This is a genomic window from Pseudomonas sp. PSE14 (assembly GCF_029203285.1).
Taxonomy (GTDB): Bacteria; Pseudomonadota; Gammaproteobacteria; order Pseudomonadales; family Pseudomonadaceae; genus Pseudomonas.
In genome coordinates this window covers 55619-170961 of the sequence record NZ_CP115669.1, presented here as the reverse complement: position 1 = coordinate 170961, position 115343 = coordinate 55619, and the positions used below count along the sequence as shown (strand labels likewise).

Genomic DNA, 115343 nt, shown 5'->3' with positions numbered 1-115343 from the left:
GCGAGCTTCATCGCCTCCACCTGGCGGTGCCAGGTTTCCGGGCTGTCGCGGTCGCCGAAGTCGAAGCCCTTGAGGATGTTCAGCGCCATCAGCGCCACCAGGCCCTGGCCGGCGGGCGGGATTTCCCAGACGTCGTAGCCGCGGTAGTTCAGCGAGATCGGTTCGACCCACTGCGGCCGGTAGCCGGCCAGGTCATCGGCGCGCAGGTAGCCGCCGCTGCGCTCGGCGTGAGCGGCGATGCTGCGCGCCAGCTCGCCACGGTAGAAGCTTTCGCACTGGCTTTCGGCAAGGGCCTGCAAGGTGTCGGCCTGGGCCGGATTGGCGAAGAGTTCGCCGGCGAAGGGGGCACGGCCGTCGAGGAGGAATTCGTCGAACCAGGTCTGCAACTCGGGATGTTGCGGTCGCGCCGTGCGGAACTTGTCCAGGCCACTCTGCCAGAGGCCGGCGATCACCGGCGAAACCGGGAAACCGTCGCGCGCCAGTTCGATGGCCGGCGCCAGCAGCTCGGCGAACGGCAGGCGGCCAAAACGCCGCGACAGCTCGGCCCAGGCCGCCGGGCAGCCCGGCACGGTCACCGGGGTCCAGCCGTACAGCGGCATCTTCGAATGGCCGGCGGCCTGCACCGCCTCGATGCTCAGCTTCTGCGGCGCGTGGCCGCTGGCATCCAGGCCGTAGAGGCGGTCCTTCACCCAGACCAGGGCAAAGGCGTCGCCGCCGAGGCCGCAGCCGGTGGGCTCGACCACCGTCAGCGCCGCCGCCGTGGCGATGGCCGCGTCGATGGCGTTGCCGCCGCGCCTGAGCATGTCCAGCCCGACCTGCGCCGCCAGCGGCTGCGAGGTGGCGACCATCCCGCGACGGCCGAAGACCAGCGAGCGCTGCGAGGGATAGGGGTACTCCTGGGCGGAAAAGCTGAGCATCGACGACCTCCGGATACGGCTTGAGACGGCAGGGTAGCCCTGCCAGACTTCGTCAGCTAGCGACATACACCCAAGATATACCGATGAAAGGACAAGCTCCCGAACTGCAACGCCTGATCCCGGTGCTCGAACGCCTGCCCCGGCCGGTCTACGCCCGCGCCGAGCGCCTGCGCGCCGGTTCCTGGACCAGCAAGCACCATCACGCCTGGGTGCAGCTGTCCTACGCCATCAGCGGAGTGCTCGGCGTGCATACCGCCGAGGGCAGCTTCTTCGCGCCGCCGCAGCGGGCGATCTGGATTCCGGCCTATCTCGACCATGAGGTGGTGACCTCGACCCAGGCCGAGATGCGCAGCCTGTACATCCGCGACGATGCCTGCGAATGGGCGCCGGACCGCTGCCGGGTGCTGGAGGTGACACCGCTGGCCCGCGAGCTGATCAAGAGCTTCTGCGAGCTGCCGGTGGATTATCCCCAGGGCGACAGCCCCGAATCGCGGCTGGTGGAGGTGCTGCTGGACCAGCTGCGCACCCTGCCGGAAGTCGCCTTCTCCCTGCCGATGCCGCAGGAAGCCCGCCTGCTGCAGCTGTGCCAGGCGCTGATCGACCATCCGACCGACAACCAGACCCTGGGCGACTGGGCGCAGCGCATCGGCACCTCGGAGAAGACCCTGTCGCGGCTGTTCCAGCGCGAGACCGGGATGACCTTCCGCCTCTGGCGCCAGCGCCAGCGCCTGCTCGCCTCGCTCGGTTCGCTGGAGGCCGGCGACAGCGTCACCGCCGCGGCGCTGGATTGCGGGTATGACTCCACCTCGGCGTACATCGCCTCGTTCAAGGGGTTGTTCGGGTTTACGCCGGGGGATCTGTTCCGGCAGCGGTAGGGTATCCAGCAGCGTTTTCGTAGGATGGGTATCGCTTCGCTCCACACCATCGTACGGCTCCTCGCATCGGCGGATTTCCGCTCACCACCCTCACCCATCGGCATTCCTTCGCCTGCCCGAACACCCTCTCGAAACGCCGGAACCCTTCTGCCACGCGGCTTTCGCGCCTTGGCACGCTGCCTGCTATCGCCCTGCTCACTGCGCCGCCCTCGCGGCGCGCCGGCGTGCCGTTCCGTAGTCCGCACGCCTGACGACAACAACGACAAGAGGAATACCCATGGATAGCGCAAGCGCCGTCTCCGCTTCTGCCGCACCTCGTACGACTTCCCAGCGCATCAAGTCGATCTTCAGTGGCTCGGTGGGCAACCTGGTCGAGTGGTACGACTGGTATGTCTACGCCGCCTTCTCGCTGTACTTCGCCAAGGCATTCTTCCCCCAGGGCGACATGACCGCCCAACTGCTGAACACTGCCGCGATCTTCGCCGTGGGCTTCCTGATGCGCCCGATCGGCGGCTGGCTGATGGGCATCTACGCCGACCGCAAGGGCCGCAAGGCCGCTTTGCTGGCCTCGGTCCTGCTGATGTGCTTCGGCTCGCTGATCATCGCCCTGACCCCCAGCTATGAAACCATCGGCGTCGGCGCCCCGATCCTGCTGGTGCTCGCGCGCCTGCTGCAGGGCCTGTCGGTCGGCGGCGAGTACGGCACGTCCGCAACCTACCTGAGCGAGATGGCCAACAAGGAACAGCGCGGGTTCTTCTCCAGCTTCCAGTACGTGACGCTGATCTCCGGCCAGCTCATCGCCCTGGCAGTGCTGATCGTGCTGCAGCAGACCCTGACCACCGAGCAGCTGGAAAGCTGGGGCTGGCGTGTGCCGTTCTTCATCGGCGCGCTGTGCGCGGTCGTGGCCATGTTCCTGCGTCGCGGCATGGAAGAGACCGAGTCCTTCACCAAGAAGAAGGAAGAGCCCAAGGAAAGCCTGATCCGCGCCCTGCTGCGCCATCCCAAGGAAGTGCTCACCGTGGTCGGCCTGACCATGGGCGGCACCCTGGCCTTCTACACCTACACCACCTACATGCAGAAGTACCTGGTGAACACCGTGGGCATGAGCAAGACCGACTCGACCATGATCTCGGCGGCCACCCTGTTCCTGTTCATGCTGCTGCAGCCCATCGTCGGCGCGCTGTCGGACAAGATCGGCCGCCGCCCGATCCTGATCGCCTTCGGCGTGCTGGGCACCGTGTTCACCTACCCGATCCTCAGCACCCTGCACACCGTCACCACCTGGTGGGGCGCGTTCTTCCTGATCATGGCCGCGCTGGTCATCGTCAGCGGCTACACCTCGATCAACGCCGTGGTCAAAGCCGAGCTGTTCCCCACCGAGATCCGCGCCCTGGGCGTGGGCCTGCCCTACGCGCTGACCGTGTCGATCTTCGGCGGCACCGCCGAGTACGTGGCGCTGTGGTTCAAGAGCATCGGCATGGAGAGCGGCTTCTACTGGTACGTCACCGCGTGCATCGCCTGCTCGCTGCTGGTCTACGCGACCATGAAGGACACCCAGAAGCACTCGAAGATCACCACCGACTGATTGGGCGACTTGCCCTGGCCCCGGCGCACACTCTCCGGGGCTTTTTATCCACAAGGCCCGGCTCATGCCGGGCCTTGTCATTTCTGCTTTTCGATCTTCGTAGGAGCGAGCTTGCTCGCTCCTACAAGAGCAGGACCCGCCGGTGGGTTATCCTTCCCTATCCCTTCCCCACCGGAGCCCCGCCATGACCCTCCCGAAATCCGCCCTGATCATCGGCGCCTCGCGTGGCCTCGGCCTGGGCCTGGTGCGTGAACTGCTGGACCGTGGCTGGGACGTCACCGCCACCGTGCGCGACGTCGTCCACCCCGGCGAGCTGGCCAATCTGCCGGTGCGCGTCGAAGCCCTGCTGCTGGACGACGTGCACTCCCAGGACCGCCTCGCTGAAGTCCTGGCCGGCGCGCACTTCGACCTCGTCTTCATCAACGCCGGCATCTACGGCCCGGCGCACCAGTCGGCCATCGACGCCAGCCCTGCCGACGTCGGCCAGCTGTTCATGGTCAACGCCGTGGCGCCGCTGCGCCTGGCCGAGCGCCTGCTGCCGCGCCTGAACAGCGAACGCGGCGTGCTGGCCTTCATGACCTCGGAGCTGGGCAGCGTCGCCGGTAACGAATCCGGCGGCATGGCGCTGTACCGGGCGAGCAAGGCGGCGCTCAACTCGCTGACCCGCAGCTTCGTCGCCGAACTGGGGGAAACCGGCATCACAGTGCTCAACCTGCACCCCGGCTGGGTGCGCACCGACATGGGCGGCGAAGCCGCGCCGCTGGATGTTCCGACCAGCGTGAAAGGCCTCGCCGATCAGGTCGAAACCCACGCCGGCCGTGGCGGCCAGTTATACCTGGACTACCAGGGAACGACGATCGACTGGTGACGAAGCGTCCCGGCGGCGTTACCATGCGCCCACGTCTGACCTCCGGGTCAACGAACCTGGATCAGCAGACAGGGTGAACACTGAGCTGGCTCTCTCATCAATGGAGCCGGCTCGCCTCACACGGCGGCTCCGCCCAACGAGGAATCACTCATGCCTTCTACCCGTCTCTGGCTGCGCAATCCGCTCGCCGTCTTCACTGCCAACGATCAGGACGCCCGCGGCGGCATCGTCGTGCAGGACGGCCGCATCGTCGAACTGGTCGCCGCCGGCCAGCAGCCCAAGGCTCCCTGCGAGCAGACCTTCGACGCCAGCCAGCACGTGCTGACGCCCGGCCTGATCAACACCCACCACCACTTCTACCAGACCCTCACCCGCGCCTGGGCGCCGGTGGTGAACCAGCCGCTGTTCCCCTGGCTGAAGACCCTCTACCCGGTATGGGCGCGCCTGACCCCTGACCAGTTGGGCGTGGCCACCAAGGTGGCCCTGGCCGAGCTGCTGCTCTCGGGCTGCACCACCGCCGCCGACCACCACTACCTGTTCCCCGATGGCCTGGAGCAAGCCATCGACGTGCAGGCCGGCGTGGTTCAGGAACTGGGCATGCGCGCCATGCTCACCCGTGGCTCCATGAGCCTGGGCGAAGCCGACGGCGGCCTGCCGCCGCAGCAGACCGTGCAGAGCGCCGAAGCCATCCTCGACGACAGCCAGCGCCTGATCCGCGAGTACCACCAGCGCGGCGACGGCGCCCAGGTGCAGATCGCCCTGGCGCCCTGCTCGCCCTTCTCGGTGACCCCGGAAATCATGCGCGCCAGTGCCGAACTGGCTGAGCGCGAAGACGTGCGCCTGCACACCCACCTCGCCGAAACCCTCGACGAGGAAGACTTCTGCCTGCAGCGCTTCGGCCAGCGCACCGTGGACTACCTGGACAGTGTCGGCTGGCTCGGCCCGCGCACCTGGCTGGCCCACGGTATCCACTTCAATGACGAGGAAATCCGCCGCCTGGGCGAAGCCGGCACCGGCGTCTGCCATTGCCCCAGCTCGAACATGCGCCTGGCCTCGGGCATCTGCCCGACCGTGGCCCTGGAAGAAGCCGGCGCGCCGGTGGGTATCGGCGTGGACGGCTCGGCCTCCAACGACGCCTCCAACATGATCCTCGAAGCCCGCCAGGCCCTGTACATCCAGCGCCTGCGCTACGGCGCCGAGAAGATCACCCCGGAACGCGCGCTGGGCTGGGCCACCAAGGGTTCGGCCAAGCTCATCGGCCGCAGCGACATCGGCGAACTGGCCGTGGGCAAGCAGGCGGACCTGGCGCTGTTCAAGCTCGACGAGCTGCGCTTCTCCGGCAGCCACGACCCGCTCTCCGCGCTGCTGCTGTGCGGCGCCGACAAGGCCGACCGGATCATGATCGGCGGCACCTGGCGGGTCATCGACGGCGAAGTCGAAGGCCTCGACCTCAAGCGCCTGATCGCCGACCACACACAGGCCGCGCGCAAGCTGCTCGGCACCCTGTAAGCCGTAATTGGTGAGGCGCGGCGGAACGGCTGGCGGATAGGTCGCCGGCCATTCCCCCGCGCCTCATTGCTCACTCAAAACGGACGGCTACCACTCAGGCTGATGCGTTTGAGGCGCCGCCGCTCGCTGGCCGGGAACGCGTTGCGCGCATGCAGCGTGGCCTGGTTGTCCCACCAGACGATATCGCCCACTTCCCACCGGTGCGTGTAGCTCAGCTCCGGCCGCTGCAGGTGTTCGCGCAGCCGCTCGATCAGCGCCGCGCCCTGCTGCGGATCATGGCCGGGGATTTCCACCTCGGTGTGCACCGAGAGGAACAGCACACGCTTACCGCTCTCCGGATGGGTGCGCACCAGCGGGTGCTCGGTGCCCTGGATCGGCTCGATGTCCGGCGTGCGGTAGCGCACGAAGCCGCCGTTGTAACCGCCGCTCTTGAGACGGATGAAGGGGTTGTAGTTGATCAGCTTGAGCGGATCGATCTCGGCGCGGGTCGCCTCGTCCAGCGTTTGATAGGCGCGCTCCAGGTTGGTGAACAGGGTTTCGCCGCCGGTCTTCGGCACCTCCAGCGCGTAGAGGAAAGAGCCGGAAGACGGCACCGGCGTCCACTGGTGATCGACGTGGGCCGGCAGGGCGAAATTGCCCAGCTCGCCGTCGCCGGTATTGGCCACCTTGACGATATCCGGCGCCTTGCCGTCGGCGCCGGAGGAGAGCACCGGCACGTCCGTCGGCGGCTGGAACACCGCGCCGAACAGGGTGGCGAAGCGCAGGTACTGCTCGTCGTCGAGTTGCTGGTTCTTGAAAATCAGAATGTGGTAGTCGCGGTGGGCCTGCTTGATCGCCAGGATCTGCTCCGGGGTCAGCGGCTCGCGGGCGTCCAGGCCACGTACCTCGGCGCCCAGCGGCGCGTCGAGGGGGACGATGGCGAAGGGTTCGGGGGTGGATTGTTTGAGGGCGGGTTGGGTCATGCGTCGGTGCTCCGTTCAAGCATGGTTGGCCCTCTCCCTAACCCTCTCCCTGAAGGGAGAGGGGACTGGATCGGTGCCAGGCGAAACCAAGGTGCAACGCTGCAACCGAGGTGGCAGGTCTGCACGGGAAGTGCGCTTCAATCGGACACTCCCTCTCCCTTCAGGGAGAGGGCTGGGGAGAGGGCGCGATAGCAGAGGACTTCAGACCTTCCTGACCGTCCGGCTGCGCTGCCCGTCGACGCCCACCGGCACTTCGCCGGCCAGGGTCACGCGGCGCACGATGCGCGGTTGGGTGCCGTAATCGTCCACGGCATAGTGCTGGGTCGCGCGGTTGTCCCAGATCGCCACGTCGCCCGGCTGCCAGCGCCAGCGCACGGTGTTCTCCAGGCGGGTGACGTGGCTCTGCAGCACCGCGAAGAGGTGCGCCGAGTCGTGCTGCGAGAGTCCCTTGAGGCGTTTGACGAAGTGCCCCAGCAGCAGCGTCCGCTCGCCGCTGACCGGGTGCACGCGCACCACCGGGTGCTCGGTTTCGTAGAGGGTCGAGGTGAACACCTTGCGGTATTCCTCCAGGCGCGCCGGATCGGCGTTCGGGCGGATGCCGGCATAGTCGTACTCGTTGCTGTGCACCGCCCAGAGCGAATCGGCCAGCGCCTTCAGTTCCGGCGTCAGGTCGTCGTAGGCGGTCGCCGTGTTGGCCCACACGGTGTCGCCGCCGGCCGCGGGCGCCTCCACGTTTCGCAGGATCGAAGCCTTGGGATAGGCCTCGACGAAGGTCACGTCGGTGTGCCAGGAGTTGGCACGGCGGCCCTGGGCGCCGTCCAGCTCCAGCAGGTAACGGGTGCCCTCCTCCACCGGCACCGTGGGGTGCGCCACCGGCTCGCCGAGCAGTTGGGCGAAGGCTTCCTGGCCCGCGTCGTCGAGCTGGCCCTGGCCTCGGAAGAAGATCACCTTGTGCTTCACCAGGGCGGCCTGGATCGCCTCGACGGTGGCGGCGTCGAGCGTGCCGGAAAGGGTCACGCCACGGATTTCGGCGCCGATGCGGCCGGCCACCGGATGGATGTCGAGTTCGATGCCCGGTTGCGGAATGACTTGTGCTGCGTTGCTCATGTCGAAGTCCTCTTACTGTGGCAATGGACCGCGCCGCTGCCGGCGCGGGAATGGGATCAGAAGTCGTAACGGACCGAGGCGCCCAGCGTGCGCGGCTGCCCCACCGAGGCGGTGTAGGAGCCGTTGATGCTGGCGAAGGCGGCCAGGTAGTAGTCCTTGTCGAAGGCGTTCTTCAGCCAGATCGAGGCGTCCAGCTGGCCGTCACCGATGTCCTTGCGCAGGCCGGCGGAAAGGTTCACCAGCCCGTAGCCGTCGATCTTCGAGAGGTCGGAGTTGTCCAGCGTGCCCTCAGCCTCGGAGCGGTAGGCGTAGCTGCCGGTCACGTAGGGGCGGACGCCGTCGTCGAGGTTCCAGGTGTATTCGCCGTTGAGGTTGGCGATCCACTTCGAGGCGCCCACCACGTCCTCGCCGGTGAGGTCGCAGGTGGCCGGCGCGCCGGGTTTGGTGGACACCTCCGCCGGGCACGGGGCGTCCTTGAACGACAGGTAGGTGACGTCGTTGTAGGAGCCGTTGAAGTTCAGCGTCAGGCCGCGCACGGGCAATGCCGTAGCTTCGAACTCCAGGCCGCGCGAGCGCACGCTGCCGGCGTTGGAGAGCACCGAGACCAGCTGGGTCGAGCCCGGCGGCTGGTACAGGGTGGTCGCCTGGTAGCCGTGGATGCCGGTCCAGAAGATGTTGGTGTTGAGCTGCAGGCGGTTGTCGAACAGGGTCGACTTGATCCCCAGTTCGGCATCGTTGGCGCGCTCCGGGCCGACCAGCAGGGAGTCCGCCCCGGCGGTCGGCGCACTGGCCACGGCCAGGTTCACACCGCCGGACTTCTCGCCATGGGACAGCGAGGCGTAGCCCAGCAGGTCATCGCTGAACTGGTAGCTCAGGCTCAGCAGCGCCGAGGGGGCGAAGCTGTACAGGCTGAGGTCGCCCGAATCGTAGGCGCCCAGCTGGTTGCGCCGCACCACCGCGCCCGCGCCCGTCACCGGCGCGCCACCTACCGGGGCGAAACGTTCGACCTTGGCGGCCTTTTCCTCATAGGTGCCGCGCAGGCCGGCGGTGAAATCCAGCTTGTCGGTGAGGTGCCAGGTGCCCTGGGAGAACAGCGCGAAGCTGTCGGTCTCGATCTTGCCGTTGGCCTTGGTGTAGGTGTTGTTCAGCGCGTTGAGGTTGGTGCCCAGCAGGTACTGGTCGGCCAGGGGGCCGTAATCGGTGAAGGTCTTGTTGCCCAGGTTCTGGTTGAACGCGTAGGCGCCGAGCACGTAGTCGAAGGCGCCCCCGGTGGGCGAAGCCAGGCGGATTTCCTGGGAGAACTGGCGGTCGTGGACTTCCACACCGGTGTTGTTGATCGCCGAGACGTTGAGCTGCTCGTCGTTGGCCGGGGTGAAGTGCCAGTAGCGGTAGGCGCTGATGGAGGTCAGCTTGAAGCCGCCATCGAGGTTCCAGTTGGCCTCCACCGAGCTGCCGCCCTGATGCACGCTGACGTTCTGCCGGCCGTTGATGTTGACCTTGTGCCGGTCCGGGTCGCGGATCGGCGAGGCGCCCACGGCGGCGGCGCGCTGCCAGAAGCGGTCGGCGGCGCCGTACACCACCATGCTGCCGTTGCTGGAATCCTCCTCGTTGTAGTCGTTGATCCAGCGCAGGTCGAAATCGTCGTTGGGCTTGAACAGCAGCTGCCCACGGATGCCCTGGCGCGCGCCGCCGTTGAGGTCGTTGTCGTCGTAGACGTTCTTGATGTAGCCGTCGTCGCGGGTGCGGTAGGCCGACACGCGCCCGGCCAGGGTCTCGGTCAGCGCACCGGATACCGTGCCCTTGCCCTGGAAGTAGCCGTCCTGGCCGCCGGACACCTCGACGCTGCGCTCGGGGGTGAAGGTCGGCGCGCGGGTGCTGATGTTCAGCACGCCGGCGGTGGTGTTCTTGCCGAACAGCGTGCCCTGCGGGCCGCGCAGCAGTTCCAGCTGCTCGATGTCCAGCAGGTCGAATACCGCCATGCCGGGGCGGCCCAGGTAGACGTTGTCCAGATAGACCCCGGCGCTGCCTTCCAGGCCATCGCTGGCCGGGTTGTTGCCGATGCCGCGCACCGCGATGCTCGACTGGCGCGCATGGATGAAGGCGACGTTGACGCTCGGCAGCACCTGCTGCAGGTCCTGCACCTTGTAGATGCGCTGGCTTTCCAGGGTCTCGCCGCCGAGCACGGTGATCGGCGTCGGCACCTTCTGCGAGTCCTCCTCGCGGCGGCGGGCGGTGACGGTGACCTTGCCCAGGGTGGCATCGGCCTTGGCGGGCTCGGCCTTGGTGGCGGTGGCGGCAGGCGTCGCGGTGGTGGTGGCGGTGGTCGTGTCCTCGTCCTGCTCCTCGGCAAGGACCGGCAGCGCGCCGCCGAGGGCCAGCAGCAGGATGATGGCGTAGTCCGGCGCACGCAGCCGGCGCGGGGCGATGGAGGGGAAATGCTGTCTCGAACTCATGGGTGATTCCTTGGGCGACCGCGAAATGCGCGGGCAAAAGGGGGCCGCACCGCGTCAGCGCGGCGAACGGCAGCTCAGTGATTCGGGATGACGCCGCGTCAGGGCGGCGGGGCGGTCAGCGGCAGCGCGGACGGCCGCAGCAACGGCACATTCGGCAAGGCGGGCGGCTCAAGGCATACATCGGGCGGCTCCTGGTCTCATGCATATTCTTATTTCTTAAAAGAATAGATTTAAGTTTTATTCTTCATTGACGGAATAAGAGCTTGCATTTAAAACCAGCGCATCCCCTGCGGCAAATGCCTTTGCCCACTATTTTCAATGCCGGAAATGCATCATGGATCTGCGCCAACTGCGGTACTTCATCGCCCTCAACGAACATCGGAGTTTCGTCCGTGCCGCTGACGCCATGGGCATCACCCAGCCGGCCTTCAGCCGCAGCATCCAGGGCCTGGAACAGGAACTGGGCTGCCGCCTGGTGGACCGCGCCAGCAAGGACCTGCGCCCCACCCCCGAGGGCCAGGTGGTGCTGCAGCACGCGTTGAGCCTGGTGCAGGGCGCGAGCAACCTGAGCCATGCCATCGCCCAGCTGAACAAGCTGGATTCGGGCGAGTTGCGCTTCGGCTGCGGCCCGGCGCCGGCGCAGAAACTGGTGTCCGATGCCGTGGCGCAGTTCGTCCGGCGCTACCCGCGCCTGCACATCCAGTTCGGGGTGGACAACTGGGAGCGCCTGGCGCGCAACCTGAGCCGCGAGGAGATCGAATTCTTCGTCGCCGACATCCGCCACTTCGAAGCCGACCCCAACTTCCAGACCCGCCCGCTCAGGCCGCGCAACGGCCTGTTCTTCTGCCGCCAGGGGCACCCGCTGCTGGCCAAGGAGAGCCTGTCCACCAACGACATGTTCGCCTACCCGCTGGCCGCCACCCTGATCCCGCCCAGCGCGCGCAAGATGCTGGCCAACCTCAGCGGCAAGATCGACGTCACCGCCAACATCCAGTGCGAGGACATGGCCTCGCTGGTGCGCATCGTCAGCCAGACCGAGGCCATCGGCATCGCCGTCGAGGAAGTGGTGAGCGAGCCCATGGCCCGTGGCGAGCTGGTGCGCCTGTACTTCCGCAACCTGCCGGCCAACGTCGACATCCTCCAGGCCCGCTGCGGCATCGTCACCCGCACCGGCGACCGCCTCTCGGCGGCGGCGCGGGCGATGATCGAGTTGCTGGTGGAGTTGGATGGGGAGGCGGCGTGACGCCGCTGGAGGCCGTCGGTGACCAAGCGGGGCATGTCGTCCCAATGCAGGAAAAACCAGTCGATACCGCGAGACCTGTAGGAGCGGACTCCGTCCGCGATGCTCTTGCTTTTCGTAGGGCGGATAACGCCGAAGGCGTTATCCGCCGTTGTGGGGTATGGGTGTTCCAGCGCCGCTTCGGCGTGTGCTGAAATATCTTGTTTCGCCCCCTCGGGCGAGTCCCTTTTGGGGCCCCAAAAGGAACCAAAAAGGCCCGTCCCGACATCCGGCCCCGGCTTCGCCGGGGGTGATTCGCTTCGCTCACCCTTCGGGTCAGCCTTCGGCTGTTACTTCGCTTCGCTCCGTTTCCCTCCTTCCGGTATTGCTCCGAGGGTCGGCGTACAAGGGCCGTCCCTGGCCCTTTACGCCTCTCGCGGCATCCATGCCGCTCGCCCCTCTGCGCAATACCTCCACTCGGCCTCCTGACGGGACTCTGCGCGCGCCTGGGACTTTGGCTGCTTCATGCTTGCTTGTTCTTCGTAGGATGGCGTGGAGCGAAGCGATACCCATCACGGCGGATAACGCTGCGCGTTATTCGCCCTACGGGTGTTCATCCTGCAGCGTGGGTGCTGTGGTGAGCCTTCGCGGAGAAGGTCCGCTCCTACAGGAGCAGAAGCAGCGCGGAGCAAGGCGCTCTGCTTTGCTTTTGCTCTTGAGGACTTCCAGAGAAACCTCCGCGCACTCCGAGCGCCCCTTCAGGAGGCCGAGTGGAATCGGAGTTTCAGGGGTTGAGCGGCATGGATGCCGCGAGAGCGTCGTTGGGCCATGGATGGCCCGTCGACGCGTGCCCCTGAAACTTCGATGGAGCGAGGGGAGTCCCGCGAAGCGGGACCCGGATGATGGGGCACAGACCTTTGCCTACTTTGGGTCGTTTGCCAAAGTGGGTCGCCCGAGGGGGCGAAACAAAATCTCTCAGCACACGCCGAAGCGGCGCAGAAACGCCGAACTCCAAAACGGCGGATTACGCTTGGAGCGTTATGCGCCCTACAAGAGCATCGCGGACAAGGTCCGCTCCTACGAGAACGGTACTCCCTGTCCGCGACAGGCGCCCTGCGTCACTGGATCGCCGCCACCGGCTGCCCCGCGATCTGCTTGCCCGCCGCCTCCTGCAACTCCGGCTTCGCCCAATCCGCCGCCTTGAACTCCCGCCGGATCAACCCGTAGCGCTTCGCGGCCTGAATGGACGCATCCAGCTTCGCCAGGAACCCCGCATCCAGCTTCGGCGACAACACCTCCGCCAGAGCACGATCCTGATACTCGCTACGGAAGATCACCGCCGGGTAGTTGGCCTGCTTCGACACCAGGTCAATGTAGGCATCGCGGTTGGCCTCGGCGCTGGCCCACTGCACCGCCTGCAACTGCACCTTCAGCAGCCGCTCGGTGAGGTCGGGATGGGCGTCGACGAACGCGCCGTTACCCACCAGCCCCGCCTGCAGGGTGCCGGCGCCGCCGAGGTCGTGGGTGCTCAGGACGATGTCCGCCAGCCCCTTCTCGCGCAGGGCGAACAGGCCGGCCAGGCCCCAGGTAGCGTCGATCTGCTTCGCCGCCAGAGCCGCCAGCGCGGCGCTGAAGTCGAGGTTGATCACCTTCAGGTCCTTCTCGGAGAGCCCGGCGCTGGCCAGGGCGTTGTCGAAGGACAACTGGCTCGCGGTGCCGCGGAAGATCCCCACGCGCTTGTCCTTGAGGTCGGCCAGGGACTTGATGTCCGAGCCCGGCTGCACGCCGAGGTAGTGATTGACGTCGCGCGCGGTGGCGGCCAGCAGGCGAGTGTCCAGGCCGCTGGATTTGCCGATGATCGCCGCGAGATCGCCGAGGTAGGCGAAGTCCACCTGGTCGTTGGCCAGGGCTTCGTTGATCACCGGGCCGGCGCCCTTGAAGAAGGTCCACTTGATGGCGATGCCGTCGGCGGCGAATTCCTTTTCCAGCAACTGGCGGGTGGTGAGCACGTCGACGATGCCGCCGCCGGACGGCTTCGGGCCGGCGCTGACGTCGGGGACGGCGATACGGATTTCCTTCACTGGCGCGGCCTGGGTGAAGGTCGGATAAGCGCCGAGCAGGCCGGCCAGCACCGGTGCGGCGAAGAGGGACAGCAACTGTTGGGTGAGGGCCTTCATGGCGCCTGCCTCCTGCAATGGGTTGAATGCGTGGGAGGCACTAAAGGCAGCTCTTGGCCTGCAAAGAAAATAATAAAAACTTATTTTTTAGTAACTGAAAGACCTAAATCAGGCGCACTCGGGCTCCGCGCGGGAATGCCCGGACGGCATAAAAAATATTCCTCGAATGCATTGGCCGAGGCAGAAGGGCTTCCCTTAAATGACCTTTCTTAGCTCATAAATGCATTGATTGGATTTTTCATATTCCAATGAAGAATATTACAAAGCCCTCCGGCCTTGCCCTCCCCGCTCCCCGTCCGGCGCTCGCTTCACCGCGCCTGCCGTGGGTTTCGGCCTCCCGCGCGCTACCCTGGCTGGTGCCGTCCGCCCTGGCGTTGCTGTGGTGGGTCGCCAGCCACCGACACTGGATGTCGGCGCAGATCCTGCCGACCCCGGAGCTGGTGCTGCAGGCCGCCCGCGAGCTGCTGGGCGGCGAGCTCTGGCTGCAACTGGGCATCAGCCTGAAGCGCCTGGCCTGGGGCCTGCTCGCCGGCATCGCCAGCGGGGCCGCCCTGGGCGCCTGGCTGGGCTTCAGCCGACGCGCCGAACGGTTGATCCTGCCGACCTTCAGCGCCCTGGCGCAGGTCCCGACCCTGGCCTGGATTCCGCTGTTCATGCTGTTCTTCGGCATTGGCGAGTTGCTCAAGCTGGTGGTGCTGATCAAGGCGGTGATCGTTCCGGTCACCCTGCACACTCTGGTCGGCGTGCGCGACGCCCAGCCGCGCCTGCGCGAAGCCGCCGCCGTGCTGCGCCTGCCCCGTCACCTGCTGGTGTGGCGGCTGATCCTGCCGGCGGCGTTGCCAGCCTTCCTCACCGGCGTCCGCCTGGCCCTGGCACAGGGCTGGACCTCGCTGCTGGCCGTGGAGCTGCTGGCCTCCAGCGAAGGCATCGGCTACCTGATGGTGCAGGCGCGCCAGCTGTTCATGCTCGACACGGTGTTCGTCTGCATCCTGGTCATCGGCCTGGTGGGCGCGGCCATGGACCGTGGCCTCCAGGCCCTGGACAAGCGCCTGCTGCACTGGCCGCAGCAGGCCACCGGCGAGCTGCGCCGCAGTGCGCACGGGCACGGCTGGCAACGGCTGCAACCCTGGCTGCTGCCGCTGGCGCTGCTCGCCCTGTGGCAGGCTGCCAGCGCCTTCGACTGGGTCGATCCGGCCATCCTCGCCAGCCCTGCCTCGGTGGCCGTCGCCCTGTGGCAAGGGCTGCTCGACGGCAGCCTGCCCGGTGCGCTGCTGGCCAGCCTGAAACGCACCCTCGGCGGCCTGCTGCTGGGCGGTGCGCTGGGCTTCGCCCTGGGTCTCACGCTCGGTCTGCTGCGTCCCGCCGAGCGCCTGTTGGGCCCGAGCTTCGCCGCGCTGCGGCAGGTGGCGATTTTCGCCTGGGTGCCACTGCTCACCGCCTGGTTCGGCCTGGGCGAGACGGCCAAGGTGGTGTTCGTCGGCCTGGCCGCCTTCTTCCCGCTGCTGCTGGCCACTCAGCGCGGCGTCGCCAGCCTGCCGCCGCAACTGAGCGAAGCAGCCCTCGCCCTGCGCCTGTCGCCGTGGCAGCGGCTACGCCGGCTGGTGCTGCCGGGAGCCGCGCCCTCGGTGTTCGCCGGCATCCGCCTGGCGCTGATCTACGCCTGGCTGGGCACCATCGGCGCCGAATACTTCATGCCGTCCAACGGCGGCATCGGCAGCCTGATGATCGGCGCCCAGCAGCTGTTCCGCATGGACCTGGTCGGCGCCGGCATGTTGTTGGTCGGCCTCACCGGCGCCCTGCTCGCCGCCCTCGGACACCGCATCGAAGCGCGCGCGACGCGCTGGAGACACGCATGAACGCCTTCACTTCCCAGGCGCTGGTGAGCTTTCGCCAGGTCGCCAAACGCTTTCCCGTGGACGGCCGCGAGCTGCAGGCCATCGAACGCTTCGACCTGGAGATCGCCGAGGGCGAGTTCATCGCCATCGTCGGCGCCAGCGGCTGCGGCAAGTCGACCCTGCTGCGCCTGCTGGTCGGCCTGGACCGCGAGTTCCAGGGCGAAATCCGCATCGCCGGCAAACCCATCGACGGCATCGGCGGCGAGCGCGGCATCGTCTTCCAGGAACACCGCCTGTTCCCCTGGCTGACGGTGGAGCAGAACATCGAACTCGGCCTGGTCAACGAACCGCTGAGCGCCACCGGCAAGGCCGGCAAGGTCGCCGACTACCTGCAGCTGGTGGGCCTGAAGGGCTTCGAGCGAGCCTACCCGCACCAGCTTTCCGGCGGCATGGCGCAGCGCGTGGCCATCGCCCGGGGGCTGGTGGCCAGCCCGCGCATCCTGCTGCTGGACGAACCCTTCGGCGCCCTCGACGCGCTGACCCGCCAGCAGTTACAGGAAGAGCTGCTGCGCATCCGCCAGCGCGAGCGGATCACCACCGTGCTGGTCACCCACGACGTGGAGGAGGCGCTGTTCCTCGCCGACCGCGTGGTGGTGATGGCGCCGCGGCCGGGGCGGATCAAGCGGATCGTCGAGGTGCCACTGGCGCATCCGCGCGAGCGCGGCGGCTTCGACTTCCTGCGCCTGCGCGAGGCGCTGCTGCACGAGTTGACCGGCGATGGCGATTACGTCGCGCCGCAGCCCAGGCGGGTCGAGGACCTGCCGTTCGAGTTCATTGCCTGCTGACGGCAAGAGCACCCTCACCCTAACCCTCTCCCGGAGGGAGAGGGGACCGATCGGCGCCGGCTGGGATTACGGCTTCAGCCGGCACGGACTGCCCCCTCTCCCCCTGGGAGAGGGCTGGGGTGAGGGCACGCCCAACGCACCCATCCTCCCAGTCATACGAGCCCAATCATGAGCAAACGCCCCAACTTCCTCGTCATCGTCGCCGACGACCTCGGCTTCTCCGACCTCGGTGCCTTCGGCGGCGAGATTTCCACCCCGAATCTCGACGCCCTGGCCCTCGACGGCCTGCGCCTGACCGATTTCCACACCGCGCCGACCTGCTCGCCGACCCGCTCGATGCTGCTCACCGGCACCGACCACCACATCGCCGGCATCGGCACCATGGCCGAGGCGCTGACCCCGGAGCTGGAAGGCAAGCCGGGCTACGAGGGCTACCTCAACGACCGCGTGGTGGCCCTGCCCGAGCTGCTGCGCGAGGCCGGCTACCAGACGCTGATGGCCGGCAAATGGCACCTGGGCCTGAAGCTGGAGCAGGCGCCCCACGCGCGCGGTTTCGAGCGCTCCTTCTCGCTGCTGCCCGGCGCGGCCAACCACTATGGCTTCGAACCGCCCTACGACGAGACCACGCCGCGCATCCTCAAGAGCACGCCGGCGCTGTACGTCGAGGATGACCAGTTCATCGAGGAGCTGCCGGCGGACTTCTATTCCTCCGATGCCTTCGGCGACAAGCTGATCCAGTACCTGAAGGAGCGCGACCAGAGCCGGCCGTTCTTCGCCTACCTGCCCTTCTCCGCGCCGCACTGGCCGCTGCAGGCGCCCAAGGAGGTGGTGGACAAGTACCGGGGCCGCTACGACGCCGGCCCCGAGGCGCTGCGCCTGGAGCGCCTGGAGCGGCTCAAGGCGCTGGGCCTGATCGACGCCGACGTGAAGGCGCATCCGGTACTGGCGATCAGCAAGGAATGGGCGCAGCTCAGCGACGAGGAAAAAGCGAAATCGGCGCGGGCCATGGAGGTCTACGCGGCGATGGTCGAGCGCCTGGACTGGAACGTCGGCCGCGTCGTCGACTACCTGCGCCAGCAGGGCGAGCTGGACAACACCTTCGTCCTGTTCATGTCCGACAACGGCGCCGAAGGCGCGCTGCTGGAAGCCTTCCCGCGCTTCGGCCCGGACCTCTTGAGCTTCCTCGACCAACACTACGACAACAGCCTGGAAAACATCGGTCGCGCCAACTCCTACATCTGGTACGGCCCCCGCTGGGCGCAGGCGGCCACCGCGCCGTCGCGGCTGTACAAGGCCTTCACCACGGAAGGCGGCATCCGCGTGCCGGCGCTGGTGCGCTACCCGCAGCTCATGCGCCAGGGCGAGATCAGCCACGGTTTCTCCACGGTGATGGACATCACCCCGACCCTTCTCGACCTCGCCGGTGTGCGCCACCCCGGCAAGCGCTGGCGCGGCCGCGACGTGGCCGAGGTGCGCGGCAAGTCGTGGCTGGGCTGGCTGTCGGGCGAGACCGAGCAGGCCCACGACGAGAAGACCGTCACCGGCTGGGAGCTGTTCGGCATGCGCGCCATCCGCCAGGGCGACTGGAAGGCGGTGTACCTGCCGGCGCCGGTCGGCCCGGCCACCTGGCAGCTCTACGACCTGGCCAGCGACCCCGGCGAGACCCAGGACCTGGCTACGCGCCAGCCGGAAAAGCTGCAAGCGCTGATCGAACACTACAAGCAGTACGTCAACGAAACCGGAGTGATCGACGCACCGCCGCCGTTCCTCGCGCGCTGAACCCTCGACGGGAAAATCGGGCTGGCACGCAATGCCAGTCCCGACCCGTTTTGCCACCCCAAAAACACCTGGAGCCCCCGGGATACGGGGCTTTCAGACTACCGTCCGTCGCCGGATGCGAAGCGCGACCAACGGCCCTCCACGCAAAAATCCATCTAAATCAAGGCCCCTTGCCGGCCGCCGACAAACTAGCGTCAATTTGACATCATCCAACGACACTCTAGCTTTAAGAAGCCAGGCCGACGTACTGCTCAGGACCTATCTCAGCAGCCGCGTGGCCTACCTTCCTGGCGCTCGGCAATGGAGTGCAGCATGCGCGATACCCGATTCGATTCGCCTGTCGATCAGGCCGGCGGCCCGCTGTGGCCGAAACGCCTGATCCTCCAGTCGCTGCCCTGGGCCCTGGTGGCCGGGCTCTGCTGGGTAGGCGTGCCGATCTGGATACTGCTGCCAGTGGGCTGGCTCTCCAGCCTGGCCCTGGGCACCCTGCTGACCGGCCCCGCCCAGACACCAGCCAGCGCGCAGCAGGTGAGCCTGGACAGCGAGCAGCTGCCGCAGTGGCGCCCACTGCAGGACGCCATGGAAAACCACCTCTCCAGCCTCAACGGCCACACCCACCAGATCGACAGCATCCTGCACCACGCCATCGGCCAGCTCACCGACAGCTTCCACGGCCTGGCCGAACGCATCGACACCCAGCGCGGCCTGTCCCATTCGCTGATCGAGCGCTACGACGGACGCGGCCACCTGGACGACGACATCGACTTCCAGCGCTTCATCCACGCCACCCAGGAAACCCTCGGGCTGTTCGTCGAGGCGACCCTGGAAACCAGCCGCACCTCGCAGCAGCTGGTGGAGCGCATGGACCGCGTCACCCACAAGATCGCGGAAATCCTGCAATCCACCCAGGACATGGACGCCATCGCCAAGCAGACCAACCTGCTGGCCCTGAACGCCGCCATCGAGGCCGCCCGCGCCGGTGAAAGCGGCCGCGGCTTCGCCGTGGTGGCCGATGAGGTGCGCGCGCTGTCCACCCGCTCCACGCACTTCTCGCAAGCCATCCGCGAACACGTCGACGTGGTCTACCACGAGATCAAGGATGCCGAAGGCGCCATCGCCCAGTTGGCCGACAAGGACATGTCCTTCGCCCTGGACTCGCGCCAGAAGATCCAGAGCATGCTCGACGACCTCGACGCGATGAACCAGCACACCGTCAAGGTGGTACAGGAGCTGGACCGGATTTCCCTGGAAGTGGGCGACGGCGTCAACGCGGCGGTCACCGCCCTGCAATTCCAGGACATGAGCAGCCAGTTGCTGGGGCAGATCGGCAAGCACAGCGCGCGGCTCGGCGCGCTGGCCGTTGGCCTCGGCACGCTGGATGGCCGCGAGCCCCGCGAATGGGGCGAGCGGCTGCACACGGAAGTCGCCGAACTCGGCCGTCCGCTGAGCAACCCGGTGGCGCAGACCAGCCTCAGCGCTGGGGAAGTCGAGCTGTTCTGAGTGCACCCGGCCAACGGGTGCGAAGGAGGCAGGACATGTTGCAGTCGATCATCGAGTACCTGGCGAACATCGCCCTGGTGGGCTGACGCCCACCGACACCCCCGAATGCAGTCCCCTGGAGCAAGGAGAAGTCACGCAATGGGAAAGCAGATTCTGATCGTCGACGACTCGGCCTCGATCCGGCAGATGCTGAGCTTCACGCTCAAGTCCGCCGGTTATGACGTGGACGAGGCCGTGGACGGCAAGGACGGTCTGGGCAAGGCCCAGCGCAAGACCTACAACCTGGTGTTCACCGACCAGAACATGCCGAACATGGACGGCCTCTCGCTGATCCGCAGCCTGCGCGACATGGCCGGCTACCGCAGCGTGCCGATCCTCATGCTGACCACCGAATCCAGCGACGCCATGAAGCAGCAGGGCAAGAGCGCCGGCGCCACCGGTTGGCTGGTCAAGCCGTTCGACCCGCCCAAGCTCCTGGAAGTGACCCGCAAGGTCCTGCCGTAGGGGAACCCTCAATGGCTACCGGTATGGAGCAATTCCTCCAGGTGTTCTTCGAGGAAACCGACGAACACCTGGCCACCCTCGAACTCCTGCTGATCGGGCTCGACCTCGATCAGCCGGACGCCGAGGCACTCAATGGCATTTTCCGCGCGGCCCACTCGATCAAGGGCTCCAGCGGCATGTTCGGCTTCGACGACCTGACCGCCGTCACCCACGAGCTGGAAACCCTGCTCGACCGCATCCGCTGCGGGCAGACCGCCCTGCGTGCGGAGATGATCGGGGTGTTCCTCGAAGCCCGCGACGTACTGCAGCGCCTGCTCGACGCCCACCGCGACCAGTGCCCGGACCCGAGCGTGCCGGTGCAGGCTACGGTGGAACGCCTGCGCGCCTGGCTGGCGGAGCCTTCGAGCGCGCCGACCGACGGCGGCTTCGGCCTCTTCGACGACGCACCAGGCACCCCCGAGGCGAGCGCCATCGGCGACGACGCCTTTGGATTCTTCGATGACGCGCCGGGTACGCCGTCGACCACTCCGGCACCCAGCGAAGACTTCGGCTTCTTCGACGATGCGCCGGGTTCACCCAGCGCCGCCAACGAGGCACCCGCCGCACCCGCGCCCACTCCCGTGCCCGCGCCAGCCCCGGCCAAGCCCGTGGCGGCGACGCGCGCGGACAGCCGCAGCGAGGGCGAGTCCAGCTCGATCCGGGTCAGCGTCGAGAAGATCGACAGCCTGATCAACCTGGTGGGCGAGCTGGTCATCACCCAGGCCATGCTCAGCCAGCTCAGCGAAGACCTCGACCCCAGCCACTACGAGCGCCTGCAACAGGCCCTGGCGCAGCTGGAACACAACACCCGCGACCTGCAGGAATCGGTGATGTCGATCCGCATGCTGCCGATCAGCTTCATCTTCAGCCGCTTCCCGCGCCTGGTGCACGACACCTCGGCGCGCCTCGGCAAGCAGGTGGAACTGATCCTCCAGGGCGAGCACACCGAGCTGGACAAGAGCGTGATCGAAAAGCTCAGCGACCCGCTCACCCACATCGTGCGCAACAGCATCGACCATGGCATCGAAACGCCCGCCGAGCGCCTGGCCGCCGGCAAGCCGGCCCAGGGCTCGGTGAAGCTCGCCGCCAGCCACCAGGGCGGCAGCGTGGTGGTGGAAATCTCCGATGACGGCCGCGGCCTGTCTCGCGAGCGCATCCTCGCCAAGGCTCGCGAGAAGGGCATGGCAGTGCAGGATTCGATGACCGACGCCGAGGTCTGGCAGCTGATCTTCATGCCCGGCTTCTCCACCGCCGAGACCGTCACCGAGCTCTCCGGGCGCGGCGTCGGCATGGACGTGGTGCGGCGCAACATCCAGGCCATGGGCGGACGCATCGAGATCGACTCGGCGCCGGGTATGGGTACCCGCTTGTGCATCCGCCTGCCGCTGACCCTGGCCATCCTCGACGGCCTGATCGTCGCGGTGGAGAAGGTCAACTACGTGATCCCGCTGACCTACATCGTCGAGTCGCTGCAGGCCCGCGCCGACGACGTACGCGGCATGGCCGGCGACGAGGCGGCGGTGATCCGCGTGCGCGGCGAGTACCTGCCGCTGTTCTCCCTGCACGAACTGCTGCACATCGACGCCACGCCCTTGCCGCCGGAGCAGGCCATCGTGGTGATCCTCGAATCCGAGGGCAAGAGCTTCGCCCTGCAGGTGGACGAGCTGGTCGGCCAGCAGCAGGTGGTGATCAAGAGCCTGGAACAGAACTTCCGCCGGATCGACGGGATCGCCGGCGCCACCATCATGGGCGACGGCAGCGTCGCCCTGATCCTCGATGTCGACGCCCTGCCGCGCCTGGCGGCACAAGGAGAAAGCCTTCATGAGCGCCTCTGAAGCCAGCGCAGCGATCAGCCCCGCGCAGGAATACCTGACCTTCACCCTGGGCCGCGAGGAGTACGCCATCGACATCCTGCGGGTGCAGGAGATCCGTGGTTACGACCAGGTCACCGCGATCGCCAACGCCCCCGCCTTCATCAAGGGCGTGATCAACCTGCGCGGCGCCATCGTGCCCATCGTCGACCTGCGCATCAAATTCAACCTGGACGACATCAGCTACGACCAGTTCACCGTGGTGATCATCCTCAACGTCGGCCGGCGCATCGTCGGCGCGGTGGTGGACTCGGTGTCCGACGTGATCGCCCTGTCCGGCGAGGAGATCAAGCCGCCGCCGGAGTTCGCCGCCAGCTTCGATACCGAATACCTGCTCGGCCTGGCCACCGCGGGCGAGCGGATGCTGATCCTGGTGGACATCGAAAAACTCATGACCAGCCGGGAAATGGCGCTGGTCGATGAAGCCGCCGCCTGACTGCCACACGACAAAAAAAGAATGAGCCGAGGATAACGACAATGGGTCTGTTCAACGCACACGCCGTGGCGCAGCAGCGCGCCGACCGCATCACCGCCATTCTCCACAGCCTGGTCGACGGCAACCTCGATGTCGCCATCGGCGAGGCCCCTGCGCCCGGCTACGAGCGCCTCTACGACGGCCTGCGCAACGTGCAGCGCACCCTGCGCGAGCAGCGCGCGGAGCTGGCGCAGAACGAGGCCCTGGAAGCCGGCCTCGTGGAAATGACCCGCCAGCACGACCTGGGCTGGATCGACGAGGTGATCCCCGCCGACAAGCTCAGCGGCCGCCAGGCGCGCATCGCCAAGGGCATCAACGACCTGGTCGCCGCGCACATCGCGGTGAAGATGAAAGTGGTGGATACCGTCAGCGCCTACGGCCGTGGCGACCTCAGCGTGGAGATGGACCGCCTGCCGGGCAAGAAGGCGGTGATCACCGAGGCCATCGACGGCGTGCGCGCCAGCCTCAAGGCCACCGCCGAAGCCGCCGAGGTCAACACGCGGATCAAGAGCGCCCTGGACAACGTCACCGCCAACGTGATGATCGCCGACCGCGACTTCAACATCGTCTACATGAACCAGGCGGTGGGGCAGATGTTCCTCGCTGCCGAATCCGATATCCGCCAGGAGCTGCCGGACTTCCGCGCCAGCAACATCCTCGGCGGCAGCATCGACCGCTTCCACAAGCACCCGGGGCACCAGCGCGGCCTGCTGGACCGTCTGGCGGGCACCTACGAGGCGAAGATCAAGCTGGGCGGACGCACGCTCACCGTGGTGGCCAACCCGGTGATCAACGAAGCCGGCGAACGCCTCGGCGCCGTGGTGGAGTGGCAGGACATCACCGAGCAACTGGCCGCCCGCGAGCGCGAGCAACGCATCGCCGGGGAGAACGCACGGATCAAGAGCGCCCTGGACAACTGCAGCACCAACGTGATGATCGCCGACGGCGAGCGCAACATCATCTACATGAACAAGACCGTCACCGCCATGCTGCAGAATGCCGAGGCCGATCTGCGCAAGGCACTGCCGAGCTTCTCGGTGAGCAAGCTGATGGGTGGCTCGATCGACCAGTTCCACAAGCATCCCGAGCACCAGCAGCGCCTGCTCGCCACCTTCACCAGCACCTTCCGTACCCAGATCGAAGTCGGCGGACGCACCTTCGGCCTGGTGGCCAACCCGGTCATGAGCGACTCCGGCGAGCGCCTCGGCTCGGTGGTGGAATGGAACGACCGCACGCTGGAAGTGAACGTCGAGCGCGAGGTGGCCGGACTGGTCAATGCCGCCGCCGCGGGCGACTTCTCCAGGCGTATCTCCGAGGAGGGCAAATCCGGCTTCCTCCTCAACCTCACCAGCGGCCTCAACCAACTGGTGGACACCGCCGACAAGGGCCTGCGCGACGTCACCCGGATGCTCGCCGCGCTGTCCCAGGGCGACCTCACCCAGCGCATCGACGCCGACTACCAGGGCACCTTCGGCGAGCTCAAGGACTACTCCAACGAGACCGCGCAGAGCCTGTCGCGCATGCTCGGGCAGATCCGCGAGGCCGCCGACACCATCCATACCGCCGCCAGCGAGATCGCCAGCGGCAACGCCGAGCTGTCCACCCGCACCGAGCAGCAGGCCTCCAGCCTGGAAGAAACCGCGTCCAGCATGGAAGAGCTGACCAGCACCGTGAAGCTCAACGCCGAGAACGCCCGCCAGGCCAACTCGCTGGCGGTGAATGCCTCGGAAGTCGCCACCGAGGGCGGCAACGTGGTGCAGAAGGTGGTGGGCACCATGTCCGCCATCAACGACTCGGCACGCAAGATCGCCGACATCATCGGGGTGATCGACGGCATCGCCTTCCAGACCAACATCCTCGCGCTGAACGCCGCGGTGGAAGCCGCCCGTGCCGGCGAGCAGGGCCGTGGCTTCGCGGTGGTGGCCGGTGAAGTGCGCACTCTGGCGCAGCGTTCGGCCGCCGCCGCCAAGGAGATCAAGACGCTGATCAACGACTCGGTGGACAAGGTAGAGAACGGCAACACCCTGGTGGCCCAGGCCGGCCAGACCATGAGCGACATCGTGGTGGCGATCAAGCGCGTCACCGACATCATGGCCGAGATCGCCGCGGCCAGTGCCGAGCAGAGCAGCGGCATCGAGGAAGTGAACGGCGCGGTGTCGCAGATGGACGAGATGACCCAGCAGAACGCCGCCCTGGTCGAAGAGGCCGCGGCCTCCGCCGAAGCCCTGCAGGAACAGGCCGGGCTGCTCAACCAGTCGGTCTCGGTGTTCAAGCTCGACACCTCGGCCACCGTGGTGCCCCTGGCCGCCGCCCGCCCGGCGCGGACCGAGGCGCCGGCCCACAGCACCCGCGCCTCGCGCGGCGTGGCCAAGGCGGTGCGGGCCAAGGGCAAGGAGGAGGATTGGGAAGAGTTCTAGTGGGCGGGGCAGGGATGGCGGCGACCGGAGCAATGGGAGGGCCGGTTGCCGCGTGCTGACCAGGGAGGGTCGGAGATGAGTCGTAAGCGTAGGGCGTATAACGTTCGACGTTATACGCCGTTTGATCTTGATCCCAGGCACTCCGGGCTCGGTCGCGAAGTCGCGGCTTCGCGGCGCTCAGGGCTCAGGGCTCAGCCATAACGCCGACGATGAGTACGCCCTACAACTCCAGTAGGGCACATGACGCCACAGGCGTTATCCGCCCTACGCAAGCTGCTCACCATCGAGACTGACGATGTCGATCAACCTGCCCGCCCCCGACCACGAATTCCACTACACCCGCCGCGACTTCCAGCAGGTGCGCGAACGGCTGTACCGGCACGCCGGCATCAGCCTCTCGGAGAACAAGGAACAACTGGTCTACAGCCGCCTTTCCCGGCGTCTGCGCAGCCTGCGGCTGAACAGCTTCGCCGAGTACTTCGCCTACCTGGAGAACCACGAGGAAGAGTGGCAACTGTTCGTCAACGCGCTGACCACCAACCTCACCGCCTTCTTCCGCGAGCGCCACCACTTCGAACACCTGGCGCGCTTCGCCGACGAGCAGCTGCTCGACCACCGCCCGCTGCGCGTCTGGTCGGCCGCGTCGAGCACCGGCGAAGAGCCCTACTCCATCGCCATGACGCTGGTGGACGCCCTGGGCAGCTTCACGCCGCCGGTGCAGATCATCGCCTCGGACATCGACACCGGAGTGCTGCACAGCGCCCGCCAGGGCATCTACCCGCTGGAGCGCCTGGAAGCACTGAGCACCTCGCAGAAGCGGCGCTTCTTCCTGCGCGGCACCGGCGCCAACGCCGGCAAGGCGCGGGTGGTCGGCGAGCTGCGGCAACTGGTGGAGTTCCGCCAGATCAACCTGCTCGACGCCAACTGGGGCATAGCCGGCGGGCTCGACGCGATCTTCTGCCGCAACGTGATGATCTACTTCGACAAGCCGACCCAGACCCGCCTGCTCGAACGCATGGTCGGCCTGCTGCGGCCCGGCGGGGTACTGTTCGCCGGGCACTCGGAGAACTTCGTCCACGCCGCCCACCTAGTGCGCTCGGTGGGCCGCACCACCTACCAGGCGGCGAGAACCGTCTGAGATGAGCCAGCTCAACCGCTATTACGATCCGCGCTTCGGCCTGGACGCAGTGAAGCTGCTGCCCGGCGAATGCTTCGTCACCGACGAGGAGCTGATGATCGTCACCGTGCTCGGCTCCTGCGTCTCGGTCTGCCTGCGCGACCGCAGCCTGGGACTGGGCGGGATGAACCATTTCATGCTGCCCGGCGACACCGGCGCCAACAGCCTGCTGACCAGCTCCGGGCGCTACGGCGTGCACGCCATGGACCTGCTGATCAACGGCCTGATGCGCCGTGGCGCGCAGCGCCGCAACTTCGAGGCCAAGGTGTTCGGCGGCGGCTCTGTGCTGCAGAACCTCAGCGCCGAAGTGGGCCAGCGCAACGTCGAGTTCGTCCTCGACTACCTGAGCGCCGAGGGCATTCCGGTGCTCGCCCAGGACCTGCTCGACGTGCACCCGCGCAAGGTCTACTACTTCCCCGGCAGCGGCCGGGTACTGGTGCGCAAACTGCGCGCGCTGGCCAACGACACGCTGTTGCAGCGCGAGCGACAGTACCGCCAGCAGCTGTCGCGGCAGACACGCGGCGGCACCATCGATCTGTTCTGAAGGAGGACGTCATGGCGGTCAGGGTTCTGGTGGTGGACGATTCGGCGCTGGTCCGCAGCCTGCTCAAGGACATCATCCAGGGCGACCCGGAGCTGCAACTGGTGGGCCTGGCGCCAGATGCCTTCGCCGCCCGCGACCTGATCAAGCAGCACTCGCCGGACGTGATCACCCTCGACGTGGAAATGCCGCGCATGGACGGCCTGACCTTCCTCGACAAGCTGATGAAGGGCCGACCCACTCCTGTGCTGATGATTTCCTCGCTCACCGAGAAAGGCTCCGAAGCCACCCTGCGCGCCCTGGAGCTGGGCGCCATCGACTTCATCGCCAAGCCGCGCCTGGGCATTGCCGAAGGCATGCAGGCCTACACCGAGGAAATCCGCGCCAAGCTCAAGACCGCCGCCCGTGCGCGGATGCGCAGGCCCAGCGCCTCGGCCATGGCGAGCGTCGCGGCTGGCGGGCCGCTGCTGAGCACCGAGAAGATCATCGCCATCGGCGCCTCCACCGGCGGCACCGAGGCGATCAAGGAAGTGTTGCTGGGACTGCCGCCGGACTGTCCCGGCACCGTGGTCACCCTGCACATGCCGCCGGGCTTCACCAGGTCCTATGCCGAGCGCCTGGACCGCCAGACCCGCCTGTCCGTGCGCGAGGCCCGCGACGGCGACCGCGTCCTCCCCGGCCACGTACTCATCGCCCCCGGCGACTTCCACATGGAAGTGCGCCGCAGCGGCGCCAACTACGTGGTGCACCTGCAGCACGAGGCGGCGGTCAACGGCCACCGGCCGGCGGTGGACGTGATGTTCGACTCCCTCGCCCGCTGCGCCGGACGCAACCTGCTGGCGGCGCTGCTCACCGGCATGGGCAAGGACGGCGCACGGGGCCTGCTGGCGATCCGCCAGGCCGGCGGCCACACCGTCGCCCAGGACGAAGCCAGCTGTGTGGTCTACGGCATGCCCCGCGAGGCGGTGGAGCTGGGCGCGGCGAAGGAAGTCCTGCCGCTGGAACGCATCGCTGCGGCCCTCCTACACCAGGCTCGACAGAGCGGCGGCGGAAATCGCGTCTAGTAGCGCACGAAATCAGAACGCCACCTGAGCGATCTTTCAGACAGTGACTAGACTCTCCAGTCGATAGCGTGACGCCAAAATTATGGCGTTGCGCCATTAATTTGGTTTGATTGTGCCGGTATACAAACTGCACAATTGAGCTTTCGCCAAAAGACCGGCAGACGGCGGGCGACGAGGGGAACTGAGAGAGCCATGGCGGCAAGATGGGGGTTGCGCGGTAAATCGGTGGTGGCATTGCTCATCGCCTGTCTTCTGGCGTTGGTACCGGCGGTGTTGCTGGGCTGGAAGGCCATGGAGGACATCCGCACGCATTTCGGCCTCGCCTTTGCGAGAAACTTCACCCTGCTCAACCAACAGAAGATCATCGCTCCGGTGATTCGCGAGCTTGCGCTGTCGCGGCGGCTGGCCGAGTCCGTGGTGACCCAGGACTGGATGCTCGCCGAGAACAATCCGGCGCGCCGCTCGCTGTTCTTCCGCGAAGCCGAGGGCTTCCGCGCCGACCAGCACAACTACTCCTACTTCGTGGTGGTGAACGCCTCGCACCACTACTACTTCAACGACTCCAATTCGCCGCTGTCCAACTCGCCGCGCTACACCCTGAGCCAGGACGACCCGAAGGACGCCTGGTACTTCGAGACCCTGGCGCGCGACGAGCCGTACAACATCAACGTCGACTACAACGAGAAGCTCAAGGTCACCAAGGTCTGGTTCAACATGGTGGTCCGCTCCGGCAACGAGAAGGTCGGCCTGGCCGGCGGCGGCCTGGACCTCACCGAGTTCCTCGACCAGTTCATCTCGCGCCGCGAAGCCGGGGTGACGCCGATGATCGTCGCCCCCGACGGCGCCATCCAGGCACACCCGGACACGAACATGATCGCCTACTCCTCCGGCGCCGGCGCCAAGGCGCAGCACCGCGTGTTCGACCTGCTGGGCAACGACCGCGAACGCGACGCCCTGCGCCAGACTCTGCGCCAGGCCGAGGCCAACCCCGGCGAAGTCGAGATGATGTGGGCGACGGTGGATGGCAAGAACCAGCTGCTGGCCATGGCCTACATCCCTCAACTGCGCTGGCACGTGCTCAGCGTCATCGACCTGCACGCCGCGCAGGTGCTCGACAGCCGCTGGATGTGGCCGCTGGTGGGTACCCTCGCCGGGCTGCTGGCGATCCTGCTGATCGGCTTCGCCTACACCGTCGACCTGCTGGTGCTGCGCCCGCTGCGCGGCCTCAAGCAATCGGCCAAGGCAATTGCCGCCGGCCAGTACGACAGCCCGCTGCCGCGCACCCGCCCGGACGAGATCGGCGAACTGTCCTCCGCCTTCGCCAGCATGGCCGACCAGGTGCGCCGGCATACCGAGGAACTGGAAGACAAGGTGCAGCAGCGCACCCAGGCGCTGGAAGCCGCCAACCGCGAGATGGCCGCCGCGCAGAAGAAGATCGGCGACTCCATCGACTACGCCAGCCTGATCCAGCGCGCCATCCTCCCCGACCGCCAGCTGCAGAAATCCCTGGGCGAGCACCACTTCGTCCTGTGGAAACCGCGCGACGTGGTCGGCGGCGACTTCTACATCTACCGCGAAGGGCCCCGCGACAGCCTGATCGGCGTGGTCGACTGCGCCGGCCACGGCGTGCCCGGCGCGCTGATGACCATGCTCGCCCTGGCCGCCATCGACCACGCGGTGGACAGCGTGAAGAGCCACGACCCGGCCGCCATCCTGCGCGAGACCGACCACGTCATGCGCGGCATGCTCAGCGAGGAACAGGTCACCCGCTCCCTGGCCACCAACATGGACGCCGGGCTCGTGCGCGTCGACCACGGCCGCCGCCTGCTGCATTTCGCCGGCGCGAAGATCTCCCTGTTCGCCAGCGACGGCACCGACGTGCGCGAATACAAGGGCGCGCGCCGCGCCATCGGCGACAAGCGCCAGGGCGACTACCAGGACGTCGAGATCCCCATGGAAGCGGGCTGGACCTACTACCTGTGCACCGACGGCTTCCTCGACCAGGCCGGCGGCGAACACGGCTTCGGCTTCGGCAACAGCCGCTTCGCCGACATGCTGCGCAGCCACGCACGCAGGCCGCTGGCCGAGCAGGCGGACGTATTCGCCGCGACCCTGGCCCAGTACCAGGGCGAGCGGCCGCAGCGCGACGACATCACCATCCTCTCCTTCCGATTCGACTAGGGGTATTCCATGGAATCGCTAGATCTGTTGGCCATGCGCGAGAGCTTCACCCGGCAACGCATCCTGCTCTGCTTCAACGGCCCCATCTCGCGCAGCCTGATCGAGGAAATCGGTCACGCCCTGCGCAACTACCTGCAAGCCGAACAGGCGCATCCCAGCGAAGCCATGGACGTGTTCGCGGTGTACATCGAGATGACCCAGAACATCCGTCATTACGCCGCCGTGCGCGGCTACGGCGAGCAGGAAGCCTCGGCCACCGTCGCCATCGCCCGTAATGACGAAGGCCACTACGTGGTCTCCGCCGGCAACCTGGTGGAGATCGAGGACGGCCGCAGCCTGGTGCGCAGCATCGAGGCCATCGCCGGGCTCGACAAGGTCCAGCTCAAGGCCGCCTACAAGGAACAACTGCGCCGCCCGCGCGATGCCGAAGCCACCTCCGGCGCAGGCCTGGGCCTCTTGGACATCGCCCGCAAATCCAGCGCGCCGCTCAAGACTTCCCTCACCGAACAACCCGATGGCCGCGCCTTCTTCAGCCTGCGCGCCGTGATCTGAACCTGCGAATTCAGGAACACCCAGCCATGACCGAGCTCAACATTTCAGGAACCCAGTCCACCCCCTCGATCCACGGCGACTGGCAGGCCGGCACCCTCACGATGCAGGGCGACTCCTACCCGGAAAACTCCTATGAACTGTTCGGCCAGGTGATCGAATGGGTCGAGCGCTTCCTCGCCCAGGCCCAGCGCCCGCTCGCCCTCGACCTGCGCCTGCTGTACCTCAACACCAGCTCCATCAAGGCCATGATGGACATCTTCGACCTGCTCGAAGAAGCCCACCGCGACGGCCGCGTAGCCACCGTCACCTGGCACTACGACCGCCGCAACGAGCGCGTCGCCGAGCTGGCCGAGGAATTCCGCGAGGACTGTACCTTCCCGTTCGTCATCCAAGCCTACGACGAGTAAGAGCCATGACAAGCGAGCGCGAGCTGGACCTGCTGATCGACGAATTGCTGGCCGATCCTCAGTACGAAGGGCACCCCCTGCGCGAGGCCCTGTACCTGAAACACCAGCAATCGCTCGACCAGCTCGCGCGCCTGGAGCGCATCGCGAAGATTTCCGACGGCTTCCAGTCCATGGCCCGGGCGCAGAACAGCACCTTGTCCGAGCGCTACCACAAGCAGCTGCGCCAGCTGGAAAAGGTCGCGCGCATCTCCGACCGCTACCAGAACATGATGCGCGACCTGAACATCGCCCTGCGCGAAGCCTCCACCCACGACCCGCTCACCGGCATCGCCAACCGCCGCCTGCTGATGGAGCGCCTGCGCGAAGAAAGCGAGCGCGCCCAGCGCAACCGAGAAACCTACGTCCTGGCCATGCTCGACGTGGACCGTTTCAAGCAGGTCAACGACACCTGGGGCCACGATATCGGCGACCGCGTGCTGGTGGAAATCGGCCGCGCCATGCAGGCCGCGCTGCGCCAGTACGACCTTTGCGGGCGCTGGGGCGGCGAGGAATTCCTCATCCTCCTCCCGGAAACCCGCCTGACCGACGCCGCCGCCATCATCGAGCGCGTGCGCAGCGACATCCGCTGCCTCGTCGTACGCGTCGGCACCGAAGCCCTCTCCGTCACTGCCAGCTTCGGCGTGGCCGAACACCAGCCCGGTGAAAGCTACTCGCAGACCGTCAGCCGCGCCGACGCGGCGCTGCTCGACGCCAAGCGCAGCGGACGGGACAAGTGCGAGTTCGCGCAGGGGTGAGCTGAAGCAACGCACCGGTGTGCTTCACTCTTCTGGCATCTGTTGCCAGCTCCGATTAAGGTCCATGGACCGCCAGGAAAGGATGCAACATGGCTATCAAGACCCCCGTTCCCTGCCAGCAGAAGCACCTCGCCGTCCTGATTGACGCCGACAACGCCCCCGCCGCCATCGTCGAAGGGCTGTTCGAAGAGATCGCCAAGTACGGCGTCGCCAGCGTAAAGCGCATCTACGGTGACTGGACCAAGCCACAACTGGGCAAGTGGAAGCAGGTGCTGCTGGACCACTCCATCCAGCCGATGCAGCAGTTCGCCTATACCAGTGGCAAGAACGCCACCGACAGCGCGCTGATCATCGACGCCATGGACCTGCTGTACACCCGTCGTTTCGATGGCTTCTGCCTGGTCTCCAGCGACAGCGACTTCACCCGCCTGGCCGCGCGGCTGCGCGAGGAAGGGCTGACCGTCTACGGCTTCGGCGAGGAAAAGACACCAAAGCCCTTCGTCTCTGCCTGCGACAAGTTCGTCTATACGGAGATCCTGCGCGCCACGCCGGAGACGCTGGCCGAGCCGCCCGCGGCCAGCGATAGATCGGCCGCCCCTAATGTCGAAGATGCGCCCAAGCCAGCCGCCAAACCGAAACCTCAGAAGGTTCCGCTCGAATTCATCGCCAAGGTGCTTGATGACATCGCCGACGACGATGACGACTGGGTACATTTGGGCGCGCTTGGTCAGAACATCAGCAAACTGCGCCCTGCATTCGACTCACGCCTGTACGGCTTCAAGAAGCTCAGCGACCTGATCAAGGGACACCCGAAGCGCTTCGAGCTTCAGGCCAGGGGCGGTGCCAACGGTGGAAGCAAAGACTTCTACGTGCGCAACGTCAGCACCGCGCACTGAGGCGGCGCGACGAATCCGGGCATCTGCCACAGCTCAACACCCGGTGCGTAGTGAGCGGCTAGAGTACCTCCAGATGACGGCCAGGGAAGCCCACATGCGCCCCCTCTTGATTTCAATGCTCATGCTACTCGCCACCAGCATTGCCCACGCCGGTACCCTGCGTTGCGGTACCAGCCTGATCAACGAAGGCGACCCGATGGACGAGGTGCTCGCCAAGTGCGGGCAGCCGGACAAGCGCGCCATCGTCCCGCCGACTCCGCCCCGACGCGGGCAGGACGGCGAGATCATCCCCGGCAGCCCGCAACTGGAAACCTGGATGTACGGCCCCGCCAACGGTGCCTATCGCTACCTGCGCTTCCGTGACACCACGCTCGAGCTGATACGGACTTCACGCAAGGAGGAAATTTGAGAGGCCTCCTCCCCCGAACGAGGGCGGTATGTGCTGGGTAGCTCCCTCAGCCGGCACGGAACGCGCCCTCTCCCTCCAAGAGAGGGCCCGGGTGGCGGCTGCCCCGACACGAATGGCGCAGGTGCCGCCTCTCCCGGGGCCTAGTCTTTGTGCGCCGCACCCTCCGCTACCAAAGGCATCTACCCATCGGGGCGGCATCTCCCTAGACTGGTCGCCTTCGCCAATCCGGAGGGCACCATGCAAACCACCTTCAACTTCACCCTCGGCGTCGACCCTCGCGCGCGCGAGGTAGTCGTCCAGGGCCTGCTCGCCTACAACTTCGAGCAGATGGGCCGCAGCAACACCTACGACGACTTCGAGCTCTACGCCCGCGACGAGCAGGGCGACGTGGTCGGCGGCATGTTCGGCCAATCGGGCATGGGCTGGCTCTACATCGACTACCTCTGGCTGCCGGGCGACCAGCGCGGCAACGGCCTCGGCGCCCAGCTCATCGCCCACGCCGAAGCGGAAGCCCGCCGCCGTGGCTGCGTAGGGGTGTTCCTCTACACCTACAGCTTCCAGGCGCCGGGCTTCTATGAGAAGCAGGGCTTCGAGCGCATGGGCGTGCTGGAAGATTGCCCGCCGGGGCATCAGCGGATTTACCTGAAGAAGCATTTCGGCTGATCGCCGATGGGGCTCGCTTCTACGCGGCGCGATGAACTCCCGTAGGAGCGGACTCCGTCCGCGATGCACTTGTAGGGCGCATAACGCCTAAAGCGTTATCCGCCGTCCTGGTCGGTGTTTCTGCGCCGCTTCGGCGTGTGCTGAGAGATTTTGTTTCGCCCCCTCGGGCGAGTCCCTTTTGGGGCCCCAAAAGGAACCAAAAAGGCCCGTCCCGACATCCGGGTCCGGCTTCGCCGGACTCCCCTCCTTCCGGTATCGCTCCGAGGGTCGGCGTAGAAGGGCCATCCCTGGCCCTCTACGCCTCTCGCGGCATCCATGCCGCTCGCCCCTCTGCGCAATACCTCCACTCGGCCTCCTGACGGGACTCTGCGCGCGCCTATGACTCTGGCTGCTTCATGCAGGACTGATCTTCGTAGGATGGCGTAGAGCGAAGCGAAACCCATCACGGCGGATAACGCTGCGCGTTATTCGCCCTACGGGTATTCATCCCGCAACGTGGGTGCAGGGATGAGCCTTCGCGGACAAGGTCCGCTCCTACGAGGGCATACGCACCGCATAGCTCTGGCTCTGGCTTTAAAGACTTCCAGGGAAATCTCCGCACGCACCGGAGCGCCCCTTCAGGAGGCCGAGTGGAATCGGAGTTTCAGGGGTTGAGCGGCATGGATGCCGCGAGAGCCGCGATGGGCCAGGGATGGCCCTTCGCGGCGGGCCCCTGAAACTTCGATGGAGCGAGGGGACCCCGGCGAAGCCGGGGCCGGATGATGGGGCAAGACCTTTGCCCACTTTGGGTCGTTTGCCAAAGTGGGTCGCCCGAGGGGGCGAAACAAAAAGTCCCCGCGCACACAGAAGCGGCGCAGAAACACCCAAACCAGAGACGAAAAGCATCGCGGACAACGTCCGCTCCTACAGTCCTCCCGGAATCGGCCGGCTTGCTGGGAAATCCGCTCCATTTCTATCCTCCCGCCGTTACATTCCGTGACCCGGGTTTGGCGACCTGGTTGTTGATAGGCGCGATTGCGCCACAGGGTGCGTGCGAAAACGGCGTAAGTTTTTGCAGGCATTCGCACAACTGCAGAATTTTCTGCAACGCTAATGGCAGATCGCGCGGGGAGACCCTCGTGTCTGCCGGGTCCTATCAACCGGTTCGCCAACCCCGCGCGGTCTGCCTCCCTTCGTTTGGCGACGCAGGTGGCAGCTCATTCAATTGATAGGAGCTCCATCCATGCACGACGCATACACCCCAACCTTCTTCACCCGCCACAAACGCTTCCTGCGCGGCGTCATGATCGACAACCAGGCCTGGTTCGTCGCCTCGGACATCGCCCGCCTGCTCGCCTACCGCTTCCCTCACAGCATCCGCCACCGCTTCTACGATCACGAAGTCCGCACCGTCCAACTCGCGTACAGCACCGGCACGGAAGAGCAAACCGTGATGCTCAGCGAAGCCGCCGTATACAAGGCCCTGCTCCGCTTCGGCCACCCGAACTCGAAGCCCTCGACCGCTGGCTGACCCAGGACGTCATCCCAACCCTGCGCGACGAACGCGCACCGGAAACCGAAGCACCCCGACGCGTGATGCTCGCGTGGAATACGAAGCGATGGCTGCTGCTGAACTGGCAGGGCGGAATCTGGATGCGCTGGGAGGACGTGCCGAGACTCATCTGGTCCGACTAGCCCAAATGAAAAAGGGCCGGTCTTCCGACCGGCCCTTCTCGCTTACCTATCCACCATCAACCATTGCTGGGGAAGGCGAACTGCGCAGCTTCGTGCGACTTGCGCTGCGGCCAGCGCTGGGTGATGGCCTTGCGCTTGGTGTAGAAGCGCACGCCGTCCGGGCCGTAGGCGTGGAGGTCGCCGAACAGCGAACGCTTCCAGCCGCCGAAGCTGTGGTAGGCCACCGGTACCGGCAGCGGAACGTTGATGCCGACCATACCGACTTCGATCTCGTCGCAGAACAGGCGGGCCGCTTCACCGTCACGGGTGAACAGGCAGGTACCGTTGCCGTATTCGTGGTCGTTGATCAGCTTCATGGCGTCTTCGAGGCTGTTCACGCGGACGATGCACAGGACCGGGCCGAAGATTTCTTCCTTGTAGATGGTCATCTCGGGGGTCACCTGGTCGAACAGGGTGCCGCCGACGAAGAAGCCGTTCTCGTGACCGGCAACCTTGTAGCCACGGCCGTCCACCAGCAGCTTGGCGCCCTGCTCGACGCCGCTGTCGATGTAGCCGGTGACCTTGGCCTGCGCCGCGCCAGTGACCAGCGGGCCCATGTCGAGGCCGCAGGAGGTGCCGGCGCCGATCTTCAGGCCCTTGATCTGCGGGACGATCTTGTCGACCAGCGCGTCGGCGATCTGGTCGCCCACGCAGACGGCCACGGAGATGGCCATGCAGCGCTCGCCGCAGGAGCCGTAGGCCGCGCCCATCAGTGCGCTGACGGCGTTGTCCAGGTCACAGTCGGGCATCAGTACGGCGTGGTTCTTGGCGCCGCCCAGGGCCTGCACGCGCTTGCCGCGCTTGGTGCCTTCGGAATAGATGTACTCGGCGATCGGGGTCGAGCCGACGAAGCTCAGGGCTTTGACTTCCGGAGCCTCGATCAGCGCGTCCACGGCTTCCTTGTCGCCGTGCACGACGTTCAGCACGCCCTTGGGCAGGCCGGCTTCTTCGAACAGCTCGGCGATCAGCAGGGTGGAGCTCGGGTCACGCTCGGACGGCTTCAGCACGAAGGTGTTGCCGCAGGCGATGGCCAGCGGGTACATCCACAGCGGAACCATGGCCGGGAAGTTGAACGGGGTGATGCCGGCGACCACGCCGATGGGCTGGAAGTCGCTCCAGGCGTCGATGTTCGGGCCGACGTTGCGGGTGTATTCGCCCTTGAGGATTTCCGGGGCGGCGCAGGCGTATTCGACGTTCTCGATACCGCGCTTGAGTTCACCGGCGGCGTCTTCGAGGGTCTTGCCGTGTTCTTCGCTGATCAGCTGGACGATGCGCTGCTCGTTGGCTTCGAGCAGTTGCTTGAAGCGGAACAGGACCTGGGCACGCTTGGCCGGCGGGGTGTTGCGCCAGGCCGGGAAGGCGGCCTTGGCGGCGTCGATGGCCTTCTGCACGGTGGCGCGGCTGGCCAGGGGGACCTTGCGTACGGCTTCGCCGGTGGACGGGTTGAAGACGTCGGCGCTGCGGCCGGTGTCGGCGATCAGTTCGCCGCCGATCAGGTGCTTGACGGTGCTCATGGGTTGTCTCTTCTCGCTGAAAGTGTGGGGCGGGGTTCTTTCAAGAGCCCCTCTCCCTAGCCCTCTCCCTGAAGGGAGAGGGGATTGTTCGGTGTGAAGCGTGGGCTGCAAGGCACGCCGGCAGCCACTCTAGGGTGACTTGTCCCGGCATGCCTGCTTGCGTGCCCGCGCGCTCAGTGGTCGTGCGGCTGGCCGTCCTTGAGCTCGATCTCGATGAAGGCCACTTCGTGATCGCAGGGGTTGATCACGTTGTGTTCGGTACCGATCTGGCGGGTGTAGCTCTGGCCCAGGACCAGCGGCGCGCGCCGCTCGCCCTCGGGGGTTTCCAGCAGCAGCTCGCCGTTGGTCACCGGCACCACGACATATTCCATGCCGTGGCGGTGCCAGCCGGTCTCGGCACCGGGGGCGAAACGCCACTCGGTGACCAGGACCTTGTCGTTGTCGATCTGTACCGTGGGGACGGCCTTCGGACGTTCGCTCACTTAAGCCACCCCGTTGAGGGCGTCGCCGACGGCGCTGAACAGGCGGTCCAGGTCTTCAGGCTTGGCGTTGAAGGTCGGGCCGAACTGCAGGGTGTCGCCGCCGAAGCGCACGTAGAAGCCTTCTTTCCACAGCTTCATGCTGGCTTCGAACGGACGCACGATGGCGTCGCCGTCGCGGCCGGCGATCTGGATCGCGCCGGCCAGGCCGCAGTTGCGGATGTCGATGACGTTCTTCGCGCCCTTCAGGCCGTGGATGGCCTTCTCGAAGTACGGCGCCAGCTCCAGGGACTGTTGGATGAGGTTTTCCTTCTCCAGCAGGTCCAGCGCGGCGATGCCGGCGGCGCAGGCGACCGGGTGCGCGGAGTAGGTGTAGCCATGGCCGAATTCCACCGCGTATTCCGGCAGGTTCTGGCCCATGAAGGTGTCGTAGATTTCGCTGCTGGCGATCACCGCGCCCATGGGGATGGCGCCGTTGGTGACCTGCTTGGCGACGTTCATGATGTCCGGGGTCACGCCGAAGTATTCGGCGCCGGTGGCCTTGCCCATGCGGCCGAAGGCGGTGATCACTTCGTCGAAGATCAGCAGGATGTTGTGCTGGTCGCAGATTTCGCGCAGGCGCTGCAGGTAGCCCTTCGGCGGTACCAGTACGCCGGCGGAGCCGGACATCGGCTCGACGATGACGGCGGCGATGTTGGACGCGTCATGCAGTTCGATCAGCTTGAGCAGCTCGTTGGCCAGTTCGACGCCGCCGGTCTCGGCCATGCCCGGAGTGAAGGCCATGCCCGGCTGCAGGGTGTGCGGCAGGTGGTCGACATCCATCAGTTGGCCGAACATCTTGCGGTTGCCGCCGATGCCGCCCAGGGAGGTGCCGGCGACGTTCACGCCGTGGTAGCCACGGGCGCGGCCGATCAGCTTGGTCTTCTGCGACTGGCCTTTGATGCGCCAGTAGGCACGGGCCATCTTGATGGAGGTGTCGGCGCACTCGGAACCCGAGCCGGTGAAGAACACATGGTTCAGGTTGCCGGGGGTCATCTGGGCGATCTTCTCGGCCAGCTTGAAGGACAGCGGGTGGCCGTACTGGAAGCCCGGGGAGTAGTCGAGGGTGGTCAGCTGCTTGGACACCGCGTCGGCGATTTCCTTGCGCGAGTGGCCGGCGCCGCAGGTCCACAGGCCGGAGAGGCTGTCGTAGATCTTGCGGCCCTTGTCGTCGACCAGGTAGCTGCCTTCGGCGCCGACGATGATGCGCGGATCCTTGTGGAAGTTGCGGTTGGCGCTGAAGGGCATCCAGTGGGCCTTCAGGTTCAGTTCGCTGGCCACCGACGGGGTGACGTTCACGTGCTGGTTCATGGAGCTTGTCCTCGACGACAGTCTTGTTGGGCGCGCAGGCCGCGTCGTGCCTGCTGCGATAGCCCAAGATTGAGCCTGACTAAACGTGAGTTAAAGCCTATTCTTCTCACGCTCAGTTTCGAATTGGTAAAACTAAAATGGCAAAATCCCGCGCGCCCTCCCTGGGCCAGGTCAGCGACTTCGAGATCCGCCTGCTGCGCATCTTCAAAACCATAGTCGAGTGCGGCAGCTTCTCGGCCGCGGAAAGCACGCTGGGCATCAGCCGCTCGGCCATCAGCCTGCACATGGGCGACCTGGAGAAACGTCTGGGCATGCGCCTGTGCCAGCGCGGCCGCGCCGGCTTCGCCATGACCGACGAGGGCCGCGAGGTGTACCGCGCCACCCAGTCGCTGCTGGCGGCGCTGGAGGGTTTTCGCGCGGAGGTGAACGAGCTGCACCAACACCTGCGCGGCGCGCTGAACATCGGCATCATCAATAACCTGGTGACTCTGCCGCAGATGCGCATCACCCATGCCCTGCGCGCGCTGAAGGCCAGCGGGCCGGGGGTACGGATCAATATCGGCATGACCACGCCCAACGAGATCGAGCTGGGCGTGCTCGACGGACGCCTGCACGTGGGCGTGGTGCCGCTGATCAGTCCGCTGTCGGGGCTGGAGTACTCCTCTCTCTATGAAGAACGCTCGTTGCTGTACTGCAGCCGCGAACACCCGCTGTTCGAGCGCGACGACGCGAGCATCACGGTGGAGGAGGTGCACACCTGCGATGCCGTGGCGCCGAGCTATCGCATCCCCGCCGAGGCGCAGGAGCGGCATCAGGAACTGCGCGGCGGCGCCAATGCCTCCGACCGCGAGGGCATGGCCTTCCTGATCCTCACCGGCAGCTACATCGGCTACCTGCCCGACCACTACGCCGCCGACTGGGTCGCCCAGGGCCGCATGCGGGCGCTGCGGCCGGAGCGCTTCCACTACGACATCCCGCTGACCGTGGTCACCCGCAAGGGCCGCCGGCCGAACCTGGTGCTGGAGCGGTTCCTGGAGGCGGTGGCGGAGAGCCGATAATCCGTACCCGTAGGGCGTATAACGCTCCGCGTGACTTCAAGGCATGCCGAGATCAGCCACGGAGCTGCGATAGGGCAAGGTATATCGGCGTACAACCGCGAACGGTTGTACGCCCTACGCGGCTGACCCAAAGCCTGGAAAAACCGCCTACGGCGCCCTGCCCACACGCTGCCTATCCAATTTGTCACCCCAGCCACCAAAAATCCTATACCCCCGCCCTTTCGGCCCGCATGCCGCGTGGCTTGCGGCCCGACAGCTTTTCCCTAGCCAGCGACTACAAAAAACATAATTTCGCTATTGCCAGCCTCTGAACAGAATGCGCCCAAGCACCTCGCTACTAGCCGCAACAAGCAGAACAACGAGATCAGAGTCAGAGGAAGCAAGCCATGACCGAGCTGAATCCGAACGCCTTCGCCAAGAAGTCGCTCGAAAACCTGGAAATCGATACGCTGGTCGTTGGCGCCGGTCAGGCCGGCGTGGCCATGAGCGAGCATCTGACCAGCCTGGGCGTACCGCACATCGTGCTGGAGAAGAGCCGCATCGCCGAAGCCTGGCGCACCGGTCGCTGGGACTCCCTGGTCGCCAACGGCCCGGCCTGGCACGACCGTTTCCCGGGCATGGAATTCTCCGTCGGCCCGGATGAGTTCCCGGCCAAGGAGCAGGTAGCGGACTACTTCGTCGCCTACGCCAAGCAATTCAACGCGCCGATCCACACCGGCGTGGAAGTGAAGAAGGTGACCCGCAACAACGGCCGTCCCGGCTTCACTGTGGAAACCTCCGAAGGTACCCTCCAGGCCCTGCGCATCGTTTCCGCCACCGGCCCGTTCCAGCGTCCGGTGATCCCCGCCATCGCGCCGAAGACCGAGAGCCTGCAGCAGATCCACTCGGCCCAGTACTACAACCCGCAGCAGCTGCCCGAAGGCGCCGTGCTGGTGGTGGGCGCCGGCTCCTCCGGCGTGCAGATCGCCGACGAACTGAACCGCGCCGGCAAGAAGGTCTTCCTCTCCGTGGGCGCCCATGACCGTCCGCCGCGCTCCTACCGCAACCGTGACTTCGTCTGGTGGCTGGGTGTGCTCGGCCTGTGGGACGCCGAGGAAGTGCAGCCGGGTCGCGAGCACGTGACCATCGCCGTGAGCGGTGCCCGTGGTGGCGAGACCATCGACTTCCGCCGCCTGGCCAACGAGGGCATCACCCTGGTCGGCCTGACCAAGGCCTTCGAAGGTGGCAAGGTGACCTTCCAGGACGACCTGCTGAAGAACCTCAAGGCGGGCGACGAGAACTACCTGGGCCTGCTGGACGCCGCCGATGCCTACATCGAGCGCAACGGCCTGGACCTGCCGGAAGAGCCGGAGGCCCGCAAGGTCTACCCGGACGCCGAATGCGTACGCAACCCGATCCTCGAACTGGACCTGGCCGCCGCCGGCATCACCTCGATCATCTGGGCCACCGGCTATGCCGTGGACTTCAACTGGCTGCAGGTCGATGCCTTCGACGAGAAGGGCAAGCCCAAGCACCAGCGTGGCGTATCCCGCGAGCCGGGCGTGTACTTCGTCGGCCTGCCGTGGCTGTCGCGCCGGGGCTCCTCGTTCATCTGGGGTGTCTGGCACGACGCCAAGCACGTGGCCGGCCACATCGCCACCCAGCGTAAATATGTCGAATACCAGGACGCTTCGCAGCGCGAAGCCTCCGTTCAAAAAGCCGCTTCCTGGGAGTAAGAGATGCCTACCCATACTCGCATCCGCATGTTCAACACCAAGGACACCTACCCGAACCAGACCCTGGACAACGACCTCTGCCAGGCCGTACGCGCCGGCAACACCGTGTACGTACGCGGCCAGGTCGGCACCGACTTCGAGGGCAACCTGGTAGGGCTGGGTGACCCGCGCGCCCAGGCCGAGCAGGCGATGAAGAACGTCAAGCAGCTGCTCGAAGAAGCCGGCAGCGACCTGTCGCACATCGTCAAGACCACCACCTACATCATCGACCCGCGCTACCGCGAGCCGGTGTACCAGGAAGTCGGCAAGTGGCTGAAGGGCGTGTTCCCGATCTCCACCGGCCTCGTGGTATCGGCCCTGGGCCAGCCGCAGTGGCTGATGGAAATCGACGTCATCGCGGTCATTCCGGACTGATGAATGGCTGAGGCGAAGCGGCGACGCGGGGATTTCCCTGCCTCGCCGTTTTGTCGTTTACGACACAGGATTGATTAAGGAGCTCCCATGACCTTTTCCATCGTTGGACGCTGCGCCGAGACCGGCCAGCTGGGTATCGCCATCAGCTCCTCGAGCATTGCCGTGGGCGCCCGTTGCCCCTGGGTACGCGCCGGCGTTGGCGCGGTGGCCACACAGAACGTCACCCTGCCGGCCCTCGGCCCGCAGATCCTCGACCTGCTGGAAACCGGCCTGGAGCCTGGCGCGGCACTGGACAAGGCGCTGTCGAGCAACGGCTACAGCCAGTACCGCCAGGTGACCGTGATCGACCAGCACGGCAAGGTCGCGCTGTTCACCGGCAGCGAAGCGCTGGGTGTGAACCACGCGGTAGCCGGCGAGAACTGCGTGGCGGCGGGCAACCTGCTGTCCTCCACGGCGGTGATGGAAGCCATGACCCGCGCCTTCGAGCAGGCCGACGGCTGCCTGGCCGAGCGTCTGCTGGCGGCCATGCAGGCGGCGATGGCCGCCGGTGGCGAAGCCGGTCCGGTGCATTCGGCGGCCATGAAGGTGGTGGGCGATCTGGTCTGGCCGATCGTCGACCTGCGCGTAGACTGGGCCGACGAGGCGCCGATCGATGAGCTGGAAAAGCTCTGGGTCGCCTACAAGCCGCAGCTGCAGGACTACCTCACCCGCGCCCTCGACCCGACCAAGGCGCCGAGCTACGGCGTGCCGGGCGACGAGTGATGCCTTGAACATGTAGGAGCGAGGGGGACGCCTAGTCCTTGCTCGCGACCCCTGCCTCGCTGCAGGGTTTGTTCGCGAGCTAGCTCGCTCCTACAAAAAGCAAAGAAGCAGGACCCGACCATGTCTACCAGCCGTGAAATCCTCGCCAAGCTGATCGCCTTCGACACCGTCAGCCGCAATCCCAACCTGGCGCTGATCGAATACATCCGCGACTACCTCGCAGGTCTAGGCGTCGAGAGCGAGCTGTTCTACGACGCCGAAGGCGGCAAGGCCAACCTCTACGCCACCCTCGGCCCGCGGGATCGCGGCGGCGTTTGCCTGTCCGGGCATACCGACGTGGTGCCGGTGGACGGGCAGAACTGGACGGTCCCGCCGTTCGAGCTGACCGAGCGCGACGGCCGCCTCTATGGTCGCGGCACCGCGGACATGAAGGGCTACATCGCCTGCGTGCTGGCGGCGGTTCCGGCCTTCCTCGCCCAGCCGTTGCGCCTGCCGGTGCACCTGGCCTTCTCCTATGACGAGGAAGTCGGCTGCCTGGGCGTGCGCTCGCTGATCACCGCGCTGGAGCAGCGCGAACACAAGCCGATGGTCTGCATCATTGGCGAACCCACCGAACTCAAGCCGGTGCTGGGGCACAAGGGCAAGCTGGCGATGCGCTGCAGCGTCCATGGCGCGGCCTGCCACTCGGCCTATGCACCGCAGGGCGTGAACGCCATCGAGTACGCGGCGAAGCTGATCGGCCGCCTCGGTGAGATCGGCACCCGCCTGGCGGAGCCTGCGCGCCACGACCCGCGCTTCGACCCGCCCTACTCCACCGTGCAGACCGGCGTTATCAATGGCGGCCGCGCACTGAACATCGTGCCCGCCGAATGCCAGTTCGATTTCGAAGTGCGCGCGCTGCCCAGTGACGACCCGCAACAGGTCGCCGATGACCTGCGCGACTACGCCGAAGCCGAGTTGCTGCCGAAGATGCGCGCAGTGAAGGCCGAGGCGGACATCCGCTTCACCCCGCTGTCCGCCTACCCGGCACTGGCTACCGACCCGCAGACCGAGGCGGCCGACCTGATCGCCCTGCTCAGCGGCTCCCGCGAGTTCTCCACCGTGGCCTATGGCACCGAGGGCGGGCTGTTCGATCAGGTCGGCATTCCCACCGTGGTCTGCGGCCCCGGCAGCATGGACCAGGGGCACAAGCCGGACGAGTTCGTCAGCCTGGAACAGTTGGCCAAGTGCGACGCGATGATGGCGCGCCTGGCGGAGTGGCTGCGCGGCTGATGTGAGCAAAGCCGCGCGCGAGGTGTGCATCGCGTAGGAGCAACTGTCTTCTTCCGGGTAGTCCGAGCCGATGCCTACCCCTCACCCCAGCCCACTCCCTCAGGGAGAGGTGGCAGTCCGAGCCGGCTGACGCGAAGGTTTCATCCTGCACCGAACGGTCCCCTCTCCCCCTGGGAGAGGGTTAGGGTGAGGGCCAAACCGAGCGTAGATGCATCTCGTACAAGCGGACCTTGCCCGCGAAATCCCGACGCCGTGCCACAGCCATCGCGGATAAGATCTGCTCCTACAGGTGAGGCGCAACGCCGTCAGGCAAACGCCGCGCGCAACTCGTCCATGCTCGCGAAGTAATGCGCCGGGCTTTCCGCCAGCAGCTCTTCGCGGCTACCGAATCCGTAACCCACTCCGGCAGCAGACAGGCCGTTGCGATGGGCGCCGATCAGGTCGTGCTTGCGGTCGCCGATCATCAGCGTCTGCGCAGGGTCCAGTTTCTCGATGCCCAGCAGGTGCTCGATCAGCTCGACCTTATTGGTGCGCGTGCCGTCCAGCTCGCTGCCGTAGATCACCTTGAAGTTTCGGGCGAAGTCGAAGTGCCGGGCGATCTCGGCGGCGAACACCGTCGGCTTGCTGGTGCAGATGTACAGCGTGCGGCCCTGGCCGCCGAGCATTTCGAGCAACTCGCCCACGCCATCGAACACCTTGTTTTCGTACAACCCGGTTTCCTTGAAGCGCACGCGGTAGTGGTTCACCGCCTCCCAGGCGCGCGCCTCGTCGAAGTCGTAGGTGCTCATGAAGCACTGCAGCAGCGGCGGGCCGATGAAGTGTTCGAGCTGGCGCAGGTCGGGCTCGTCGATGCCGAGCTGGGCGAGGGCGTACTGGATCGAACGGGTGATGCCTTCACGCGGGTCGGTGAGGGTGCCGTCGAGGTCGAAGAGGATGTTCTGGTAATGCATGGGATCAGCGTCCGGCCGCGAAAGTCGGGCGGCAAGGATACTGCGCATGGCCGCCTGCGCGAAGCGTCAGGCGCCGAACGTCGCGCTCAGGGGGCGGCCCCCTGCCCCTGTCGCAGCACACGAATTCCGCCGCTGGCGTCGATGGGCGGAGGCGGCGTAGCGCCGAAGGACTGAACGTCGTCAGTCCCCTGCTCATCCTCCACCGGTTGCGCCAGCTGCCCCGTCAGGCTTTGCAGGACCCGCCCGCCGAGATAGTCGACACCCGCCATCACCCCGCCCTGCGAGTCGTGCATCAGCAGCAGCCACTGCTCGTCGAAGGCTTCGTTGATCTCCTTGCGCAACTGGCTTTCCACCTCGGGCCGGTCATGGTCGTTGCTGCTCAGGCTGAACAGGGTGAAAGCCACCGAGATGATCGAGCCCGCGACCTTGCCGGCCGCGCTGGCGACTACCCCGGCGATGCTGCGATTGCGCAGCTCGTTGACCAGCTTGGCACTGGTTCGCTGGGCCACCGGCGAAACCCCGCTGACCTTGGTGCCGGCGCCCGCCTTGCCCGCCGCCTTGCGAATCTCCTGCATCAGCGCGGCGAAGGCCGGCAGTTCGCCGACGTCCTTGGCGCGCACCACGTCATACAGCGAAGCGTCGCGGCTCGACGGCGGACCGAGGGAAATCGCCGGAATGCCCTTCAGGTGCTCGTCGAACGCCTTCTGCGGCACGCCGCGGCGCTGGGGAATGGCGCCGAGGGCCTCCACCAGCGCGCCGATGTAACGCCGGGCAGCGGTTTCCATGATGGAGTCGGGGTCGAGCTCTCTGGCCACCGGCACCAGCACCTGCTCGTGGTACTCCTCCTGCAGGTAGGCCGCCAGCCGATCCACCGTGGGATCGAGATCGCCCTGGGAGCCCATCTTGTACCAGGCGACCTTCATGCTCAGCCATTGCTGCGTCCAGTAGCTGGAAAACCAGGGGATGAACTTGCTGTCGGTGCGCTGGTAGACCAGGTCCATCCAGTGCTCCATGGCGCCTTCAGCGTAGGCGCGGGCCTGGGACGTGGCATTGAGGGAGGCGGCGCCGATGTCGGCGTCCACCTGCCGCCAGGTGGCCTCGCTGACCGGACCGACAGGCTCGGGGGGGCGATGGGAACAACCGGCCAGCGCCAGCAGAAGCAACATGAGGACACCGCACCGTCGCCAGGGCGCCCCGATGGCACTGCAGAAACACAGACTGTTCATGGCCGCTCGCCGGCTCGACGGCGTCCGAAGGACCTGCCGCCCGCTCCTGACCCTGGCCGGGCACATAGCGCGTCCGGTCGTCCAGGCTTCAGTATAGGGCCGTGCATCGGCGCCAGCGGGCCGTCCGGCGGTTCCCGGCGAACGGCCCGCTGGCAACCGGAAAATGCTGTCGATTGACCTGCGTTGAGGCCGGTCGCCCGCAGGGCGGCTAGTCTGTAGCGCATCACCGCAAGGAATCCGCCGTGACCGACATCCCATTCACTCCCCGGAGGGAGCGCCACTACCGTGCTTGACCGCTATGGCCTGCTGGAAGTGATGCGCGCCTCGCGCCTGACCCAGTTCCCGATCAGCCCCGTACTGCGCGAAACCCATGGCCTCAAGGGGCGCCTGACGTTCTTTCTGCTGCTGGCCGGGGCCCTGGTGTTCACCTTCACCAGCCTCGGCCAGGACATTCGCGCCAGCGGCACATCGCTGCAACCGGGCTGGCCGATGCTGGTCCTGGTCATCGCCCTGCTGGTGGCGCTGGGCTTCGAATTCATCAACGGCTTCCACGACACGGCCAACGCCGTGGCCACGGTGATCTACACCAACGCCCTGCCACCACGCTTCGCGGTGGCCTGGTCGGGGCTGTGGAATTTCCTCGGCGTGCTGTTCTCCAGCGGCGCGGTGGCCTTCGCCATCGTCTCATTGCTGCCGCTGGACCTGCTGCTCAAGGTAGACAGCAACGCGGGGCTGGCGATGATCTTCGCCCTGCTGATCGCCTCGATCCTGTGGAACCTCGGCACCTGGTGGCTGGGGCTGCCGGTGTCCTCGTCGCACACGCTGATCGGCTCCATCGTCGGCATCGGCCTGGCCCATGGCGCGATGGCCGGGCACCTGGGGCTGTCCGGCAGTGCCTGGTCGCAGTTGCTGACGGTGGGTTATGCGCTGCTGCTGTCGCCGGTGGTCGGCTTCTTCAGCGCCTTCGTGCTGCTGCGGGCGATGAGCGCGGGGATTGGCAACCGCGCGCTGTTCCGCTCGCCCGAAGGGCGCACGCCACCGCCCTGGTGGATTCGCGGGTTGCTGATCGTCACCTGTACCGGGGTTTCCTTCGCCCATGGCTCGAACGACGGGCAGAAAGGCATCGGCCTGATCATGCTCATCCTGATCGCCACCGTTCCGCTGGCGTTCGCCGTGGATCGCGGCCATTCCCTGGAGCAGTCCCGCCAGTTGCTGAGCCTGGCCCAGGCCAGCCAGGCGCAACTGCAACATGCCGGCGGCGCCGCCAGTGGCGACCCGCGCCAGGTGCTGCTGGCCTATCAGCAGGACGCGCGCGTCGATGCGGGCCTGTTGCCGGCGCTGGGCGCGGTCATCGGCGATGTCGCTGCGCGCCTGGAGCGGCACGGCGAGATGGCGAAGGTCCCCGGCGAGGAGGTGCAGGCCCTGCGCAACGACCTGTACCTGAGCCTGGAGACCATCCGCATGCTCGACCACAGCGAGCAGAACGTCGACCTGGAAACCTGGAGCACCCTGCAGGCGCTGCGCAGCGAAGGCGAACGGACGATCCGCTTCATTCCCGTGTGGGTGAAGGTGGCCGTCGCCCTGGCGCTGGGCCTGGGCACCCTGGTGGGCTGGCGGCGCATCGTCACCACCGTCGGCGAAGGCATCGGCAAGACGCCGATGACCTACGCCCAGGGCGCCGCCGCACAACTGGTGGCGATGCTCACCATCGGCGCGGCGGATGGCTTCGGCCTGCCGGTGTCCACCACCCATGTGCTGTCCTCCGGCGTGGCGGGCACCATGGCCGCCAACGGCAGCGGCCTGCAGTGGCCGACCATCCGCAACATGCTGCTGGCCTGGGTGCTCACCCTGCCGGCGGCCATCGGGCTGGCGGCGGGGTTGTACTGGGTGTTCGCGCGGGTGCTTTGATCGTTTCGCGGACAGAGTCCGCTCCTACGAGATGCATCTGCGCTCGGGTCGGCCCTCACCCTAACCCTCTCCCAGGGGGAGAGGGGACCGTCCGGTGCAGGATGAAACTACTATGTCAGCCGGCACGATCTGGCTCCCTCTCCATGAGGGAGAGGGCTGGGGTGAGGGAGAAAGCCCTGGCACAGATTCAGCCGGGACAAGACAGTTGCTCCTACAACAGCTCCTCAACCAGCATGGTCGTAGGGCGTACAACCGTTCGCGGTTGTACGCCGACTCACCGATCCCAGCGCGCCTTCATGGCCAACCTCGGAGTGCACTGGAACCCAGGTCAATCGGCGTATAACGCGAAGCGTTATACGCCCTACAGGCGTGAATCCGACCACCGGGCGGTTCACGCTGGCTGTGGAAAACTCCGTGGATTACTGTATTTATATACAGCATTCTTTCAGAGCCTTCCCACATGACCTCCCAGCTCCCACCCCGCGGCCGTGGCACCGCCAGCAATCCGCACAATCGCTTCGCGCCGACCACCTCGGTGCCTGTGGATAACGACTGGTTCGACGAGGTCCCCAGGCCCCGGGTGACCGAAATCCGCACCGAGCTGGCGAAGACGGTGATCTCACGCAACCAGTCGCCGGACCTGCCCTTCGACCGCTCGATCAACCCCTATCGCGGTTGCGAGCACGGCTGCATCTACTGCTACGCGCGGCCCAGCCATGCCTACTGGGACCTGTCGCCGGGATTGGATTTCGAAACGAAGCTCATCGCCAAGACCAACGCCGCCGAGGTACTGGAGCAGGAATTGAGCAGGAAGGGCTACGTCTGCGCACCGATCAACCTGGGCGCCAACACCGACCCCTACCAGCCCATCGAGCGCCAGCAGCGCCTGACCCGACAGATCCTCGAAGTGCTGCTGCGCTTCCGCCATCCGGTGACCATCGTCACCAAGGGCTCGCTGATCCTGCGCGATCTCGACCTGCTCGCCGAGCTGGCGAAGCAGAACCTGGTCGGGGTAATGATCAGCCTGACCACCCTGGACGATGAGCTCAAACGCATCCTCGAACCCCGCGCCGCTGCGCCGTCGGCACGCTTGCGGGCGATTCGTGTGCTGCGCGAACAGGGCATTCCGGTGGGGGTGCTGTGTTCGCCGATGATCCCGATGATCAACGACCGCGAACTGGAGGCCCTGCTGGAAGCTTCGCACGACGCCGGCGCGCAGAGCGCCAGCTATATGCTGCTGCGCCTGCCCCGGGAAGTCGGGCCGCTGTTCGAGGAATGGCTGGCGGCGCACTACCCGCAGCGCGCCAACCATGTGATGAGCCTGATCCGCCAGGTGCGCGGCGGGGAAATCTACGATAGCCGCTTCGGCCACCGCTTCCGTGGCGAGGGGCCATTCGCCGAGCTGCTGGCCAAGCGCTTCGAGGTCGCTCTACGCCGCCTGGGGCTGAACCGCCGGGGCGGCTTCGGCCTGGACTGCACGGCCTTCGCACCACCGCGAAGCCAGATGAGCCTGTTCTGACACGTTGCGGGAAAATTCGACAAGCGCAACGACATCACGGCAACATCGCAACGCCATGATAGCTTGCCGATATCATCGCGAAATATCGGCGAAACATCATGCAAAAGCTCATGCCAGAGCGGTTTTTTAATTTTGGTTTAATCTTACTTCTCTAGGGTTTGAGCACAAAGTGACTTACCGGTCACGACAGATTTTTTCCCACGGCTGTGCCTTTTCTCCCTGGGGAGAGCGTCGGCTGACGTGGGAAAATTCTTCGTCATTCTTCGAGGCTGATACATGAACGACAAAACGCACGGTGAGGATCACGCCCACGAATCTGCTGATGAGGCGCTTCGCCATATCGTCGAGGGCTTCCGTCAATTCCGTCATGAGGTCTTCCCGCAGCAGGAAGAGCTGTTCAAGAAGCTGGCCCACGCGCAGAACCCGCGCGCCATGTTCATCACCTGCGCCGACTCGCGCATCGTTCCGGAGCTGATCACCCAGAGTTCGCCGGGCGACCTGTTCGTTACCCGCAACGTCGGCAACGTCGTGCCGCCTTACGGCCAGATGAACGGCGGCGTGTCCACCGCTATCGAGTTCGCGGTCATGGCCCTGGGCGTGCAGCACATCATCGTCTGCGGTCACTCAGACTGCGGCGCGATGAAAGCGGTGCTGGCGCCCCAGACGCTGGAAGGCATGCCGACGGTAAAAGCATGGCTGCGCCACGCCGAAGTGGCTCGCACAGTGGTCGCGCAGACCTGTGGCTGCGCCAGCCATGAGCACCTGGGCATCCTCACCGAGGAGAACGTGGTGGCCCAGCTGGATCACCTGAAGACTCACCCCTCGGTGGCGGCGCGCCTGGCGTCCGGCCAGCTGTTCATCCACGGCTGGGTGTACGACATCGAGACCAGCGCCATCAAGGCCTACGACGCCCAGGAAGGCCGCTTCCGCGCCCTCGACGGCGAAGGCCCGACGCCCAACGCCACTCCGCGTCCGCGTTACTCCCCTCAGTAAAAAGCTCCCAGGGGCGCGGCGGCCCTCAGAACAAACGCCGCGCCCCGCGTCTGACTTGATTCCTGCCTGAGGCGAGCGCTGCCACCGCGTTCGCTGCCCCGTTGAATTGCGCGTGTCGATGCGGTCGAGGCCGTCGTCGTGGGCTTTCGCGCGCCCGAGAAATGCCCGAAGGAGAACAGCGCCATGTCGGCCTCCCACTCTGTTGCATCCGGATTTTCCCAACTGCGCCAAGCGCTGCCACGCGACCTGCTGGCATCGGTGGTGGTTTTTCTCGTCGCCCTGCCGTTGTGCATGGGCATCGCCATCGCCTCGGGCATGCCGCCCGCCAAGGGGCTGGTGACAGGCATCATCGGCGGCCTGGTCGTCGGCTTTCTCGCCGGCTCGCCGCTGCAGGTCAGCGGCCCGGCGGCGGGCCTTGCGGTGCTGGTCTTCGAGCTGGTACGCACCCACGGCATGGCCATGCTCGGGCCGATACTGCTGCTGGCCGGTGCGCTACAGCTGCTCGCGGGCCGGCTGCGCCTGGGCTGCTGGTTCCGCGTGACCTCGCCGGCCGTGGTGTATGGCATGCTCGCGGGCATCGGCATTCTCATCGTACTGTCGCAGGTACACGTGATGCTGGACCTCAAGCCGCAGGCGTCCGGGCTGGATAACCTGCTGGCTTTCCCGTCCGCGCTGCTGTCCGAGGCGAGCGGGTTCGACGCGGCGATGCTCGGGCTGGGCACCATGGCGTGCATGGCGCTGTGGGACCACTTCAAACCGAGCCAGCTGCGCATGCTGCCCGGCGCGTTGCTTGGCGTGAGCCTCGCAACGGCGGCGAGCATGGTGTTTCGCCTCGACGTACTGCGGGTGAGCGTGCCGCAGAACCTCGGCGATGCCATCGACTGGCTGCGGCCCGCGGACCTTGGTGCACTGCTCGACCCGACGCTGCTGCTGGCCGCCGTGGTGGTGGCCTTCATCGCCAGCGCCGAGACGCTGCTTTCCGCCGCCGCGGTGGACCGCATGCACAATGGCCCGCGTTCGGACATGGACCGCGAACTGAGCGCCCAGGGCGTGGGCAACATGCTCTGCGGGCTGGTCGGCGCGCTGCCGATGACGGGGGTGATCGTGCGCAGCTCGGCCAATGTACAGGCTGGTGCGCGCAGCCGCGCCTCGGCGATCCTCCACGGGCTGTGGCTGCTGGCGTTCGTCGCGCTGCTGGGCGGGCTGCTGCGGCAGATTCCCATTGCAAGCCTCGCCGGCGTGCTGGTCTACACCGGCATCAAGCTGGTGGACCTCAAGGCGCTGCGCTCACTGGGCCGCTACGGGCGGATGCCGGTGCTGGTCCATGCGGCCACCGCGCTGGCCATCGTCGCCACCGACCTGTTGACCGGCGTACTACTGGGCTTCGCGCTGACAGTGCTGAAGCTGGTGTTCAAGGCCGCGCGGCTGAAGATCCAGCTGCGCTACGACGACGAGGGCAACGGTGCGGAGCTGCGACTGGTCGGCGCGGCGACTTTCCTGAAGGTGCCGGCACTCTCCAAGGTGTTGCAGTCGGTGAAGCCCGGAACGCACCTGCGTGTGCCGCTGCAGCACCTGAGCTACATCGACCACGCGTGCATGGAGTTGCTGGAGGATTGGGGACGCACCGCCGCGGCCAGCGACTGCCGGCTCTGCATCGAAGGCAACGGCCTGCGGCGCCGCGTGGAAGGACGGGTGCGCGCGCTGCAAGGCGCGAGCTGACCCCTCAGTCGCGGCCCAGCTCCAGTTCGACGCCGAACTGCCGCGACAGGCATGGCCACTGCTGCCAGGCCATCACCACCTGCGGGTCGTTCAGGCGCGCGCGGTAGCTCTGCGCCGTGTCCGAGGCGAAGGTGCTTTCGTCGAGCATGCCGTCGACCGCGTGGTGCACGGCTTCGTCCAGCTGGTTGGCGAAGGGTTCGCCGATCAGCTGGTGCGCGACAAGATTGGCCACCGTGGTGTCCAGCGGGATCAGCGGCTGGTTGAAGTGGGCGATGTAGCGGTCGTTCACTTCCTCCACCAGGCGATGGGCGAGGTAGGCCTCGTCCAGCAGCGCATCGAGTCCGTCATGGCCGTCGAGCAGGGCTGGCGGGGTGAGGAAGAATTGCTCGGCGAGTTTGAGCACCGGCTTGATGCGATCCTCGATACCCGCCTCGCGGGCCACGGCGTTGGCCGCGTCGAGAAAATCCGGCACCTGTTCGATGTAGGCGTGAACGAAACGGGTCAGCGTACCGCTGGGGTCTTCACCGGCGAGTGCGATGCTCTTGTGCAGGCTCTGCAGTTGGCTCTGGATCAGACGGGCGAGATGGCCGTGGCGGGACTCGAGCAGATGGGCATTACGGATCAGCTCACGCAGTGCAGCGGTATTCATGACAACTCCAAGACAACGGGTTTGGAACGTGAAGAAAGACCTTAGCCGGCGTCCGGCTGCAGCTAAGACGCGATTGTCATATTCATGAAGTGTTTATGCCGTCCAGGCATATCACACCGCCACCATGGTACTCCAAAGCCGCGCCGGCCGCGGCTTTGAGATCACTCTTCGGTCTTTAGAAACGGTTTTTTACTCTGCGTTGTTATGTCGCAAGCCGTGTCTATACTCCGACTCGACACACGAAAAACCTGATGGACCCGGCCTGCCCTGCGTGCGCCGAGGTGATGACGGTCAAAGTCAGTTGTCTTGGCGGTCGCTCCCTTGGCCGTTGGCGAGTTCAAGCGCGCAAACCTTCTGGAATGGGGGTTTGCCGCACGAGCGCAATGCCGGCGGGATAAAAACAACGATAAGGGGAACCCGAATGCTGCGACATCCACGAGTCTGGATGGGCTTCCTTTTGCTCTTGGCTTTCAGTCAGGCAAACGCCGCCTGGACGGTCAACATGGCCCCCGGTGCGACGGAAGTCAGCCGTAATGTCTTCGACTTGCACATGACCATCTTCTGGATCTGCGTGGTCATCGGCATCATCGTGTTCGGCGCGATGTTCTGGTCGATGATCGTCCACCGCCGGTCCACCGGGCAGCAGCCCGCGCATTTCCACGAAAGCACTACGGTGGAAATCCTCTGGACCATCATTCCCTTCCTGATCCTGGTGGTGATGGCCGTCCCGGCCACCCGCACGCTGATCCACATGTACGACACCTCGGAGCCCGAGCTGGACGTGCAGGTCACCGGCTACCAGTGGAAGTGGCAGTACAAGTACCTGGGCCAGGACGTGGAGTTCTTCTCCAACCTGGCCACCAGCCAGGACCAGATCCACAACAAGGCCGACAAGGACGAGCACTACCTGTTGGAGGTGGATAACCCGCTGGTGCTGCCGGCCGGGGTCAAGGTGCGCTTCCTGGTCACCTCCAGCGACGTGATCCACTCCTGGTGGGTGCCGGCCTTCGCGGTCAAGCGCGACGCCATTCCCGGCTTCGTCAACGAGGCCTGGACCAAGGTCGACAAGCCCGGCATCTACCGTGGCCAGTGCGCCGAGCTGTGCGGCAAGGACCACGGCTTCATGCCCATCGTGGTGGACGTGAAATCCAAGCCCGACTTCGACAAGTGGCTGGCCGAGCGCAAGGAAGAGGCCGCCAAGCTCAAGGAGCTGACCAGCAAGGAGTGGACGAAGGACGAGTTGGTCGCCCGCGGCGACAAGGTCTACCACACCATCTGCGCGGCCTGTCACCAGCCCGAGGGCCAGGGCATGCCGCCGATGTTCCCGGCACTCAAAGGCTCGAAGATCGTCACCGGGCCCAAGGAGCACCATCTGGAGACCGTGTTCAACGGCGTCCAGGGCACGGCAATGGCGGCCTTCGGCAAGCAGCTCTCGGAGGTCGACATCGCTGCGGTGATCACCTACGAGCGCAACGCCTGGGGCAACAACGACGGCGACATGGTGACCCCGCAAGAAGTGGTCGCCTACAAGCAGAAGCAAAAATAAGGAGGCCGCGATGAGTGCTGTGATCGATCACCCCGACCATTCTCACGCCGGCGACCACCACCACGGCCCCGCCAAGGGCCTGATGCGCTGGGTCCTGACCACCAACCACAAGGACATTGGCACGCTTTATCTGTGGTTCGCCTTCTGCGCCTTCCTGCTCGGCGGCTCCTTCGCCATGGTGATCCGCGCCGAACTGTTCCAGCCGGGCCTGCAGATCGTGGAACCGGCGTTCTTCAACCAGATGACCACCATGCACGGCCTGGTGATGGTCTTCGGTGCGGTGATGCCGGCCTTCGTCGGCCTGGCCAACTGGATGGTGCCGCTGATGATCGGCGCGCCGGACATGGCCCTGCCACGCATGAACAACTTCAGCTTCTGGCTGCTGCCGGCGGCGTTCGCGCTGCTGGTGAGCACCCTGTTCATGCCCGGCGGCGGCCCGAACTTCGGCTGGACCTTCTACGCGCCGCTGTCCACCACCTTCGCGCCGCACAGCGTGACCTTCTTCATCTTCGCCATCCACCTGATGGGCATGAGTTCGATCATGGGCGCGATCAACGTGATCGCCACCATCCTCAACCTGCGCGCACCGGGCATGACGCTGATGAAGATGCCGCTGTTCGTCTGGACCTGGCTGATCACCGCCTTCCTGCTGATCGCGGTGATGCCGGTGCTGGCCGGTTGCGTGACCATGATGCTGATGGACATCCACTTCGGCACCAGCTTCTTCAGCGCGGCCGGCGGCGGCGACCCGGTGCTGTTCCAGCATGTGTTCTGGTTCTTCGGCCACCCCGAGGTGTACATCATGATCCTGCCGGCCTTCGGCGCCGTCAGCTCGATCATCCCGGCCTTCAGCCGCAAGCCGCTGTTCGGCTACACCTCGATGGTCTACGCCACCGCGTCGATCGCCTTCCTCTCCTTCATCGTCTGGGCTCACCACATGTTCGTGGTGGGCATCCCGCTGGTGGGCGAGCTGTTCTTCATGTACGCGACCATGCTGATCGCCGTGCCCACCGGGGTGAAGGTGTTCAACTGGGCGTCGACCATGTGGCAGGGCTCGCTGACCTTCGAGGCGCCGATGCTGTTCGCCGTGGCCTTCGTCATCCTGTTCACCATCGGCGGCTTCTCCGGCCTGATGCTGGCCATCGCCCCGGCGGACTTCCAGTACCAGGACACCTACTTCGTGGTGGCGCACTTCCACTACGTGCTGGTGCCCGGGGCGATCTTCGGCATCTTCGCCTCGGTGTACTACTGGATTCCCAAGTGGACCGGGCACATGTACGACGAGAGTCTCGCCAAGCTGCACTTCTGGATGAGCTTCATCGGCATGAACCTGGCGTTCTTCCCGATGCACTTCGTGGGCCTGGCGGGCATGCCGCGACGGATTCCGGACTACAACCTGCAGTTCGCCGACTTCAACATGGTCTCGTCCGTCGGCGCCTTCATGTTCGGCACCACGCAGTTGCTGTTCCTGTTCATCGTCATCAAGTGCATCAAGGGCGGCAAGCCGGCCCCGGCCAAGCCGTGGGATGGCGCCGAAGGCCTGGAGTGGACGATTCCTTCGCCCGCGCCGTACCACACCTTCAGCACGCCGCCCGAGGTGAAGTGACGAACTGGCTCTTGTAGGAGCGAGCTTGCTCGCGAACCGGCTTCTCCGGAAGCCATGGCTTCAAGTGGTTCGCGAGCAAGCTCGCTCCTACGAAAAGAGGACAACAAGATGAGCGACGGCAACATCGAAACGCGCAAGCTGGTGACCCGGCTGGTCATTGCCGTGGTCGCCATGTTCGCCTTCGGCTTCGCCCTGGTGCCGCTGTACGACGTGATGTGCAAGGCGCTGGGCATCAACGGCAAGACCTCCGGCAGCGCCTACCGGGACGACGGCCAGGTGGTGGATCAGTCGCGCGAGGTGAAGATCCAGTTCGTCGCCAACAACAACATCGACATGGTCTGGGAGTTCCACCCCGAGGCCGAGCAGTTGGTGGTGCATCCGGGCGCGGTGAACCAGATGCTGTTCGTCGCCCGCAACCCCACCGACAAACCGATGACCGCCCAAGCGATCCCGAGTATCGCGCCGTCGGTGGCGGCCACCTATTTCCACAAGACCGAATGCTTCTGCTTCACCCAGCAGGTGCTGCAGCCGGGTGAGCGCATCGAGATGCCGGTGCGCTTCATCGTCGACCGCGACCTGCCCAAGGATGTGCGTCACCTGACCCTTGCTTACACGCTGTTCGACATCACTTCCCGCAAGCCGCCCGTGGCCAGTAACACGCGCTGAACGGAAAAGGAGAACAACAACAATGACAACCCACGATCCCTATTACGTCCCCGCGCAGAGCAAGTGGCCGATCATCGCCACCATCGGCATGCTGGTGACGATGTTCGGCGTCGGCACCTGGATGAACGACATGAGCGCCGGCAAGGCGCAGTCCCACGGCCCGTGGATCTTCTTCGCCGGCGGACTGATCCTGGCCTACATGCTGTTCGGCTGGTTCGGCAACGTCATCAAGGAAAGCCGTGGCGGGTTGTACAGCCCGCAGATGGACCGCTCGTTCCGCTGGGGCATGAGCTGGTTCATCTTCTCCGAGGTTATGTTCTTCGCCGCCTTCTTCGGCGCGCTGTTCTACGTGCGCCACTTCGTCAACCCATGGCTGGGCGGCGAAGGCCACCACGGCATCTCGCACATGCTCTGGCCGCAGTTCGAACAGGGCTGGCCGCAGCTGAGCAACCCGGACAACAAGCTGTTCCCGCCGCCCAAGGAAGTGATCGATCCGTGGAAGCTGCCGCTGATCAACACCCTGCTGCTGGTCAGCTCCAGCTTCACCGTGACCTTCGCCCACCACGCGCTGAAGAAGAACCATCGCGCCCCGCTGAAGCTGTGGCTGGCGCTGACCATCGCGCTGGGCGCCTGCTTCCTGGTGCTGCAGGCCTACGAGTATCACGAGGCCTACAGCGAACTGGGCCTGACCCTGGGCTCGGGCATCTACGGCGCGACCTTCTTCATGCTCACCGGCTTCCACGGCGCCCACGTGACCATCGGCGCGATCATGCTGACCATCATGCTGATCCGCATCCTGCGCGGGCACTTCGACGCCGAACACCACTTCGGTTTCGAAGCGGCCAGCTGGTACTGGCACTTCGTCGACGTGGTGTGGGTCGGGCTGTTCACCTTCGTTTACGTGCTGTGAGGCGGGAGAAATTGCAGGACCTGTAGGAGCGAGCTTGCTCGCGAACCGCCCAACACTGGGGCATCAGAAAAAAAGCGTTCGCGAGCAAGCTCGAAAAGCAATGCGGAATCAGAAATGCCAGGGGGCGGAGCTACCAAGTTCGCCGCTGAAGAAGCCCCAGGCGATGAGAGCGACAGTCAGGGCGGTAAGGGTGACACGCACGGTCAACGCGTTGACCACCCGCGAACCGTGCCCCTCGTCCTTGACCAGAAAGAACAGACCACTGAACAGACTGACGACGGTCGCCAGCAACAACAGGACGATCGCAGCTTTGAGCATTACCGGCCTCCTGTCCGCGGGGGGACTGGGGTTAAGGGGGATGTCTTGCAGTATAGCCAGCACGCTACTCCGCACCGTTCGAGCCGCGTGGCGCAGGCCTTCCGCCCCGGCCTTGCGCCGACGCTGGTGGTGCTCGCGCTGCTGCCGGTGCTGCTCGGCCTGGGCTGCTGGCAGCTCTCGCGCGCAGCCGAAAAGCGCATCCTGCTCACCGCCGCCGAAACCCAGCGCCAGCAGGACCCGATCTCCGCCGCCGAACTCGAACGCCTGCCGCCGCGCAGTTATGTGCGAGTGCGCCTGCAGGGCCAGCTCGACGCCGAACACACCGTCCTGCTGGACAACCGCACCCGCGACGGCCATGCCGGCGTCGAGGTGCTGCAACCCTTCTATGACCGCACCGCTCACCAGTGGCTGCTGGTCAATCGCGGCTGGACTGCCTGGCCGGATCGCCGCGTGCCGCCACGGATCGATACGCCCGACCACGACCTGCTGCTGGACGCCTGGACCTACCTGCCGCCACCCACCACGCCATTCGCGCCGGTCGCCGGCTGGCCGCGCCTGGTCACCCAGGTGGACGCCCCTGCCCTGTGGGACCAACTCGGCCGCCAAGGGCTGCCTCTGGAAATCCGCCTGGAACCGGGCGACGCCGCCCTCGACACCGACTGGCCGATCGTCGCCATGCCACCGGAGCGCCACGTCGGCTACGCCGTGCAGTGGTTCGCCCTGGCCTTCGCACTGACAGTCCTCTACCTCTACCTCGGCATCCGTCGCGCACGGGAGACCTTCGACCATGACCGCCAGCATGACCCTGAATGAGCAGCCCAGCCGCCGCCGCGGCCGTCTGCAGCTGATCCTGATCCTCTGCGTGACCCTCGGCCCGATGATCCTCGCCACCGCCATGTACAAGCTGCAGTTCTGGGTGCCGGAAGGCCGCAGCTACCACGGCGACCTGATCGCCACCGGGCAGACCCCGGCCGACCTCGGCGTGCAGGCCGACAAGGCGAGCGAACACTGGCAACTGCTGGTCACCGCACCCGAGACCTGCGCCAGCGACTGCCAGCAACTGGTCTACCTGGCTCGCCAGATCAACATCGGCCTGGGTCGCGAGGCCAGCCGCGCCGAGCATGTGTTCGCCTTTGCCAAGCCGCTGCCGACCGAGTTCACCAGCCTGCTCGACAAGGATTACCCGCGCCTGCAACGCCTGGGCCTGACGCCGACCCAGCACACCGGCGCCAAGCCGCAACTGTGGATCGTCGACCCCCACGGCAACCTGGTGCTGCGCTATGACGCCGGGACCGACGGCAAGTCGATCCTCAAGGACCTGCAGCTGCTGCTGAAGCTGTCCAACATCGGTTGATGCTCTTTTGATCGGAAATCGCCAGCCCCACGACAACAACAAGATCGGGAGCGACGCATGATCCAGGCAACACGCAAACCCGCCTTCTACGTCGCCGTATTGGCGACGGCACTGGCCTTCCTGGTGATCCTGCTGGGCGCCTATACCCGCCTGACCCACGCCGGCCTCGGCTGCCCGGACTGGCCCGGCTGCTATGGCTTCGTCCACGTGCCGACCAGCGAGGCGCAGCTGGCCCACGCCGAGATGCGTTTCCCGGACGCTCCGGTGGAGGCGCAGAAGGGCTGGAACGAGATGATCCATCGCTACTTCGCCGGCAGCCTGGGCCTGCTGATCCTCGGCCTGGCCATCCACGCACTGGTGCGCCGCGGCCGTGACGGACAGCCGCTGCGCCTGCCGCTGCTGCTGCTCGGCGTGGTGATCGCCCAGGCCGCGTTCGGTATGTGGACGGTCACCCTCAAGCTCTGGCCGCAAGTGGTCACCGCGCATTTGCTCGGAGGCTTCACCACGCTGTCGCTGCTGTTCCTGCTGAGCCTGCGCCTGTCCGGCGCCTTCGCGCCGCTGCAACTGCCCTCGCGCCTGCGCGCCCTCGCCGCCTTCGCCCTGCTGCTGGTGATCGGGCAAATCGCCCTCGGCGGCTGGGTCAGCAGCAACTACGCGGCGGTGGCCTGTGTCGACCTGCCGATGTGCCACGGCCAGTGGTGGCCGGACATGGACTTCGCCAACGGCTTCCACCTCACCCAGCACATCGGCCCGAACTACCTGGGCGGCCAGCTCGACAGCGACGCGCGCACGGCGATCCACATGACCCACCGCATGGGCGCGCTCTGCGTGACAGCAGTTCTCCTGCTGCTGGCCTGGAATCTCCAGCGCCACGGGCTGATCGGCATCACCGCGCTGATGCTGCTGGGGCTGTCGATCCAGATCGGCTTAGGGATCAGCAACGTGCTGCTGCACCTGCCGCTGCCGGTGGCGGTGACCCACAACGGCGGCGGCGCCTTCCTGCTGCTGATGCTGGTGCTGGTGAACTATCGGGTGCGCGCCCCCGCAGCGAAACGCGTCGAGTTGCCCGCCAGCAGCCCGATCACCCTGGAGGCCCTGGAGCGCCCGGTGGCCTACCCCTCTCAAGGTTGAAATTGCACGGTTGAGCACGACGGCCGGCCGGCGCCACGGTGCGCCGGCCCCGATCCACCAGACGGAGAAATGACCATGGCCAGCGTCATCAGCACATCCAGCCACGCCAGCTGGCGCGACCTGCTCGAACTGACCAAGCCCAAGGTGGTGTTGCTCATGCTGATCACCTCGCTGATCGGCATGCTGCTCGCTACCAAGGCTGGCGTGTCCTGGCAGGTGCTGGTATTCGGCAACCTCGGCATCGGCCTGTGCGCCGGCGGCGCGGCGGCGGTGAACCACGTGGTGGACCGGCGCATCGACTCGATCATGGCGCGCACCCACAAGCGCCCGCTGGCCGAGGGCCGTGTATCGCCGCCCCTCGCGCTGGGCTTCGCCATGCTGCTGTCAGTGGCCGGGATGGCAGTGCTGCTGGTGTTCACCAACGCCCTCACCGCCTGGCTGACCCTGGCCTCTCTGCTGGGCTACGCGGCGCTCTACACGGGCTTTCTCAAACGCGCCACGCCGCAGAACATCGTCATCGGCGGCCTCGCCGGCGCCGCCCCGCCGCTGCTGGGCTGGGTCGCGGTGACCGGGCAGGTGTCCGCCGAACCGCTGCTGCTGGTGCTGATCATCTTCGCCTGGACGCCGCCGCACTTCTGGGCGCTGTGCCTGCACCGCAAGGACGAGTACGCCAAGGCCGACATTCCGATGCTGCCGGTGACCCACGGCGAGCACTACACCAAGCTGCACATCCTGCTCTACACCCTGGTGCTGTTCGCGGTGACGCTGATGCCCTTCGTCATCCACATGGCCGGGCTGGTCTACCTGCTCGCCGCGCTGGCCCTGGGCGCGCGCTTCCTCGACTGGGCCTGGGCGCTCTATTGCGGCAGTCGGCCCCATGCGGCGATCAAGACCTTCAAGTACTCTATCGCCTACCTGTTCCTGCTGTTCATCGCGCTGCTGGTGGACCACTACCTGCCGCTGCACCTGAACTATTGAGGCCGGTTCGCGAGCAAGCTCGCTCCTACAATTCTGGACTCCCCTGTAGGAGCGAGCTTGCTCGCGAACATCGCCGCGCCCATGCCAAGGGTATGAACAGCAGCTCAAAGCCCAGACGTCCCGACCCACGAGTACCCCATGACCCGAGTCAACAAGACCGTCTTCATCCTCGTCGCCATCGTCGCCCTGATCCTCGGCCTCACCATCCACAAGGTGCTCACCCAGCGCCACCAGCTCGATCCGACGGTGCTGCTCGACGCTGGCATCGTGATCCTGCCGCAAACCCGCAGCGTGCCCGACCTGACCTTCACCGACCAGGACGGCCAGCCGTTCCAGACCGCCAACCTGAAGGACAAGTGGTCCCTGCTGTTCTTCGGCTACACCTTCTGCCCGGACGTCTGCCCCACCACCCTGGCGCAACTGCGCGAACTGCAGACCAAGCTGCCGCCGGAAGTGGCGAAGAACCTGCAGGTGGTGTTCGTCAGCGTCGACCCGCACCGCGATACCGCGCCGCGCATCAAGGAATACCTCGGCTTCTTCAACGCCGGCTTCCAGGGCATCACCGGCTCCGAAGAGAACGTGCAGAAGCTGGCCAACGCCATGAGCATCCCTTACATTCCGGCAGACACCAGCAAGCCCAACTACACCGTCGACCACAGCGGCAACCTGGTCATCATCGGCCCGGACGGCACCCAGCACGGCTTCATCCGCGCCCCGCTGCACAACGACAAGCTCGCGGCCCAACTGCCCAGCGTGATCAGCGCGAACAACTGATCCCCCGCGACACCGTGTCTCACCCCCAACGGCCACCCGATAACGGTGGCCGTTGTTTTTTCTGTGTCATTCCCGCCCCGGCAGAACAACCGCGAACTTTCTGCTAAACCTCTTCCTTAGGCTCTGATCCGGCGTAATGCGCGGATTTGAAGCCTCGCACAGGATTTTCTGACCCCGTAGTCAATGTAAAAAATCTGCTACAGGAAATCAGGCATCAGTAATGACTCATACTCCATATTAGAAACATTAATTAACACCTATGCATGAGCCTGTTGCAGGATTACCGGGCCTTTCGGTGGGTATGGGGAGCCTCTGATGGGTGGTCATTCACGGCGAGGATGACGTTTCCGTCCGGTCACAATAGGCAATTAGGCTAAACGCCAAGGCACACGCGGCCTCGGCGGCGACCGGAAAATTACGGGTCGAAACGTGACTTGTAGTTATCGCTGCGTACCACTCCAGAACTTCTTGAAGCCCTCCAGGCTAGATTGCACAATGCCGCGGCCACCGGGTCACCCGCCCGGCCACTAAAACAAGAAAAGACCGTTGCCAGTTCGATAACCCGGGTCGCCAACGTAGTAGCCCGGACAATCCCAGGATCACGCAGGAGATTTGCGAGTGCAGATCGGTGTACCCCTCGAGACCCAAGCCGGTGAGACGCGGGTCGCAGCAACGCCGGAGACGGTCAAGAAACTGATCGGGCAAGGCCATCAGGTCGTCATTCAGAGCGGTGCGGGCGTCAGCGCCAGCCAGCCGGATGCCGCTTACGAAGCCGTTGGTGCGAAGATCGGCACTGCCGCCGATGCCTTCGGTGCAGAGCTTGTGCTGAAGGTTGTCGCGCCCAGCGAAAGCGAGCTGGCGCAGATGAAGCCGGGTACCGTGCTGATCGGCATGCTCAACCCCTTCAACAATGAGAACATCGCCCGCATGGCCGAACGCGGCATCACCGCCTTCGCCCTCGAGGCCGCGCCGCGTACTTCCCGCGCGCAGAGCCTGGACGTGCTCTCCTCCCAGGCCAACATCGCCGGCTACAAGGCCGTGATGCTCGCTGCCAACCACTACCCGCGCTTCATGCCCATGCTGATGACCGCAGCCGGCACCGTTAAGGCCGCCCGCGTGCTGATCCTCGGCGCCGGCGTTGCTGGCCTGCAGGCCATCGCCACGGCCAAGCGCCTGGGCGCGGTGATCGAGGCGTCGGACGTACGCCCGGCGGTGAAGGAGCAGATCGAATCCCTGGGCGCCAAGTTTGTCGACGTGCCCTACGAGACCGACGAAGAGCGCGAGTGCGCCGAAGGCGTTGGCGGCTATGCCCGTCCGATGCCGGCTTCGTGGATGGAGCGCCAGGCCAAGGCCGTGCATGAGCGCGCCAAGCAGTCGGACATCGTCATCACCACCGCACTGATCCCGGGCCGCAAGGCGCCGACCCTGCTGCACGAGGCGACCGTCGCCGAGATGAAGCCGGGCTCGGTGGTCATCGACCTCGCGGCATCCCAAGGCGGCAACTGCCCGCTGACCGAGGCCGACCAGGTCGTGGTCAAGCACGGCGTGACCATCGTCGGCCTGAGCAACCTGGCCGCACTGGTGCCGGCGGACGCCTCCGCACTCTACGCACGCAACCTGCTCGACTTCCTCAAGCTCACCCTGACCGCCGAAGGCTTCACGGTGAACCTGGAAGACGACATCGTCGCCGCGTGCCTGATGTGCCGTGACGGCCAGATCGTGCGCAAGAACGGCTGAGCCCTTCTTATATAAGAACGTGCCGGACCCCGCGTCCGGCCCTGAAGACCGGTGAGAAACTATGGAAGACATGCTGATCTCCCACGGCATCTACAACCTGATCATCTTCGTGCTGGCGATCTACGTCGGCTACCACGTGGTCTGGAACGTCACCCCTGCCCTGCACACCCCGCTGATGGCGGTGACCAACGCCATTTCGGCAATCGTGATCGTCGGCGCCATGCTGGCTGCCGCCCTGACCGTCACCCCGCTGGGCAAGGCCATGGGCACCCTGGCCGTGGCCCTGGCTGCAGTGAATGTGTTCGGTGGCTTCCTGGTCACCCGCCGCATGCTGGAAATGTTCAAGAAGAAAGCGCCGAAGGCGGAGAAGCACTGACATGAGCATGAACCTCGTCACCCTCCTCTACCTCATCGCCTCGGTCTGCTTCATCCAGGCGCTCAAGGGCCTGTCGCACCCGACCTCGTCGCGCCGCGGCAACCTGTTCGGCATGGTCGGCATGGGCATCGCGGTGCTCACCACCGTGGCCCTGGTGTTCAAGATCAGCAGCGAGATCGCCACCACCGGCATCGTCTACGTGATCGTCGGCCTGCTGATCGGCGGCACCGCCGGTTCGATCATGGCCAAGCGCGTCGAGATGACCAAGATGCCGGAACTGGTCGCCTTCATGCACAGCATGATCGGTCTGGCCGCCGTGTTCATCGCCATCGCCGCCGTGGTCGAGCCGCAGTCCCTGGGCATCGTGCAGAACCTGGGCGACACCATCCCGTCCGGTAACCGCCTGGAGCTGTTCCTCGGCGCGGCCATTGGCGCCATCACCTTCTCCGGTTCGGTGATCGCCTTCGGCAAGCTGTCGGGCAAGTACAAGTTCCGCCTGTTCCAGGGCGCCCCGGTGCAGTTCACCGGCCAGCACATGCTCAACCTGGTGCTGGGCCTGACCACCCTGGGCCTGGGCCTGCTGTTCATGTTCACCGGTAACCTGACCGCCTTCGTCGTGATGCTGGCCCTGGCCTTCATCCTCGGCGTGCTGATCATCATCCCGATCGGCGGCGCAGACATGCCGGTAGTCGTGTCGATGCTGAACTCCTACTCCGGCTGGGCCGCAGCAGGTATCGGCTTCTCGCTGAACAACTCGATGCTGATCATCGCCGGCTCCCTGGTAGGTTCCTCGGGCGCGATCCTCTCCTACATCATGTGCAAGGCGATGAACCGCTCGTTCTTCAACGTCATCCTCGGTGGCTTCGGCGCCGAAGCGGACGCTGGCGGCCCGGCCGGTGCCAAGGAAGCCCGCCCGGTGAAATCCGGGTCGTCCGACGATGCCTCGTTCCTGCTGACCAACGCCGACACCGTGATCATCGTTCCCGGCTACGGCCTGGCGGTGGCCCGTGCCCAGCACGCGCTGATGGAACTGGCGGAGAAGCTGACCCACCGCGGCGTCAACGTGAAGTTCGCCATCCACCCGGTAGCCGGCCGTATGCCAGGCCACATGAACGTCCTCCTGGCCGAGGCCGAAGTGCCTTACGAGCAGGTGTTCGAGATGGAAGACATCAACTCCGAGTTCGGCCAGACCGACGTGGTGCTGGTCCTGGGCGCCAACGACGTGGTGAACCCGGCCGCGAAGAACGATCCGAAGTCGCCGATCGCCGGCATGCCGATCCTCGAGGCCTACAAAGCCAAGACCGTGATCGTCAACAAGCGCTCGATGGCCAGCGGCTACGCCGGCCTGGACAACGAACTGTTCTACCTGGACAAGACCATGATGGTCTTCGGCGACGCCAAGAAAGTCATCGAAGACATGGTCAAGGCCGTCGACTAAGACGACCGTCGATCCACAAGACACCGGCCTCGCGCCGGTGTCTTGCTTTCGGGCAATGGGAAATCTGGTGGACTTTGGTAGTAAGAAGGCGACCGGCCGGGCGATTTTTCGACCTTGGTATAAGAGCCAAAAATCGCCGAGTCCCTAGACTGGCGGCCTCGCACTTCCTACTGCCCGAGGTTTTCCCATGTTCCGTGATCGCGTGCGTATGTCCTCCCTGCTGGACAAGGTGATGACTGCCGACCAGGCCGCGGCCCTTATCAAGGACGGCATGACCGTCGGCATGAGCGGTTTCACCCGCGCCGGCGAAGCCAAGGCCGTACCCAAGGCCCTCGCCGAGCGCGCCAAGCAGGAGCCGCTGCGCATCAGCCTGATGACCGGCGCCAGCCTGGGCAACGACCTCGACAAGCAGCTCACCGAAGCCGGTGTGCTGGCCCGCCGCATGCCCTTCCAGGTCGACAGCACCCTGCGCAAGGCGATCAATGCCGGCGAGGTGATGTTCATCGACCAGCACCTGTCCGAAACCGTCGAACAGCTGCGCAACCACCAGCTCAAGCTGCCGGACATCGCGGTCATCGAAGCCGTCGCCATCACCGAGGAAGGCCACATCGTGCCGACCACCTCCGTGGGCAACTCGGCCAGCTTCGCGATCTTCGCCAAGCAGGTGATCGTCGAGATCAACGTCGCGCACAACACCAACCTGGAAGGCCTGCACGACATCTACATCCCGACCTACCGCCCGACCCGCACGCCGATCCCGCTCACTCGCGTGGACGACCGCATCGGCAGCACCGCCATCCCGATCCCGCCAGAAAAGATCGTCGCCATCGTCGTCAACGACCAGGCGGACTCCCCGTCCACCGTGCTGCCGCCGGACGACGAGACCCAGGGCATCGCCAACCACCTGATCGACTTCTTCAAACGTGAAGTGGCGGCCGGCCGCATGAGCAACAGCCTCGGCCCGCTGCAGGCCGGCATCGGCAGCATCGCCAACGCCGTGATGTGCGGCCTGATCGAGTCGCCCTTCGAGAACCTGACCATGTACTCCGAAGTACTGCAGGACTCGACCTTCGACCTGATCGACGCTGGCAAGCTGCGCTTCGCCTCGGGCAGCTCCATCACCCTGTCCACGCGCCGCAACGCCGACGTGTTCGGTAACCTGGAGCGCTACAAGGACAAGCTGGTGCTGCGTCCGCAGGAGATCTCCAACCACCCTGAAGTGGTCCGCCGCCTCGGCATCATCGGCATCAACACCGCGCTGGAATTCGACATCTACGGCAACGTGAACTCCACCCACGTGGGCGGCACCAAGATGATGAACGGCATCGGCGGCTCGGGCGACTTCGCCCGCAACGCGCACCTGGCAATCTTCGTCACCAAGTCCATCGCCAAGGGCGGCAACATCTCCAGCGTGGTGCCGATGGTCAGCCACGTCGACCACACCGAGCACGACGTGGACATCCTGGTCACCGAAGTGGGCCTGGCCGACCTGCGTGGCCTGGCGCCGCGCGAGCGCGCCCGGGTGATCATCGACAACTGTGTGCACCCGTCCTACCGCGACGCCCTGAACAGTTACTTCGAAGCCGCCTGCGAGCGCGGCGGCCATACCCCGCACATCCTGCGCGAGGCCCTGGAGTGGCATATCAATCTGGAAGAGCGCGGTCACATGCTGGCGGCAAGCTGATCCGGAGCCTTTTGCGGGCCATTCAGCAATGAATGGCCCGCAAGGGTTTACAGCCGAAAAAAAACCACGTAAAAACACTCCTGAACAGATTTTTATCCCGCTCCAACTGTTCAGCTCTCCCCGCCGCCACCCCGGCCGGCACCCTCGAAATACCTCAGACGCCTATCAATTGCGCACCAGAATGGAGCGCAACGGTACAGTTCGCCCCAAAAAACACCATTACAGTTCAAAATAACAATCGCCTGACCAGCTGCAATACAGCGCAACTGTACCTGTCATCCCTGACTAAAAAGTCAGATCATATGCTCAATCAATTCAGCAACTGACTACTCGCCACAAGCGAGAAGGATGACCACCATGGAACGTACCCTCGGTTCCGCAGCTCTGAGCACTACCCGTAGCACCTCCAGCGCCCACCGTGGCCTCGTCGGCACCGTTCGCCTGTGGCAGCGCCGCATGGAAAGCCGCCGTCAGCTGGCCCGCCTGGACTCCCGCCTGTTGGCCGACGCCGGCATCAGCGAAGCCCAGCGTTACGCCGAACTGAACAAGCCGTTCTGGCGCTGATTCAACAGTACAACTGAGCCACTCTCTCCAGGCTCGCCGTAACTGTACTGGTAAGTATGTTGCCCCGGCCGTTCAGCCAGAACGGCCTTCGGGCAGCAGAATCTCCCCCTCCGCTTTTTCGTCCAGCAGATTGCGATACAGATCTGCCCAGACCCGCCCCATAGCATCCGCGGTGAACAGCTCGCGATAGCGAACTTCCGCCTGCCGCCCCATCTCAGCCGCCGCCTGCGGATTCTCCCAGCACCAGCGCATTGCCTGTCGGAACGCCTGCGGATCGCTCGGTGGCACCACCAGTCCGGTCAGACCATGAGCATTGATGAAGCTCGTGCCAGTGCCGATCTCGCTGGAAATCATCGGCTTGCCATACATCGCCCCTTCGAGCAGGGAGATACCGAAGGCCTCCGAGCGCAGGTGCGAGGGGAATACGATCGCGCGTGACAGCTGCAACAGGGCGACCTTGTCTTCCTCGCTGACACGGCCGACGAAGCGGACGTGCGACTCGACGCCCAGCGCCGCGGCCTGCGCCTTGAGCTGCTGCTCCAGCGGGCCGGCCCCGACGATCACCACGGGATAGCCGGTGCCCTTCACCGCCTCAAGGAGGATGTGCAGCCCCTTGTAGTAGCGCATCACACCGACGAACAGGAAGAACTGTTCCCCTACCGCCCGCCGCCAGCGCTCGACGCACTCCGCAGCGGGGGTGGGATAGGCCTGCTTGTCCAGGCCGTAGGGGATGACTTGCGCCTTGTGCGGGTAACGGCGCAGCACATCGCTCGATTTCAGATAGTTGGGCGACGCGGCGACGATCCGGTCAGCACTGTTCAGGAAGCGATGCATGAGCGGCTGGTACAGTTTGAACAGATGCTTCTGGCGGACGATATCGGAGTGATAGGTGACCACGGTCGGTTTGCGCACGCCCGACAGCAGGTGCACCACGTCCATGAACGGCCAAGGGAAGTGGAAGTTGATGATGTCCGCTTCGGCCGCCAACCTGCGGAACTGCGGTACGACGCTGTAGGAGAAGCCGGTGGAGGCCAGTTGCAGATCGAGGCGCGCCCGGAACACCCGATGACCGTCGACCATCACCTCGGCCGGATCGGGACTGGCGCTCAGGGTCAGCACCTGGTTCTCGATGCCATGACTGTGTCCCGTGCGGCAGAGCTGGTTGATCACCTGTTCGATGCCGCCGACCGAATCCGGCAGGTAGGTCTTGAAGAAGTGCAGTACGCGCATTCAGCCCCCCAGTACCTTACGGTAAACATCGCTGGTAATTCGGGCACAGCGTTGCCAACTGAACGCTTTCGCCCGTTCAAGGCCGAGCGTCCGGCAGCGCTGCCGTAGAGTTTCATCTTCCATCAGTCGCTGTATGGCGACACTCATCCCTTGCGGGTCCTGCGCATCGACGTATACCCCCGCCTCCCCGGCCACTTCCGGCAATGAGGAGGTGCGTGTCAGCACTACCGGCACGCCGCTGGCCATCGCTTCCAGCACGGGCAGGCCAAAGCCTTCGTACAGTGAGGGAAACAGCAGCACCCGAGCCCCGGCGATCAGTTCCGCCAACACCGCATCGCTCTGGTAGCCCAGCATTCTCACACAGCCTTCCGCCAGGGCGGTCTTCAGCGTGTCATCAAGCTGCTCGGTGCGCCATCCCGGCATTCCGACTATCACCAATGGAAGCCCCTTGCGCACGCTTGCCGACAACAGAGCATGGGCCTGCAGCGCGAGTTCGAGATTCTTTCTGGGCTCCAGCGTGCCGACACAGATCAGGTACTGACCTGCAACCAGCCCCAAACCACTCAGCGTTCGCTCCAGCGCCTGATACGGGCGAGGATGGAAGCGCGCGGCACATCCCAGCGGCGCAACGATCACCCGGTCTTCGGACAAACCGAAATGCCGGCGAACCTCGCCGGCGACATGCTCGGAATCGGTGAGTACAGATTGCGCACGCTCAACGGCCCGACCGACGTGCCGTTCGATTTCCGCCAGGCGATCGGCTGGCTGGGTCTGCGGGTAATGCACATGGGTCAGGTCATGCAGTGTCATGACCATGGGCCCGTCGAACTCCAGCGGCCACAAGGTCGGCTCGTGGTACAGATCCACCTGACGGTGCTTGAGACCCCGGTCGAAAGAGCTCTGCTCCAGCCAACGGCGAATCCGATAGGCGCCTGGCACCCGCTTGGCCAGCGAGGTCCTGCGCGAATAGCCCGGCAGAGGCTCCGAGGGCAGGTCGGCACCCCAGGCAGTGCCCAGGAACAGTTCCAGATCCAGTCCGGCCTGCTTGCGCAGCGCCTCGGTCAAAGCCACCACGTACTGGCCTATTCCAGTCCGCGGCGCCTGGAGAATGCGGGCATTGAGCGCTACGCGCACTTCAGATCACTTCCACTTCACGCTGCGGTTGGCGGCGCAGTTTCAAGGCATGCAGCACGCGATCCACCAGTTGCTGACTGGCATCGCGCCAGCTGAGCCAGCGCCAGTCGCGCACGCTGCGGGTCGCCGGGAAGCGGTCGCTGGTTTCAAATTCCTGTACCAGGGATGCCAGGGATTCGGGGCGCTCCAGCTCGAAGTAGGCGACGAAATCGCCGCCGACCTCCCGGAATACCGGGATATCACTGGCCATAACCGGCAATCGACGCTGCATCGCCTCGACCAACGGCAGTCCGAAGCCTTCGACGAACGAGGGGAAGACCAATGCGCGGGCATGCGCATAGGCGTACTCCAGGCCCCGGTCGTTAAGCTTGTTGAACATGAACAGGCGTTGATTGAGCTGCGGATGGTTCTGTATGCGCTCGATCAGCGCATCGCATTTCCAGCCAATGCGGCCAATGATGCACAGCCGGGCCCGCGAGCCCTCGGCCCAGAGGCGCTCGAAAGCATCCAGCAGATAGGCATGGTTCTTCCGCGGCTCGATGGTGCTGACCATCAGGTAAACCGGATCGCCCTCGTCGAACATCCGGGTCAGTTCACCGTCCAGCTCGGACTGGTCGTGCACCAGGTCCAGCTCGGAGCCCAGGTAGAAGTGTTCGAACCATAGCTGTCGGGCCACATCCTCGCCGCGCCGGCGAACGATCTCGGCTCGCACCTGATCGCGAATGGTAGTGGAGATGCAGATGAAGCCATCTGCCATTTCGGCGATCCAGTCGAACCAGCGGTCGAACACCTTCACCAGGCCTGCATCGCAGAACTGCGGGTGAGTGCAGGGGATCAGGTCGTAGATGACCGAGACCAGCCCCACCCCCTGCGCCTTCAGGCTTTCGGCCACCGGGAAGAAGTCGGCATGCCAGGACGAGTCGAGCAGCAACAGCTGGTCGCCCGGCAGCACCTCCAGTGGCGCCATGCGCTCGGGCACCACGTGGTTGCGCGAGGCGAACATGGCGAAACGCAGCGGCACAGTGATCGACAGACTCGCGAGCTTGGCCAGCACGTACAACGCCCTCCGGGCGTTATGCCAGCGGCTCATTGGCCAACGCCGCTCCAACCGTGCATGCCACATCCAGTAGTTGTTGCGCAACTGCTCAAGGGCGATTTTCATCCCGCTGTGCCAGGGCATGTTCTCGGTCGACAGCGGCGCCAACTGCAACACCCGGTGCATGCGACCGCGGAAGAACACCACGGGGACGCACTCCACGTCGCTGTGCACATTTTCCAGATGGCCGATGACATTGCGCACCACCCGCTGAATGCCGGAGTTCACATGGGGATGTTCGAAGACGTAGGTGCATTCGACGAGCAGGCGCATCAGGAAAAGCTCCGGGTATTGCGGATGAGGGGCCCAGGCAACGTACGCTCGATATCAATGCTCGCATCCAGCCAGGTGCTGCCGACAAAGTCTTCCTGGCGTAGATTCATGACCTGGAATACCAGTCCGTAGTCACGCCACTCGTAATTGCGATCCAGATGCGAGTCCAGGCGCGAGAGGCAGAAAGCGACTGAATAGTTGCCCTTGCCCAGGCGCATGGGGAAGGCGAAGCGGTAGGTGACTCGCTCGCCTATTTGCAATCTTTCCAGAGCCTGCTGCATGCGGTGGGTGTTGATACCGTACATGGGCTGGCCGAATCGATCCTTGATCATGAACCCCAGCACCAGTCGCTCCACCGGCTCGCGCACCTCGACCTCGACCTCGATCTGCACAGGCTGACCTACTTCCACCAGGTCCTGCTCCTTGCCCGTCTCATCAAGCAGGCGCACGCCAAGGATCGCCGCCTCACCACTGCCAGAGATGGTCCTGACCTTGCCATCGGCAAGCATTTCCTGGCGCACGGTACTCCGCTCCCGCTCGGCGAGCAGAGCGTTGTAATAATCCATCACCGCTTCGGGGTTGCCCTGCATGACCAGCTTTCCACCATTGAGCAGAAGCGCACGGTCGCAGATCGACTGAATGGCGCTACGATCATGGGAGACGATCAGCAGCGTGGTGCCGGAGCGGCGGAAGCTGCGGATACGCTCGAAGCTCTTATGCTGGAAGTAGGCATCACCCACCGAGAGCGCCTCATCGACGATCAGCACATCCGGCCGGCGGGCGGTCGCCACACTGAAGGCCAGACGCATCTGCATGCCACTGGAGTAGGTCCGCACCGGCTGGTCGATGGCGTCGCCGACTTCGGCAAAGCGCTCGATGTCCGGCATCAGGCCGTGGATTTCCTCCACGCTCAAACCCAGCAGCTGCCCCGCCATGATGACGTTCTGCCGCCCGGTGAAGTCTGGGTGGAAGCCCATGCCCAATTCGAGCAGAGCAGCTACCCGCCCCTCGACATGGATACGCCCGGTGGTGGCCTGGGTGGTACCAGCAATCATCTTCAGCAAGGTGCTCTTGCCGGCGCCGTTCACCCCAACGATGCCGATGGCCTCCCCGGCTTCCACCTCGAAATCGAGGTCCTGGAGAATCCAGTGCAGGCTATGGCGCGGCCTTGCTGGCCAGAGCCATTCCAGCATGCGCGAGGCACGCGTCGGATACTGCTTATAGGCCTTGCCCAGGCCGCTGACGCTGATTCTGCCCATCAGAGCTCATCCACCATCTCGCCCGAGCGAGCACGGAACAACGCCATGCCGCACACGCACAGCAGCAACCCCAGCACGGCAACGGGCAGCAGGCTCGACCATTCGGGCCAGGCGCCTTTGAGGAAGAGTTCCTGGTAGGCGTGCATCAACGCGGTCATGGGATTGAGTTCGACCAACGCACGGATACCCTGCGGCAGGATCGACAGCGGGTAGACGATGGGAGTCAGCCAGAACCAGAACTGCAGGGCGATGCCGAAAAACTGTCCGACATCACGGAAAAAGACATTCAGGATACCCAGCACCATCCCCAGACCGGCAGCGAACAGCAGTTGAATCGCCAGCAATGCCGGCAATGCAACCAGGGCGATGCCCGGCAATCGTCCCGTGATCGTCAGAAAGCCGAGGAAAATCGCCAGGATGATCGCGAAATTGACCCCTGCATTAAGGATGACGATCAGCGGCAGGCAGATGCGCGGGAAGTTCAGCTTCTTCAGCAGGTTGGCATTATCCAGGAACATCGTCAGGCTGCGTCCGACGATCTCGCCGAACAGTCCCCAGGTGAGCAGTCCGGCGCAGAGGAACACGCTGTAGGCAAGGCCATCATCCACACCCGGCAAACGAGCGCGCATGACCTGGGAAAAGATCACGGTGTAGACCAGGATCATCGCCAATGGGTTAAGCACCGTCCACAGGGCGCCCAGCATGGAATTTCGGTATCGCGCCTGGAACTCGCGCTTTACGCTGCCAACGATGAAGCCTCGATAGGACCAGACCGAACGCGAAACAGCCAACAACATCTAGCGCGCCCTTCCGTAGATATCCTCGAAGCGGACGATGTCGTCCTCGCCCAGGTACTCGCCGCTCTGCACCTCGATCATCACCAGATCGATCACACCCGGGTTCTCCAGGCGATGACGATGCCCTGCGGGGATGTAGGTCGATTCGTTGCTGTTCACCAGGCGTACGGACTCGCCGTTGGTGACCTTCGCCATACCCTGCACCACGACCCAATGCTCACTGCGGTGATGGTGCATCTGCAGCGATAACGACGCCCCGGACTTGACTACGATGCGTTTGATCTTGAACCGGGGTCCCTCTTCCAGGACGGTGTAGGTACCCCAGGGTCGGCTCACGGTGCGGTGCAGGCGGTATGCCTCGTTCTCGCTGTCCTTGAGCTGCTTGACCACCTTGCGGACGTCCTGGGCCCGATCCGCGCGAGCGACCAGGATGGCGTCGGCGGTTTCGACCACGATAAGCCCCTCGACGCCCACGGTGGCGATCAGACGCCCCTCGCTCTGCACATAGTTGTCCCGACTATCGACGAAGATGGCGTTACCGGCCGCGCGATTGTTGTCGGCGTCCGCGTCCACCAGCGTACTCATGGCGGTCCAGGAGCCGATGTCGCTCCAGTCGAAGGTCGCGGGTACGACGGCGACACGATCGGAACGCTCCATCAGCGCATAGTCGATGGAGATGTCTTCCAGGTTGCAGAAATGCTCGTGCGGCAGCTCCTGCTGGACCACATTGCCCATCTCCTCCGGCTGGCTCGCCAGTTGGCAGTCGATGGCTTGCGCCAACATCTGGGGCGCATGCTTTTCCAGCTCGCTGATGAAGGTGCCGACGGTGAAGCAGAACATTCCCGAGTTCCAGAGGAAGGTGCCGGCCTGGAGAAACTGCCTGGCGGTATCCAGATCGGGCTTTTCGACGAAGCGTTTCACCGTGCTGCCGCCCTTGGCGTCCAGCGCGTCTCCGGTCTCGATGTAGCCGAAACCGGTCTCCGGCGAGGTGGGGACTACACCGAAGGTCACCAGTCGCCCCTGTGCAGCCAGTTCGACCGCGTGTTCCACGGCGTTGGCGAACGCCTCGACATCGCGGATCAGATGATCCGCCGGCATCACCACCATGGTCACGTCATCGCCGTACATCGCACGCAGCGCCAAGGCCGCGACCGCGATGGCGGGTGCCGTATTGCGCCCAGTCGGCTCGAGGATGAAGTGGCCGCGCTGACGCAGCTTGGCGGCCTGAAAATGGTCCTTGCTCTGGAAGTAGTAGTCGCGGTTGGTCACCGTGACGATGCTCCCGTCGCCACCCAGTAGGCCAGCCGCGCGCCGATAGGTCTTGTTGAGCAGGGACTGCCCATCGGGCATTGCCATGAAGGGTTTCGGCTGACCTTCGCGGGATACCGGCCACAGCCGTGTACCGGCGCCACCGGAGAGAATGACGGGAATGAGCATGGCTTACTCCTTGCCGACGCGACGCAGGTCGGCGTCAACCATCATGTGAATCAGCGTCTCCAGGCTGGTCTGCGGGCTCCAGCCCAATACGCGCTCGGCCTTGCCCGGGTTACCCAGCAGCACATCCACTTCCGCCGGGCGGAAGAAGGCAGGATCGATCACAACGTGGTCCTGGTATTTCAGGCCGACGTATTCGAACGCAATGCGGCACATCTCACGCACGGTGGTGGTTACGCCGGTGGCGACCACGTAATCATCCGGCTGGTCCTGCTGCAGCATCCGCCACATGGCTTCCACGTAGTCGCCGGCAAAGCCCCAGTCGCGTTTCGCATCGATGTTGCCCAGGCGCAGTTCGTTCTGCTTGCCAAGCTTGATGCGTGCCACGGCATCGGTGACCTTGCGCGTCACGAACTCGATGCCGCGCAGCGGAGATTCGTGGTTGAAGAGGATGCCGCTGGAGGCATGCAGCTTGAAGCTCTCGCGATAGTTCACCGTGATCCAGTGACCATAGAGCTTAGCCACCCCATAGGGACTACGTGGATAGAACGGCGTGTTTTCGTCTTGCCGCTCGGCCTGGATCAGGCCGAACATTTCACTGGTGGAGGCTTGGTAGAAGCGCGTTTCCGGGCTGAATTGGCGAATGGCTTCCAGCAGGTGCGTCACCCCCAGGCCATCGACGATACCGGTGGTGACGGGCTGGTCCCAAGAGCTGCCGACAAAGCTCTGCGCCCCCAGGTTGTAGAGTTCGTCCGGCTTGGCCTTGATGACGGCGCGCTGGACGGAACAGGCATCGGCCAGATCACCCTCGAGGTAGGCCACTTCGGACTCGATGCCCAGCTCACGCAGGCGCCAGCGTGTGTCGCTACTGCGACGGGCGACCAATCCGTGGACCTTGTACCCCTTCTCCAGCAGCAGCTTTGCAAGGTAGGCGCCATCCTGGCCGGTCAGACCGGTGATCAGTGCACTTTTTGTCATTCTTCTAGCATCCGTGATGTCTCACAGAATCATGGTCTGCGAGTTGATTTTAGTTATTCCGGATTCCCTGCCAGGCGGGGTATGCCCTTCATGGTCTCCGAGTGGAGCATTACTACTGTCGGCCATTGCACGCTCGTGGCGCTTCCGCGACCGATATCACTGGTGATTGGCAGTCACCTGGCCCAGGCCCTTCCCCCACAGCGAAGGACTTACTCCTGCAACACCCTGACATCCCAGTCCGCCAGAATATCCCGGAGCGTCTGCTCCATACTGATCACTGGCGCCCATCCTGTCTCTTGCCCAAGCTTCGCATGGCTGCCACGGACCCGACGTTGTTCCGCGCGCCGCAGACGCTGCGGATCCTGGCAAATCTCCAGTTCGACCTCGGCCAGCCGAGCCATCCGGCCAATCAGGTCGCGCACCCGGGACTCCTGTCCCGAGCAGACGTTGTATACCTCGCCGTTGCGTCCATGCTCCAGCAGCGCAAAATAGGCCGCCAGCACGTCCCGGACATCGAGGAAATCGCGGGTGACATCGATGTCACCAACCTCGATACGCGGGACCTGCATGCCGCACCGGATACGCGCCAGTTGCCTGGCCACCGCGGGCAGGACGAAATCCGCCTTCTGCCCCGTCCCCACATGGTTGAACGGGCGTGCCACCATCATGCGCCACGACTCGGTGAAGCTCCACTGCTGGCACAACAGCTCCGCCGCGACCTTGCTGACGCCATAGGGGTTCCGTGGCCTGGGTAACTGCTCCTCGGTAATGGGCAATTGCTCCTCGCTCACCTGGCCGTAAACATCTCCAGAGCTGACATAGAGAAAGGCTCCGGAAAAACCGCACCGTTTGAGCGACTCCAGCAGGTTCAGGGTTCCCAGTACGTTCACTTGCAGCGTTCCTGCCGGGTCGCGGAATGCCTGCGGCACGAAGGTCTGGCCGGCCAAGTGGATCACTGCGTCCGGTGGACCATCCCGCAGGTATGCGTCGAAGCCTTCGGGATCGCGAAGATCCACACGCGGCAACTCAAGCAGCCGCCATCCAGCCGGCAGAGACGCACGCAAATGTGCGCCAACAAAACCGGAAAGCCCTGTCACGAGTAGTCGCTTGTCCAAGGGGCAGTCTCTCTGATTGTTTTGAAGGAAAGAAGCCATTAATGGCTGACTGGCCAGTCACTCGATCCGCATGAAGCATGGGTGCATGCAGCGAAGGCTCTTTTCGATGTATCAGCAGCGCCTTCTTGGTATTCGATGGGAAAGCGCTGCTGTAGCATGCCGACTTTCCGGCAAAAGAAAACCCCTGAATACAGCTGGCAGAATAATCAACAATCCACCAGATTTTGCCGATGATCGCAACCAGATAACCAACGTTCAGCCATTATAAAAAATGACCGGCGACGCCATGATTCCAAACAAAATGACGACGACCTCATGCGCGAACATCTGACATCGCAGACGTTGTGGAACCGCGCTCCGGATGACGCGGGGATTCCTGGACTGAACCTCGATCGTTCCATGGGATTCCCTCCGACATGAACAACAACGCGTCCATCAACCTTTTTCGTCATGCGCTCTGGATGCTGGCTGGCGCTCTGGTCCTGTGTATCGTACTGACCGCACAGAATCGCAACACCACCAGCGACCCACGTGGCACCTTGTTGTTGAGCCAGGCCCTGGCCCAGCATGGCGAGATGCGCCTCGACAGCTATGGCAGCTCGGTACTGCAGCGCTACGGCTATGTAGTCCAGCAGAAGAACGATCACTTCTACTACTTCTTTCCCTTGGGTAGCGCTGTACTCAGCGCACCCGCCGTTGGACTGGCCAACGCGCTAGGCGTGGACATGGTCAACCATGAGGGCGCAATGCAGATAGCCCTGGCGGGCCTTTGTGCCGCGGGCATCCTCATGCTGTTGTACCGGACCGCACGCCTGTTCCTGGACCGACGCAGCAGTTATCTGCTCGCACTCTTGTGCTGGCTCGGAAGCTCCTACGCCAGCATGCTGGCCACCGCACTCTGGTCCCATGATTTCGCCGTGTTCTTCGCAAGCCTCGCCATCTACCTGGCGCTCAGGAAAATGCCTGCGAACGACACCCTGGTCAGCGTCGCCATTGGCGTCAGCCTGTTCCTCGCCTACTTCTGCCGCCCCACCCTTGCCCTGCTCGCCCCTTTCCTCCTGCTGTATCTCCTGCACCGGCAACCACGCGCGGCGCTGAAGGCCGGGGCCGCCCTTGCGCTTTCGCTGCTGCTGTTCTGCGCCTGGAGTTTCCACGAACTCGCCCAGTGGTTGCCCGATTACTACCTGCCCTCCCGGTTGAAGAATGACAGCCCGGGCACTGCGCTGTACGGCAACCTGCTGAGCCCGGCCAGGGGCCTCTTGGTCTACTCACCGTTCCTGCTGCTGCCCCTGTTGCTCCTGCCGGCAATGGCAATCCGCGCCCGGCGCTATCGCCTGCTCTTGCTGATCGCCCTGGCATGGCCCATCACGCACTGGATCGTCATCTCGAGGTTCCCCCATTGGTGGGCTGGCTGGTCCTATGGCCCGCGCCTCATGGTCGATGTGCTGCCAGGTCTCTTCGCGGGAATGTTCGCAAGCCTTGCACTGGCCCGGGAGTGGCGCCGCTGGCTGTATGTGCCGCTCCTCGTACTGGGCGTCTTCGCCATCTTCGTGAATACCTGGCAAGGCTTGTACAACCCCTATACGGCTCGATGGAACGTGGAGCCGAACATCGACGAGCACCCTGAGTACCTCTTCAACTGGGAGTACCCGCAGTTCCTGAACTCCCCGTCGCGGCACAAGGCGCGTCTCGTCGAGTTCCAGATGCGCAGTATCGAGCCCTTGCCCAGGGCTTTCGACCTGGACTTCCAGTCAGACAAGGTCGGCTTCGTAGGCTTCTCGACGGCAGAACCGGAATTCCGCTGGACCGACGGACCACGGGCCGAGATTCTCTTCCAATATGCCGGGCCAAACGCCCTTCCCGCCCAGGTACGCCTGAAGGCCGACTTCCTGGGGCAGCAGAGATTGACGATCAGCCTGAACGGCACAGTGCTTGGGCAAGGCGTATGGAGCGGCCCCAATCAGGTCATCGAACTCAAGGTAGCGCCGGAGCAACTGACTGCCGGCCTCAACACACTGACGTTCGAGCTTCCCGATGCTCATCGCCCGCCGTCTGCCGACCCGAGGATCCTGGCCATGGCACTCCGGACGCTGAGCCTGGAATGACTGGCCGACACCGACGGCAAGCGGGAAGTGATGGGTGCCGTGCTCGCCAGCGATCAGTACCGTGAAACGGAAGTCCGCAACCGCCTTGGCGCGACGGGTAACCTGACGATCCATCGCATCAGCCTGCTGCGGCTATAGGCATAACAACAAGACAACGGGAGCAAGCATGCTGGGTATCACCCGCTTCATCCTGGCCATCCTGGTGCTGCTCTCGCACACAACTGGCGCAGGCTTCACCTTCAACCCCGGGGTAGTCGCCGTCATTACGTTCTATTTCACCAGCGGCTACCTGATGCAGCGCAGTTACCAGCGTTTCGCAAGGCACTCGCCCACCCCGATCAGAACGTTCTATGCGGACCGGCTGCTGAAGCTGTTCCCACAATATGCCGTCGTCGTGCTCGCTAGTTTCGCCTCGATCGCCTGGCTCGGTCCCGCCGAGCACATCCTGTTCCTGAACCAGGAGCCCAGCCTGCAAAAGATAGCGCTCAACCTGGCCCTGCTTCCTGCCAACTATGTGTTTCCGCCGTTGGTCGTCGACAGCATGCTGCCGCACCCAATCATTCCACCGGCCTGGTCGCTGGCCAGCGAATTCCATTTCTACCTGCTGTTGCCGGTAATTTTTCTTCTGCCCAAGCGAGGCTTCATCATCCTGTTCGGCCTAACCTTGTCGATCCAGGTCGGCGCGTTATTCTTCAGCAGTGGCGCATTCAACAGCGACAACTTCGGCTACCGATTCATTTTCGGCGTACTGGCTTTCTTCCTTATGGGCTGTGCCTACGCCAAGGGCTCGGACATCTACTATCAGCGCGCAGCACAGGCGGCGTGGGCCATCTACCTGATCATGCTGCTGATCATCGCCCCTACATTCCGACTATTCGCCAATCTCCACGCAATGGAGGTACTGCTCGGAGCCGTGCTGGCCTGGCCCTTAGTCTCTGCCGCGTTGAAGACGACCCCTGATGGCTGGATCAAGGTCGCTGACTACTACCTGGGGCGCCTCGCCTACCCCATCTTCATCAGCCATTTCCTGGCGTTCTTCTTGTGCGAGAAGCTGGTTGGCGGGCAGGGTCAAAGCGGTCTGAGAATTCCACTGGCCATTGCGATCTGTCTGGGCATCTCAGGGCTGCTGGTGAGACTGCAGGCCGTGATCGACGACTATCGGCTGCAGCGGCGCGGTTTCCAGAGCATGGCGCAAGCACCGCAAGCGAATGTCTAGCCGCGGGGTATGGGGGGAAACGGTTGTAGGCCTGACGCCAGGTCCTGAAGGTATTTCAGGACATCCGCGAACGGAAAGCTGCGGACCTGGTAATCCTCGAAGAGATAGATCGACGACATACCATTGAGAAACAGCAGGAACACGCACCACAGCGGCAACCCCAGCCAGCGGCCAGATGGCGCATCTACCTGTTCAAGGCGGCCAGCGCAGGCGCTCAGCACCAGGAAAGCGGCGGTTACGGCTTGTGCGTTGAATCGATGAATGTCATACGCCACGGTCAACAGCAGAAGCGGCGAAACGCACGCGCCAACCGCCATGAGTTTCCAGGGCAACCCAAGCCCATGACGCCTCAGAAGGACAACAGCCGCAACGATCAGGACGACACCCACCGGCCAGGTCACCAGCAGAGACTTCAGATACTCCAGGTACCAACCGATGCCACTGGTCCAGACAGCTGCCATAACCTTCATCTGTGCGAATGAGGTACGTCCAAGGACCTCGATCGCATCCGGGCGCAACGGTAATTGCGAAAGGCTCGCCAGATGAATACGCATCGCCTCGATCTGCGCAGCATCGAGGATGAAACGCGACAAGAACAGCGCCAGGGCTACGCCATACAGGCAGAAGACTCCCAGCGCTGGGTATTCCACCCAAGGCTTTTCACGAGGCATTGCCAACGCCAGCGCGAAAGTGATGCAGGGAAAGAACAGAACCAAGGTGGCCTCGTGCAACAACAGCGCGATCGTCAGGCCCGCCCAGGCGAACACGAGCCGCGGCCAAAACGCCGGCATGCGCAGCGTCAGCAAGGCCACCAACAGCCCGACCTGTTCGTTGTAGCCGATCGTATGAGCCAGCATCACAACCGCCATGCTGGATGCGAAGACGAGTGCGCAACCCGTAAGCAGTGAATCGCCGAAGGCAACCAGGCGGCGAAGGTTGTCCGCCAGCAATGCGAGATTGGCCAGCAGCAGGGCGAAGCTCAGGGCACTGAAAAATCCGTAGGAGCGCAGCGTGGGCGAGGCAAACTGGCTCAGGAAGCCTCCCCACAACGCACGCCGGGAAAAGCCGAACTCGTAGTCGAAAAGGAAGTGCGTGTAGGTCCACAGATTGGGAAAGCGCAGCCCGCGCATCACGCACAATGCAAAGATGCACAGCACCAGCCACGGCATCAGCCGTGACGGAGCCAACGCACTCGGGGCATTTTCCGGGACCTCAGGTGGCGGCTTCACGTATCAGTCCGGCTTGCGTCGGTAAGCAGTGAAATGATCGTCCCAGTAGTAATCCCGCTCAAGATCGGGCTGATTCCAGAGATCCACGACTGCCGGCAGCGTCATGGTATTGGGGTCACCCTTGCGCGGAATCCAGATGAAATCCGGACGCTGCGAGAGCACGTACGGTGCATCGGTGCGTTGGTGCCCCGGCAGCATGAGAGTGGCTGAGACATGCCGATCGCTTCGCGCCACGGTGCGATCGGTCAGCCCCACCAGGTCCAGCACCGGCAACTCCATTGCGTAATACCCGAGCTTTCCGATGCCAATGGTGGCGACCAGATGGACCGGTGGCTGCAGCGCGACGATGTCCCGGGCACGCTGGCGAACCCACTCCTCGGGTACGAAGAACATATGGTTGCGCGCATTCATCCGCTTCGCAGACTGCGGGAATGGCTGCTTTTCAATGACGCCGAAATCGGCGTTGTACGGCCAGGTTCCGTAGAGTGACACCAGCACTGTCAGCGGCAGGCTCAACCCCAGAATCACGCCGCCGAGTCGGGAGCGGCCATACAAAAATAGGGCTCCTGCCAGCGCCCCGACGACAAGGAATGGCAGCACCGGCAGCAGGAAGCGGCCCAGACGGAATACGTCTCCGCCCACCGAGACGCTATAGGCAGCAATCAGCAGCGTGAAGGCAAATGCGATCCGGTAGCGTGGCAGTATCCATGCCCCCAGCAACGCCGGGATCACCAGCAGCCCCGGCCCATCGACGGCGAAGTTATAGAGGTATTCGAAACCGCGACTCAGTGGAATCCCACCCACCTTGGCGTGGAAGGTATTGGGTACGTAGTCGTGGTAGTAATACAACCGGAACGCGGTGTGGGCGACGAAATACGCGGTGAACAACAGCCCGGGCAGAGCCAGGCGCAGAGCTGCGCCGAATGTCTTGCGCTCCAGTGTCACGACGCCTCTCAGCCAGTCCCAGCCCAGCAGGACGAAAGCCAGCAGCATGCCCTCGGGACGGGTCATCGCCGCCAGGATGCACCACAGCGAAACCCGCCAGCTCCGCCCCGAGAGTTGTTCGGCAAACGCCATGACCACGGTTGCGGCGAACAGCGCGGACTCAAGACCCGATGCAGTCCAGCAGGCAAAGGCATTGGTGCCAAGCACCACCAGAGGTGCAAGGCCCGCGAGCCAGGAGCCCTGAGGTAACAAGCGACGCGCATAGATGAATGTCGACCACAACAGCAGGACGCCGGACAGCAGCATCAACCAATGCCCCACAATGGGAGCACTCCAACCCAGTCGGATACCCGCAGCCACCACCAAGGTCCAGCTCAGGTTGGTATAACCCTCGACGTGCTCGCCGACATTGAATACCAGGCCATTGCCATCGGCGAGGTTCTGCGCGTAGCGATAAGAGATGAAGGCGTCGTCCATCTGTTCGGCTGGCGCCCAGGCCTCTACCAAGTACAGGCCGATCGACAGCAGCAGCAACAACGGCGCGATACCGCTCCACAACGTCCGCAGCGACAGGGCGTCGCCGATCTTTGCTTGAGTCTGGAAACTATTCGTCACGTTGCTTTGCTCCGCCAGCAATGGTGATCACCTCGCAGCCCGTGTCCTTGGCGACCCGCGCCTTGACGTCCCAATCGAAGATGAGTACGTACTTGGGGTACAGCGCGCTGTCGCAGAATACCCGGAACTCATTCTGGCGGCCGGGGAACACTTGGACCACGCTGTGCATCGGGACACTCCACAGCGCCCCGACGCTGGCCATGTCACCGAGGAAATAGGGCTCGATACCCGTGTAGCCGAACGACACCGTCTGACCGGGACGCAGGGTATGGATGAATGCCCGCACCTTCTGGATTTCGGCGTTTTCCAGGAATGGCCGGCGCAGCAGTTCGCTCCGCGGCCAGAGCGGCGCCATAGTCTCGGTCTTGGTCCAGCCATAAGTCACGAACGGATAGGACAGGCACAGCAGCAACAGCAGCGGCAACCGGGAAAGCCTGTGACCACGCAGAGACTGGACATCCAGCAGCAGGCTCAGCGCCAGTAACCACACGGAAAGTACAAAGGCAAAGTGGTACCACATGCTGTGGCCGTTAAGCGCCAATGCCATGAAACCCGCCGCGTAGAGTGACAGAATCGCATCAGTGGCGAAGCGACGGCGAATGATCAGTTGCCCCAGTGCCAGCAGCACAATGGCGCCGATCTTCAGCCAACCTGTCGGGCCGTCCATGACCGCCGACTCGAGCTTGTACGCAAACTGGAACTTCATGTCCTCCAGAAAGCCATCGATATGCTTGAGCACGAACACGCCATATCCGGCCAAGGCCAGGCAGGCCAGTACCAGCGCAGCTAACTCGAACGGGCCAATGACCAGTTGCTCGCGCCGAACGATCTTCCAGCCGATCAGCACCCCATAGGGCAGCAGCATGTAGACGGCGTTGAAATGCACCACCGCACCGATGAGTACCAGTGCGAGCCCTAGCGCGTAATGCGAGCGCAGCATCGCCCAGAGCGACGCGAGGAACACGAACGCATAGAGCACGTCCATCCGTGCAATGTTGGAGATTACCAATGAGTATGGGGAGAGGAAGGCCAGCAGCGTCAGCACCAGCGCGACGACCTGCTTCCAGCCTCTGAGCCGGAGTTGCCGCAGAACGCCCAGGGCAGTGCCAAAGGCGCCAAGGAACAGCAGACAGGACACCCAGCGCGAGATCTCGAAGCTGTAGCCGAAGAGCTTGTAAACCGCCGCCAGCAGGAGCATGTAGCCTGGTGGCATCCACATGACCACGCGCTCGGTATTCAGTCCGTAAACGTAGAAGCTGCCGGTGCGGCTGAATTCGAAAGCCTGTGAAATGAACGCGGTCTCGTCGTTCCACGGCACGGGGAACTCAAAACCCATTCCCAGGCGAATGGTCAGCACCACGACCAGCAGAATGAGGGCAGCGAGCCACATTCCCCAGCGGCCGGCCAGACAGTCGACAATGGCGCCCTGCGCCCTTCCCTCTTGCATGCTGGCTTCCCTGTCAGAACGGCTTGCGCGCGATGATCGCCTGGCTCTTGGGCATGACCTCATCCAGCGCCCGCTTAACTCGGGCACCTTCTGGCATGTCCATCAAGCTCGCCCAGGTCTTCGCCCAGTTGTTGAGCAGCGGATGGTCCGGGTTGGACAGATCCTTGCGGCAAACCCAGAAGAACGCCCACCACACCGCCCAGTAAAAGCCGTAGTAGGTGCGCCGCTCGACGATCAGGCCGGCGTCCGTCACCAGGCGTTCGAAATCATCGCGGCTGAAGATGTTGATGTGGTTGGGCTTCTGGAAATGCGCGGCCGGCGCCAGCACTTGCTGCACGCCCTCACTGCGGGCATCCGGCACACTGAGCAGGTATTGCGCGCCAGGCTTGCCGACACGCACCAGTTCGCGCATGAAATCGGCCGGGACGTCGACGTGCTCCAGCACCTCCATGGCGATGATCTTGTCCAAGTGCGCGTCTGGCAGCGGTAACGGGTTGGCGTCGGTCACCAACGGGTGCAATGCTCGCGCCGGCATACCCTCCAGCAAGCCAGCCACACGGGCGACACGCTCGGCATCGATGTCGCCAAAGATCAGTTCGGCCCCCATCTTCGCGCAGAAATGGCTGAACTGACCGTCGCCACAACCGATGTCGAGGACTCGGTCCTCGGGGCGAACCGGAAAGCCCTTGAGCAACTCTCCACCTTCCACGTCGAACCAACCGCTCAGGCACGCGTCGACCAGTGCGAAGTCGTTCGCCGGAGCCTCGGGTGGCGTCGGGCTCGCAGGAGCGGTAGTCAGCTGGGCGAACACATTTCTAAGGCGCTTCAACATCATTGGACCTTCATGTCGGCGACCGGCAGAGCCGGATCAACCGGGGCGCCACCATCGGCGAAGGTGCGGGCAATCGCCGCCCCGCGCAGGCGTAGCGGCGTCTCGATGAATCGGAAGTTCAGCTCGGCGAGCACTACGATCAGTGCCCCTGCGGTCAACAGAAACGGGTAGAAGTACTGGGTATCGAAAGTTGCGCCCGGTTGCAGGCGGGACCAGATTTCCCGCGTGGCCATGAAGGCCGGCACATGGATCAGGTAAATCGCATAGGAGCGCGCACCGACCCAAAGCATCAAACGGCGCAACGGCCCCGAAGGGAGGAACAGGTTGGCATCATAAGAAGCGATCCAGACCAGCAGTGCAGACAGCAATGCCAGCAGGCTGAAGCGATAGGACACCACCTTCAGCACATCCGATCCAATGATGCCAAGGAACAACAAAGCCACGGACAGCACCACAGTTCCGGCAGGCCAGCCACGCATGAGGAACGTCGGGCGCGCCAGCGAGTAGGAGAAATGCCGGCTCCACAGCGCAAGCAGCACCCCCAGAGCCAGCGAGTCACTGCGAAACACCACCGACAGCAAGGTACGCTCGGCCAGCAATTGATAGGCCACCAGCGCAATCAGCACATGCGGCAGAAAGCGCCGGCTAAGCAGGATGACAAAAGGCAGCAGCAGGTAGAACTGCTCCTCCAGCGAGAGCGTCCAGTAGACGAAGCTGGCACCGTACTCGCGGGAACCAAACGTTTCGGCGAAGCGCAAATTGGCGACCTGCAGGACGCCGGCCACAGTCGCCTCGACGTTCGCCCGCAGCGTGCCGAACGCGCCGGATTCGTTGAACACCACGGCGGCCACCAGAACGACCGCCAGCCAGGTCCAGGCCGACGGCAAAAGGCGCCAGGCACGGCGAATCCAGAAAGACAACACAGTCCCGCAGGCCATTTGCGAACTGGTGCAGCCCTGCAGGCGCGGTACGAGATCGCGGGCTATGACGAAACCTGAAATGACGAGGAACAGATCCACCCCGAAGCCGCCACCGAAATACACTGCCAAGCGCTCCAGGGCAGGCGTGGACCAGGTGAACAGGTTGCCATGGGCATGGTGCAACACCACGGACAACACCGCGAAGCCGCGAAGAATCTCGATGTCGTCGATTCGTCCCTTGGCCATCATGCAGCTCCTGGCACAACCGGTTTGCGAGCAAGGATGATCTGGGTCTTGGGCAGCGCGGCGTCAAGCTTCTCGCGCAGCAGCTCGCCTCCGGGCAGCGAAATGGTCTTGAGCCAGAGCTGCGACCACTCTTCCAACAAGGGCGAATACGGCGGGGCCAGCAGGTCGTGGGTCGCACCTTCGAAGGACTGGCCGTCAGCCTTTCCAGTGGTCCAGTAGATCATCATCCACAGCGTCCAGAAGAACCCGTAGGCGTGACGCGAGACGATCTCCAGCCCGGCCTCGCGGACGAGCGCACCGAAGTCGGCCTCGCTGAACACATTGATATGGTTCGGCGGCTGGAAATGACTGTCGGGCGCCACGCCGCGCTGCAAGGTTTCACTTTGCGGCGCCGGCACGGAAAGGAAATACAAGGCCCCCGGCTGCCCCACCCGGTTGAGCTCGGAGAGGATCGCCCCCGGTTGCTCGACGTGTTCAAGCATCTCCAGCGCAACGATGCGGCTGGCCGTTGCATCATCCAGCGGTAACGGCAGACTGTCGGAAACGATTCCCCGAGCCGCCCGGGCCGGCGTTTCTCCGACTTTCCCGGCCAGGGCCTCGACTTTTTCCGCCTCCGAGTCGGTGAATATCACCGATGCTCCCTGTCGCGCGCAGAACAATGTCGCTCCACCGCCTCCGCAGCCCACATCGAGGACCACATCCTCCGGGCCAATGGCAAAGCCCTTGAACAGCTCGTGGCTGTCATTGCGGAACCAGCCGCCCATCACCGCATCCACCAGGCCAGTGCGCTGTGTATCGCTGTCGAACCGGATCAGCTCGGCGGGTTCTGGCTTGTCGAGGAAGCGCTCACGCAGCCTGCGCCAGGCAGCCCCACGGCTCATGCGCAAGCCTCCGCATCGATCTCCAGCAAGCGGCACAGCCGCTGTCGGGCCACCGCCTGGGAGCAATGACCACGCATGCGCTGGATAGCGTTGGCCGACAGTTGGCGATAACGCTCGGGGGTCTCGAGGTAACAACGATAGGCAGCAAGATAGCCATCACGCAGCGACGCCCAGTCCAGTTGGTGACGGCAGGTGCGGTAGGCCAGGCGCGGATCGTGCGGCCAGGCAGTACCGTCCTCCCAGCTGTTCACCACAAAGCCGACCTCGGTATCCATGTAGTCCAGCATTGCCGAGTTGCGCGGGGCCAGCGCGGGAATCCCGCAGGACAGCATTTCCATCAGCGGCAGGCACTGCCCCTCGCCGTGGGAAGCATTGACCACGAAGTCGCTGGCTTCGATGAAGGCGTTGAAGTCGCTCTGCTCGAGAAAGCCATGCACCAGTACGATGCGGCAGCGGAATTCAGGCAGGCGCGCCAGGGTGGTCAGCATGGCCTCGACGGCCGAGCGGTACTCCTGGTGCGTCAGCTTGAACAGCAGGGTCGCATCGGGCACATCGTGGAATGCGATGCAGAAGGCCGTGAGGATGTCGGTCCAGTTCTTGCGACCATCGTAGGGATTGAGAATCGAGGTGAAGACCACACCGTCGAGCACCAGCTCATGACTTCCCGGAATCCACCAACCGGTTTCCACTGGGTCAGGGCTGACGGTCGGCACCGTCTCCACGGGCAAGGCCGCGGGGAGCGGCCTGCCAGGGCGGACTCGTTGCTTGATGGCGGCCAGGGCGCCACTGAGCGGCGCGGGCAAGTGGTCGCGCCAGACCAGGCGATACCACTCCAGCAGATAGCGGGCCGTGATGTGAGCGACCTGCAGAGGGCCGGGTCGCCTGAGCTCTTCAGGTTCGGCAGCAGGGCCGACCACCGGCTTGGGCTGGCCTGCGGCGATGAATTCTTCCAGAGCATTAGGGCCGGGCCGGTACGGTCCCAGGTCCAGGGTGCGGGTATCCACCACCACACCACGCGGTACTTTTATACGGTGTTCCGCACTGGCCGGGCGTGGCTCAGCCAGCATCTGGCGCAGGCCTTCCAGGCGGTCCCAGACAGGTGCCGGAATGGACGTTACCGGGAAATCATCGCGCACCGCGCGCTGGATGGCGCGCACCGTCTGGTTCGAATGCACCACGGCGCGACCCAGTCCCTTGAGGACGAAGCGCCAGTCCTGCTCCGGCTGGCCATGCCAGGTCTCGTCGGGAATGGTGTCGAACTCCCAGGCAAATACCGGGATCGTTGGGCAGACCAACCCACGGACAGTCTTGTGCGGAGGCGAGAACGAGAGGAAAACGCAGCGTTCGCCTTCTGCCAGCGCCCGATGGAACAGCGGATCGACCTCGCGCTGTGGGTCCTGCACCACGATGACCTCGCCGAGTTGCCGGAGCACCGGCATGAACTCCTTGAGCACGAAGTAATAGCTGTACTCCGGCCGGCCGAGACTGGTAGCGATGGTCGCCGCGTTGACTTCCGAATAGACCAGGAACCTCATAGCGCCAGGCTCCTTTGCGCGGCGCCCGGAACGGGCACCAATTGATCATCAAGGAACTCGCCGAGGCGTCCGCTGACCTGCTCCACCGAACAGTACTCACGCATCCTGCGCCCCGCCGCCTCGGACATCCGCCGATAGTCCACGGGCTGCTTGGCGGTCGCATAGCTTGCACGGTAAGCGGTGACCAGTGACTCCCAGTTCAGGCGGTGCAGGTAGGCACGCAGCAGGGCGCGTGAATCGTGCGGCCAACTGGCGGGCTGCGGCGCGCTGCCAACGATGAATGCAACGTCCTCGTCGAGGTAGTCGAGCATCGCGGTATGACGCGGACCGATCGCAGGCTTGCCGCAGCTGAGGAATTCCATCAGTGGCAGGCACAAGCCTTCGCATACCGAGGTGTTCACGTAATAGGTCGAATGGCGGACCAGATCGCGGTACTCCTCGTCCTGGAGGAAGCCGTGGATCACCACGATCCGGCACTGGAACGGCGCCAGGCGCGAGAGCAGCGTCATCAGCATCACGCGGTAGCTCTCCAGATCGTGGTGGGTCATCTTCACCACCAGAGTGACGTCCGCCACGTCATGGAACGCCCAGCAGAACGCGCTGATCATGTCGATCCAGTTCTTGCGATGGTCGCCGGGGTTGAGCACCGTGGTATAGACCACGCCACGCAGCTCCAACTGTCGGGGCTCCGCTTGCGCAGGTTGCGGCGCCTGCTGCTCGGCTTCGACAACCGCGCGCCGGGACGCCAGGAAGGGGGCTACCGCTTCGGCCCACCACCCCTTGAACAAGGCCTTGGTGGTCAGCCAGCGGACGTTGGACGGCAAAGCTGCTGCCGGAGCGGAGGCAGGCTGCGGCAGCGACACTAGGCAGTCAGCCGACAATCCCAGATGCGGGCTATCGATCACATGGCCGGTGAAGCGCAGCATTCTTTCCGAGAGGTTCAGGCGGCGGGCATCGTCCATGTTCTCGCCCTGGAAGCGATCCCACACTGGCGCCGGCACGGCGATGATCGGATAGTCATCCCCCATCACCGCCTTTACCGCATCCGCCGCTTCGCGACTGAGGGTCAGGGCGGCGCCGGAGCTCGCAAAAACACGCCGCCAATCGTTGCGCGGCTCATCGCCCCAGGCTTCGGTCGGAATGCTGTCGAACTCCCAGGCGAATACCGGGATGGTCGGACAACGCAACCCCTCGGGCGTCTGCTGCGGCGGGCTGAAACTGAGGAAGACGACCTTCCGTCCCTGGGCGCTGTGCAGGTCGAAGAGCGCATCGACTTCGTCGAGACTCTTGACCTCGACGACGCTGCCCAGGCACTGCAACGCGGGTACGAACTCCTTCATCAGGAAGTAGTAACTGTACTCCGGCTTGCCCAGCGAGCTGTGGATGGTGTCCTGGCTGATCTTCGAGCCAATGAGAATGAGCGTATCCATCATGATGCAACCGCAGGCCCCGCTCCTGCGCGGTTCTTATTATCGATGCAGCCGTTGCCGCCACTGCGAATTTCTAAGGAAGGGGTGCATAGCACCAGTTCTTCGGCTCGCTGGCAAGAGCCTTTCCGCCGCGAGTACAGATGGCGCGATAACAGAGCAATACAGTTGCGAACTTCCTGGAACTGACCCAGAACAATCGTCCTCCGCTGTGACTGGAGAGTCAGACCTTCGGTGCGAAATCATGACCTCCAAGGCCGCTCGCTTCCCACACAGCTGGAGGACATCGCCATGGAACGCACCCTGCCCGCCCCGCACCTGGCCGCACCGACCGATGCCTGGCGCCTTCTTCGGCAATGGCTGCACAACACCCGCACCCGCCGCCAGTTGGCCGAGCTGGACAGCCGCCAACTGGCCGACATCGGCATCAGCCCCAGCGAGCGTGTCGCCGAAATCTCGAAACCATTCTGGCGCTGACCTCTGGTGATGCGAATCAGTCTTGGCTAGTCTGTGCTCCAGTAGAGTGGCCTCCCGGCCACCTTTTTTGCCTTATCCGGAGCCACTCCATGAAGAAAAGCCTTCAACTGATCGCCGCAGCCACCCTGCTGGGCTGCGCCACCGGCGCCTTCGCCACCAGCTTCGTCTACACCACCGACCTGTCGGTACGTGCCACCGGCGCCACCTCCGATGCCACCTCCAACATCAGCAACTCCTTCAAGGACGACAAGATCGTTCTCGAAGCCAAGGACGACGCCGCGACCTTCGTGGCGAGCCAAGGTGACATCCGCGGTGCCCATCTGGAAGCCGCCCTGCGCCACATCCGCACCAAGATGCCGACCCTGGCGGCCAACGACCAGCAGCTGGCACAGGCCATCCTGACCATCTGATGCCTCCCCGCGCCGGGCGCTCCGCCCGGCGCGTCGCGCTGGCCCTCGGCCACGCATTCCGTTAGCCTTGGCGGTCGTGCTTTTCCGATCATCTCCGCCCATGCGCCCTCTACTGCTCCTGCTACCGCTGTCGTTCTGTGCCCTGCCTGCCCAGGCATTCGACCAGACGACCCAGTTCCCGGTAGGGACCAGCTATGTCACCAGCAAACTGACCAGCACGCCGTTCGAGAACAAGCTGCTGCGCAGCGCTCGTGACGATGCGGCAGGGTTCATCGCCACCGGTGGCGAGCTGCGTGGCGCCCGCCTCGAAGCAGCGTTGCACTGGCTGCGCGAGCAGCACCCGGCACTCGCGGCGAATGATCGGGAACTGGCCGAAGCGATTCTTGCCCAATAAGTCGTGAGCAGCTCCTGCTGCCCTTTCGGAGACATCCATGCGCCTCTGCTCGATCCCCAAGAGCCCCCTGATCCTCGGCCTGCTGCTCGCTGCCTGCGCTTCCGGCGCCCAGGCGCAGTCGGTGATTCGCGTGTTCAACATCACCACCAACGCCTTCGCCCGCAGCATCGACTTCACCTCGGACACCACCACCTCCGTGCGCGACATGAAGATCGTGCAGGAAGCCCGTGACGACGCCGCCAGCTTCGTCGGCAGCGACGGCGCCATCCGCGGCGCCCAGCTGGAAGCCGCGTTCAAGGTGCTGCGCGAAGACGTGCCGCAGGCGCGTGAGGCCTCCGACCAGGCCCTGGCCGAAGCCATCCTCGCTCTGTGAGGCTCCGGGTTGGCCGCTGGCTGGCGGCCCTTGCACTGATCGTCGCCGCCAGCAGCCAAGCCTCGCTCCGCCTGGAGCTCGACACTGACGGATTGACCGGCGCCCAGCGCCAGGCCAGCCAGCAACTGCTGGACGAGGCCCTGCAGACCCTGCCGGCCACCTTCGTCGAGCGCCTCGACCGCAAGGTCGAGGTGCAATGGCGCGATGACCTGCCCAGCAACGGCATGGGCCGCGCCCTGCGCCCCGACGCCATCGCCCTCAGCACCCGCTACCTCGCCGCGCTCACCGACGGCAGCGCCGCTACCCAGCAGACCGGGCGCACCCACGGCACCCTGCGCCGCGAACTGCTGGCCGCCCTGCTCCACGAACTGACCCACCTCTACGACCGCGCCCGCCTGTGGGACGCCGACGAAGCCCGCGTCATCCGCCGCTGCACCCTGCGCGACAAGAGCCTGGGGCGTGTCGGCGCGCCCGACGAATGCCGCGGCCAGACCGCTCGCCGCTTCACGCTGTCGGACGACCCGCGCCTGCTCGACCTCGCCGGCTGGCCGCAGTACGCCGGCAAACATGGCGAACGCGAGCAGCACAACCGTTTCGTCCTGCGCAGCCCGGACAGCTATGAGCTGAGCAACCCGCGCGAATACGTCGCGGTGAACATGGAGTATTTCCTCCTCGACCCGAGCTACGCCTGCCGCCGCCCCGCGCTGTACCGCTACTACGCCGCACGCTTCGGCGAGCGCCCGCACGACGCCTGCGCCAGCAGCTATGCCTACCTCAACGCCGGCCGCGACTTCGGCCAGCAGCCGCTGGGCTACCTCGACCCGGAGCGCGTCTACGAGGTGGACTACTTCATCGCCGAGGCCAACGCCGACATCGCCAGCCGCTGGGGGCACACCATGCTGCGCCTGGTCGTCTGCGCGCCTGGCCGCCCGCGCGGGCCGGACTGCCGCCTGGACCTCGACCGGCACCTGGTGCTCTCCTACCGCGCCTTCGTCGGCGACCTGCAGCTCTCCAGCTGGGACGGCCTGACCGGCGCCTATCCGTCGCGACTCTTCGTGCTGCCGCTGTCGCAGGTGATCGAGGAATACACCAAGGTCGAGCTGCGCAGCCTGGCCTCGATCCCGCTGCGCCTGAACCGCGAAGAGATCAACAGCCTGGTGGAGCGCTCCGCGCAGAGCCACTGGAGCTACGACGGCAACTACTACTTCCTGTCCAACAACTGCGCCGTGGAGACCCTGAAGCTGCTGCGCAGCGGCATCCAGCGGCAAAGCCTGCAGAACATGGACAGCATCACCCCCTATGGCGTGCTCGGCCTGCTGGAGAACCAGGGGATCGCCGACCCGAGCGTGCTGGACAACCCCAAGGAAGCCCTGCGCCTGGGCTATCGCTTCGACTCCTTCCGCGACCGCTACCAGGCTATGTTCGACGTGCTGAAGAAGCGCCTGGACATCCGCCAGGACAAGGTCGAAGACTGGCTCGCGCTGCCCGCCACCGAGCGCCGCCCCTGGTTCGACAAGGCCGACCTGCGCGCCAGCGCCGCCCTGCTCCTGCTCGAACAGGCCTCGCTGCGCCGCCAGCTGCTGCTGGCCCAGGACGAACTCAAGCAGCTCTACCTGAGCAACCGCGACGACCTGAGCGCCGACACCCGGCTGGCCACCGCCGGCAAGACGCTGCAGCAGATCCTCGACGACAGCGGCTTCCTCAGCCGCCCGGCGGAGCTGCTCGACGGCGGCTACGGACTGCCCCAGGCGAAGGAAACCGTCACCCTCGAGCAGCAGACGCAGCAACGGCAGAAGCGCCTGCGTCAGCTCAGCGACAACCTCGACCGCGAAGTGCGCGCCCTGCTGACGCCCGAGCGCCGCGCCGAACTGGCGGCACTGGAGGCCAACACCAAGCAGATCGGCGCGCACCTGCGCGCGCTGCACAAGGCGGCCGGCGGGTTGGAGTTACCCTGAGGCTTCTCAAGCCGTATCGCGGATAAGTCCGCTCCTACGCGCGGATCTCCACGGTAGGGCGTACAACCGTTCGCGGTTGTACGCCGATGCACCGCAACTGCCCCCGTGCCAGGGCTACGCTCGGAGCGCCCGGAAATCGGGGATAACCGGCGTATAACGTCGAACGTTATACGCCCTACACGAACCCAGGCGACTTCGGCCGAATCGCGGCAATGTGCGAAATCCCCTGCCACTGGCCTCAGAGCTTCTCTTCACGCTCTTCAGGCAGTTGCTCATCCAGATGAATCCATGGCAGCCGGCTCTTCACCCAGATATGCCGGTTCGGCAGCACCTCGGCCACGTCATCCAACGTCGCGGTAGTGAGGTCCAGGGTGTCCGGTGCGAGGTCAGTGAACAGCGCCAGCTGCGCCCCGCAGTTGACACAGAAGTAGCGCACGCAAGGCGGCGAAGAGCGGTATTCGGCCGGTGTGCCGGCGGTCCAGCGGAAACTCCCCAGCGGCACCGTGGCCCAGGTGGTGACGATGCCGCCGGTGGTGCGCCGGCAGATCGAGCAGTGGCAATGGGCGACGTCGTTCAACTCGGCGTCGCATTCGTAGCGGACCTGCCCGCAATGGCAGCCACCGGCATGCACAGCAGCCATGGAGTCCTCCTGGTTCAGTCGTATTCGGCGGCCTCGTGGTCGCCCAGCAGGCGCCGCTGTCGTGGCGTACAGGCCGCCAGCACCTCCGGGTTGAAGGCCCAGTCCAGATAGGGCGAGAACTTCTGCGCAACCATGCGCCGGCCATAGTGCACCTGCAGCAGGTAACGCGTGCGCTGGCTCAGGTTGCGGCTGCCGGCGTGCCACAGGTCACTGCGAAACAGCAGGCAGTCGCCGGCCTGGCAGAGCACCGGTCTGGCGGCCCTGCCCTGCCATTCGCGCTCATCGGGCGCCGGCGCGCGGCCGGCTCGATGGCTGCCGGGAATCACCCAGGTCGGGCACAGCGCCTCGTCGATGTCGTCGAGGTAGATCTGTGCGGTCGTGATGAACATCGGCAGGTCGAATCCCGCTGCCAGCACCTGCTCCGGCAGCGCGACGGGCAGGTAGTCCTGGTGCATCTCCGCGCCGATGAAGCCGGGATGGCAGCGCCAGGCCGTCTGGCCGATCACATGGCAATCCCCGCCCAGCGCCGCTTCCACCACCTCGATCAGGCCCGGCGGGTCGAGATACGGCAGCCACAGCGGCGAGCGGTTGAACACACACTTGTAATGATCCACCAGGCCCTCATAGTCCCAGTGGAGCGGTCGCAGGCCATCGATCAGCCCACGCACCTCGGCTATCCGCGCAGCATCCAGCAGGCCGCGCAGCAGGACGAAGCCATCCTCGTGCAGGGCCTGCAAAGGGCTCATGGGGCGCACACTCCGCTTCCCAGCTCGGCCTGGGCGCGCGCCAGCGCATCGAGGAACGCCCCCAGCGCCTCCCCCGGCTCCGCACCTTGGCGAGTCACGCAATGGAAGTCGGAGACATAGGCCAGTTGCGCCGGACGGATCGCGCGCAGGCGCCCCTCGGCCACCCACTCGCTGGCGTAGTGGGTCGGCAGGTAGCCGATGAAGGTACCGCTGAACACCAGGTTGGCGATGGCTTCCATGCTGTAGGCATTGGTGGTGTGGCTGAACACCAGGCCGTGCGGACGCCGGCTCTCGGCCATGTAGCCACGTCCGACGTACTCGGCGGCGCAGATCTGCTCCAGCGACGGCTCGTCTTCCGCACGCTCGAAGAACGGATGCTCGCGGGCGCAATACAGGTTCTGCTCCTCGCGGAACAGCAGTTGGTAACGGAGCCCGGACAGGCGATGGTGAAAGGCGCCGATGGCCAGCTGCAGGCGCTCTTCCAGCACAGCGTTTTCCAGCTCGTCCGGACGTTGGGTGTGCAGGTTCAGGCGCACCCGCGGATTGCCCTCGCGGAACAGCCGGATCGCCAGCGGTAACGGCCAGCACTGCTGGCCGAGCACGCCGTCGACGCAGCCCAGGTGCAGCACCTCGCGGTCGCGTCCACCCAGTCCTGTCACCTGCTCGCGAAAGCGCTCGATGTCGACGAACAATCCGAGCGCCGCCTCATAGAGCTGCTCTCCTTCCTCGGTCAGCTGGAAGCCACTGCTGCCGCGCCGGCAGAGCGAATAGCCCAGGCGCAGTTCGAGGTCGCGCACCAGCACACTCAAGCGCGACAGGCTGGTATTCAGGCGCACCTGGGCGGCAGTGAAGCCACCCGCCTCGACGATGGTGCAGAAGATGCGCAGCAGGCGCAGGTCGATATCGGAAAGATTGCCCAGCATGGGAGTTCTCGCGGCGGCGGGCGCAGGCCTTTCGTTATAGCGCCGAGGGCGCCGCCACGTGAACCCCCATGGCGGTCAACGGCGCGCAGCGATCGAGTCGGCCAGTACGCAGAGCAGCTCGAACATCATGGTGGCGCCCACCAGCGCGGTCGCCCCGCCCTGGTCGAACGGCGGCGAGACCTCCACCACGTCGGCGCCGATCAGGTTCAGCCCCTGCAGGCCGCGGATCATGTGCTGCGCCTGCAGCGTCGTCATGCCTCCGATTTCCGGCGTACCGGTGCCCGGCGCGAAGGCCGGATCGAGCACGTCGACGTCGAAGGTGACGTAGGTCGGCCCCTGCCCCACCACCCGGCGCACTTCGGCGAGGGTGGCCTCGACACCCAGGTCGGCGAACTCTTCCATGTGGATCACACGGATGCCGCATTCCTGAGCGAAGGCTTCGTCGTTTGCGTCATAGATCGAGCCGCGAATGCCGATCTGCACGGTACGTTTCGGGTCCAGCAGCCCTTCCTCGATGGCGCGGCGGAACGGCGTGCCGTGGGTGTACGGGTTATCGCCGAAATAGCGGTCGTTGGTGTCGGAGTGGGCGTCGAAATGCACCATGCCGATGGGCCGCTCGGCGGCCAGCGCGCGGAAGATCGGCAGGGTCACCAGATGGTCGCCGCCCACCGACAGCGGGATGGCCCCCGCGGCATGGATACGCCGGTAGAAGCCCTCGATGCGCTTGAGCGAATCCAGCAGGTCGATGGGATTCACCGGCGCATCGCCGATGTCGCCGACGCGCACCAAGTCGTAGGGCGCAATGTGGCTGACGTGGTGCACCTTGCGCATCAGGCTCGACTGGTTGCGCACCTCGCGCGGACCATGACGGGCGCCGGCGCGGTTGGTGGTGCCGCCATCCCAGGGCACGCCGAGCAGCGCGATGTCCAACTGTGCCGGGTCCTCGAAGATCGGCAGGCGCATGAAGCTGGGGATGCCGGCGAAGCGGGGAATCTCGGCGGCGTCCAGGGGTTGCGGGAAGTCATGGGACATGTCGGGTCTCCTGCTGGGTGAAGGGGTCAGTCGGCCTGCGCCTGCAGGCTGGCGGCCGGCTCGCCGGCGAGGCTGACCACCACGAAGGTGACCAGGCTGGCGAGCAGGCCATAGGCGATGGGGGTGTTGGCGAGCACGCCGTCGATGGCCATGAACAGGACCACCACCAGGCTGCCGACCACGATGCTGGCGATCGCTCCGCGCGCCGAGGCGCGGCGCCACAGCAGCGCACCGAGGATCGGCACCAGCAGCCCGCCGACCAGCAGGTTGTAGGCAATGCTCAGGGCGCCGATGACGTCGTTGACCAGGCACGCCAGGGCCAGCATCACCACGCCCATCAGGAGGGTGAACAGGCGGCTCTCGCGCAGGCCGTTGGGCGCGCCGGGACGCAGGAAGCGCGCGTAGACGTCCTCCTGCAACACCGTGGCGGCGGCCAGCAGGCAGCCCGATGCGGTGGACATGATGGCCGACAGCGCCGCCGCGACCACTAATCCACGCAGGCCGGGTTCGAGCACCTGGCGGGTAATCTCGGCGTAGGCGTTCTCCGGTACCGCGAGGTTGGGAATCAGCACGTGGGCGGCGGCCCCGATCAACGCGCAGGCCAGGCCGTAGAGCATGCAGTAGATGCCCGCGCCGAGGCCGGCGTAGCGCACCACCTTCTCGCTGCGCGCGGTGAACACGCGCTGCCAGATGTCCTGGCCGATCAGCGCGCCGAAGAAGTACAGCAGGAAGTAGGTGAGGATGGTGTCCAGGCCAATGTGCCCGAGGTCGAAGAAGCCCGCCGGCAGCACTTCCTGCATACGCGACAGGCCGCCCGCCTCGTGGATCGACAGTGGCAGCAGCACGGCGAAGATGCCGAGGGTCTTGATCACGAACTGGATGATGTCGGTGAGGGTCAGCGACCACATGCCACCGATCACCGAATAGACGATGACGATGCCACCACCGCAGAGGATCGCCGGGATGCGCGGGATCTCGAAGACCACCTCGGTCACCGAGCCGATGGCGATGGTCGCGGTGACCGCCACCATCAGGTCGTAAGCCACCATGACGATGCCACCGATCAGTCGCGAGGACGCCTGGTAGCGCTGCTCCAGGATCTGCGTGACGGTGTAGACCTTCAGCCTGGCAATCTGCCGCGAGAACACCAGGCTGAGGACGATGATCCCCAGGCCCAGCATGAACACCAGCCACAGGCCGGACAGCCCGTAGAGGTAGCCGAGCTTCACCGTACCGATGGTGGACGCACCGCCCAGCACCACGGCCGCCATGGTGCCCAGGTAGAGACCGGGGCCAAGGCGGCGCCCCGCCACGAGGAAGTCGGTCTGGTTGCGCGCCTTGCGCATTCCGTACCAGCCCAGGGCGAGCATGCCCAGGGCGTAGACCAGCATGATCAGGTAATCGAGCAACATGGCGGGAGGCTCCTGTTGTAGTTGTGTGGGACGCAGGCCGTTGCCCGGAAAAGCCTGATCCGCCACCTCCTCCCGGCAAATCCCCAAAGCCTGAAGCCAACTTTCGCTGCCGCGAAAGTGCCCCGTCAGCCCTTGCCAGACGGGGCTTTGCCCCCTCCTCCGGCTCCCGTCGGGAAAAAACTTCTACCCCGCCAAGTGCTTGATTCGTATACGTATGTTATCGTTGTAAACACTGTATACAGCGTAAACGGAACTGTACGAAAAGTGACCACCGTTGTCTCCTTCCGCGCCGATGACGCCCTCGTCCAGGCCCTGGACCAGTTGGCCCGCGCCACCCACCGGGACCGGCCGTATCACCTGCGCCAGGCCCTGGCGCAGTACCTGGAGCGCCAGAGCTGGCACGTCGCGGCCATCGATGAAGGCGTGGCAGACGCCGATGCCGGCCACCTGCTGGAACACGCCGTCATCGAAGCCAAGTGGGGGCTGGCATGAGCCTGAAGTGGACGCACAAGGCGGCGGGCGACCTGGACGCCATCTATGACCACTACGTCGTGCTGATCGGCCCGGAGAAGGCGCTGCGGGCCATCCAGGACATCGTCGAGCAGGTTCGTCCGCTGGCGAACCTCGACCTGAGCAGCAGCGGCGTGCCCAGCGAAGTGCCCGGCGTCCGGGAATTGCCGGTGGAGCGCTGGCCCTACCAGGCCGCCTACCGGGTAAAGGGGCGTTCTGTACAGATTTTGCGCATCGACCGTGTGGATAACTCGGGGTAAAAGTGGCCACACGGTTACAAAATATTTCAAAGTATTGACTTTTCGATTTGATCAAAAAGCATACAAATAACCTTAGAATGCATATTGGGTCATTTAATGTTCATTTCTAAATGATATGAACAAAATACAAACAAATAAGACTGAGTTAGTCATTCACGCTGAGCGACGACTGCCTTTTTCCAGGCAACAAAAAACCCGGCCAAGGCCGGGTTTTTTCGTTTTTGCGGGCTTTTTTCGAAGGCGGGTCAGGCAGCCTGCCAATTGACCGGCAATTGCCCTTCTTTCCAGGCGAAACGATCGAGGTGGCTGACCACCACGTTCTGCAGGCGCTCCAGTGCCTGCGCATCGGCAGCCTCGGCGTCCATCAGCAAGGCGTCTGGCGTGGCGTGCAGGCGGCAGGTGCCGAAATCGAAACGCAGCACGCCGCGATCATCGGTCAGCTCGACCGGCAACTTGTGGGCGAAGTGGTTGCACAGGCGCTTGAGGTAGCGCGCGGCGTCAGGGGTGGCGACAGTGGCACGGCTTAGCGGCATCGTTCTCTTCTCCTTTTTCGGGAGTTGTCATGCTAGGCGAAGGAAATCCAGGGAAAAACCGGCTAATTTGCCTTTCACTCTTAAGCGGAGCTTCACAATGGACAACCTCAAGGGCATGGCGGTCTTCGCCACCGTAGTGGCCCGCGGCTCCATGGCCGCCGCCGCCGAAAGCCTGGGCATGACGCCCTCGGCGGTCAGCCAGCAGATCCGCAAGCTCGAAGCCCACGCCCAGGTGACGCTGCTGCACCGCACCACCCGCAAGCTGACCCTGACCGAGGCGGGTGAGGCCTTCTACCGCAGTTGCGCGCAGATGCTGGCAATCGCCGAGGAAGCCGAACAACGCCTGGGCGAATGGCGCGAGGCGCCAGTCGGCGAACTGCGCCTGGCCGCCCCAGTGGGCTTCTCCGGCCAGCTGATCACCGAGGCCCTGCGTCCGCTGCTGGAAAACCACCGCCAACTGCGCCTGCAGCTGTTCTTCCACGATGAGCAGATCGACCTGATCGAGCAGCGCATCGACCTCGCCATCCGCGTCGGCAGCCTGTCCGACTCCAGCCTGGTGGCGCGTCACCTGGCCGAGTGGAACAACGTCATCTGCGCCGCGCCGTCCTACCTGCGACGCCTGCCGCCGATCGACCATCCGCAGCAACTGCAGGGCGTCGACTGGCTGGCCCTCAATACCGTGGCGCACCAGAGCTACCTGAACTTCAGCGGCCCGGGCGGGGAGCTCTGCAAGCTGCGCCTGGAGCCGCGCGTGGCTGCCAACAGCATGATCGCCCTGCGCCAGTTCACCCTCGACGGCCTGGGCGTTTCCGCGCAGCCCGAACCGGAAGTGTGCGAGGCGCTGGAGGAGGGCAGGCTGCAACGCCTGCTGCCGGACTGGACGCTGCCGCCGTTCGGCATCTACGCGGTCACGCCGCGACGCGACGCGCAGCCGGCCAAGGTCAAGGTCGCCATCGAGGCGCTGCGCCGTCACCTCGGCGGCTCGTCGCGCCTGCGCTTCCAGGCGCCGGTCTGAGCGACGCGCTACCATGACGCCCCCATCGACAGGAGTACCCAGCATGGCCCGGAACTGGACCTGCAAGCACCACAGCGACCTGAGCAAGGAAGAGCTGTACGCCATCCTCAGCCTGCGCACCGAAGTCTTCGTGGTCGAGCAGAAATGCCCCTACCAGGAAGTCGATGGCCTCGACCTCATCGGCGACACCTGCCACCTGATGGTGGAGGAGGGTGGTCAACTGCTCGGCTACCTGCGCCTGCTGGACCCCGAGCGTCACGAGGGCGACGTGGTCATCGGCCGCGTGGTGATCGCCCCGCAGGGCCGTGGCCAGGGCCTGGGGCACGAACTGATGGAGCAGGCGCTGCAGGCTATCGCCCAGCGCTGGCCGGGGCTGCCGATCTATCTCTCGGCGCAGGCGCACCTGCAGGGCTACTACGGCCGCTACGGCTTTGCTCCGGTCACCGAGGTCTACCTGGAAGACGATATCCCGCACATCGGCATGCGCCGCAGCGCCTGATTCAGGCTGGGTAATGCCGGGCGAGGAAGTCGCCCAGCAGCGCATTGACCCGCGCCGGCTGCTGGTTCTGGATCCAGTGGCCGCAGTTTTCCAGCACATGCTGTTCCAGCTTCGGCACATGCTCGGGCATGCGCTGCAGGGTATACGCCTCGAAGCGGCGGACCGGGTCGCGGTCGCCGATCAGGAATAGCGTCGGCTGCTCGACCTTGCGCCCCGCCAGCGGCGCGGTGAGTTGCCAGCTGCGCTCGAAGTTGCGGTACCAGTTCAACGCGCCGTGGAAGCCGCGTCCCTCGAAGGTGCGCACGTAGTACTGGAAATCCTCGGCGCTGCACCAGGCGGGATGCGCCGGTGGCGGTGGCAGGCCATCGAACAGGCGGCCATCGGGGGACTGGTCCGGCGCCAGGTGCACGTTGTCGCCGAGGAAGTGGCGCAGGCTCAGGGCGATGTTCGCATCCAGCTCAGCCTCGGCGCGGCCCGGCTCCTGGAAGTAGAGGATGTAGAAGAACCTACCGGCGAACACCTCCCGCATGATCTCCACCGGCGGACGCTTGGCGCGGCCGGCGAAGGGTACTGACAGCGTCGCCAGAACCTCCACCCGCTGCGGCTCCAACAGCGCCAGGTGCCAGGCCACCGGCGCGCCCCAGTCATGCCCGACCATCGCCACCCGCGAATGCCCCAGCGCATCCATCGCGCTCTGGATGTCTGCGCAGAGGGTCAGTAGATCGTAAGCGTCCACCGCATCCGGCGCGCTGGTCTGGCCATAGCCGCGCATCTCCGGGACGAACACGCGATAACCGGAGGAGGCGAGGGCGCGCATCGGGTGCTGCCAGGAATGCCAGCACTCGGGAAAGCCGTGCAGCAGCCACACCGGTTTGCCATCCGCCGGGCCGGCGCTGTACAGGCTGAGCAGGATGCCGTTGACCGCCAGCAGCTGGTGTTCGAACTCGTTCATGGCGCGCGCTCCTGCAGAGGGTGAGCTTCACTATGCCAAGTCCGGAGTGCCGGCCGAACCCTATTCACCAGGCGAATGGAGGGACCTTTCCACTCGGCGATGCAGTGCGGGAAAGGGCGGATAATGTCCGGCGCCACAATAGATTCTCTCCAGGAAGGACTCCCATGAGACGCCAACCCACCGCCCAGCTCTGCCCGGAACTCGATGCCATCCTGAGGGCCGAACTGCGCGCCGGCAACCAGCTCGGCGAAGGCCCCGTGCGCACCGACTGGCCGCAACCCGGCTCGATCTACGCGGCCTTGCGCGACAACTTGAAAACGCGCAAACCCGGCAATGCCGGCCCTGTCCGACATTCGATCTGCCGCGATCCTCACTATGGCTGGAACGACGAGTGCTACTGCGAGTTGCACGGCGACCTGCTGGTCGCTGGAAGCACGCAGAGGCCCTGACGGAGATCCCTGTAGGAGCGAGCTTGCTCGCGAATCGCTTTGCAGCGGGTTCGTTCGCGAGCAAGCTCGCTCCTACGAAAAGCCTTGCAATCAATCGATAAAAAACTGCATCGTATTCTGCACAGCGAAACATAATTCCGTTAAAACAACTCTAAACGGAGCACAGCATGTCAGAAGCGGTACAGCTCGAACGCCGGGGCGAGATTGCCCTGGTCACGGTCGACAACCCACCGGTGAACGCCCTCGGACATGCCGTCCGCGCGGGCCTGCACGCCGCCTTCCAGCAGGCCGAGGCCGATCCGCAGGTGCGCGCGGTGGTGCTGGTCTGCGCCGGGCGCACCTTCATGGCCGGCGCCGATATCCGCGAATTCGGCAAACCGCCCCAGGCACCCCTACTGCCGGAAGTGGTCGAGGCCATCGAAAGCGCGACCAAGCCCAGCGTCGCCGTGATCCACGGCACCGCCCTGGGTGGCGGCCTGGAAGTCGCCCTGGCCTGCCACTACCGCATCGCTCGTCGCGACGCCCAGGTCGGCCTGCCGGAAGTGAAGCTCGGGCTGCTGCCCGGCGCCGGCGGCACACAGCGTCTGCCGCGCCTGGCGGGTGTGGAAAAGGCCCTCGACATGATCGTCAGCGGCGCGCCGATCCGCGCGTCCGAGGCCCTGGACAACACCATCATCGACGAACTGTTCGACGGCGACCTGATCGAAGCCGGCCTCGCCTTCGCCCGGCGCCTGCTGGCAGGCGGCAAAGGCCCGCGCCGCACCGGCGAGCGCAATGAACGCGTGCAGCAAGCCGGCGTGGCCGCGCTGATCGCCCACAAGCGCGGCGAGGTGCAGAAGCGCCTGCCCGGCCAGTTCTCGCCGCTGCGCTGCATCGACGCAGTGGAAGCCGCGACGCAGTTGCCGCTGCGCGAAGGCCTGGCCCGCGAGCGCGAGCTGTTCCAGCAGTGCATGGCATCGCCGCAACGCGCCGCGCAGATCCACGCCTTCTTCGCCGAGCGCGATGCCGCCAAGGTCGAAGGCCTCGCCGCCGACACCCAGCCGCGCGACGTACGCAGCGCCGCGGTGATCGGCGGCGGCACCATGGGCGTCGGCATCGTCCTCTGCTTCGCCAACGCCGGCATCCCGGTGAAGCTGCTGGAAGTGAACGACGAAGCTCTTCAGCGCGGCCTCGACCGCGCCCGCAGCCTGTATGCCGCCAGCGTGGCGCGCGGCAGCCTGAGCGCGGAAGAGCTGGAGCGGCGCATGGCCCTGATCAGCGGCGTGCTCGATTACGCCGCGCTAGGCGACGTGGACGTGGTGGTCGAAGCCGTGTTCGAGAGCCTGGACGTGAAGCGCCAGGTCTTCGAGCAGTTGGACACCGTGTGCAAACCCGGCGCAATCCTCGCCAGCAATACCTCCTCGCTGGACCTCGATGAAATCGCCGCCTTCACCCAGCGTCCGCAGGACGTGGTCGGCCTGCACTTCTTCAGCCCGGCCAACGTCATGCGCCTGCTCGAAGTCGTGCGCGGCAAGGCCACCAGCGATGCCGTGCTGGCCACCGCCATGCAACTGGGCAAGCGCCTGAAGAAGGTCTCGGTGGTGGTCGGTGTGTGCGATGGCTTCGTCGGCAACCGCATGATCTTCCAGTACGGCCGTCAAGCCGAATTCCTGCTGGAGGAGGGCGCCACACCGGCGCAGGTGGACCGCGCGCTGCGCGCCTTCGGCATGGCCATGGGGCCGCTGGCGGTGCGCGATCTGTCCGGCCTGGACATCAGCCACGCGATCCGCGCGCGGCAGCGACCGAACCTCAAGCCCGGCCAGACGCTGCCTACCGTGCTCGACCACCTGATCGCCGCCGGCATGCTCGGGCAGAAGAGCGGCACCGGCTTCTACCAGTACGGCGAAGGCCGCACCGTGCAGGACAACCCGGCGCTGCCGGCCATGCTGGAGCAGGCTGCCGCCGGCCGCGGCATCACCCGCGCGCCGGTAGAGGATGAGGAGATCGTCGAGCGCTGCATCTACTCGCTGATCAACGAGGCCGCCAACATCCTCGACGAAGGCATCGCCCAGCGCGCCAGCGATGTCGACGTGATCTTCCTCAACGGCTACGGCTTCCCCGCCTGGCGCGGCGGCCCGCTGTTCTACGCCGACAGCGTCGGCCTTGCTCGTGTACTCGAACGAATCCGCGAGTTCCACCAGCGCCTCGGCGCCTGGTGGCAACCCGCGCCACTGCTCGAACGTCTGGTGGCCGAAGGCCGCCGCTTCGCCGATCTGTAGAGGACCTGCCATGGACATCCATTTCACCCCTGACGAACTGGCGTTCCGCGACGAAGTCCGCGCCTTCCTCGAAAGCAAATTGCCCCAGGACATCGCCACCAAGGTGCGCCTGGGCAAACACCTGAACAAGGGCGACCACCAGCGCTGGCAGCGCGTGCTCGCCGAGCAGGGCTGGTACGCCACGCACTGGCCGGTGGAGTTCGGCGGCACCGGCTGGAACGCCGTGCAGAAGCACATCTTCGAAGAGGAATGCGCCGCCTTCGGCGCGCCGCGCACCATCCCCTTCGGCGTCAACATGGTCGCCCCGGTGATCATCAGGTTCGGCACGCCCGCGCAGCAGGCGCACTACCTGCCGCGCATCCTCGACGGCACCGACTGGTGGTGCCAGGGCTACTCCGAGCCGGGCGCCGGCTCCGACCTCGCCAGCCTGAAGACCCGCGCGGTGCGCGACGGCGACCACTACGTGGTGAACGGCCAGAAGACCTGGACCACCCTCGGCCAGCACGCCGACTGGATCTTCTGCCTGGTGCGCACCGACCCGGAAGCGCAGCAGCAGCGCGGCATCAGCTTCCTGCTGATCGACATGAAATCCCCTGGCATCACCGTGCGCCCGATCATCACCCTGGATGGCGAGCATGAGGTCAACGAAGTCTTCTTCGACAACGTGCGCGTACCGGTGGAAAACCTGGTGGGCCGCGAGAACGAAGGCTGGACCTGCGCCAAGTACCTGCTCACCTACGAGCGCACGGGCCTCGCCGGCATCGGCGCGTCCAAGGCGGTGCTCGCGCACCTCAAGCGCGTGGCCCGCCGCGAGTTGTGTGACGGCAAGCCGATGCTCGAAGACCCGCTATTCCGCGCACAGGTAGCGGAAGTGGAAATGCAGCTGATGGCCATCGAGATGAGCACCCTGCGCATCCTCGCCGCCGCCCGCGAAGGCGGCGTGCCGGGCGCGGAGAGTTCGATCCTGAAAGTGAAGGGCACCGAGATTCGCCAAGCCATCAGCCACCTGCTGCGCAAGGTCCTCGGCCCCTATGCGCTGCCCTTCATCGAGGACGAATTCGAGCTGGGCGCCGAGCCGTTGCACGCGGACTACTCGGCGGCACCGGCCAGCCAGTACTTCAACCTGCGCAAGCTGTCGATCTTCGGCGGCTCCAACGAAATCCAGAAGAACATCGTCTCCAAGATGATTCTCGAGCTGTGAGGGGCTGACCATGGACTTCAAACTGAGCGAAGAGCAGCAGATGCTGCAGGACACCGCGGCCCGCCTGGTCCGCGACGCCTACCCGTTCGACAAGCGTGAGGGGTTCAGCAAGAGCGAGCTGGGCTATAGCGCCGAGTTCTGGCGCCAGCTCGGCGAGCTGGGGCTGACCTCGGTGTCGCTGCCGGAAAGCCACGGTGGCTTCGGCGGCGGCGTGGAAAGCCTGCTGGTGCTCACCGAACTGGGCCGCGGTCTGTGCCTGGAGCCCTACCTGCAATCGGTGGTGCACGCTGGGGGCCTGATCGCCCAGTTGGGCAGCGACGTGCAGAAGGACCACTGGCTGCCGCGCATCGCCAGCGCCGAGGCGCAGCTGGCGGTGGCCCTGGAAGAGCTGCAGAGCCACTACCAGCTGCACGACGTGCAGACCCGCGCGGAGCAGGCCGGCGACGGCTGGAAACTGAGCGGCCGCAAGGCAGTGGTGATCGGCGGGCAGAGCGCCACGGCGATCCTCGTTTCGGCGCGAGTCGCCGGCAATGCGCGGGACGAAGCAGGCATCGGCCTGTTCCTGGTCGACCCGCAGCAGACCGGCGTCAGTCGCCGCGACTACCCGACGGTGGACGGCCAGCGCGCCTGCGAGCTGTTCCTCGACGGTGCCGTTGGTGAAGCCGTCGGCACACCCGGCGAGGCGCTACCGGCGTTGCGTTATCAACAGGGCAGGGCGATTGCCGCGCAGTGCGCCGAAGCCCTCGGCAGCCTGCAGGAAGCCTGCGCACTGACCCTGGACTACCTGAAGACGCGCAAGCAGTTCGGCGTGCCGATCGGCAAGTTCCAGGTGCTGCAGCACCGCATGGTGGACATGCGCAGCGAGCTGGAACAGGCCACCAGCATGGCCATTCTCGCCGCCTGCGTCGCCGACCAACCCGACAGCGCCGAGCGCAGCCGCACCCTGGCAGCCGCCAAATTCATCGTCACCCGCGCGGCGCGCTACGTGGCCGAGCAGGCGATCCAACTGCACGGCGGCATCGGCATGACCTGGGAATACGTGCTGGCGCACCACGCCAAGCGGCTGGTGATGCTCAGCCATCAGCTGGGGGACGATGATCATCATTTGAAGGTGTATGCGGGGTTGATGGAGGTGGCGTAACGCATCCACCTGCCCTTGTAGGAGCGAGCTTGCTCGCGAACGGATTCACCGGCAGCTCCGGCGCTGAGCGGTTCGCGAGCAAGCTCGCTCCTACAGAAGTGCAATGCGGTTTCCAGAGAAACATCCGCGCACTCCGAACCGCCCCTTCAGGAGGCCGAGTGAAATCGGAGTTTCAGGGGTTGAGCGGCATGGATGCCGCGAGAGCGTCGTCGGGCCATGGATAGCCCGTCGACGCGTGCCCCTGAAACTTCGATGGAGCGAGGGAAACGAAGCGCAGCGAAGTAACAGCCGAAGGCTGGCCCGAAGGGTGAGCGAAGCGAATCACCCCGGCGAAGCCGGGGCCGGATGCAGGGGCAAGACCTTTGCCTCCTTTGGGTCGTTTGCCAAAGGAGGTCGCCCGAGGGGGCGAAACAAGAAGCCAGCGCGCACGCCGAAGCGACGCGGGAAACCAGGCGTGAGGCAGACACATCGCGGACGGAGTCCGCTCCTACAAGATCAAAGGCCCCTCACCCTAACCCTCTCCCGCAAGCGGGAGAGGGGACTGTTCGGTGCAGGATGAAACCATGGCGTCAGCCGGCACGGACGGCTCCCTCTCCCTCTGGGAGAGGGCTGGGGTGAGGGGGAAGCGCAGGCAGGGATTAGCCCGGTAGAAGACAGTTGCTCCTACATGAGCGCATGACGCCGGCGTTCACATAGAGCACCAAGTCAGGCGCGATAGATTTCGCGGAGAAGAGCTAGGCGCCCCCTCGCTCCTACGAAAGCCGCTCTCCCGGTCAGGGAATATCAGGCCCCAAGACTCTCGATATCCCGCGCCAGCATCTCCAGCTCATGCGCCAGCGACCCACGCAGGGTCTCTTCGCTCAACTGGAACGACGGCGCCCCGCAAGTCAGCGCCATCAGCCCACCGTCGGCCAGGCGCAGCGGCACGCCAGCGGCGCGCACATTCCGGTCCCAGTCGCCCAGGGACAGGCAGAACCCGTGCTCGCGGTATTCCTCGAAGGACGCCTCCAGCGAAGCACGCATTGCAGACCAGTCGCCTTCATGGCGCTCCTGCAAGGCCGACAGCAGATGCTCGCGCTCCTGCTCCGGCGTCGCCGCCAGGTAGGCGCGGCCCGCGGCGGTCGTGGCCAGCGGCAGACGCACGCCAGCGTCCATGCGCAGGGAAGTCGCCTCCGGCGGGCGGCAGTTCTCCACGTAGATCATCGACAGCCAGTCGCGGCAGGTCAGGCCGACCGTGGTGTTGGTGCGTCGCGCAAAGGCATCCATGTACGGCTTGGCCAGCTGGCGCACGCGCAGGTTGGAAACGTAGGCATACCCCAGCGCCAGCACGCCGGAATCCAGCTGGTACTTCTCGTGCTGCTGCGAGTAGCACAGGTAGCCCAGCTTGGTCAGGGTGTAGGTCATGCGCGACACGGTGGGCTTGGGCAGCCCGGTGATCCGCGCGATTTCCTGGTTGCCGAGCACCACCGAGCCGTGGGTGAAGGCGCGCAGCACGTCCAGCCCGCGGGCGAGGGCCTCGACGAACTTGCGGTCCTTGGGGTTGCTGCTGTCTTCGACGTCGTCGCTCATGGGGCCTCGGCGGGGGAATCTGGATGACGGGCGCCGCTGGCGGCGCGGGCGAACGATAGCAGATCGGCCCCTCGCCCCGCAGCGGTCCGAATGTGCTCGTTGCACCGGGGAAGCCTATCGCATACCATCGATTTCGACACGATGTTTCGCTGTGCAGAACAACAATTCAAAGCTCAGAGCCAATCGAAGCGAAGAAACGGAGAAGTCGATGCCTGCCATTGCAACCGGATACGTGGCCAACGAGATTGCCCGCCACGGTTACCAGAATCTCCACGACCTGTTGCGCGATGCCTGTCGCGATTTCCCCGAACGCTCCGCGTTCTCCTGCGGCGACAGCCACCTGAGCTTCGCCGAGCTGGAGCGCCAGGCCGACGCCTTCGCCCGTTACCTGCGCCACCACGCCGGCCTGCAACCGGGCGAGCGTCTGGCGCTGATGCTGCCCAACTCCCTGCAGTACCCCATCGCCACCTTCGGCGCGCTGAAGGCCGGCGTGGTGCTGGTGAACACCAATCCGCAGTACACCGCCGGCGAGTTGCGCCACCAACTGGCCGACTCCGGCGCCAGCGCCATCCTGCTGCTCGATCGCCTGCTACCACTGTTGCGCGGCGTGCAGGCGCACAGTGAGGTGCGGCAGGTTCTACTGACCTCGATCGACGACATCGAGCGCCCGCAATTCGATTGCGAAGACGCCGACTGCGTGCGCTTCCAGCAGGCCCTGCGCCTGGGCGCCGGGGCGCCGCCGGTAGACGCCGAGCCGGGCCTCGACCGCCTCGCGCTGCTGCAATACACCGGCGGCACCACGGGTGTCTCCAAGGGCGCGATGCTCAGTCATCGCAGCCTGATCGCCAACGTCATCCAGACCCTCGAACTGTTCATGCGACCGGGTCTGCTGGACCCGGCCAGCGACGTGCGCATCGCGCCGCTGCCGCTCTACCACATCATGGCCTTCGCCACGAATTGCCTGTCCTCGGTGGGCATGGGCCTGCACACGGTGTTCATCCGCGATGGCCGCAACCTCGATGAAATCCTCACCGCCATGCGCCGCTATCCCTTCACCCTGATGAGCGGGATCAACACCCTGTTCGTCGGCCTGATGAACCACCCGGATTTCGCCGGCATCGACTTCAGCCACCTGAAATGGGTGACCTCCGGCGGCGCGCCGCTGAACCGCGAAGTGGGCCGGCGCTGGGAAGCGCTGACCGGCGCGCCGGTGCGTGAAGGCTTCGGACTGACCGAGGCCTCGCCGGTGGTCTCCACCGGCACCTTGCTGAGCCCGTATCGCGAGGGCTACGTCGGCCAGGCGCTGGTGGACACCGAGCTGCGCACCGTGGACGAGGAGGGAGCCGACACCGGCCCCGACCAGCCCGGCGAGCTGTGGCTACGCGGCCCGCAGGTGATGCAGGGCTACTGGCGGCGCCCGGAGGAGAGCGCCCAGGTGCTGACCGAGGATGGCTGGCTGAAAACCGGCGACATCGCCGAAGTGGACGCCAACGGCATGCTGAAGATCGTCGACCGCAAGAAGGACATGATCCTGGTCTCGGGCTTCAACGTGTTTCCCAACGAAGTGGAAGACGCGGTGATGCGCCACCCCGGCGTGCGCGAGTGCGTGGCCATCGGCGTGCCGGACGAGCGCAAGGGCGAGGCGGTGAAACTGTTCGTCAGCCTGCGCGACCCCGCGCTGGATACGGCAGCGATCATCGCCCACTGCCGCGAGCACCTCACCGGCTACAAGGTGCCGAGCTTCGTCGAGGTGCTCGACGAGCTGCCCAAGACCAGCGTCGGCAAACTGCTACGCCGCCAATTGCGCGATCTCGAACTGGCCAAAGGGACCAACGCATGACCGAAGCGTCTATGGTTGAAGCAGGTTCGCACGACGAGATTCGCAGCATGACCGAGTCCTTCAACCGCATCGGCGTGATCGGCGCTGGCGCCATGGGCCGTGGCATCGCCCAACTGTTCGCCACGGCCGGCCTGCCGGTGCGCCTGTACGACAGCAATCCGCAGACCGTGGAGCAGGCGCTGGCCTTCAACCGCGAGCTGCTGGAACGCTCGGTAGCCAAGGGCAAGCTCAGCCCCGAGGCGCTGGCCGGGACCCTGCAGCGCCTGCTGCCGACCCACAGCCTGGACGAGCTGGCCGACTGCGACCTGCTGATCGAAGCCATCATCGAGGACCTTGGTGCCAAGCAGGCGCTGCTCGCCGAACTGGAAAAACGCGTGGCGCCCGACGCCGTGCTGGCGAGCAACACCTCGTCGCTGTCGGTCACCCGCATCGCCGCCCGCTGCCAGCATCCGGAACGGGTCGCCGGCTTCCACTTCTTCAACCCGGTGCCTTTGATGCGCATCGTCGAAGTGGTTCGCGGCCAGCGCACCCAGGAGTCCGTGGTGCGCCGCCTGAGCCGCCTGGCCGAGCAGGCCGGGCACTTCCCGGCGGTGTCGCCGGACAGCCCCGGCTTCATCGTCAACCACGCCGGCCGCGCCTTCAGCACCGAGGCGCTGCGCATCCTCGGCGAAGGCATCGCCACCCCGGCGCAGGTCGACCGCATCCTGCGCGACGGCGCGGGGTTCCGCATGGGGCCGTTCGAGCTGTTCGACCTGACCGGCCTGGATATCTCCCACGCGGTGATGGAATCGCTCTACCAGCAGTTCTACCAGGACCCTCGCTACACGCCGTCACCGCTGGCGGCCCAACGCGTGGCCGGCGGACTGCTCGGGCGCAAGACCGGCGAAGGCTTCTACCGCTACCGCGATGGCCAGCCGCTGCACGAGGTGGAGGTACAACCCGAGCCGGTACTGCTGAACCGTCCGTACTGGCTCGACAGCCAGGACCCGGAGCTGCGCCACCGCATCGCCGCGATCCTCACCCTCGGCGGCGTGGTACTGGAAACCAGTGAAGCGCCTTCGTCCCGCGCCATCTGCCTGGTCACCCCGCTGGGGACGGACGCCGCCACCTGCATCGACGCCCTGGGCCTGCCGCCCGAGCGCAGCCTGGCGCTGGAAACCTTCACCGACCTGGACCGCCGCCGCGTACTGATGCGCCAACCCGCCCTCGACCCGAAACTGGAGATCCAGGCCCGGCAGGCGCTGGGCAGCGACGGCGTGCCGGTGGAAGTAATCAATGATTCACCCGGTTTCATCAGCCAGCGGGTGGTCGCCAGCATCGTCAACCTGGGCTGCGAGATTGCCCAGCGCGGCATCGCCACGCCGGTGACGCTGGACCGCGCGGTGCAACTGGCGCTGGGTTATCCCTTCGGCCCGCTGGCCTTCGGCGAACACTACGGCGCGGCGCGCATCCTCACCATCCTCCAGGGTCTGCAGGCCTGCTACGGCGAAGCGCGCTACCGGCCCAGCCCCTGGCTGCGTCGACGGGTGCAGCTGGATTTGCCGCTGCACAGTCCCGATCGGGCGGAGTGACTCCGTGGGAACGATGACCGAAATCGACGCCGGCGGCGGCCTGTAGGAGCGAGCTTGCTCGCGAACCGCCCAACACTGGAGCTGCCGGGCAGTCCGTTCGCGAGCGAGCTCGCTCCTACGAAAAGCGGCGGCGGCGTCAGAACGCCACCCGCTGCCCCGCCAGCAGCCTCTCCAGCGCTGCCGTGCGCTGCGCCGGCGGCATCGCCCCGAGCTTTTCCACCCGCGCATAGAACGCCGGCCAGTTGCCGCCCACCTGGGCGAACAGTGCGGCGAAGGCGGGCACCCACTGGTCGTAGAGCCCAAAGGGCAGCAGCTTGGCGTTGTTCAGCGGGCCGTTGACCCAGTTGTCGAATGGCGCCTTGCCGCCCCATTCGTGATCACACAGCTCGCGGTACTCGCGGCGCAGGCGCTCGAATTCCGCCGCCTTACCGGCGCGCTTCTCGGCGTCGCTGCGCGGGCTGGCGTAGAGCGTGTGCAGGCGCTTGCGGGTATCGAGCACCAGCTGGGTGAAGCGCTTGCGCTGCGCTTCCAGCTGCGGCGACTCGTCCGCCAGACCACGCGCGGCGCGCCAGCGACGGCCACCCTCGGCCTCGACGAAGGAGGCGAAGGATTCGTTGAAGGCGGTGTCGCCCGGCAGGTAGAACTTCTGGTGCGCCAGCTCGTGGAAGATGGTCTCGGCCAGGCGTTGGTCGCCCCAGCGCAGCATGCTGCTGAGGATCGGGTCGTTGAACCAGCCGAGGGTCGAGTAGGCCTCGACGCCGCCGACGTAGACGTCCATTCCCTGTTCCTGCAACCGCTTCGCCTCGCCCTGCGCGCCGGCCTCGCCGTAGTAACCGCGGTAGGCCACGCAGCCGGCGATGGGGAAGCAGTGGGTCACCGGCCGCAGCGACAGCTCCGGGGTGGCGAAGACGTTCCACACCACGTTGGGCCTGTGGATATCCGCATAGAGGCGGTAGCTCTGGTTATCCGGCAGGCCCAGCGCGGCGACGGCGAAGGCGCGCGCCTCCTGGGACTGCTCCAGGCGCCGGCGCAGCACCGGGTCGCGGGAGGGGTCGGCAACGACCTCCGAGACCGGTTCGCGGGCGGCCAGAAGGCGCAGCTGCCCATCGGCCAGCTGCCCGTAATAACTCACCGTGGAACAACCGCTCAGCGCCCAGATCGCCAGGCAGGGAACCCAGCGGCACAGGCGACGGTCGAGTGTCGGGATAAGAAGGCGGAAGGGCATGCGCGGAACATAGCACAGCGCCTGGTCCGCCCGCTGGCACGACGTAACCTACCCAGGAGTCCCCCCCGATGCGCGCCGTTCTCACTGCCATCAGCCTGCTCGCCCTGAGCGGCTGTTCCCTGCTGCTGCCTCAGCCCGACCCGAACCGCGCCTGGATCGACCTGGACACCAACAGTAAAAGCGACCTCGCGGCGACGAAAGTCGACGAAAAGGAGTGGCCCAGCTCGCGCTACTTCGAGGTCGATCCGGGGCAGCACGAGCTGCGCGTGCGCTTCCAGTTCCAGGTCGAACCGGTGGATATCGGCCCGGTGGACGAAGCGCTCTGGCGCGACTGCGAGATGACGGTGAAGTACAAGGACTTCGCCGCCGGCCAGCGTTATCGCCTGGAAACCGGCAGCATCGGCTTCCGCCCCTGGGCCAAGCTGTATGACGCGCAATCCAACGAAATCGCCCGGGGCCGCGAGCGCGGTTGCGATCGCGCCTGACCCTCGCCGAGCCGGCACGGGGTTATGCTGTGGCCATCGTTCCTTCGCCACGGTGAACCGTCATGCGCCTGTGTCTGCTCTTCGCCCTCGCCCTGCTGGGGGCCTGCGCCGGCCCGCTGCCCGCCCACGACCCGCAGCTGGCCTGGGTCGACCTCTACACCACGCCCGGCAAGACGCTGATGGCCGAGCGACTGGACGGCAAGTCGGTCAACGACGGGCGCTATTTCCAGGTGACGCCCGGCCGCCACGACCTGGTGGTGCGCTTCCAGTACGAAGTCCCCGCCGGCGGCGGCATGGGCCCGAACAACGAGCCCTCGGAGCTGACCTGCCGGGTCAAGGTGACCTACGACGGCTTCGCCGCGGGCCAGCGCTACCGCCTGGAACTGCGCCCGCAGCTGCGCAGCGCCCTGGCGCTGCTGACCGATGCCAGCGGAACGCTGGTGGCGAAGACGGACTTCCAGGGAGCGGTGAGCTGCGGGCCGTTCTAGGCGCCGAACGGATGGATCGCGGGGACATCGCGTGCCGACTATTTTCCCTCACCCTAACCCTCTCCCGACGGGAGAGGGGACTGGTCGGCGCAGGTTGAAACCACAGCTCCAGCCGGCACGAACGGCTCCCTCTCCCCTTGGGAGAGGGCTGGGGTGAGGGGCAATTCCCCGCTCCTACTCAGAAGAACAATCCGGCGTTCGTCAGCTGTCGTTCTTCTGGTAGATGATCCGCCGCTTCCCGCCGTCGCAGCTGCCGACCACCATGCTCGGATCCTTCACCTCGGATTTGTCCACGATCTCCAGGGTGTAGGAGGTCACCCCGGCGGC

At 65.3% G+C, this 115343-nt stretch carries 104 protein-coding genes (2 of these 104 running past the window's edge); 66 read left to right on the top strand and 38 right to left on the bottom strand.

Annotated features, from left to right (window positions below; all coding sequences use genetic code 11):
• On the bottom strand, positions 1–917 hold the 5' portion of the coding sequence (locus O6P39_RS00780) for a gamma-glutamyltransferase family protein (RefSeq protein ID WP_275609594.1). 700 nt of this gene lie to the left of the window's left edge; only the first 917 of its 1617 coding nucleotides appear in the window; it begins with the start codon at positions 915–917; its stop codon lies beyond the left edge, outside the window.
• Between the two features lie 77 nt (positions 918–994).
• Here O6P39_RS00780 and O6P39_RS00775 point away from each other — a divergent pair, with 77 nt between their 5' ends.
• From O6P39_RS00775 to O6P39_RS00760, 4 genes are all read left to right on the top strand, one after another.
• A complete protein-coding gene (locus O6P39_RS00775) occupies positions 995–1792 on the top strand; it encodes a helix-turn-helix transcriptional regulator (RefSeq protein WP_275612050.1) in 798 nt (265 codons plus the stop codon).
• 277 nt (positions 1793–2069) lie between these two features.
• Entirely contained in the window at positions 2070–3377 is a 1308-nt protein-coding gene (locus tag O6P39_RS00770; protein ID WP_275609593.1) for an MFS transporter, read from the top strand.
• Between the two features lie 184 nt (positions 3378–3561).
• Positions 3562–4245 carry an SDR family oxidoreductase gene (locus O6P39_RS00765; RefSeq protein WP_275609592.1) on the top strand — a complete coding sequence of 228 codons (684 nt, stop codon included), beginning with the start codon at positions 3562–3564 and terminating at the stop codon, positions 4243–4245.
• 150 nt (positions 4246–4395) lie between these two features.
• Positions 4396–5754 carry an 8-oxoguanine deaminase gene (locus O6P39_RS00760; RefSeq protein WP_275609591.1) on the top strand — a complete coding sequence of 453 codons (1359 nt, stop codon included), beginning with the start codon at positions 4396–4398 and terminating at the stop codon, positions 5752–5754.
• A gap of 74 nt (positions 5755–5828) precedes the next feature.
• Here the strand turns inward: O6P39_RS00760 and O6P39_RS00755 are convergent, their stop codons facing one another.
• The 3 genes from O6P39_RS00755 to O6P39_RS00745 form a co-directional block, all read right to left on the bottom strand.
• Positions 5829–6716, bottom strand: coding sequence for a TauD/TfdA family dioxygenase (locus tag O6P39_RS00755; RefSeq protein ID WP_275609590.1), 888 nt, complete (start codon positions 6714–6716; stop codon positions 5829–5831).
• 201 nt (positions 6717–6917) lie between these two features.
• A complete protein-coding gene (locus O6P39_RS00750; protein WP_275609589.1) occupies positions 6918–7823 on the bottom strand; it encodes a TauD/TfdA family dioxygenase in 906 nt (301 codons plus the stop codon).
• 56 nt (positions 7824–7879) lie between these two features.
• Complete coding sequence (locus tag O6P39_RS00745; protein ID WP_275609588.1) at positions 7880–10276, bottom strand: TonB-dependent receptor; 2397 nt, start codon at positions 10274–10276, stop codon at positions 7880–7882.
• Between the two features lie 334 nt (positions 10277–10610).
• On the opposite strand from O6P39_RS00745, the gene O6P39_RS00740 reads away from it, so the two are divergent.
• Positions 10611–11519 (top strand): LysR family transcriptional regulator, encoded by a 909-nt coding sequence (locus tag O6P39_RS00740; RefSeq protein WP_275609587.1) that lies wholly within the window; start codon positions 10611–10613, stop codon positions 11517–11519.
• A gap of 1094 nt (positions 11520–12613) precedes the next feature.
• Here the strand turns inward: O6P39_RS00740 and O6P39_RS00735 are convergent.
• Positions 12614–13672, bottom strand: a complete 1059-nt coding sequence (locus O6P39_RS00735) for an ABC transporter substrate-binding protein (protein ID WP_275609586.1) — start codon at positions 13670–13672, stop codon at positions 12614–12616.
• A 257-nt stretch (positions 13673–13929) separates the two neighbouring features.
• Between O6P39_RS00735 and O6P39_RS00730 the strand changes: the two genes are divergently transcribed.
• From O6P39_RS00730 to O6P39_RS00640, 19 genes are all read left to right on the top strand, one after another.
• Positions 13930–15528 carry an ABC transporter permease gene (locus O6P39_RS00730; protein ID WP_275612049.1) on the top strand — a complete coding sequence of 533 codons (1599 nt, stop codon included), beginning with the start codon at positions 13930–13932 and terminating at the stop codon, positions 15526–15528.
• Positions 15525–16352 (top strand): ABC transporter ATP-binding protein, encoded by an 828-nt coding sequence (locus O6P39_RS00725; protein WP_275609585.1) that lies wholly within the window; start codon positions 15525–15527, stop codon positions 16350–16352. Before O6P39_RS00730 ends, O6P39_RS00725 begins: the two co-directional genes overlap by 4 nt.
• 168 nt (positions 16353–16520) lie before the next feature.
• Positions 16521–18131, top strand: a complete 1611-nt coding sequence (locus tag O6P39_RS00720; protein WP_275609584.1) for an arylsulfatase — start codon at positions 16521–16523, stop codon at positions 18129–18131.
• A gap of 312 nt (positions 18132–18443) precedes the next feature.
• On the top strand, positions 18444–19631 hold the full coding sequence (locus O6P39_RS00715) for a methyl-accepting chemotaxis protein (RefSeq protein ID WP_275609583.1): 1188 nt from the start codon (positions 18444–18446) through the stop codon (positions 19629–19631).
• 138 nt (positions 19632–19769) lie between these two features.
• On the top strand, positions 19770–20135 hold the full coding sequence (locus O6P39_RS00710) for a response regulator (protein ID WP_275609582.1): 366 nt from the start codon (positions 19770–19772) through the stop codon (positions 20133–20135).
• Between the two features lie 11 nt (positions 20136–20146).
• Positions 20147–22009 (top strand): chemotaxis protein CheA, encoded by a 1863-nt coding sequence (locus O6P39_RS00705; protein WP_275609581.1) that lies wholly within the window; start codon positions 20147–20149, stop codon positions 22007–22009.
• Positions 21996–22481 carry a chemotaxis protein CheW gene (locus O6P39_RS00700; protein WP_275609580.1) on the top strand — a complete coding sequence of 162 codons (486 nt, stop codon included), beginning with the start codon at positions 21996–21998 and terminating at the stop codon, positions 22479–22481. Before O6P39_RS00705 ends, O6P39_RS00700 begins: the two co-directional genes overlap by 14 nt.
• 41 nt (positions 22482–22522) lie before the next feature.
• On the top strand, positions 22523–24937 hold the full coding sequence (locus O6P39_RS00695; RefSeq protein ID WP_345774668.1) for a methyl-accepting chemotaxis protein: 2415 nt from the start codon (positions 22523–22525) through the stop codon (positions 24935–24937).
• Between the two features lie 295 nt (positions 24938–25232).
• Positions 25233–26075 (top strand): CheR family methyltransferase, encoded by an 843-nt coding sequence (locus tag O6P39_RS00690; RefSeq protein ID WP_275609579.1) that lies wholly within the window; start codon positions 25233–25235, stop codon positions 26073–26075.
• 1 nt (position 26076) lies between these two features.
• Positions 26077–26658, top strand: coding sequence for a chemoreceptor glutamine deamidase CheD (gene cheD, locus O6P39_RS00685; RefSeq protein WP_275609578.1), 582 nt, complete (start codon positions 26077–26079; stop codon positions 26656–26658).
• Between the two features lie 11 nt (positions 26659–26669).
• On the top strand, positions 26670–27719 hold the full coding sequence (locus O6P39_RS00680) for a chemotaxis response regulator protein-glutamate methylesterase (protein ID WP_275609577.1): 1050 nt from the start codon (positions 26670–26672) through the stop codon (positions 27717–27719).
• Between the two features lie 192 nt (positions 27720–27911).
• Positions 27912–29900, top strand: a complete 1989-nt coding sequence (siaA, locus tag O6P39_RS00675; protein WP_275609576.1) for a biofilm regulation protein phosphatase SiaA — start codon at positions 27912–27914, stop codon at positions 29898–29900.
• Positions 29901–29909: 9 nt separating this feature from the next.
• Positions 29910–30452, top strand: coding sequence for a biofilm regulation protein kinase SiaB (gene siaB / locus O6P39_RS00670; protein ID WP_275609575.1), 543 nt, complete (start codon positions 29910–29912; stop codon positions 30450–30452).
• 26 nt (positions 30453–30478) lie between these two features.
• Complete coding sequence (gene siaC, locus O6P39_RS00665; RefSeq protein WP_275609574.1) at positions 30479–30859, top strand: biofilm regulation phosphoprotein SiaC; 381 nt, start codon at positions 30479–30481, stop codon at positions 30857–30859.
• A 5-nt stretch (positions 30860–30864) separates the two neighbouring features.
• Positions 30865–31653: a biofilm regulation diguanylate cyclase SiaD gene (siaD, locus tag O6P39_RS00660; RefSeq protein WP_275609573.1), complete on the top strand. Its 789-nt coding sequence runs from the start codon at positions 30865–30867 to the stop codon at positions 31651–31653.
• Between the two features lie 89 nt (positions 31654–31742).
• On the top strand, positions 31743–32549 hold the full coding sequence (locus O6P39_RS00655) for an NYN domain-containing protein (protein WP_275609572.1): 807 nt from the start codon (positions 31743–31745) through the stop codon (positions 32547–32549).
• A gap of 94 nt (positions 32550–32643) precedes the next feature.
• Entirely contained in the window at positions 32644–32958 is a 315-nt protein-coding gene (locus tag O6P39_RS00650) for a DUF2845 domain-containing protein (protein ID WP_275609571.1), read from the top strand.
• 237 nt (positions 32959–33195) lie between these two features.
• A complete protein-coding gene (locus O6P39_RS00645; protein ID WP_275609570.1) occupies positions 33196–33621 on the top strand; it encodes a GNAT family N-acetyltransferase in 426 nt (141 codons plus the stop codon).
• A 1222-nt stretch (positions 33622–34843) separates the two neighbouring features.
• Positions 34844–35131 (top strand): BRO family protein, encoded by a 288-nt coding sequence (locus O6P39_RS00640; protein WP_275609569.1) that lies wholly within the window; start codon positions 34844–34846, stop codon positions 35129–35131.
• 220 nt (positions 35132–35351) lie between these two features.
• Here O6P39_RS00640 and O6P39_RS00635 read toward each other — a convergent pair whose 3' ends face one another.
• The 3 genes from O6P39_RS00635 to O6P39_RS00625 form a co-directional block, all read right to left on the bottom strand.
• Positions 35352–36848: a CoA-acylating methylmalonate-semialdehyde dehydrogenase gene (locus tag O6P39_RS00635; RefSeq protein ID WP_275609568.1), complete on the bottom strand. Its 1497-nt coding sequence runs from the start codon at positions 36846–36848 to the stop codon at positions 35352–35354.
• Between the two features lie 173 nt (positions 36849–37021).
• On the bottom strand, positions 37022–37330 hold the full coding sequence (locus O6P39_RS00630) for a cupin domain-containing protein (RefSeq protein ID WP_275609567.1): 309 nt from the start codon (positions 37328–37330) through the stop codon (positions 37022–37024).
• Positions 37331–38677, bottom strand: coding sequence for an aspartate aminotransferase family protein (locus O6P39_RS00625; protein ID WP_275609566.1), 1347 nt, complete (start codon positions 38675–38677; stop codon positions 37331–37333).
• Positions 38678–38814: 137 nt separating this feature from the next.
• Here O6P39_RS00625 and O6P39_RS00620 point away from each other — a divergent pair, with 137 nt between their 5' ends.
• From O6P39_RS00620 to argE, 5 genes are all read left to right on the top strand, one after another.
• The gene (locus O6P39_RS00620; protein WP_275609565.1) at positions 38815–39735 is read left to right on the top strand and encodes a LysR family transcriptional regulator; all 921 of its coding nucleotides are present in this window, start codon (positions 38815–38817) and stop codon (positions 39733–39735) included.
• Positions 39736–40121: 386 nt separating this feature from the next.
• Complete coding sequence (locus O6P39_RS00615) at positions 40122–41450, top strand: NAD(P)/FAD-dependent oxidoreductase (RefSeq protein ID WP_275609564.1); 1329 nt, start codon at positions 40122–40124, stop codon at positions 41448–41450.
• A 3-nt stretch (positions 41451–41453) separates the two neighbouring features.
• Complete coding sequence (locus O6P39_RS00610; RefSeq protein ID WP_207884764.1) at positions 41454–41864, top strand: RidA family protein; 411 nt, start codon at positions 41454–41456, stop codon at positions 41862–41864.
• A gap of 87 nt (positions 41865–41951) precedes the next feature.
• Complete coding sequence (locus tag O6P39_RS00605) at positions 41952–42626, top strand: DUF1028 domain-containing protein (protein ID WP_275609563.1); 675 nt, start codon at positions 41952–41954, stop codon at positions 42624–42626.
• Positions 42627–42746: 120 nt separating this feature from the next.
• Complete coding sequence (gene argE, locus O6P39_RS00600) at positions 42747–43898, top strand: acetylornithine deacetylase (protein ID WP_275609562.1); 1152 nt, start codon at positions 42747–42749, stop codon at positions 43896–43898.
• Between the two features lie 305 nt (positions 43899–44203).
• Here argE and O6P39_RS00595 read toward each other — a convergent pair whose 3' ends face one another.
• Entirely contained in the window at positions 44204–44848 is a 645-nt protein-coding gene (locus tag O6P39_RS00595) for an HAD family hydrolase (RefSeq protein ID WP_275609561.1), read from the bottom strand.
• Positions 44849–44934: 86 nt separating this feature from the next.
• Positions 44935–46014, bottom strand: a complete 1080-nt coding sequence (locus O6P39_RS00590) for a hypothetical protein (RefSeq protein WP_275609560.1) — start codon at positions 46012–46014, stop codon at positions 44935–44937.
• Between the two features lie 345 nt (positions 46015–46359).
• On the opposite strand from O6P39_RS00590, the gene O6P39_RS00585 reads away from it, so the two are divergent.
• The 4 genes from O6P39_RS00585 (at position 46360) to O6P39_RS00570 (ending at position 52213) form a co-directional block, all read left to right on the top strand.
• Positions 46360–47982, top strand: coding sequence for an inorganic phosphate transporter (locus O6P39_RS00585; protein ID WP_275609559.1), 1623 nt, complete (start codon positions 46360–46362; stop codon positions 47980–47982).
• 460 nt (positions 47983–48442) lie between these two features.
• The gene (locus tag O6P39_RS00580) at positions 48443–49501 is read left to right on the top strand and encodes a PA0069 family radical SAM protein (RefSeq protein ID WP_275609558.1); all 1059 of its coding nucleotides are present in this window, start codon (positions 48443–48445) and stop codon (positions 49499–49501) included.
• A 276-nt stretch (positions 49502–49777) separates the two neighbouring features.
• Entirely contained in the window at positions 49778–50494 is a 717-nt protein-coding gene (locus O6P39_RS00575; RefSeq protein ID WP_275609557.1) for a carbonic anhydrase, read from the top strand.
• Positions 50495–50677: 183 nt separating this feature from the next.
• The gene (locus O6P39_RS00570) at positions 50678–52213 is read left to right on the top strand and encodes a SulP family inorganic anion transporter (protein ID WP_275609556.1); all 1536 of its coding nucleotides are present in this window, start codon (positions 50678–50680) and stop codon (positions 52211–52213) included.
• Between the two features lie 4 nt (positions 52214–52217).
• Here O6P39_RS00570 and O6P39_RS00565 read toward each other — a convergent pair whose 3' ends face one another.
• Positions 52218–52862, bottom strand: coding sequence for a hypothetical protein (locus O6P39_RS00565; RefSeq protein ID WP_275609555.1), 645 nt, complete (start codon positions 52860–52862; stop codon positions 52218–52220).
• A 421-nt stretch (positions 52863–53283) separates the two neighbouring features.
• On the opposite strand from O6P39_RS00565, the gene coxB reads away from it, so the two are divergent.
• The 4 genes from coxB to O6P39_RS00545 all read left to right on the top strand — a co-directional run bounded on the left by coxB (position 53284) and on the right by O6P39_RS00545 (position 57590).
• Positions 53284–54408, top strand: coding sequence for a cytochrome c oxidase subunit II (gene coxB / locus O6P39_RS00560; protein WP_275609554.1), 1125 nt, complete (start codon positions 53284–53286; stop codon positions 54406–54408).
• A gap of 10 nt (positions 54409–54418) precedes the next feature.
• The gene (gene ctaD, locus O6P39_RS00555; RefSeq protein WP_275609553.1) at positions 54419–56014 is read left to right on the top strand and encodes a cytochrome c oxidase subunit I; all 1596 of its coding nucleotides are present in this window, start codon (positions 54419–54421) and stop codon (positions 56012–56014) included.
• 108 nt (positions 56015–56122) lie between these two features.
• Positions 56123–56680 carry a cytochrome c oxidase assembly protein gene (locus O6P39_RS00550; protein WP_275609552.1) on the top strand — a complete coding sequence of 186 codons (558 nt, stop codon included), beginning with the start codon at positions 56123–56125 and terminating at the stop codon, positions 56678–56680.
• A 22-nt stretch (positions 56681–56702) separates the two neighbouring features.
• Positions 56703–57590 carry a cytochrome c oxidase subunit 3 gene (locus tag O6P39_RS00545; protein ID WP_275609551.1) on the top strand — a complete coding sequence of 296 codons (888 nt, stop codon included), beginning with the start codon at positions 56703–56705 and terminating at the stop codon, positions 57588–57590.
• 108 nt (positions 57591–57698) lie between these two features.
• Here the strand turns inward: O6P39_RS00545 and O6P39_RS00540 are convergent, their stop codons facing one another.
• Positions 57699–57908: a twin transmembrane helix small protein gene (locus O6P39_RS00540; protein ID WP_275609550.1), complete on the bottom strand. Its 210-nt coding sequence runs from the start codon at positions 57906–57908 to the stop codon at positions 57699–57701.
• A 45-nt stretch (positions 57909–57953) separates the two neighbouring features.
• On the opposite strand from O6P39_RS00540, the gene O6P39_RS00535 reads away from it, so the two are divergent.
• From O6P39_RS00535 to O6P39_RS00490, 10 genes are all read left to right on the top strand, one after another.
• The gene (locus tag O6P39_RS00535) at positions 57954–58721 is read left to right on the top strand and encodes an SURF1 family protein (RefSeq protein ID WP_275609549.1); all 768 of its coding nucleotides are present in this window, start codon (positions 57954–57956) and stop codon (positions 58719–58721) included.
• The gene (locus tag O6P39_RS00530) at positions 58696–59262 is read left to right on the top strand and encodes a hypothetical protein (RefSeq protein WP_275609548.1); all 567 of its coding nucleotides are present in this window, start codon (positions 58696–58698) and stop codon (positions 59260–59262) included. The genes O6P39_RS00535 and O6P39_RS00530 overlap by 26 nt, the downstream gene beginning before the upstream one ends.
• 57 nt (positions 59263–59319) lie before the next feature.
• Entirely contained in the window at positions 59320–60393 is a 1074-nt protein-coding gene (locus O6P39_RS00525) for a COX15/CtaA family protein (RefSeq protein ID WP_275609547.1), read from the top strand.
• A gap of 75 nt (positions 60394–60468) precedes the next feature.
• Positions 60469–61371, top strand: coding sequence for a heme o synthase (cyoE, locus tag O6P39_RS00520; RefSeq protein WP_275609546.1), 903 nt, complete (start codon positions 60469–60471; stop codon positions 61369–61371).
• Between the two features lie 138 nt (positions 61372–61509).
• On the top strand, positions 61510–62145 hold the full coding sequence (locus O6P39_RS00515) for an SCO family protein (protein WP_275609545.1): 636 nt from the start codon (positions 61510–61512) through the stop codon (positions 62143–62145).
• A gap of 618 nt (positions 62146–62763) precedes the next feature.
• Positions 62764–63882: a Re/Si-specific NAD(P)(+) transhydrogenase subunit alpha gene (locus O6P39_RS00510; RefSeq protein WP_275609544.1), complete on the top strand. Its 1119-nt coding sequence runs from the start codon at positions 62764–62766 to the stop codon at positions 63880–63882.
• Positions 63883–63943: 61 nt separating this feature from the next.
• Positions 63944–64258: an NAD(P) transhydrogenase subunit alpha gene (locus O6P39_RS00505; RefSeq protein WP_015474896.1), complete on the top strand. Its 315-nt coding sequence runs from the start codon at positions 63944–63946 to the stop codon at positions 64256–64258.
• A 1-nt stretch (position 64259) separates the two neighbouring features.
• Positions 64260–65696 (top strand): NAD(P)(+) transhydrogenase (Re/Si-specific) subunit beta, encoded by a 1437-nt coding sequence (locus tag O6P39_RS00500; protein WP_275609543.1) that lies wholly within the window; start codon positions 64260–64262, stop codon positions 65694–65696.
• Between the two features lie 187 nt (positions 65697–65883).
• Positions 65884–67380 carry an acetyl-CoA hydrolase/transferase family protein gene (locus tag O6P39_RS00495; protein ID WP_275609542.1) on the top strand — a complete coding sequence of 499 codons (1497 nt, stop codon included), beginning with the start codon at positions 65884–65886 and terminating at the stop codon, positions 67378–67380.
• Between the two features lie 357 nt (positions 67381–67737).
• Positions 67738–67944 (top strand): DUF1127 domain-containing protein, encoded by a 207-nt coding sequence (locus tag O6P39_RS00490; protein WP_015474893.1) that lies wholly within the window; start codon positions 67738–67740, stop codon positions 67942–67944.
• Positions 67945–68016: 72 nt separating this feature from the next.
• On the opposite strand, the gene O6P39_RS00485 is transcribed toward O6P39_RS00490, so the two are convergent.
• From O6P39_RS00485 to O6P39_RS00450, 8 genes are all read right to left on the bottom strand, one after another.
• On the bottom strand, positions 68017–69174 hold the full coding sequence (locus O6P39_RS00485; protein WP_275609541.1) for a glycosyltransferase family 4 protein: 1158 nt from the start codon (positions 69172–69174) through the stop codon (positions 68017–68019).
• Complete coding sequence (locus O6P39_RS00480; protein WP_275609540.1) at positions 69175–70308, bottom strand: glycosyltransferase family 1 protein; 1134 nt, start codon at positions 70306–70308, stop codon at positions 69175–69177.
• A 1-nt stretch (position 70309) separates the two neighbouring features.
• Positions 70310–71680 carry a glycosyltransferase family 1 protein gene (locus tag O6P39_RS00475; protein ID WP_275612048.1) on the bottom strand — a complete coding sequence of 457 codons (1371 nt, stop codon included), beginning with the start codon at positions 71678–71680 and terminating at the stop codon, positions 70310–70312.
• Complete coding sequence (locus tag O6P39_RS00470; RefSeq protein WP_275609539.1) at positions 71677–72936, bottom strand: ABC transporter ATP-binding protein; 1260 nt, start codon at positions 72934–72936, stop codon at positions 71677–71679. The genes O6P39_RS00475 and O6P39_RS00470 overlap by 4 nt, the downstream gene beginning before the upstream one ends.
• Positions 72936–73733: an ABC transporter permease gene (locus O6P39_RS00465; RefSeq protein WP_275609538.1), complete on the bottom strand. Its 798-nt coding sequence runs from the start codon at positions 73731–73733 to the stop codon at positions 72936–72938. Before O6P39_RS00465 ends, O6P39_RS00470 begins: the two co-directional genes overlap by 1 nt.
• The gene (locus O6P39_RS00460; RefSeq protein WP_275609537.1) at positions 73734–75170 is read right to left on the bottom strand and encodes a mannose-1-phosphate guanylyltransferase/mannose-6-phosphate isomerase; all 1437 of its coding nucleotides are present in this window, start codon (positions 75168–75170) and stop codon (positions 73734–73736) included. It abuts the gene before it with no gap.
• 3 nt (positions 75171–75173) lie between these two features.
• Entirely contained in the window at positions 75174–76145 is a 972-nt protein-coding gene (gene gmd, locus O6P39_RS00455) for a GDP-mannose 4,6-dehydratase (protein WP_275609536.1), read from the bottom strand.
• Positions 76146–76354: 209 nt separating this feature from the next.
• On the bottom strand, positions 76355–77260 hold the full coding sequence (locus O6P39_RS00450) for a GDP-mannose 4,6-dehydratase (RefSeq protein ID WP_275609535.1): 906 nt from the start codon (positions 77258–77260) through the stop codon (positions 76355–76357).
• Between the two features lie 416 nt (positions 77261–77676).
• Between O6P39_RS00450 and O6P39_RS00445 the strand changes: the two genes are divergently transcribed.
• On the top strand, positions 77677–79365 hold the full coding sequence (locus O6P39_RS00445) for a hypothetical protein (RefSeq protein WP_275609534.1): 1689 nt from the start codon (positions 77677–77679) through the stop codon (positions 79363–79365).
• 166 nt (positions 79366–79531) lie between these two features.
• Positions 79532–80581, top strand: a complete 1050-nt coding sequence (locus O6P39_RS00440) for an acyltransferase (RefSeq protein ID WP_275609533.1) — start codon at positions 79532–79534, stop codon at positions 80579–80581.
• Here the strand turns inward: O6P39_RS00440 and O6P39_RS00435 are convergent.
• The 8 genes from O6P39_RS00435 to O6P39_RS00400 are packed head-to-tail and all read right to left on the bottom strand — an operon-like array spanning position 80578 to position 90664.
• A complete protein-coding gene (locus O6P39_RS00435) occupies positions 80578–81810 on the bottom strand; it encodes a hypothetical protein (RefSeq protein ID WP_275609532.1) in 1233 nt (410 codons plus the stop codon). The genes O6P39_RS00440 and O6P39_RS00435 overlap by 4 nt on opposite strands.
• 3 nt (positions 81811–81813) lie before the next feature.
• Positions 81814–83391, bottom strand: a complete 1578-nt coding sequence (locus tag O6P39_RS00430; RefSeq protein WP_275609531.1) for a hypothetical protein — start codon at positions 83389–83391, stop codon at positions 81814–81816.
• Positions 83360–84817 (bottom strand): hypothetical protein, encoded by a 1458-nt coding sequence (locus O6P39_RS00425; protein ID WP_275609530.1) that lies wholly within the window; start codon positions 84815–84817, stop codon positions 83360–83362. Before O6P39_RS00425 ends, O6P39_RS00430 begins: the two co-directional genes overlap by 32 nt.
• A gap of 13 nt (positions 84818–84830) precedes the next feature.
• Positions 84831–85652, bottom strand: a complete 822-nt coding sequence (locus tag O6P39_RS00420) for a class I SAM-dependent methyltransferase (protein ID WP_275609529.1) — start codon at positions 85650–85652, stop codon at positions 84831–84833.
• Positions 85649–86815, bottom strand: a complete 1167-nt coding sequence (locus O6P39_RS00415) for an acyltransferase (RefSeq protein ID WP_275609528.1) — start codon at positions 86813–86815, stop codon at positions 85649–85651. The genes O6P39_RS00420 and O6P39_RS00415 overlap by 4 nt, the downstream gene beginning before the upstream one ends.
• Positions 86815–87696: a class I SAM-dependent methyltransferase gene (locus O6P39_RS00410; protein WP_275609527.1), complete on the bottom strand. Its 882-nt coding sequence runs from the start codon at positions 87694–87696 to the stop codon at positions 86815–86817. The genes O6P39_RS00415 and O6P39_RS00410 overlap by 1 nt, the downstream gene beginning before the upstream one ends.
• A complete protein-coding gene (locus O6P39_RS00405; RefSeq protein ID WP_275609526.1) occupies positions 87693–89231 on the bottom strand; it encodes a glycosyltransferase in 1539 nt (512 codons plus the stop codon). Before O6P39_RS00405 ends, O6P39_RS00410 begins: the two co-directional genes overlap by 4 nt.
• Entirely contained in the window at positions 89228–90664 is a 1437-nt protein-coding gene (locus tag O6P39_RS00400) for a glycosyltransferase family 1 protein (protein WP_275609525.1), read from the bottom strand. Before O6P39_RS00400 ends, O6P39_RS00405 begins: the two co-directional genes overlap by 4 nt.
• Before the next feature lie 285 nt (positions 90665–90949).
• Here O6P39_RS00400 and O6P39_RS00395 point away from each other — a divergent pair, with 285 nt between their 5' ends.
• From O6P39_RS00395 to O6P39_RS00375, 5 genes are all read left to right on the top strand, one after another.
• Positions 90950–91135 (top strand): DUF1127 domain-containing protein, encoded by a 186-nt coding sequence (locus O6P39_RS00395; RefSeq protein ID WP_275609524.1) that lies wholly within the window; start codon positions 90950–90952, stop codon positions 91133–91135.
• An 89-nt stretch (positions 91136–91224) separates the two neighbouring features.
• Positions 91225–91545, top strand: a complete 321-nt coding sequence (locus O6P39_RS00390) for a DUF2388 domain-containing protein (protein ID WP_275609523.1) — start codon at positions 91225–91227, stop codon at positions 91543–91545.
• Positions 91546–91645: 100 nt separating this feature from the next.
• Positions 91646–91939 (top strand): DUF2388 domain-containing protein, encoded by a 294-nt coding sequence (locus tag O6P39_RS00385; protein WP_275609522.1) that lies wholly within the window; start codon positions 91646–91648, stop codon positions 91937–91939.
• Between the two features lie 37 nt (positions 91940–91976).
• Positions 91977–92312 carry a DUF2388 domain-containing protein gene (locus tag O6P39_RS00380; protein WP_275609521.1) on the top strand — a complete coding sequence of 112 codons (336 nt, stop codon included), beginning with the start codon at positions 91977–91979 and terminating at the stop codon, positions 92310–92312.
• Positions 92309–94267 carry a DUF4105 domain-containing protein gene (locus O6P39_RS00375; RefSeq protein ID WP_275609520.1) on the top strand — a complete coding sequence of 653 codons (1959 nt, stop codon included), beginning with the start codon at positions 92309–92311 and terminating at the stop codon, positions 94265–94267. Before O6P39_RS00380 ends, O6P39_RS00375 begins: the two co-directional genes overlap by 4 nt.
• A gap of 238 nt (positions 94268–94505) precedes the next feature.
• On the opposite strand, the gene O6P39_RS00370 is transcribed toward O6P39_RS00375, so the two are convergent.
• The 5 genes from O6P39_RS00370 to O6P39_RS00350 form a co-directional block, all read right to left on the bottom strand.
• On the bottom strand, positions 94506–94907 hold the full coding sequence (locus tag O6P39_RS00370; protein ID WP_275609519.1) for a GFA family protein: 402 nt from the start codon (positions 94905–94907) through the stop codon (positions 94506–94508).
• Between the two features lie 14 nt (positions 94908–94921).
• Complete coding sequence (locus O6P39_RS00365) at positions 94922–95653, bottom strand: phytanoyl-CoA dioxygenase family protein (protein WP_275609518.1); 732 nt, start codon at positions 95651–95653, stop codon at positions 94922–94924.
• On the bottom strand, positions 95650–96576 hold the full coding sequence (locus tag O6P39_RS00360) for a LysR family transcriptional regulator (protein WP_275609517.1): 927 nt from the start codon (positions 96574–96576) through the stop codon (positions 95650–95652). Before O6P39_RS00360 ends, O6P39_RS00365 begins: the two co-directional genes overlap by 4 nt.
• A gap of 75 nt (positions 96577–96651) precedes the next feature.
• Complete coding sequence (gene speB, locus O6P39_RS00355; protein ID WP_275609516.1) at positions 96652–97608, bottom strand: agmatinase; 957 nt, start codon at positions 97606–97608, stop codon at positions 96652–96654.
• A 26-nt stretch (positions 97609–97634) separates the two neighbouring features.
• The gene (locus O6P39_RS00350; protein WP_275609515.1) at positions 97635–99020 is read right to left on the bottom strand and encodes a sodium:solute symporter; all 1386 of its coding nucleotides are present in this window, start codon (positions 99018–99020) and stop codon (positions 97635–97637) included.
• Positions 99021–99284: 264 nt separating this feature from the next.
• Here O6P39_RS00350 and O6P39_RS00345 point away from each other — a divergent pair, with 264 nt between their 5' ends.
• On the top strand, positions 99285–99512 hold the full coding sequence (locus tag O6P39_RS00345; RefSeq protein ID WP_275609514.1) for a CopG family ribbon-helix-helix protein: 228 nt from the start codon (positions 99285–99287) through the stop codon (positions 99510–99512).
• Positions 99509–99790, top strand: coding sequence for a type II toxin-antitoxin system RelE/ParE family toxin (locus O6P39_RS00340; RefSeq protein WP_275609513.1), 282 nt, complete (start codon positions 99509–99511; stop codon positions 99788–99790). Before O6P39_RS00345 ends, O6P39_RS00340 begins: the two co-directional genes overlap by 4 nt.
• A gap of 245 nt (positions 99791–100035) precedes the next feature.
• Here the strand turns inward: O6P39_RS00340 and O6P39_RS00335 are convergent, their stop codons facing one another.
• The gene (locus tag O6P39_RS00335; RefSeq protein WP_275609512.1) at positions 100036–100323 is read right to left on the bottom strand and encodes a DUF2218 domain-containing protein; all 288 of its coding nucleotides are present in this window, start codon (positions 100321–100323) and stop codon (positions 100036–100038) included.
• Positions 100324–100420: 97 nt separating this feature from the next.
• Between O6P39_RS00335 and O6P39_RS00330 the strand changes: the two genes are divergently transcribed.
• Both O6P39_RS00330 and O6P39_RS00325 read left to right on the top strand, forming a co-directional pair.
• Positions 100421–101338, top strand: coding sequence for a LysR family transcriptional regulator (locus O6P39_RS00330; protein WP_275609511.1), 918 nt, complete (start codon positions 100421–100423; stop codon positions 101336–101338).
• 43 nt (positions 101339–101381) lie between these two features.
• The gene (locus O6P39_RS00325) at positions 101382–101837 is read left to right on the top strand and encodes a GNAT family N-acetyltransferase (RefSeq protein ID WP_275609510.1); all 456 of its coding nucleotides are present in this window, start codon (positions 101382–101384) and stop codon (positions 101835–101837) included.
• Between the two features lies 1 nt (position 101838).
• Here the strand turns inward: O6P39_RS00325 and O6P39_RS00320 are convergent, their stop codons facing one another.
• A complete protein-coding gene (locus O6P39_RS00320) occupies positions 101839–102789 on the bottom strand; it encodes an alpha/beta hydrolase (RefSeq protein ID WP_275609509.1) in 951 nt (316 codons plus the stop codon).
• Positions 102790–102953: 164 nt separating this feature from the next.
• Here O6P39_RS00320 and O6P39_RS00315 point away from each other — a divergent pair, with 164 nt between their 5' ends.
• From O6P39_RS00315 to O6P39_RS00300, 4 genes are all read left to right on the top strand, one after another.
• The gene (locus tag O6P39_RS00315; RefSeq protein WP_275609508.1) at positions 102954–103238 is read left to right on the top strand and encodes a hypothetical protein; all 285 of its coding nucleotides are present in this window, start codon (positions 102954–102956) and stop codon (positions 103236–103238) included.
• A gap of 167 nt (positions 103239–103405) precedes the next feature.
• Entirely contained in the window at positions 103406–105496 is a 2091-nt protein-coding gene (locus tag O6P39_RS00310) for a 3-hydroxyacyl-CoA dehydrogenase NAD-binding domain-containing protein (RefSeq protein WP_275609507.1), read from the top strand.
• Between the two features lie 10 nt (positions 105497–105506).
• Positions 105507–106697: an acyl-CoA dehydrogenase family protein gene (locus O6P39_RS00305; protein WP_275609506.1), complete on the top strand. Its 1191-nt coding sequence runs from the start codon at positions 105507–105509 to the stop codon at positions 106695–106697.
• A gap of 10 nt (positions 106698–106707) precedes the next feature.
• Complete coding sequence (locus tag O6P39_RS00300) at positions 106708–107838, top strand: acyl-CoA dehydrogenase (RefSeq protein WP_275609505.1); 1131 nt, start codon at positions 106708–106710, stop codon at positions 107836–107838.
• Between the two features lie 783 nt (positions 107839–108621).
• On the opposite strand, the gene O6P39_RS00295 is transcribed toward O6P39_RS00300, so the two are convergent.
• The gene (locus O6P39_RS00295; protein WP_275609504.1) at positions 108622–109407 is read right to left on the bottom strand and encodes an IclR family transcriptional regulator; all 786 of its coding nucleotides are present in this window, start codon (positions 109405–109407) and stop codon (positions 108622–108624) included.
• 208 nt (positions 109408–109615) lie between these two features.
• On the opposite strand from O6P39_RS00295, the gene O6P39_RS00290 reads away from it, so the two are divergent.
• Together O6P39_RS00290 and O6P39_RS00285 are read left to right on the top strand one after the other, a co-directional pair.
• On the top strand, positions 109616–111247 hold the full coding sequence (locus tag O6P39_RS00290) for an AMP-binding protein (protein ID WP_275609503.1): 1632 nt from the start codon (positions 109616–109618) through the stop codon (positions 111245–111247).
• 47 nt (positions 111248–111294) lie between these two features.
• Positions 111295–112818, top strand: coding sequence for a 3-hydroxyacyl-CoA dehydrogenase (locus O6P39_RS00285; RefSeq protein WP_275612047.1), 1524 nt, complete (start codon positions 111295–111297; stop codon positions 112816–112818).
• A 136-nt stretch (positions 112819–112954) separates the two neighbouring features.
• Here O6P39_RS00285 and O6P39_RS00280 read toward each other — a convergent pair whose 3' ends face one another.
• On the bottom strand, positions 112955–114043 hold the full coding sequence (locus O6P39_RS00280) for an aminopeptidase (RefSeq protein WP_275609502.1): 1089 nt from the start codon (positions 114041–114043) through the stop codon (positions 112955–112957).
• A 68-nt stretch (positions 114044–114111) separates the two neighbouring features.
• Between O6P39_RS00280 and O6P39_RS00275 the strand changes: the two genes are divergently transcribed.
• Entirely contained in the window at positions 114112–114528 is a 417-nt protein-coding gene (locus tag O6P39_RS00275) for a hypothetical protein (protein WP_275609501.1), read from the top strand.
• 62 nt (positions 114529–114590) lie between these two features.
• The gene (locus O6P39_RS00270) at positions 114591–115016 is read left to right on the top strand and encodes a hypothetical protein (RefSeq protein ID WP_275609500.1); all 426 of its coding nucleotides are present in this window, start codon (positions 114591–114593) and stop codon (positions 115014–115016) included.
• 201 nt (positions 115017–115217) lie between these two features.
• Here O6P39_RS00270 and O6P39_RS00265 read toward each other — a convergent pair whose 3' ends face one another.
• A protein-coding gene (locus O6P39_RS00265; protein ID WP_275612046.1) for a DUF1161 domain-containing protein crosses the window boundary here: on the bottom strand, positions 115218–115343 show its 3' portion. The gene runs 111 nt beyond the window's last position; 126 of the gene's 237 nt are visible here — the last part of the coding sequence; its start codon lies off the right edge, out of view — the gene reads right to left on this strand; the stop codon is at positions 115218–115220.

Excerpts from the sequence above, each read along its gene's own strand:
- O6P39_RS00770 (WP_275609593.1), top strand. The coding sequence starts at position 2,070 with ATGGATAGCGCAAGCGCCGTCTCCGCTTCTGCCGCACCTCGTACGACT.
- O6P39_RS00765 (WP_275609592.1), top strand. The coding sequence starts at position 3,562 with ATGACCCTCCCGAAATCCGCCCTGATCATCGGCGCCTCGCGTGGCCTC.
- O6P39_RS00760 (WP_275609591.1), top strand. The coding sequence starts at position 4,396 with ATGCCTTCTACCCGTCTCTGGCTGCGCAATCCGCTCGCCGTCTTCACT.
- O6P39_RS00755 (WP_275609590.1), bottom strand. The coding sequence starts at position 6,716 with ATGACCCAACCCGCCCTCAAACAATCCACCCCCGAACCCTTCGCCATC.
- O6P39_RS00750 (WP_275609589.1), bottom strand. The coding sequence starts at position 7,823 with ATGAGCAACGCAGCACAAGTCATTCCGCAACCGGGCATCGAACTCGAC.
- O6P39_RS00745 (WP_275609588.1), bottom strand. The coding sequence starts at position 10,276 with ATGAGTTCGAGACAGCATTTCCCCTCCATCGCCCCGCGCCGGCTGCGT.
- O6P39_RS00740 (WP_275609587.1), top strand. The coding sequence starts at position 10,611 with ATGGATCTGCGCCAACTGCGGTACTTCATCGCCCTCAACGAACATCGG.
- O6P39_RS00735 (WP_275609586.1), bottom strand. The coding sequence starts at position 13,672 with ATGAAGGCCCTCACCCAACAGTTGCTGTCCCTCTTCGCCGCACCGGTG.
- O6P39_RS00725 (WP_275609585.1), top strand. The coding sequence starts at position 15,525 with ATGAACGCCTTCACTTCCCAGGCGCTGGTGAGCTTTCGCCAGGTCGCC.
- O6P39_RS00720 (WP_275609584.1), top strand. The coding sequence starts at position 16,521 with ATGAGCAAACGCCCCAACTTCCTCGTCATCGTCGCCGACGACCTCGGC.
- O6P39_RS00715 (WP_275609583.1), top strand. The coding sequence starts at position 18,444 with ATGCGCGATACCCGATTCGATTCGCCTGTCGATCAGGCCGGCGGCCCG.
- O6P39_RS00710 (WP_275609582.1), top strand. The coding sequence starts at position 19,770 with ATGGGAAAGCAGATTCTGATCGTCGACGACTCGGCCTCGATCCGGCAG.
- O6P39_RS00705 (WP_275609581.1), top strand. The coding sequence starts at position 20,147 with ATGGCTACCGGTATGGAGCAATTCCTCCAGGTGTTCTTCGAGGAAACC.
- O6P39_RS00700 (WP_275609580.1), top strand. The coding sequence starts at position 21,996 with ATGAGCGCCTCTGAAGCCAGCGCAGCGATCAGCCCCGCGCAGGAATAC.
- O6P39_RS00695 (WP_345774668.1), top strand. The coding sequence starts at position 22,523 with ATGGGTCTGTTCAACGCACACGCCGTGGCGCAGCAGCGCGCCGACCGC.
- O6P39_RS00690 (WP_275609579.1), top strand. The coding sequence starts at position 25,233 with ATGTCGATCAACCTGCCCGCCCCCGACCACGAATTCCACTACACCCGC.
- cheD (WP_275609578.1), top strand. The coding sequence starts at position 26,077 with ATGAGCCAGCTCAACCGCTATTACGATCCGCGCTTCGGCCTGGACGCA.
- O6P39_RS00680 (WP_275609577.1), top strand. The coding sequence starts at position 26,670 with ATGGCGGTCAGGGTTCTGGTGGTGGACGATTCGGCGCTGGTCCGCAGC.
- siaA (WP_275609576.1), top strand. The coding sequence starts at position 27,912 with ATGGCGGCAAGATGGGGGTTGCGCGGTAAATCGGTGGTGGCATTGCTC.
- siaB (WP_275609575.1), top strand. The coding sequence starts at position 29,910 with ATGGAATCGCTAGATCTGTTGGCCATGCGCGAGAGCTTCACCCGGCAA.
- siaC (WP_275609574.1), top strand. The coding sequence starts at position 30,479 with ATGACCGAGCTCAACATTTCAGGAACCCAGTCCACCCCCTCGATCCAC.
- siaD (WP_275609573.1), top strand. The coding sequence starts at position 30,865 with ATGACAAGCGAGCGCGAGCTGGACCTGCTGATCGACGAATTGCTGGCC.
- O6P39_RS00655 (WP_275609572.1), top strand. The coding sequence starts at position 31,743 with ATGGCTATCAAGACCCCCGTTCCCTGCCAGCAGAAGCACCTCGCCGTC.
- O6P39_RS00650 (WP_275609571.1), top strand. The coding sequence starts at position 32,644 with ATGCGCCCCCTCTTGATTTCAATGCTCATGCTACTCGCCACCAGCATT.
- O6P39_RS00645 (WP_275609570.1), top strand. The coding sequence starts at position 33,196 with ATGCAAACCACCTTCAACTTCACCCTCGGCGTCGACCCTCGCGCGCGC.
- O6P39_RS00640 (WP_275609569.1), top strand. The coding sequence starts at position 34,844 with ATGCACGACGCATACACCCCAACCTTCTTCACCCGCCACAAACGCTTC.
- O6P39_RS00635 (WP_275609568.1), bottom strand. The coding sequence starts at position 36,848 with ATGAGCACCGTCAAGCACCTGATCGGCGGCGAACTGATCGCCGACACC.
- O6P39_RS00625 (WP_275609566.1), bottom strand. The coding sequence starts at position 38,677 with ATGAACCAGCACGTGAACGTCACCCCGTCGGTGGCCAGCGAACTGAAC.
- O6P39_RS00620 (WP_275609565.1), top strand. The coding sequence starts at position 38,815 with ATGGCAAAATCCCGCGCGCCCTCCCTGGGCCAGGTCAGCGACTTCGAG.
- O6P39_RS00615 (WP_275609564.1), top strand. The coding sequence starts at position 40,122 with ATGACCGAGCTGAATCCGAACGCCTTCGCCAAGAAGTCGCTCGAAAAC.
- O6P39_RS00610 (WP_207884764.1), top strand. The coding sequence starts at position 41,454 with ATGCCTACCCATACTCGCATCCGCATGTTCAACACCAAGGACACCTAC.
- O6P39_RS00605 (WP_275609563.1), top strand. The coding sequence starts at position 41,952 with ATGACCTTTTCCATCGTTGGACGCTGCGCCGAGACCGGCCAGCTGGGT.
- argE (WP_275609562.1), top strand. The coding sequence starts at position 42,747 with ATGTCTACCAGCCGTGAAATCCTCGCCAAGCTGATCGCCTTCGACACC.
- O6P39_RS00595 (WP_275609561.1), bottom strand. The coding sequence starts at position 44,848 with ATGCATTACCAGAACATCCTCTTCGACCTCGACGGCACCCTCACCGAC.
- O6P39_RS00590 (WP_275609560.1), bottom strand. The coding sequence starts at position 46,014 with ATGTTGCTTCTGCTGGCGCTGGCCGGTTGTTCCCATCGCCCCCCCGAG.
- O6P39_RS00580 (WP_275609558.1), top strand. The coding sequence starts at position 48,443 with ATGACCTCCCAGCTCCCACCCCGCGGCCGTGGCACCGCCAGCAATCCG.
- O6P39_RS00575 (WP_275609557.1), top strand. The coding sequence starts at position 49,778 with ATGAACGACAAAACGCACGGTGAGGATCACGCCCACGAATCTGCTGAT.
- O6P39_RS00570 (WP_275609556.1), top strand. The coding sequence starts at position 50,678 with ATGTCGGCCTCCCACTCTGTTGCATCCGGATTTTCCCAACTGCGCCAA.
- O6P39_RS00565 (WP_275609555.1), bottom strand. The coding sequence starts at position 52,862 with ATGAATACCGCTGCACTGCGTGAGCTGATCCGTAATGCCCATCTGCTC.
- coxB (WP_275609554.1), top strand. The coding sequence starts at position 53,284 with ATGCTGCGACATCCACGAGTCTGGATGGGCTTCCTTTTGCTCTTGGCT.
- ctaD (WP_275609553.1), top strand. The coding sequence starts at position 54,419 with ATGAGTGCTGTGATCGATCACCCCGACCATTCTCACGCCGGCGACCAC.
- O6P39_RS00550 (WP_275609552.1), top strand. The coding sequence starts at position 56,123 with ATGAGCGACGGCAACATCGAAACGCGCAAGCTGGTGACCCGGCTGGTC.
- O6P39_RS00545 (WP_275609551.1), top strand. The coding sequence starts at position 56,703 with ATGACAACCCACGATCCCTATTACGTCCCCGCGCAGAGCAAGTGGCCG.
- O6P39_RS00540 (WP_275609550.1), bottom strand. The coding sequence starts at position 57,908 with ATGCTCAAAGCTGCGATCGTCCTGTTGTTGCTGGCGACCGTCGTCAGT.
- O6P39_RS00530 (WP_275609548.1), top strand. The coding sequence starts at position 58,696 with ATGACCGCCAGCATGACCCTGAATGAGCAGCCCAGCCGCCGCCGCGGC.
- O6P39_RS00525 (WP_275609547.1), top strand. The coding sequence starts at position 59,320 with ATGATCCAGGCAACACGCAAACCCGCCTTCTACGTCGCCGTATTGGCG.
- cyoE (WP_275609546.1), top strand. The coding sequence starts at position 60,469 with ATGGCCAGCGTCATCAGCACATCCAGCCACGCCAGCTGGCGCGACCTG.
- O6P39_RS00515 (WP_275609545.1), top strand. The coding sequence starts at position 61,510 with ATGACCCGAGTCAACAAGACCGTCTTCATCCTCGTCGCCATCGTCGCC.
- O6P39_RS00505 (WP_015474896.1), top strand. The coding sequence starts at position 63,944 with ATGGAAGACATGCTGATCTCCCACGGCATCTACAACCTGATCATCTTC.
- O6P39_RS00500 (WP_275609543.1), top strand. The coding sequence starts at position 64,260 with ATGAGCATGAACCTCGTCACCCTCCTCTACCTCATCGCCTCGGTCTGC.
- O6P39_RS00495 (WP_275609542.1), top strand. The coding sequence starts at position 65,884 with ATGTTCCGTGATCGCGTGCGTATGTCCTCCCTGCTGGACAAGGTGATG.
- O6P39_RS00490 (WP_015474893.1), top strand. The coding sequence starts at position 67,738 with ATGGAACGTACCCTCGGTTCCGCAGCTCTGAGCACTACCCGTAGCACC.
- O6P39_RS00485 (WP_275609541.1), bottom strand. The coding sequence starts at position 69,174 with ATGCGCGTACTGCACTTCTTCAAGACCTACCTGCCGGATTCGGTCGGC.
- O6P39_RS00470 (WP_275609539.1), bottom strand. The coding sequence starts at position 72,936 with ATGGGCAGAATCAGCGTCAGCGGCCTGGGCAAGGCCTATAAGCAGTAT.
- O6P39_RS00465 (WP_275609538.1), bottom strand. The coding sequence starts at position 73,733 with ATGTTGTTGGCTGTTTCGCGTTCGGTCTGGTCCTATCGAGGCTTCATC.
- O6P39_RS00460 (WP_275609537.1), bottom strand. The coding sequence starts at position 75,170 with ATGCTCATTCCCGTCATTCTCTCCGGTGGCGCCGGTACACGGCTGTGG.
- gmd (WP_275609536.1), bottom strand. The coding sequence starts at position 76,145 with ATGACAAAAAGTGCACTGATCACCGGTCTGACCGGCCAGGATGGCGCC.
- O6P39_RS00445 (WP_275609534.1), top strand. The coding sequence starts at position 77,677 with ATGAACAACAACGCGTCCATCAACCTTTTTCGTCATGCGCTCTGGATG.
- O6P39_RS00440 (WP_275609533.1), top strand. The coding sequence starts at position 79,532 with ATGCTGGGTATCACCCGCTTCATCCTGGCCATCCTGGTGCTGCTCTCG.
- O6P39_RS00425 (WP_275609530.1), bottom strand. The coding sequence starts at position 84,817 with ATGCAAGAGGGAAGGGCGCAGGGCGCCATTGTCGACTGTCTGGCCGGC.
- O6P39_RS00420 (WP_275609529.1), bottom strand. The coding sequence starts at position 85,652 with ATGATGTTGAAGCGCCTTAGAAATGTGTTCGCCCAGCTGACTACCGCT.
- O6P39_RS00415 (WP_275609528.1), bottom strand. The coding sequence starts at position 86,815 with ATGGCCAAGGGACGAATCGACGACATCGAGATTCTTCGCGGCTTCGCG.
- O6P39_RS00410 (WP_275609527.1), bottom strand. The coding sequence starts at position 87,696 with ATGAGCCGTGGGGCTGCCTGGCGCAGGCTGCGTGAGCGCTTCCTCGAC.
- O6P39_RS00405 (WP_275609526.1), bottom strand. The coding sequence starts at position 89,231 with ATGAGGTTCCTGGTCTATTCGGAAGTCAACGCGGCGACCATCGCTACC.
- O6P39_RS00400 (WP_275609525.1), bottom strand. The coding sequence starts at position 90,664 with ATGATGGATACGCTCATTCTCATTGGCTCGAAGATCAGCCAGGACACC.
- O6P39_RS00395 (WP_275609524.1), top strand. The coding sequence starts at position 90,950 with ATGGAACGCACCCTGCCCGCCCCGCACCTGGCCGCACCGACCGATGCC.
- O6P39_RS00390 (WP_275609523.1), top strand. The coding sequence starts at position 91,225 with ATGAAGAAAAGCCTTCAACTGATCGCCGCAGCCACCCTGCTGGGCTGC.
- O6P39_RS00385 (WP_275609522.1), top strand. The coding sequence starts at position 91,646 with ATGCGCCCTCTACTGCTCCTGCTACCGCTGTCGTTCTGTGCCCTGCCT.
- O6P39_RS00380 (WP_275609521.1), top strand. The coding sequence starts at position 91,977 with ATGCGCCTCTGCTCGATCCCCAAGAGCCCCCTGATCCTCGGCCTGCTG.
- O6P39_RS00370 (WP_275609519.1), bottom strand. The coding sequence starts at position 94,907 with ATGGCTGCTGTGCATGCCGGTGGCTGCCATTGCGGGCAGGTCCGCTAC.
- O6P39_RS00365 (WP_275609518.1), bottom strand. The coding sequence starts at position 95,653 with ATGAGCCCTTTGCAGGCCCTGCACGAGGATGGCTTCGTCCTGCTGCGC.
- O6P39_RS00360 (WP_275609517.1), bottom strand. The coding sequence starts at position 96,576 with ATGCTGGGCAATCTTTCCGATATCGACCTGCGCCTGCTGCGCATCTTC.
- speB (WP_275609516.1), bottom strand. The coding sequence starts at position 97,608 with ATGTCCCATGACTTCCCGCAACCCCTGGACGCCGCCGAGATTCCCCGC.
- O6P39_RS00350 (WP_275609515.1), bottom strand. The coding sequence starts at position 99,020 with ATGTTGCTCGATTACCTGATCATGCTGGTCTACGCCCTGGGCATGCTC.
- O6P39_RS00340 (WP_275609513.1), top strand. The coding sequence starts at position 99,509 with ATGAGCCTGAAGTGGACGCACAAGGCGGCGGGCGACCTGGACGCCATC.
- O6P39_RS00335 (WP_275609512.1), bottom strand. The coding sequence starts at position 100,323 with ATGCCGCTAAGCCGTGCCACTGTCGCCACCCCTGACGCCGCGCGCTAC.
- O6P39_RS00330 (WP_275609511.1), top strand. The coding sequence starts at position 100,421 with ATGGACAACCTCAAGGGCATGGCGGTCTTCGCCACCGTAGTGGCCCGC.
- O6P39_RS00325 (WP_275609510.1), top strand. The coding sequence starts at position 101,382 with ATGGCCCGGAACTGGACCTGCAAGCACCACAGCGACCTGAGCAAGGAA.
- O6P39_RS00320 (WP_275609509.1), bottom strand. The coding sequence starts at position 102,789 with ATGAACGAGTTCGAACACCAGCTGCTGGCGGTCAACGGCATCCTGCTC.
- O6P39_RS00315 (WP_275609508.1), top strand. The coding sequence starts at position 102,954 with ATGAGACGCCAACCCACCGCCCAGCTCTGCCCGGAACTCGATGCCATC.
- O6P39_RS00310 (WP_275609507.1), top strand. The coding sequence starts at position 103,406 with ATGTCAGAAGCGGTACAGCTCGAACGCCGGGGCGAGATTGCCCTGGTC.
- O6P39_RS00305 (WP_275609506.1), top strand. The coding sequence starts at position 105,507 with ATGGACATCCATTTCACCCCTGACGAACTGGCGTTCCGCGACGAAGTC.
- O6P39_RS00300 (WP_275609505.1), top strand. The coding sequence starts at position 106,708 with ATGGACTTCAAACTGAGCGAAGAGCAGCAGATGCTGCAGGACACCGCG.
- O6P39_RS00295 (WP_275609504.1), bottom strand. The coding sequence starts at position 109,407 with ATGAGCGACGACGTCGAAGACAGCAGCAACCCCAAGGACCGCAAGTTC.
- O6P39_RS00290 (WP_275609503.1), top strand. The coding sequence starts at position 109,616 with ATGCCTGCCATTGCAACCGGATACGTGGCCAACGAGATTGCCCGCCAC.
- O6P39_RS00285 (WP_275612047.1), top strand. The coding sequence starts at position 111,295 with ATGACCGAGTCCTTCAACCGCATCGGCGTGATCGGCGCTGGCGCCATG.
- O6P39_RS00280 (WP_275609502.1), bottom strand. The coding sequence starts at position 114,043 with ATGCCCTTCCGCCTTCTTATCCCGACACTCGACCGTCGCCTGTGCCGC.
- O6P39_RS00275 (WP_275609501.1), top strand. The coding sequence starts at position 114,112 with ATGCGCGCCGTTCTCACTGCCATCAGCCTGCTCGCCCTGAGCGGCTGT.
- O6P39_RS00270 (WP_275609500.1), top strand. The coding sequence starts at position 114,591 with ATGCGCCTGTGTCTGCTCTTCGCCCTCGCCCTGCTGGGGGCCTGCGCC.